This window comes from Staphylococcus sp. FSL W8-1268, assembly GCF_038003965.1.
GTDB lineage: Bacteria > Bacillota > Bacilli > Staphylococcales > Staphylococcaceae > Staphylococcus > Staphylococcus hominis.
In genome coordinates, this window is record NZ_JBBOQE010000001.1 from 1,326,444 (window position 1) to 1,441,786 (window position 115,343).

The 115,343-nt window shown below is 30.6% G+C and carries 102 protein-coding genes, 2 pseudogenes and 1 riboswitch (2 of these 105 cut by a window edge); of the genes and pseudogenes, 22 read left to right on the forward strand and 82 right to left on the reverse strand.

All coding sequences use genetic code 11. The features are described 5' to 3' along the window. On the reverse strand, positions 1-604 hold the 5' portion of the coding sequence (locus tag NST64_RS06810) for an aspartate kinase (protein ID WP_199184105.1). Its footprint begins 602 nt before the window's first position; the window shows 604 of its 1,206 coding nt (coding positions 1-604); the start codon lies at positions 602-604; its stop codon lies off the left edge, out of view. Positions 605-681: 77 nt separating this feature from the next. Beyond that, positions 682-857: riboswitch (Lysine riboswitch) on the reverse strand. A gap of 272 nt (positions 858-1,129) precedes the next feature. Then, positions 1,130-2,734: an ABC-F family ATP-binding cassette domain-containing protein gene (locus NST64_RS06815; RefSeq protein ID WP_002449802.1), complete on the reverse strand. Its 1,605-nt coding sequence runs from the start codon at positions 2,732-2,734 to the stop codon at positions 1,130-1,132. A 148-nt stretch (positions 2,735-2,882) separates the two neighbouring features. On the opposite strand from NST64_RS06815, the gene cvfB reads away from it, so the two are divergent. The 6 genes from cvfB (at position 2,883) to phoU (ending at position 8,674) form a co-directional block, all read left to right on the forward strand. Then, positions 2,883-3,779, forward strand: coding sequence for an RNA-binding virulence regulatory protein CvfB (cvfB, locus tag NST64_RS06820; protein WP_002449860.1), 897 nt, complete (start codon positions 2,883-2,885; stop codon positions 3,777-3,779). A 234-nt stretch (positions 3,780-4,013) separates the two neighbouring features. Next, complete coding sequence (locus NST64_RS06825) at positions 4,014-4,964, forward strand: PstS family phosphate ABC transporter substrate-binding protein (protein ID WP_002449750.1); 951 nt, start codon at positions 4,014-4,016, stop codon at positions 4,962-4,964. Positions 4,965-5,146: 182 nt separating this feature from the next. Further along, positions 5,147-6,073 (forward strand): phosphate ABC transporter permease subunit PstC, encoded by a 927-nt coding sequence (pstC, locus tag NST64_RS06830; RefSeq protein WP_002449801.1) that lies wholly within the window; start codon positions 5,147-5,149, stop codon positions 6,071-6,073. Position 6,074: 1 nt separating this feature from the next. Further along, on the forward strand, positions 6,075-6,995 hold the full coding sequence (gene pstA, locus NST64_RS06835) for a phosphate ABC transporter permease PstA (protein WP_002449903.1): 921 nt from the start codon (positions 6,075-6,077) through the stop codon (positions 6,993-6,995). Positions 6,996-7,072: 77 nt separating this feature from the next. Continuing rightward, positions 7,073-8,017: a phosphate ABC transporter ATP-binding protein PstB gene (gene pstB, locus NST64_RS06840; RefSeq protein ID WP_049430864.1), complete on the forward strand. Its 945-nt coding sequence runs from the start codon at positions 7,073-7,075 to the stop codon at positions 8,015-8,017. Positions 8,018-8,023: 6 nt separating this feature from the next. Next, positions 8,024-8,674 (forward strand): phosphate signaling complex protein PhoU, encoded by a 651-nt coding sequence (gene phoU, locus NST64_RS06845; RefSeq protein ID WP_002455359.1) that lies wholly within the window; start codon positions 8,024-8,026, stop codon positions 8,672-8,674. Between the two features lie 99 nt (positions 8,675-8,773). Here phoU and pepF read toward each other — a convergent pair whose 3' ends face one another. Beyond that, positions 8,774-10,582 carry an oligoendopeptidase F gene (gene pepF / locus NST64_RS06850; RefSeq protein WP_077700468.1) on the reverse strand — a complete coding sequence of 603 codons (1,809 nt, stop codon included), beginning with the start codon at positions 10,580-10,582 and terminating at the stop codon, positions 8,774-8,776. A 167-nt stretch (positions 10,583-10,749) separates the two neighbouring features. Between pepF and NST64_RS06855 the strand changes: the two genes are divergently transcribed. Beyond that, positions 10,750-11,094 carry a hypothetical protein gene (locus NST64_RS06855; RefSeq protein ID WP_107632401.1) on the forward strand — a complete coding sequence of 115 codons (345 nt, stop codon included), beginning with the start codon at positions 10,750-10,752 and terminating at the stop codon, positions 11,092-11,094. Positions 11,095-11,172: 78 nt separating this feature from the next. Here NST64_RS06855 and NST64_RS06860 read toward each other — a convergent pair. The 11 genes and pseudogenes from NST64_RS06860 to NST64_RS06910 form a co-directional block, all read right to left on the reverse strand. Beyond that, positions 11,173-11,325 (reverse strand): annotated as a pseudogene (locus tag NST64_RS06860) (transferrin-binding protein); the annotation flags it as partial. 1,108 nt (positions 11,326-12,433) lie between these two features. Next, positions 12,434-13,693, reverse strand: a complete 1,260-nt coding sequence (locus tag NST64_RS06865; RefSeq protein WP_049417592.1) for an aminoacyltransferase — start codon at positions 13,691-13,693, stop codon at positions 12,434-12,436. Positions 13,694-13,711: 18 nt separating this feature from the next. Beyond that, positions 13,712-14,974 carry an aminoacyltransferase gene (locus NST64_RS06870; RefSeq protein WP_002449721.1) on the reverse strand — a complete coding sequence of 421 codons (1,263 nt, stop codon included), beginning with the start codon at positions 14,972-14,974 and terminating at the stop codon, positions 13,712-13,714. Positions 14,975-15,317: 343 nt separating this feature from the next. Continuing rightward, entirely contained in the window at positions 15,318-16,052 is a 735-nt protein-coding gene (gene trpA / locus NST64_RS06875) for a tryptophan synthase subunit alpha (RefSeq protein ID WP_049336298.1), read from the reverse strand. After that, on the reverse strand, positions 16,045-17,259 hold the full coding sequence (gene trpB / locus NST64_RS06880; protein WP_002449727.1) for a tryptophan synthase subunit beta: 1,215 nt from the start codon (positions 17,257-17,259) through the stop codon (positions 16,045-16,047). Before trpB ends, trpA begins: the two co-directional genes overlap by 8 nt. Next, positions 17,240-17,890, reverse strand: coding sequence for a phosphoribosylanthranilate isomerase (locus NST64_RS06885; RefSeq protein ID WP_002449778.1), 651 nt, complete (start codon positions 17,888-17,890; stop codon positions 17,240-17,242). Before NST64_RS06885 ends, trpB begins: the two co-directional genes overlap by 20 nt. Continuing rightward, on the reverse strand, positions 17,887-18,666 hold the full coding sequence (gene trpC / locus NST64_RS06890) for an indole-3-glycerol phosphate synthase TrpC (RefSeq protein ID WP_002449783.1): 780 nt from the start codon (positions 18,664-18,666) through the stop codon (positions 17,887-17,889). The genes NST64_RS06885 and trpC overlap by 4 nt, the downstream gene beginning before the upstream one ends. A 2-nt stretch (positions 18,667-18,668) precedes the next feature. Further along, positions 18,669-19,673 carry an anthranilate phosphoribosyltransferase gene (gene trpD / locus NST64_RS06895; protein WP_049417590.1) on the reverse strand — a complete coding sequence of 335 codons (1,005 nt, stop codon included), beginning with the start codon at positions 19,671-19,673 and terminating at the stop codon, positions 18,669-18,671. Position 19,674: 1 nt separating this feature from the next. After that, complete coding sequence (locus tag NST64_RS06900) at positions 19,675-20,247, reverse strand: anthranilate synthase component II (RefSeq protein WP_049417589.1); 573 nt, start codon at positions 20,245-20,247, stop codon at positions 19,675-19,677. Continuing rightward, positions 20,244-21,653: an anthranilate synthase component I gene (locus NST64_RS06905; RefSeq protein ID WP_340731106.1), complete on the reverse strand. Its 1,410-nt coding sequence runs from the start codon at positions 21,651-21,653 to the stop codon at positions 20,244-20,246. The genes NST64_RS06900 and NST64_RS06905 overlap by 4 nt, the downstream gene beginning before the upstream one ends. Positions 21,654-22,096: 443 nt before the next feature. Beyond that, positions 22,097-23,131 carry a M42 family metallopeptidase gene (locus tag NST64_RS06910; RefSeq protein ID WP_002455365.1) on the reverse strand — a complete coding sequence of 345 codons (1,035 nt, stop codon included), beginning with the start codon at positions 23,129-23,131 and terminating at the stop codon, positions 22,097-22,099. 135 nt (positions 23,132-23,266) lie between these two features. Here NST64_RS06910 and NST64_RS06915 point away from each other — a divergent pair, with 135 nt between their 5' ends. Then, entirely contained in the window at positions 23,267-24,358 is a 1,092-nt protein-coding gene (locus NST64_RS06915; protein WP_002455366.1) for a prephenate dehydrogenase, read from the forward strand. A gap of 51 nt (positions 24,359-24,409) precedes the next feature. Here the strand turns inward: NST64_RS06915 and NST64_RS06920 are convergent, their stop codons facing one another. Continuing rightward, positions 24,410-25,672, reverse strand: a complete 1,263-nt coding sequence (locus tag NST64_RS06920; RefSeq protein WP_002455367.1) for a Y-family DNA polymerase — start codon at positions 25,670-25,672, stop codon at positions 24,410-24,412. A 148-nt stretch (positions 25,673-25,820) separates the two neighbouring features. Between NST64_RS06920 and NST64_RS06925 the strand changes: the two genes are divergently transcribed. Further along, positions 25,821-26,006, forward strand: a complete 186-nt coding sequence (locus NST64_RS06925; protein WP_002449790.1) for a 2-hydroxymuconate tautomerase — start codon at positions 25,821-25,823, stop codon at positions 26,004-26,006. 78 nt (positions 26,007-26,084) lie between these two features. On the opposite strand, the gene NST64_RS06930 is transcribed toward NST64_RS06925, so the two are convergent. Further along, positions 26,085-27,068, reverse strand: coding sequence for an LCP family protein (locus tag NST64_RS06930; RefSeq protein ID WP_107632377.1), 984 nt, complete (start codon positions 27,066-27,068; stop codon positions 26,085-26,087). Positions 27,069-27,208: 140 nt separating this feature from the next. Here NST64_RS06930 and msrA point away from each other — a divergent pair, with 140 nt between their 5' ends. Then, a complete protein-coding gene (gene msrA / locus NST64_RS06935) occupies positions 27,209-27,724 on the forward strand; it encodes a peptide-methionine (S)-S-oxide reductase MsrA (protein WP_002449832.1) in 516 nt (171 codons plus the stop codon). Positions 27,725-27,761: 37 nt separating this feature from the next. Here the strand turns inward: msrA and mprF are convergent, their stop codons facing one another. The 6 genes from mprF to parE form a co-directional block, all read right to left on the reverse strand. Then, positions 27,762-30,284, reverse strand: coding sequence for a bifunctional lysylphosphatidylglycerol flippase/synthetase MprF (mprF, locus tag NST64_RS06940; protein ID WP_049417581.1), 2,523 nt, complete (start codon positions 30,282-30,284; stop codon positions 27,762-27,764). Between the two features lie 206 nt (positions 30,285-30,490). Further along, positions 30,491-31,720 (reverse strand): AI-2E family transporter, encoded by a 1,230-nt coding sequence (locus NST64_RS06945; RefSeq protein WP_049417579.1) that lies wholly within the window; start codon positions 31,718-31,720, stop codon positions 30,491-30,493. Positions 31,721-31,783: 63 nt separating this feature from the next. Continuing rightward, the gene (gene glcT, locus NST64_RS06950) at positions 31,784-32,638 is read right to left on the reverse strand and encodes a glucose PTS transporter transcription antiterminator GlcT (protein ID WP_002455369.1); all 855 of its coding nucleotides are present in this window, start codon (positions 32,636-32,638) and stop codon (positions 31,784-31,786) included. 129 nt (positions 32,639-32,767) lie between these two features. Next, entirely contained in the window at positions 32,768-34,228 is a 1,461-nt protein-coding gene (locus tag NST64_RS06955; RefSeq protein WP_002449891.1) for an alanine/glycine:cation symporter family protein, read from the reverse strand. A 209-nt stretch (positions 34,229-34,437) separates the two neighbouring features. Further along, entirely contained in the window at positions 34,438-36,837 is a 2,400-nt protein-coding gene (parC, locus tag NST64_RS06960; protein WP_049417575.1) for a DNA topoisomerase IV subunit A, read from the reverse strand. After that, on the reverse strand, positions 36,834-38,822 hold the full coding sequence (gene parE / locus NST64_RS06965; protein ID WP_049417617.1) for a DNA topoisomerase IV subunit B: 1,989 nt from the start codon (positions 38,820-38,822) through the stop codon (positions 36,834-36,836). Before parE ends, parC begins: the two co-directional genes overlap by 4 nt. A gap of 216 nt (positions 38,823-39,038) precedes the next feature. Here parE and plsY point away from each other — a divergent pair, with 216 nt between their 5' ends. Both plsY and NST64_RS06975 read left to right on the forward strand, forming a co-directional pair. Then, positions 39,039-39,647, forward strand: coding sequence for a glycerol-3-phosphate 1-O-acyltransferase PlsY (plsY, locus tag NST64_RS06970; protein ID WP_002455372.1), 609 nt, complete (start codon positions 39,039-39,041; stop codon positions 39,645-39,647). 160 nt (positions 39,648-39,807) lie between these two features. Next, positions 39,808-40,107, forward strand: a complete 300-nt coding sequence (locus NST64_RS06975; RefSeq protein WP_002449780.1) for a HesB/YadR/YfhF family protein — start codon at positions 39,808-39,810, stop codon at positions 40,105-40,107. A 48-nt stretch (positions 40,108-40,155) separates the two neighbouring features. On the opposite strand, the gene menI is transcribed toward NST64_RS06975, so the two are convergent. The 3 genes from menI to NST64_RS06990 all read right to left on the reverse strand — a co-directional run bounded on the left by menI (position 40,156) and on the right by NST64_RS06990 (position 45,545). Then, positions 40,156-40,626 (reverse strand): 1,4-dihydroxy-2-naphthoyl-CoA hydrolase MenI, encoded by a 471-nt coding sequence (gene menI, locus NST64_RS06980; RefSeq protein ID WP_002449842.1) that lies wholly within the window; start codon positions 40,624-40,626, stop codon positions 40,156-40,158. Between the two features lie 195 nt (positions 40,627-40,821). Continuing rightward, a complete protein-coding gene (acnA, locus tag NST64_RS06985) occupies positions 40,822-43,527 on the reverse strand; it encodes an aconitate hydratase AcnA (RefSeq protein WP_049417572.1) in 2,706 nt (901 codons plus the stop codon). Positions 43,528-43,898: 371 nt separating this feature from the next. After that, a complete protein-coding gene (locus NST64_RS06990; protein ID WP_049417569.1) occupies positions 43,899-45,545 on the reverse strand; it encodes a glycine betaine uptake BCCT transporter in 1,647 nt (548 codons plus the stop codon). 215 nt (positions 45,546-45,760) lie between these two features. On the opposite strand from NST64_RS06990, the gene mscL reads away from it, so the two are divergent. After that, on the forward strand, positions 45,761-46,117 hold the full coding sequence (gene mscL / locus NST64_RS06995; RefSeq protein ID WP_002455375.1) for a large conductance mechanosensitive channel protein MscL: 357 nt from the start codon (positions 45,761-45,763) through the stop codon (positions 46,115-46,117). Positions 46,118-46,122: 5 nt separating this feature from the next. On the opposite strand, the pseudogene NST64_RS07000 reads toward mscL, so the two are convergent. The 8 genes and pseudogenes from NST64_RS07000 to sosA all read right to left on the reverse strand — a co-directional run. Further along, positions 46,123-47,789: pseudogene (locus NST64_RS07000) on the reverse strand (IS1182 family transposase); the annotation flags it as partial. Between the two features lie 274 nt (positions 47,790-48,063). Continuing rightward, the gene (gene sbcC, locus NST64_RS07005; RefSeq protein ID WP_336942167.1) at positions 48,064-51,099 is read right to left on the reverse strand and encodes an exonuclease subunit SbcC; all 3,036 of its coding nucleotides are present in this window, start codon (positions 51,097-51,099) and stop codon (positions 48,064-48,066) included. A 1-nt stretch (position 51,100) separates the two neighbouring features. Further along, positions 51,101-52,225, reverse strand: a complete 1,125-nt coding sequence (sbcD, locus tag NST64_RS07010) for an exonuclease subunit SbcD (protein ID WP_002449112.1) — start codon at positions 52,223-52,225, stop codon at positions 51,101-51,103. A 159-nt stretch (positions 52,226-52,384) separates the two neighbouring features. Continuing rightward, positions 52,385-52,852: a CcdC family protein gene (locus tag NST64_RS07015; RefSeq protein WP_002449105.1), complete on the reverse strand. Its 468-nt coding sequence runs from the start codon at positions 52,850-52,852 to the stop codon at positions 52,385-52,387. Positions 52,853-52,984: 132 nt separating this feature from the next. Further along, positions 52,985-53,227 carry a YneF family protein gene (locus tag NST64_RS07020; RefSeq protein WP_037541068.1) on the reverse strand — a complete coding sequence of 81 codons (243 nt, stop codon included), beginning with the start codon at positions 53,225-53,227 and terminating at the stop codon, positions 52,985-52,987. A 228-nt stretch (positions 53,228-53,455) separates the two neighbouring features. Beyond that, positions 53,456-55,444 carry a transketolase gene (gene tkt, locus NST64_RS07025; RefSeq protein WP_049418132.1) on the reverse strand — a complete coding sequence of 663 codons (1,989 nt, stop codon included), beginning with the start codon at positions 55,442-55,444 and terminating at the stop codon, positions 53,456-53,458. Between the two features lie 101 nt (positions 55,445-55,545). Next, positions 55,546-55,785 carry a DUF896 domain-containing protein gene (locus tag NST64_RS07030; RefSeq protein WP_002449118.1) on the reverse strand — a complete coding sequence of 80 codons (240 nt, stop codon included), beginning with the start codon at positions 55,783-55,785 and terminating at the stop codon, positions 55,546-55,548. Positions 55,786-55,970: 185 nt separating this feature from the next. Then, positions 55,971-56,204, reverse strand: a complete 234-nt coding sequence (sosA, locus tag NST64_RS07035; protein WP_107632408.1) for a DNA damage-induced cell division inhibitor SosA — start codon at positions 56,202-56,204, stop codon at positions 55,971-55,973. Positions 56,205-56,347: 143 nt separating this feature from the next. Between sosA and lexA the strand changes: the two genes are divergently transcribed. Next, positions 56,348-56,968 (forward strand): transcriptional repressor LexA, encoded by a 621-nt coding sequence (lexA, locus tag NST64_RS07040; RefSeq protein ID WP_077700452.1) that lies wholly within the window; start codon positions 56,348-56,350, stop codon positions 56,966-56,968. A 203-nt stretch (positions 56,969-57,171) separates the two neighbouring features. On the opposite strand, the gene NST64_RS07045 is transcribed toward lexA, so the two are convergent. From NST64_RS07045 to rpmG, 4 genes are all read right to left on the reverse strand, one after another. Beyond that, positions 57,172-58,197, reverse strand: coding sequence for a CAP domain-containing protein (locus NST64_RS07045; RefSeq protein WP_107640156.1), 1,026 nt, complete (start codon positions 58,195-58,197; stop codon positions 57,172-57,174). Positions 58,198-58,211: 14 nt separating this feature from the next. After that, complete coding sequence (gene guaC / locus NST64_RS07050; RefSeq protein ID WP_107632409.1) at positions 58,212-59,189, reverse strand: GMP reductase; 978 nt, start codon at positions 59,187-59,189, stop codon at positions 58,212-58,214. Between the two features lie 194 nt (positions 59,190-59,383). Then, the gene (gene rpsN / locus NST64_RS07055) at positions 59,384-59,653 is read right to left on the reverse strand and encodes a 30S ribosomal protein S14 (RefSeq protein WP_107632410.1); all 270 of its coding nucleotides are present in this window, start codon (positions 59,651-59,653) and stop codon (positions 59,384-59,386) included. A gap of 171 nt (positions 59,654-59,824) precedes the next feature. Next, positions 59,825-59,974 carry a 50S ribosomal protein L33 gene (rpmG, locus tag NST64_RS07060; RefSeq protein WP_001265708.1) on the reverse strand — a complete coding sequence of 50 codons (150 nt, stop codon included), beginning with the start codon at positions 59,972-59,974 and terminating at the stop codon, positions 59,825-59,827. Positions 59,975-60,222: 248 nt separating this feature from the next. Between rpmG and NST64_RS07065 the strand changes: the two genes are divergently transcribed. Next, positions 60,223-61,671 carry an amino acid permease gene (locus tag NST64_RS07065; RefSeq protein WP_002455381.1) on the forward strand — a complete coding sequence of 483 codons (1,449 nt, stop codon included), beginning with the start codon at positions 60,223-60,225 and terminating at the stop codon, positions 61,669-61,671. A gap of 136 nt (positions 61,672-61,807) precedes the next feature. Next, positions 61,808-62,122 (forward strand): hypothetical protein, encoded by a 315-nt coding sequence (locus tag NST64_RS07070; protein WP_002449111.1) that lies wholly within the window; start codon positions 61,808-61,810, stop codon positions 62,120-62,122. Positions 62,123-62,203: 81 nt separating this feature from the next. Here the strand turns inward: NST64_RS07070 and NST64_RS07075 are convergent, their stop codons facing one another. From NST64_RS07075 to NST64_RS07090, 4 genes are read right to left on the reverse strand one after another with little or no spacing between them, the layout of a single operon-like run. Then, on the reverse strand, positions 62,204-63,007 hold the full coding sequence (locus NST64_RS07075; protein ID WP_107632411.1) for a Cof-type HAD-IIB family hydrolase: 804 nt from the start codon (positions 63,005-63,007) through the stop codon (positions 62,204-62,206). Between the two features lie 50 nt (positions 63,008-63,057). Then, positions 63,058-63,975, reverse strand: a complete 918-nt coding sequence (gene thrB, locus NST64_RS07080; protein ID WP_107632412.1) for a homoserine kinase — start codon at positions 63,973-63,975, stop codon at positions 63,058-63,060. A gap of 1 nt (position 63,976) precedes the next feature. After that, positions 63,977-65,038: a threonine synthase gene (gene thrC, locus NST64_RS07085; protein ID WP_002449107.1), complete on the reverse strand. Its 1,062-nt coding sequence runs from the start codon at positions 65,036-65,038 to the stop codon at positions 63,977-63,979. 5 nt (positions 65,039-65,043) lie between these two features. Continuing rightward, complete coding sequence (locus tag NST64_RS07090) at positions 65,044-66,321, reverse strand: homoserine dehydrogenase (protein WP_002455385.1); 1,278 nt, start codon at positions 66,319-66,321, stop codon at positions 65,044-65,046. 199 nt (positions 66,322-66,520) lie between these two features. Here NST64_RS07090 and NST64_RS07095 point away from each other — a divergent pair, with 199 nt between their 5' ends. After that, entirely contained in the window at positions 66,521-67,900 is a 1,380-nt protein-coding gene (locus NST64_RS07095) for an aspartate kinase (protein WP_107632413.1), read from the forward strand. Positions 67,901-67,949: 49 nt separating this feature from the next. Here NST64_RS07095 and NST64_RS07100 read toward each other — a convergent pair whose 3' ends face one another. Next, positions 67,950-68,531: a hypothetical protein gene (locus NST64_RS07100; protein ID WP_049418142.1), complete on the reverse strand. Its 582-nt coding sequence runs from the start codon at positions 68,529-68,531 to the stop codon at positions 67,950-67,952. 317 nt (positions 68,532-68,848) lie between these two features. Here NST64_RS07100 and NST64_RS07105 point away from each other — a divergent pair, with 317 nt between their 5' ends. Continuing rightward, positions 68,849-69,706, forward strand: coding sequence for a hypothetical protein (locus NST64_RS07105; protein WP_002448775.1), 858 nt, complete (start codon positions 68,849-68,851; stop codon positions 69,704-69,706). A 51-nt stretch (positions 69,707-69,757) separates the two neighbouring features. Here the strand turns inward: NST64_RS07105 and nucI are convergent, their stop codons facing one another. Beyond that, positions 69,758-70,303 carry a thermonuclease NucI gene (gene nucI, locus NST64_RS07110; RefSeq protein ID WP_107632492.1) on the reverse strand — a complete coding sequence of 182 codons (546 nt, stop codon included), beginning with the start codon at positions 70,301-70,303 and terminating at the stop codon, positions 69,758-69,760. Positions 70,304-70,471: 168 nt separating this feature from the next. Between nucI and NST64_RS07115 the strand changes: the two genes are divergently transcribed. After that, positions 70,472-70,663, forward strand: a complete 192-nt coding sequence (locus NST64_RS07115; protein ID WP_002448766.1) for a hypothetical protein — start codon at positions 70,472-70,474, stop codon at positions 70,661-70,663. A gap of 105 nt (positions 70,664-70,768) precedes the next feature. Here NST64_RS07115 and NST64_RS07120 read toward each other — a convergent pair whose 3' ends face one another. The 6 genes from NST64_RS07120 to NST64_RS07145 form a co-directional block, all read right to left on the reverse strand. Continuing rightward, on the reverse strand, positions 70,769-71,371 hold the full coding sequence (locus NST64_RS07120; protein WP_002448863.1) for a response regulator transcription factor: 603 nt from the start codon (positions 71,369-71,371) through the stop codon (positions 70,769-70,771). Beyond that, positions 71,368-72,462 (reverse strand): sensor histidine kinase, encoded by a 1,095-nt coding sequence (locus NST64_RS07125; protein ID WP_107632491.1) that lies wholly within the window; start codon positions 72,460-72,462, stop codon positions 71,368-71,370. The genes NST64_RS07120 and NST64_RS07125 overlap by 4 nt, the downstream gene beginning before the upstream one ends. Then, positions 72,463-73,197: an ABC transporter permease gene (locus NST64_RS07130; protein WP_049418152.1), complete on the reverse strand. Its 735-nt coding sequence runs from the start codon at positions 73,195-73,197 to the stop codon at positions 72,463-72,465. Beyond that, positions 73,190-74,068 carry an ABC transporter ATP-binding protein gene (locus tag NST64_RS07135; RefSeq protein WP_049418154.1) on the reverse strand — a complete coding sequence of 293 codons (879 nt, stop codon included), beginning with the start codon at positions 74,066-74,068 and terminating at the stop codon, positions 73,190-73,192. The genes NST64_RS07130 and NST64_RS07135 overlap by 8 nt, the downstream gene beginning before the upstream one ends. A gap of 143 nt (positions 74,069-74,211) precedes the next feature. Then, positions 74,212-75,693, reverse strand: coding sequence for a cardiolipin synthase (gene cls, locus NST64_RS07140; RefSeq protein ID WP_049418156.1), 1,482 nt, complete (start codon positions 75,691-75,693; stop codon positions 74,212-74,214). A 32-nt stretch (positions 75,694-75,725) separates the two neighbouring features. Beyond that, positions 75,726-75,920: a hypothetical protein gene (locus NST64_RS07145; protein ID WP_002448761.1), complete on the reverse strand. Its 195-nt coding sequence runs from the start codon at positions 75,918-75,920 to the stop codon at positions 75,726-75,728. 224 nt (positions 75,921-76,144) lie between these two features. Here NST64_RS07145 and NST64_RS07150 point away from each other — a divergent pair, with 224 nt between their 5' ends. Continuing rightward, positions 76,145-77,170 (forward strand): threonine aldolase family protein, encoded by a 1,026-nt coding sequence (locus NST64_RS07150; RefSeq protein ID WP_002448844.1) that lies wholly within the window; start codon positions 76,145-76,147, stop codon positions 77,168-77,170. Positions 77,171-78,122: 952 nt separating this feature from the next. On the opposite strand, the gene glnA is transcribed toward NST64_RS07150, so the two are convergent. From glnA to hflX, 5 genes are all read right to left on the reverse strand, one after another. After that, entirely contained in the window at positions 78,123-79,463 is a 1,341-nt protein-coding gene (glnA, locus tag NST64_RS07155) for a type I glutamate--ammonia ligase (RefSeq protein ID WP_002448751.1), read from the reverse strand. A gap of 20 nt (positions 79,464-79,483) precedes the next feature. Further along, the gene (locus NST64_RS07160; RefSeq protein WP_161800506.1) at positions 79,484-79,852 is read right to left on the reverse strand and encodes a MerR family transcriptional regulator; all 369 of its coding nucleotides are present in this window, start codon (positions 79,850-79,852) and stop codon (positions 79,484-79,486) included. A gap of 223 nt (positions 79,853-80,075) precedes the next feature. After that, positions 80,076-81,050: a tRNA dihydrouridine synthase gene (locus NST64_RS07165; RefSeq protein WP_077700442.1), complete on the reverse strand. Its 975-nt coding sequence runs from the start codon at positions 81,048-81,050 to the stop codon at positions 80,076-80,078. Positions 81,051-81,190: 140 nt separating this feature from the next. Next, positions 81,191-82,429: a methionine gamma-lyase family protein gene (locus tag NST64_RS07170; RefSeq protein ID WP_103288170.1), complete on the reverse strand. Its 1,239-nt coding sequence runs from the start codon at positions 82,427-82,429 to the stop codon at positions 81,191-81,193. A 25-nt stretch (positions 82,430-82,454) separates the two neighbouring features. After that, positions 82,455-83,693 carry a GTPase HflX gene (gene hflX, locus NST64_RS07175; RefSeq protein ID WP_002448771.1) on the reverse strand — a complete coding sequence of 413 codons (1,239 nt, stop codon included), beginning with the start codon at positions 83,691-83,693 and terminating at the stop codon, positions 82,455-82,457. A 109-nt stretch (positions 83,694-83,802) separates the two neighbouring features. Between hflX and NST64_RS07180 the strand changes: the two genes are divergently transcribed. Then, positions 83,803-84,279 (forward strand): glutathione peroxidase, encoded by a 477-nt coding sequence (locus tag NST64_RS07180; protein ID WP_002448833.1) that lies wholly within the window; start codon positions 83,803-83,805, stop codon positions 84,277-84,279. A gap of 189 nt (positions 84,280-84,468) precedes the next feature. Here NST64_RS07180 and hfq read toward each other — a convergent pair whose 3' ends face one another. The 17 genes from hfq to NST64_RS07265 form a co-directional block, all read right to left on the reverse strand. Next, positions 84,469-84,711, reverse strand: a complete 243-nt coding sequence (gene hfq / locus NST64_RS07185) for an RNA chaperone Hfq (protein ID WP_107632379.1) — start codon at positions 84,709-84,711, stop codon at positions 84,469-84,471. Further along, positions 84,665-85,663 (reverse strand): tRNA (adenosine(37)-N6)-dimethylallyltransferase MiaA, encoded by a 999-nt coding sequence (miaA, locus tag NST64_RS07190; protein ID WP_002448817.1) that lies wholly within the window; start codon positions 85,661-85,663, stop codon positions 84,665-84,667. Before miaA ends, hfq begins: the two co-directional genes overlap by 47 nt. Before the next feature lie 3 nt (positions 85,664-85,666). Beyond that, on the reverse strand, positions 85,667-86,602 hold the full coding sequence (locus NST64_RS07195) for an alpha/beta hydrolase (RefSeq protein ID WP_002448832.1): 936 nt from the start codon (positions 86,600-86,602) through the stop codon (positions 85,667-85,669). 208 nt (positions 86,603-86,810) lie between these two features. Next, positions 86,811-88,481 (reverse strand): glycerol-3-phosphate dehydrogenase/oxidase, encoded by a 1,671-nt coding sequence (locus NST64_RS07200; protein ID WP_002448759.1) that lies wholly within the window; start codon positions 88,479-88,481, stop codon positions 86,811-86,813. A gap of 149 nt (positions 88,482-88,630) precedes the next feature. Beyond that, positions 88,631-90,130 carry a glycerol kinase GlpK gene (gene glpK / locus NST64_RS07205; protein WP_002448786.1) on the reverse strand — a complete coding sequence of 500 codons (1,500 nt, stop codon included), beginning with the start codon at positions 90,128-90,130 and terminating at the stop codon, positions 88,631-88,633. Positions 90,131-90,225: 95 nt separating this feature from the next. Then, entirely contained in the window at positions 90,226-91,044 is an 819-nt protein-coding gene (locus NST64_RS07210; protein WP_002448866.1) for an MIP/aquaporin family protein, read from the reverse strand. Between the two features lie 254 nt (positions 91,045-91,298). Beyond that, on the reverse strand, positions 91,299-91,832 hold the full coding sequence (locus NST64_RS07215; RefSeq protein WP_002448755.1) for a glycerol-3-phosphate responsive antiterminator: 534 nt from the start codon (positions 91,830-91,832) through the stop codon (positions 91,299-91,301). Positions 91,833-91,847: 15 nt separating this feature from the next. Further along, positions 91,848-93,872 carry a DNA mismatch repair endonuclease MutL gene (gene mutL, locus NST64_RS07220; RefSeq protein ID WP_049431888.1) on the reverse strand — a complete coding sequence of 675 codons (2,025 nt, stop codon included), beginning with the start codon at positions 93,870-93,872 and terminating at the stop codon, positions 91,848-91,850. A gap of 12 nt (positions 93,873-93,884) precedes the next feature. Further along, positions 93,885-96,506, reverse strand: a complete 2,622-nt coding sequence (gene mutS / locus NST64_RS07225) for a DNA mismatch repair protein MutS (RefSeq protein WP_107632380.1) — start codon at positions 96,504-96,506, stop codon at positions 93,885-93,887. 203 nt (positions 96,507-96,709) lie between these two features. Further along, positions 96,710-97,198, reverse strand: a complete 489-nt coding sequence (gene thiW, locus NST64_RS07230; RefSeq protein WP_002448801.1) for an energy coupling factor transporter S component ThiW — start codon at positions 97,196-97,198, stop codon at positions 96,710-96,712. A 20-nt stretch (positions 97,199-97,218) separates the two neighbouring features. Further along, complete coding sequence (locus NST64_RS07235; protein ID WP_002448720.1) at positions 97,219-97,587, reverse strand: RicAFT regulatory complex protein RicA family protein; 369 nt, start codon at positions 97,585-97,587, stop codon at positions 97,219-97,221. A gap of 1 nt (position 97,588) precedes the next feature. Next, on the reverse strand, positions 97,589-99,133 hold the full coding sequence (gene miaB, locus NST64_RS07240; RefSeq protein WP_002488684.1) for a tRNA (N6-isopentenyl adenosine(37)-C2)-methylthiotransferase MiaB: 1,545 nt from the start codon (positions 99,131-99,133) through the stop codon (positions 97,589-97,591). A gap of 183 nt (positions 99,134-99,316) precedes the next feature. After that, a complete protein-coding gene (locus tag NST64_RS07245) occupies positions 99,317-99,613 on the reverse strand; it encodes a thiamine-binding protein (protein ID WP_107632381.1) in 297 nt (98 codons plus the stop codon). A gap of 63 nt (positions 99,614-99,676) precedes the next feature. Then, positions 99,677-100,297: a poly-gamma-glutamate hydrolase family protein gene (locus NST64_RS07250; RefSeq protein WP_002455400.1), complete on the reverse strand. Its 621-nt coding sequence runs from the start codon at positions 100,295-100,297 to the stop codon at positions 99,677-99,679. A 146-nt stretch (positions 100,298-100,443) separates the two neighbouring features. After that, the gene (locus tag NST64_RS07255; RefSeq protein ID WP_002448821.1) at positions 100,444-101,310 is read right to left on the reverse strand and encodes a 2-oxoacid:ferredoxin oxidoreductase subunit beta; all 867 of its coding nucleotides are present in this window, start codon (positions 101,308-101,310) and stop codon (positions 100,444-100,446) included. Continuing rightward, positions 101,311-103,071 (reverse strand): 2-oxoacid:acceptor oxidoreductase subunit alpha, encoded by a 1,761-nt coding sequence (locus NST64_RS07260; RefSeq protein WP_107632274.1) that lies wholly within the window; start codon positions 103,069-103,071, stop codon positions 101,311-101,313. Positions 103,072-103,180: 109 nt separating this feature from the next. Then, positions 103,181-103,975: a TIGR00282 family metallophosphoesterase gene (locus NST64_RS07265; protein ID WP_002448851.1), complete on the reverse strand. Its 795-nt coding sequence runs from the start codon at positions 103,973-103,975 to the stop codon at positions 103,181-103,183. A gap of 153 nt (positions 103,976-104,128) precedes the next feature. Here NST64_RS07265 and NST64_RS07270 point away from each other — a divergent pair, with 153 nt between their 5' ends. Beyond that, a complete protein-coding gene (locus NST64_RS07270; RefSeq protein WP_002448781.1) occupies positions 104,129-104,344 on the forward strand; it encodes a hypothetical protein in 216 nt (71 codons plus the stop codon). A 74-nt stretch (positions 104,345-104,418) separates the two neighbouring features. Here NST64_RS07270 and rny read toward each other — a convergent pair whose 3' ends face one another. The 11 genes from rny to NST64_RS07325 form a co-directional block, all read right to left on the reverse strand. After that, on the reverse strand, positions 104,419-105,978 hold the full coding sequence (rny, locus tag NST64_RS07275; protein ID WP_002448856.1) for a ribonuclease Y: 1,560 nt from the start codon (positions 105,976-105,978) through the stop codon (positions 104,419-104,421). Positions 105,979-106,254: 276 nt separating this feature from the next. After that, on the reverse strand, positions 106,255-107,301 hold the full coding sequence (gene recA / locus NST64_RS07280; protein ID WP_002448773.1) for a recombinase RecA: 1,047 nt from the start codon (positions 107,299-107,301) through the stop codon (positions 106,255-106,257). Between the two features lie 176 nt (positions 107,302-107,477). Next, positions 107,478-108,617, reverse strand: a complete 1,140-nt coding sequence (locus NST64_RS07285; protein WP_340731107.1) for a CinA family nicotinamide mononucleotide deamidase-related protein — start codon at positions 108,615-108,617, stop codon at positions 107,478-107,480. A 133-nt stretch (positions 108,618-108,750) separates the two neighbouring features. Continuing rightward, complete coding sequence (gene pgsA / locus NST64_RS07290; protein ID WP_002448865.1) at positions 108,751-109,326, reverse strand: CDP-diacylglycerol--glycerol-3-phosphate 3-phosphatidyltransferase; 576 nt, start codon at positions 109,324-109,326, stop codon at positions 108,751-108,753. Positions 109,327-109,358: 32 nt separating this feature from the next. Further along, positions 109,359-109,751 (reverse strand): helix-turn-helix domain-containing protein, encoded by a 393-nt coding sequence (locus NST64_RS07295; RefSeq protein ID WP_077700438.1) that lies wholly within the window; start codon positions 109,749-109,751, stop codon positions 109,359-109,361. Between the two features lie 20 nt (positions 109,752-109,771). After that, positions 109,772-110,614: a DUF3388 domain-containing protein gene (locus NST64_RS07300; RefSeq protein ID WP_002448864.1), complete on the reverse strand. Its 843-nt coding sequence runs from the start codon at positions 110,612-110,614 to the stop codon at positions 109,772-109,774. A gap of 117 nt (positions 110,615-110,731) precedes the next feature. After that, positions 110,732-111,436 (reverse strand): elongation factor P 5-aminopentanone reductase, encoded by a 705-nt coding sequence (gene ymfI / locus NST64_RS07305; RefSeq protein WP_107632275.1) that lies wholly within the window; start codon positions 111,434-111,436, stop codon positions 110,732-110,734. A 2-nt stretch (positions 111,437-111,438) separates the two neighbouring features. Further along, positions 111,439-112,725 carry an EF-P 5-aminopentanol modification-associated protein YfmH gene (yfmH, locus tag NST64_RS07310; protein WP_049418175.1) on the reverse strand — a complete coding sequence of 429 codons (1,287 nt, stop codon included), beginning with the start codon at positions 112,723-112,725 and terminating at the stop codon, positions 111,439-111,441. After that, positions 112,725-113,927 carry an EF-P 5-aminopentanol modification-associated protein YfmF gene (gene yfmF, locus NST64_RS07315; RefSeq protein WP_391556754.1) on the reverse strand — a complete coding sequence of 401 codons (1,203 nt, stop codon included), beginning with the start codon at positions 113,925-113,927 and terminating at the stop codon, positions 112,725-112,727. The genes yfmH and yfmF overlap by 1 nt, the downstream gene beginning before the upstream one ends. 93 nt (positions 113,928-114,020) lie before the next feature. Beyond that, positions 114,021-114,737 (reverse strand): GntR family transcriptional regulator, encoded by a 717-nt coding sequence (locus NST64_RS07320; protein WP_002448813.1) that lies wholly within the window; start codon positions 114,735-114,737, stop codon positions 114,021-114,023. A gap of 2 nt (positions 114,738-114,739) precedes the next feature. Then, on the reverse strand, positions 114,740-115,343 hold the end of the coding sequence (locus NST64_RS07325; RefSeq protein WP_411847915.1) for a DNA translocase FtsK. It continues 1,715 nt past the right edge of the window; only the last 604 of its 2,319 coding nucleotides appear in the window; its start codon lies beyond the right edge, outside the window; it ends in the stop codon at positions 114,740-114,742.

Here is a 115,343-nt window from a genome sequence, read left to right on the forward strand (position 1 = left end):
CCATCATTTCTTCATAAGACACATAATCTAAACGTTTTGCCTCACTCAAAATTCTTGGATCAGTAGCATAAACGCCATCAACATCAGTGTAAATTTCACAAGGGATTTGATTACTAGCTGCTAATGCAACAGCAGTCGTATCTGAACCACCACGACCAAGCGTAGTTAACTCTAATTCGTCGTTCACTCCTTGGAAACCTGCTACAACTAAAATATCCTTGTCTTTAAATTCCTTGTTAAATGTTTCAGGATTAATTTCTGCAATTCGACTTTTTAAATGATGACCTACTGTTTTGATACCTGCTTGATATCCAGTCATAGCTCTAGCACTTACGCCAATATCATTTAATACCATCGACAAATAAGAAACTGTTTGTTGTTCACCAGTTGTTAATAATAGAGCAAGTTCTTCATCTTTTGGTGTTGTTGTAAGATGGGAAACATTTTCCATTAATTGATCTGTTGTTTTGCCCATAGCACTTACGACAACAATAAGTTGTTCACCGTCATCTACACGGCGTTTAAGCATTTCTGCAATATTTTTTATCTTTGTAAAATCGGCGACAGATGAACCACCGAACTTCAAAACACGTCGTTTCAAGATTTTACCTCCTAGAATTTAGGGGCACACGTCATAAAAAAGAGCAAGTTCGGAATGTGCGAACTTGCTCGTAATTTATATACAAGTGATGCACTCCATTATTAAATAATAATGACAAACTCTCAGCTCTTAACCACAAAGTCCAACGAACGCTTACTGCGGTTGCAATTCGTTTCGGCATCGCACCCTTTCTATATTAGCCGTGGCAGACAGTATTCTAATATATACTAATGATTGATGCGCCTCATCAATTTCTTATTCAATTACTATGTTTTTAATTATACATAAGCACCTTTTAACTGTAAACCGATTTTTGTGATTTTTTGAAATAAACTGAAAATTATTAAAGTAATATTACTGTTAAAGAAAAGAGATAGTAATAATAAGTAATTTGTGTAAATAATAACAATAATTCGAAAATAATAATATTTTATAAAAAAACTGTCGATAAAGTTCGTTATTTATCGACAGTTTTATGCATATTTTAAATTTTAAAAATAGAAGATAACTTATTAAAATCCTGTTATTTTATTTTTGTAACACACCAATTTCTTTTAGATATTCTTCATATGGCAATTCTTTAGATAAACTACCTGGTTGGTTTAAGTCAATCACACGATTAGCGATTGTATTAATAAATTCAAAATCATATGAAGTAAAGATAATTGATCCTTTGAATGAAGCTAATCCATCATTAACAGCTGTAATGCTTTCTAAATCAAGATGATTCGTTGGCTCATCAAGTAGTAAAACATTGGCACTTGAAAGCATCATTTTACTTAACATACAACGTACTTTCTCTCCACCTGATAATACACTTGCTTTTTTCTTAACTTCTTCACCGCTAAATAGCATACGTCCTAAGAAGCCACGTAAAAATGTTTCAGTTTGTTCATCTTCAGGAGCATATTGACGTAACCATTCAACTAAATTCATATCTACGCCTTCGAAGAAATCAGAATTATCTTTAGGGAAATAGCTTAATGAAGTTGTCACTCCCCATTTAAATGAACCTTCATCTGGTTCCATTTCACCAGCAAGTATTTTTAATAGGGTAGTTTTAGCAATTTCACTATCGCCAATTAAAATAGCTTTATCATTTGGATTCATAGTGAATGAAATATTATCTAAAACTTTTTCACCATCAATTGTTTTTGAGATACCATCAACTACTAATAAATCGTTACCAATTTCTCTTTCTGGGGTGAATTTCACATAAGGATAACGTCTTGAAGATGGTTGAATATCATCAAGTTCAATTTTCTCTAATTGCTTCTTACGACTAGTTGCTTGTTTTGATTTTGACGCATTCGCAGAGAAACGAGCAATGAAGTCTTGTAATTCTTTAATTTTTTCTTCTTTTTTCTTGTTTTGTTCTTGAGCCATTTTTTGAGCAAGTTGACTTGATTGATACCAAAAATCATAGTTACCAACATAGACTTTGATTTTGCCAAAATCTAAATCTGCAATATGTGTACATACATTATTTAAAAAATGACGATCATGAGATACGACAATGACAGTATTTTCAAAGTTAATTAAGAAATCTTCTAACCAACTGATGGCAGGAATATCAAGACCATTGGTAGGCTCATCGAGTAATAAAACATCTGGATCTCCAAATAAACTTTGTGCCAATAATACTTTTACTTTTTGATTATTTTCTAACTCTGACATTTGCTTATCATGTAAATCTGGGGTAATACCAAGTCCTGATAGTAGGGAAGCTGCATCTGCTTCGGCATTCCATCCATTCATTTCAGCAAATTCACCTTCTAATTCAGCTGCACGAATGCCATCTTCATCACTGAAGTCAGGTTTCATATAAATTTCGTCTTTCTCTTTCATCACTTCAAATAGACGTTCATGACCTTTTATAACTACATCTAATACACGTTCATCTTCATAAGCAAAGTGATCTTGTTTTAATACTGCTAAACGTTCATCTTTTCCAAGAGAAACATGACCCGTTTGTGAATCAATTTCTCCAGATAAGATTTTTAAGAAAGTAGATTTACCTGCACCATTCGCACCGATAAGTCCATAACAATTACCTTCAGTAAATTTAATATTTACATCTTCAAATAGTTTACGATCACCAAAACGTAAACTTACATCCGTAACTTGTAACATTCATTTACTCCTTTATTCATCGTTTATCTAACGCAAAAAATTATATCATATAATGTTCCTATATTCGACCTTATATCATTTATGTCAATGATACTTTACAAAACTCATGTTATAATACTTAGAAATACACTGCTTAAAGGAGACAACTATGGCATTAGACAAAGATATCGTTGGTTCAATTGAATTTCTAGAAGTTCTTGGATTGGAAGGCTCTACTTATTTATTAAAAGGTCCAAATGGTGAACAAGTGAAGTTAAATCAGTCAGAAATCAATGAGGAAGATGAATTCGAAATTGGAGAAGAATATAGTTTCTTCATTTATCCAAACCGTTCAGGTGAATTATTTGCCACTCAAAATATGCCTGATATTACAAAAGATAAATATGATTTTGCAAAAGTATTAAAAACAGATAGAGATGGTGCAAGAGTAGATGTTGGTTTACCAAGAGAAGTGCTTATTCCATGGGAAGATTTACCTAAAGTTAAATCGTTATGGCCTCAATCAGGAGATTATGTATTAGTCACATTAAGAATCGATAGAGATCATCAAATGTTCGCGCGTTTAGCTAGTGAAACAATTGTGGAAAAAATGTTTACACCTGTATCTAATGATGATATGCAAAATCAAGTATTAAAAGCAAGACCTTATCGTTTATTACGTATCGGTACTTTTTTATTAACTGAGGATGGTTACAAAGTATTTGTACATGAGTCTGAACGTAAACATGAGCCAAGACTAGGCGAAGCTGTAGAAGTACGTATTATCGGGCATAATGAAAAAGGTGAATTGAACGGTTCATTCTTACCACTCGCACATGAACGTTTAGATGAAGATGGTCAAGTCATCTTTGATTTGTTAGTAGAGTATGATGGTGAACTTCCATTTTGGGATAAATCAAGTCCGGAAGCAATTAAAGAAGTATTCAACATGAGTAAAGGTTCATTTAAACGTGCAATTGGTCATTTATATAAAAGAAAAATTATAAATATTGAAACTGGAAAAATTACATTAACTAAAAAAGGTAAAACCCTTATTCAAGAATAATGAGTTCATGAAAAACGAGTTTCTTCTATATTATATAGATAGTTCAAAACCATTGAAAGGTAACACTTTCGATGGTTTTTTTATGGGTTTTATTTATATAAAACATAAGTTTTTTGATAAATTAACAAAATATTTACAATTACTCTATTTTACATTAACAAAAAGTATGTAATATAAGCATTGTAAGAAATACATATAACATTTTGGGTTATCTATAATTAGGAGGATGTTTTAATGAAGAAATGGCAATTAGTTGGTACAACTGTTTTAGGTGCTACTGTTCTTTTAGGCGCATGTGGCGGTGGAAATAGTGGCGGCAGTGGTTCAGGAGATGGAAAAGACCTTGAAGGTTCTGCAAAAGGTGAAGGTTCATCTACTGTTGCTCCAATCGTTGAAAAATTAAATGAAAAATGGGCTAAAGATCATCCAAGCGCAACTATTTCATCTGGTCAAGCAGGTACTGGTGCTGGTTTTGAAAAATTCATCGCTGGTGAAACAGACTTCTCACAAGCTTCTAGACCTATCAAAGATGAAGAAAAACAAAAATTAGAAGACAAAAACATTAAATATAAAGAATTTAAAATTGCACAAGATGGTGTAACTGTTGCTGTTAATAAAGATAATGACTTTGTAAAAGAATTATCTAAAGATCAATTGAAAAAAATCTACAGTGGCGAAGCTAAAACTTGGAAAGATGTAGATTCTAGCTGGCCTAACAAAGAAATCAAAGCTTTCTCTCCAAACTCAAGTCATGGTACTTATGACTTCTGGGAAGAAGAAGTTATGGATAAACAAGATATCAAAGCTCAAAAAAATGGAGATACTAACGTTATCGTTCAATCAGTTGAGAAAAACAAAGAAAGTATTGGTTACTTCGGTTATAACTTCTATAAACAAAATAAAGATAAATTAAAAGAAGTTAAAATTAAAGGTGACGATGGTAAATCTGTAGAACCTACTAAAAAGACTATCCAAGATGGTTCTTATCCTTTAAGTAGACCATTATTCTTATATGTTAAAGAAAAATCATTAGAAGATAATGATGTTATGAGAGAATTCTTGAAATTCACTTTAGATGATAAAGGTAAATCAGCTGAAGATGCTGGATACGTTGCTTCACCAAGCAAAGTTTATAAAGATGAAATTAAAGAATTAGATAAATACAAAAAAGATTCTGACAAATAATAATCATTATTAATATAAAGGGCTGGGAATTAACAACTCATGTAAATGTTACATGAGTTGTTCAGGATATATACATGGGTGATTGTTAAAGTGTTTTAAATTAATTTGAACTCATTCGTTACCTGATAATTTCCTGCTCTTTTTTAAAATCTATTGGGAGAAATAAAAAGAGAGGGTTACATATGGCTTCTAACACTAATGTTAGAGAGATGATAGCTAAAAATAACGCTAAAAAAGGTGGATTTTCTGATAAAATCGTGCCAATTATTTTAGGAATTATTGCTGCCATCTCTATTTTAACAACTATCGGTATACTATTTACGTTAATCACTGAAACAATCACATTCTTTACACGTGTTTCAATTACTGAGTTTCTTTTTACTAAAGATTGGAGCCCTACAAGTTCTGATCCTAAATATGGTATTTGGGCTTTAATTCTTGGTACTTTAAAAATCACTTTCATTGGTACTTTAGTGGCTGTTCCTATCGGATTAGGGGCTGCAATCTACTTAAGTGAATATGCAAGCGATAAAGCAAGACGTATTATTAAACCTATTCTTGAAATCTTAGCTGGTATTCCAACTATCGTATTCGGTTTCTTTGCTTTAACTTTTGTAACACCTTTATTAAGAACATTTATACCTCAACTCGATAGTTTTAACTCTATCAGTCCTGGTATCGTAGTTGGAATAATGATTGTTCCAATTATTACAAGTATGAGTGAAGATGCAATGGCTTCTGTACCTAATAAAATGCGGGAAGGTGCTTTTGGTTTAGGTTCAACTAAATTTGAAGTGGCAACTAAAGTCGTATTACCAGCTGCCGCTTCTGGTGTAATTGCTTCAATTGTACTTGGTATTTCTCGTGCTATTGGTGAAACAATGATCGTATCATTAGCTGCAGGTAGTTCACCGACATCATCTTTAACATTAACAAGCTCTATTCAAACAATGACAGGTTATATTGTTGAAATTGCTACAGGTGATGCGACATTCGGTTCAGATATTTACTATAGTATTTATGCAGTTGGCTTCACATTATTCATTTTCACATTAATTATGAACTTAATTTCATACTGGATATCTAAGCGTTATAGAGAGGAGTATTAATATGACAGCAACGACTGATCCAAGAGCTAAAGGTTTAGTTGACAAAAATAAAGTCGAAAAAAATCTATCTAGTCGTGATAAAAAAAATAGTCTTAATAAATGGCTATTCTTTGCATGTATTGTATTTGCTTTAATCGTTCTTGCCGCACTACTGATTCAAACACTTGTAAAAGGTGTAGGACATTTAACACCTGAATTCTTTACAAGTTTCTCATCTTCAACACCATCACAAGCTGGGATTAAAGGCGCATTAGCTGGTACATTATGGTTAATGATTACTATTATCCCAATTTCTATTATCTTAGGTGTTGGTACAGCAATTTATCTTGAAGAATACGCACGCGATAATATGTTTACAAGTTTCGTTAAAATTTGTATTTCTAACTTAGCTGGTGTCCCTTCAATTGTATTTGGTTTATTAGGTTTAACATTATTTGTACGTGGCGCTGGTATTGAATCATTATCTTTAGGAAATACTGTTATCGCTGCTGCTTTAACAATGTCATTACTTATCTTACCGATTATTATCGTTTCAAGTCAGGAAGCGATTCGTGCCGTACCTAATTCTGTAAGAGAAGCATCTTATGGTCTAGGTGGAAATAAATGGCAAACAATTAGAAAAGTGGTTTTACCCGCTGCTTTACCTGGTATTTTAACGGGATTTATTTTATCACTTTCACGTGCATTAGGTGAAACAGCACCATTAATCTTAATCGGTATTCCGACTATTTTCTTAGCAGTACCATCTGGTTTATTCTCAATGTTTACTGCTTTACCAACTCAAATTTATACTTGGGCTAAAATGCCACAAGCTGAATTCCAAAACGTGGCATCAGCAGGTATTATCGTATTACTTGTTATCTTATTATTAATGAACGGTTTAGCAATTTTCTTACGTAATAAATTTTCTAGAAAATATTAAGCATTTTATTATTAAAGTTATTTGGGATAGAGAGAAAGGTTTCTGCTTTCTCTCTTAAAATAAAAGGAGTTTTATATATGGCAAAAATCAATGTAGATGAAAAGAAAAAGAACGTTGAACAACATACAAATGATGTTGTTGATCAACGCTCAAATCACACTCATCCAACAAACGACACACAACAACATAACGACAATCAGTCGCAAAAGACAACAATTGTAACAACTAATAATGAAAATAAAAAAGATATTAAACCTGACAGTGAAAGAAAAGTAGTTTATTCAACTCAAAATTTAGATTTATGGTATGGTGAAAATCATGCTTTACAAAACATCAATTTAGATATCTTAGAAAATAATGTCACTGCTATTATCGGACCTTCTGGCTGTGGTAAATCAACGTATATTAAAACATTAAATCGTATGGTTGAATTAGTACCATCAGTTAAAACTGCGGGTAAAATTTTATACAGAGGACAAAATATTTTTGATAGCAACTATTCAAAAGAAAAACTAAGAACGAATGTAGGAATGGTATTCCAACAACCAAATCCGTTTCCTAAATCAATTTATGATAATATTACTTATGGTCCAAAAATCCATGGTATTAAAGATAAAAAATTACTTGATGAAATTGTTGAAAAGTCATTACGTGGTGCTGCAATTTGGGATGAATTAAAAGACAGATTACATACAAATGCGTATGGATTATCAGGGGGACAACAACAACGTGTCTGTATTGCTAGATGTTTAGCAATTGAACCAGATGTTATTTTAATGGATGAACCTACGTCTGCATTAGATCCTATCTCTACTTTAAGAGTTGAAGAACTGGTTCAAGAATTAAAAGAAAATTATTCTATCATTATGGTTACACACAACATGCAACAAGCTGCACGTGTTTCTGATAAAACAGCATTCTTCCTTAATGGTTATGTAAATGAATATGACGATACTGATAAAATCTTCTCTAATCCTTCAGACAAACAAACAGAAGATTATATTTCTGGTCGTTTCGGTTAATGCTTAATGAAAATTATTAGACAAAAATATGAAGGCCAATTGGACGATTTAATTAAAGAACTTCGTCGTCTTGGTCTTCGTGTTTATTCAAATGTTAACAATGCTATTGAATCATTGAGTGAAGATGATAGAAACTTTGCTAGACACGTCATTGAAAAAGATAAAGAAATTAACAAATTTGATTATGACATTAACGAACAAGTAATCATGTTAATTACGAAACAACAACCAATTGCTACTGATTTAAGAATGATGATGGCAGCTTTAAAAATTTCTACTGATTTTGAAAGAATGGGGGATAATGCTGCAAATATCGCTCATATTCGACTAAGAGTAAAAATTACAGATCATTATGTCTTAACACGTTTAAAAACAATGGGTAAACTTGCATTATTAATGTTAGAAGACTTAAATACTGCTGTTAAAAATGAAGATTTAACATTGATTAAAGAAATTATCGAACGTGATAAAGATATTGACGATTTATACGTGAATATTGTTAACACAACTTATCTAATTGATAATGATCCGTTTGTAGCTGGACAAGCTCATTTAGCTGCACGTAACTTAGAAAGAGTAGGGGATCATGTAAGAAATATAGCAGAAAGTGTTTATTATTACTTTACTGGTGAACATTTTGATAAATATGATCGTTAAACTACTTTATAGTTGATAGTTTTATTCAAACTAAAAAAATCAAAGTAAAGGAGTGAGACACTATTCATTTTGAATAGTGTCTCACTCCTTTATAATACATTAATTATGTTCGATTTCATTTGTAAGTATTTCTACTTCATCTACTAATTCTGAAATATACGCAATAGTAGATTTAAGTGGGGCATTTGTTGTTATATCAACGCCTGCTACTTTTGCAAGTTCAACTGGATTTTTACTTCCTCCAGCTTTTAACGTTTCTAACCATGCATCGACTGCTTTTTGTCCTTCTTTTTTAATTTTTTGAGAGACCACTGTGCCAATAGTTAATCCAGCTGAATACGTATATGAATATAATCCCATATAATAATGTGGTTGTCTCATCCAAGTTAATTCCATCCCATCAGTAAGTTCAACCGCATCACCAAAGAATTGTTCATAAACGTTTCTCATTAACTTATTAAGAACCGGTGCTGTTAAAGATTCACCGTTATCAACTTTTTTATATACTTCTCTTTGATATGCTGCTTCTAGTAAATGCGTAACCATATTATGATAATATGTGCGAGATATAATTGAGCCAATCACCCATCGTTTAAAACGAGCATCATTACTATTACTAAATAAGTAGTTTGCCATCAGCATTTCATTCATTGTAGAAGGCGCTTCTACAAAATACATAGATGCTTCTGAATCTAATAAATGTTGATGTTTTTGTGACAATGTAAAATGACCAGCGTGACCCAATTCATGCGCTAATACGAAGGTTTCTGCCATTTTACCTGTCCATGAAATAAATACATATGAATGCGTAAAATAAGGGCTAGCACAATACGCGCCAGTATCTTTACCTTTATTTTGAGCAAAATCAATCCATTGATGATTATAAGCATTATCAACCATTTTAATATAGTCATCGCCTAAAACACCTAAAGCACCGTGAATATATTGTTTTGAGTCTTCTATTGAAATATCTGGTTCATAACTTGGATCAACTGATATTTTTAAATCTTCAAATCGCATTTTATCTAAGTTATGAATTCTTTGCAGTATTTTAGCATATTTTTGCATCACAGGTGCTAAATCACTCATGATGACATCAATTTGTCTATCATACATTTCACGTGTAACTTCTTGTTCTTGTAGTAAATAATCTATAACAGAATCATAGCCTCTTAAATTAGCCTCAATTTTTTCTTGTTGTACATGTTGATTATATGTTGCAGCTGTTGTGTGTTGATATTTACGTAATGCATTACTAAAAGCTTCGAAACTTTTACGTCTAAACTCTGGATCTGAACTGTCTTCATATTCGTTTTCAAAAGTTGCATAATCTAAAGGATACGTTTCATGATTATGTTCAAACGATTCAAACGCAATATCAAGCATTTTAGTTGTTCCATAGAGTTCATAAGCACTTTGAAAAGTAGGTGACAAACTAGCAAGCACTTCTTCAACTTCTGAAGATAATTGATAAGGTTTACGTTTTATTAATTTTTCTAGATAATGAGGACTATTGAACTGCTCTTTTAGCTCTTTTAATTTATCATCAGAGAGTATCATTATTTCAGATTCAACAAATGATAATAAACTAGATATCTTACCATAAGATGTTGATAGTTTGGCATTTAACGTTTGCGCTAATTCGTTTGTAGTATCGACGCTTAATCTAAGTTCAGCATAATTACCTAATCGATCAAATTGTATAAGTAAGTCTTCATATTCTTTAAGCGCATCTAGAATAATTTTAGTTTCTGATAAATTATTTTTATATTTTTGATTAAATTGAGCGGATTTCTCTAATACACCATTTAAAGTATTATAAAATGCTTCATCATTTGTAAATAAATCTTCTAAATTCCATTTTTCATTATCTGGAACATGTTTTCTGAGTGGTAAGCCTGTGTTCATTTTATTCACTCCTAAATAGTTAGTCTCATATATATTATACATAATATTATTTGTAAACTCAGTTTTAAGCCTTTAGTCTGAGTCATTTTAATAATTAAGAAGGTATAATTATTTATAAAAGTATTGTATATTACATATTATAAAATATAAAAGTTGAGGCGTTTTTTATGACGATATTTGATATGCCAAATTATCTTTGGATCACAATCGTAGCAATGATGATATTAACTGTCTTTTGTACATTAGTATTGAAAAAATGGTTTTCAGCAGCAGTAATTACCTTCGTTGTTTTAGCAGTATTAGCTTTCTTTATTCCTAATTTTTATAATATAACGTTCCAGCCTTTATTAGGCTATGCCGCTTTTCTTGCCATTATAAGTTTAATGATTAGTTTCCTTTTATGGTATTTTACAAGAGGATGGCGCCGAGAACGTAAAGAAAAGCAATTGGAAAAAGAGATGAAAAAATATGATAACGACGAGTACATGTATCATCGTCGTGATAGAAGATAAGTATAAGGGAGTAGGATAGAATTCTTTTTGAATTCGTTATTCCACTCCCATTTATATTATTAATGGTGTATAACATGATTATTTTTTTAAGGTTTTTTCAATTTTGTTTAATTGATGAATAGTTGTTTCAATACCACCTTCACTAAAATACCAAGCGTTAGCTTCAAATTGATATACTTGGTGATTTTTTATTGCTTTCATATCCTTTATCACTTTATTATTTAAAGTAGATTGGTGGCGATTTCTTTAATACGTGTATTAGACTTGAAATAAGTGCCTTATTGATTATTCGATGATTTTTTAAAAGGGTATACTGCTCATAATACCGAAAAGGTATATTTAGTAAAATCGTCTTAATAAACGATAATCAAACTTATAAGAATGGATCATTTTTTATGATATAAAAGTCATTCTTTAAAATAATTGTTATTATAAATCATGGTTCCAATATCATCGATAGACCGTAAATTGATAAGGTAGAACAGGTAATAAATTATTTATCTGCAAAAATAATTTGATATCTTACATTATGTAAACTAAATAAGCATTCAATAATTGATTCATTATTATATTCATTATCAAAATATATTGTGTCATAAATATCAAACACTAAATTCATATTAGTGTTTGATACATTATATATTATGTATATGATTTTTATCCTAACAAATTATAACTAAGTCAATCATTTTAGATAGATCAATGTTAACCACAAGATTATAATTAAAATATATCATTGCAGTGTCATTAAAATAGAATAGGTCCCCTAATTGTTATATACATAACTTCCTATAATATATATTATGTAAACTAAATTGTTGAAATCTGTATTTTTATATGAATATCTTCAATTTAAGCTTTTTAACAAAATACAGATATTTAAAGTTTTAATATATTCCTTAACTCATTTACATATGCCCATGCATTATAATTTTATGAGTATTTATTTAAAGTTATTATTTTTCTACAGTTCGGTAATCAATATCTAAAGTATTGAATCATGGTTGTCGACATTACGATTCATACAATCATTCTTAATTATTTGATAAATCAATCAAAGCGGAATGATTTCTATTAGATTAGTTATTTGATGATATAATAACTATGTATTTATCATTTGAATTATAAAACACTATAAAATTTATTTTTTATAAAATATTAAAAATAAATTTCTTTTGATGTATCATTGATAAAAATGATTGATATGCTATTATTAATTTGTAGGATGCAACTTGTATTTACAACTTAGAATTTACCTACACTATTTATAATTAGTCTCTATCACTAATTATAAAAAAGCATACTGGCAAGATTGCCAATATGCTTTTTATTCTAATTGTTATTTTTTAATCTTCTTACGTATACGATTCAATGTTTTAAATAGCCAATATTTAGGTTTATTAATTGGTTTATAGAAGTCTCCAATTAACTCCTCGATATACACATTAAACCCTCTTTTAAAGCGATAAACACCATAATCTTCACTATTTTCAGTAAAATCACCAGATAAACCGTAAAAATTATATCGATCATATCCATGGTCAAAGCAATAATTCATCATAAACCAATGCATCATGTATGGTCCCATATAATTATTGTATTTTTCTGATGAGCCACCTGAGAAATAGTTTACTTCATAAGCATTTGCAAAGTATACTCCAGAAGCTAAGTTTAAAATTTGTCCATCAGTTTGACGTAATTCACTTGCATGTAAGAGCTCTTTTTGGTCATGTTCTATTTGTTTATCTAATTCAGCAATTTTTTTCAGCTGTTTGTCACTTTTATTGTCTTTAGACATCATTTGATCACGACGCGTTTCTTTATCATTTAAAGAGGTTTGCAATGATTTAATATAGTCATCTAAATCAATATATGCTAATGGCACTAATGCTTTATCGCCGTATGTATCTATAAAATTATAAAAATATTCATCTGTTTTTGAAACAAAACCGGTACGTGCTTCTGTTTCACGATACAAGTCTAAGAAAATGTTTAGTTCATCTCTTTTAAGAAATCTTACTTTTACTCCATAGTTTATCGCTTTATTTATATTTCTTTTACGTTGACTATCAAACTGCTTTTTCAATGATGCAGGTGTTTCACCTTTTAGATAATTTACACCCATCCATCTCACTTGACTAGAGCGATCATATTTCGTAGTGAAACCATGATGTTCGTAACCATGTGATTTAAATAAATTAACTAAAGCATCATTTTTTTCGTGACCTTCAACCGGATTGATATCTTTATCATAAATTTGATAAATCCAATATGGATCAAGTTTTACATATAAACATTGATGTTGGTGTAGGTATTTTTCTAATTCTCTTAGGTAAAAATCAACAAGACCTAAATCGGAATAATCCATCACCGGTCCACGATTTGAATAGTATACATAACTTCCCATAGTTGGAATTTTTGAGAAAAGACTTGCAGCCATCACTTTATTACTTTCATCTTTTACGCCTAATAACACAACTTCAAATCCGTCATTTTCTCTAGTTTTTATATTTTCAGTAACTTGAAAGTAATGACTCTCTAATGATGGATTTTGTACGAAGGTTTCATATTCTTTAACTGTTAACTCTGTAAATTTCATATTCGCACTATTCCCCTCTTAATTCAATCTTTTTTTAATTTTTTTAAGTGTTGTATATAGTGAATACATTGGTTTATTTATAGGTTTAACGAAATCACCAACATATTCAATTACATCTGCATTAAATCCTTTTTTAAATTTTACAACACCTGCATCTTCAGCATCATCTGTAAAATGACCACTAATCCCATAAAAATTATAACGGTCAATCCCATGATCAATTGCATAATTAATCATAGTCCATTGAACTGCATAACTTCCAGCGAAGTGTCTATATTTATTTGACGTTCCACCTGCATAATATACAACTTCAAATGGATTAATAAAGAAGAATCCAGCAGATATTGGTAATTCGTTACCATGTTCTAATTGAAGTTGTGTTGCTTCATCAATTTTTTGCTCATTTGCTTTTAATTGCTGTTCTAAATTTATTTTTTTATTTTGTGCTTTTTTGTTATCTGGTCGTTTTTCAATATCTTTTAGAGCTTTGTTTAAGTCTTTATTTAATGTCTGACGTTCTGCATGAAGTTCTTCAAGATATTCATCAAATTTTATATATGCGAGAGGTACTAATACTCTATCTTTAAAATGATCAAATCGATTATAGTAAAAACTATCCTCTCTATCAGAAAATTCTTTAGTCTCTGATGTATCTTCCATAAATGATCTGAAAATAGGTAATTCTTCTTTAGTAAGAAATCTTACTTTAACACCATTTTTTTGGACTTTTTTAGTATTTCTTTTTCGTAAACTATCCATTCCATTTAATACATCTTTAGCAGTTTTATCCTTTAAATTTAAAACTGAATGGAACCGAATTTGTAATATTGGATCAAATCCTGTTGTAAACCCTTCGTGTTGATATCCTAATTGTTTCATTTTATCGAAGAACCAATCATTCCCAGCATTTCCTGTAATATCACCATCATGATTACGATATTGATAAGGCAAATAAGGGTCTATACGTACATATAAACAATATTGTTGTTTTAAATATTTACTTAATTCGTTAAAGAAAAAGTGAACGAGTTCTTTGTTTTCATAATCAATGACTGGACCACGATTTGAATAAAAATATTTAAAAATTTTCATAACGGGTACAGCAGTTAGCATACAAGCAGCAATGACTTCATTATCTTTATTTTTAATTCCTACTAAATGAGTTTCAGTTTTCTCAGCAACTTTTAACTCATAATTTTCAGTCATCTGTGTAAAATGGCTATATGGCATTTTTTCAGTAAAATCGCCAAATTCTGTAGCTGTTAAATTTGTAAACTTCATTATCTCTATAACTCCTAATTTAGAATCTTTATTTAATTTGAGTTGACTAATTTTAAAATTTTAGCTTATGTATATGTTGTGAATACGCATCGGTCTAATCTCAATAAGTATACACTAGATAAGGTTAAAACTAAAATATAAACCTGTATACACTTCCAATTAACCTAAATGCTCTTAAATTCTTGGCTTCTATCTTCTACAAATAATAAGAGCTGAAAAAGAATGATTTTCAGCTCTTAAATTCATATCTAATTTCATTTTAAATCAATTAATACTACATTGCTACTAATTCTTAAGTATTTCATGCTATGAATACTTTAAATAACTTTTATTTTATACTATGCTAATAGTTATTTAAAATTTGTCTAATCTCCCTTAAGTATTCTCCTGTTTGATTTAAGTCATCATTTTCAAATCTTCGAACGATTTCACTTCCAATAACAACACCATCTACATCTTTTACCAAATCTTTTATATGGTCTGTAGTTCTTATTCCAAATCCTGCTACAACTGGAAGAGCTGTAAAAGATTTAATCATTTTTATCTGGTCTTTAAGCTTTGGATGAAACGTTCCATCTTCTCCTGTAGTAGCATTCATCGTTACAGTATAGATAAATCCTTCAGCATGTTTTGCTATATTTTGTATACGATTTGTATCTGCCGTCATTGCTATTAATGAAATTATTTTTACTACTCTATTATCATTTAATTGTTGTTTTAATTGTTCTATTAATTCAAATGGTAAGTCTGGAATAATTACTCCATAAACACCAATATCATCGCATTTTTTAAAAAAGGCTTTTTCTCCATAACTTAAAATAACATTATAGTATGTCATTAGGACATATTTACAATTAATTTCGTTTTGATGTTTATCTAACTCATCAAATATATAGTCGATTGTTATATGATTTTGAAGTGCTTCATGACCAGCTTTCATAATGATAGGTCCATCAGCTACAGGATCTGAAAATGGAATACCAATTTCTATCATATCTGCTCCACTTTTATCAAGTAATTTTACATTTTCTAAAAATTGTCTATTACCCATGATATAAGGAATAAATAATTTACTCATTTTTATCCTCCTTTCTTTGTTGGATATATTGTTGAATCGTTTCCATATCTTTATCTCCACGTCCAGATATTGTCACTACTAATATATCGTTTTGTTTCATTTGAGGTGCTAATTTTTCTACATAACTTAATGCATGTGCACTTTCTATAGCGGGGATAATACCTTCTATTTTGGTGAAGCGGACAAGTGCTTCCATTGCTTCTTCATCGCTAGCACATTCATAGGTTACTCTTCCAATATCATGATAATATGAATGTTCAGGTCCAATACCTGGGTAATCTAATCCTGCTGAAATAGAATGTGCCAATTCAATTTGTCCATGTTCATCTTGGATTAAATACATTTTTGATCCATGAAGCACACCAGCCTTTCCTTTCCCTATCGCAAGTGCATGTTGATTAGTATCCTTACCTCTGCCAGCTGCCTCCACCCCGTATAATTTCACATTATCTTTGATAAAAGGATAAAATGTTCCTATTGCATTAGAGCCTCCTCCTACACAAGCAACTACTGCATCTGGCAAACGATGTTCCTTCTCTAATAGTTGTGATTTTATTTCTTGACCAATTACACTCTGAAAATCTCTAACCATTGTTGGAAATGGATCCGGTCCTAAAGCTGATCCTAATAGATAATGTGTATCTTCTACGTGACTTACCCAATACTGTAGCGCTTTATTAACTGCGTCAGATAAAGTTCCTTGACCTTCATCCACAGCTTCAACTTTAGCTCCTAATAATTCCATTCTAAATACATTAAGTTGTTGCCTTTTGATGTCTTCTCTTCCCATAAAAACAATCAATTCCATATCAAATAATGCAGCCACTGTGGCACTTGCAACTCCGTGTTGTCCAGCTCCCGTTTCTGCAACAAGTTTATGTTTACCCATTCGTTTAGCGAGCAATGCTTGACCTATGGCATTATTGATTTTATGGGCACCAGTATGATTTAAATCTTCTCTTTTTAAATAAATTTTAGCCCCACCTAATGTTTCTGTGTATGATTTCGCATAAGTCAATGGTGTTTCTCTCCCAACATAATCCTTTAAATAATATGCTATCTCTTGTTGGAATTTAGGATCACTTTTGGCTTTTTTATACGCTCTCTTTAATTCAATGATAGCTGGCATTAATGTTTCCGGTACATATTGTCCTCCGTACTCACCAAAAAAACCTAGTTCATTTGCTTCAGTTTGTATCTGTTTCATATTCTAAGCTCCTTTTAACGTAATTTATAATTGTTTCCATTTTCAATTTATCCTTGCATTCATTTGTCTCTATACCACTGGATATATCATAGCCTTTATGTGATAAATTTAGCTTTTCAATCTGTTGAATAGCATTTATGTTTATTCCTCCTGCAATAAGATAAGGAATGTCTTGGCTTACTGATTCTAATATTTTCCAATTAAACGTTTGACCCGTACCACCCAATTGAATTGAAGGAGTATCAATAATAAATAAATCCACCCATGGCTTATATTGATTAATATCTCTATTCAAATTTTCTGTAGCCGGCAACGCTTTAATTATCTTAATATTCTTAAAATTCAATTTAACTTTTTGGATTAATTCAATTGCTTCATTACCATGAAATTGAATGGCATTCACATTGGTTTGTTGCAACAATGTATTTAATTCTTTATATGTAGGATTCACAACAACTATAACTCGATGAATGTGCTTTGCTACAAATTGATTTAAATAGTTAATTTGTTCTATATTTAAATGACGTTTACTTTTTGGATAATGAATAAAACCTATCATGTCTATGTCTAAGGAATTGACTTTTAAAATATCACTTTTTGTTTTAAAACCACAAAATTTTAGTATATTCATTTCTCTTTATTTAGTTTTAATGAAGGTAATAACGATGATATATTATTACTATTCATTAAAGCTCCTCCCACAAGTAATCCGTCTATTCCACTACTTACAATTTTTTTTACATCATTTAAAGTTGTAATACCACTTTCAGAAATATAGTAATAACCTTCTTTTTTCATTTCCAAAATGTCATTAGTATGTTCTACTTTAGTAATAAATGTTTTTAAATCTCTATTATTTACTCCAATGATTTTAGGTTTAATTTGATATGCGCGTTCTAACTCTTCTTTGTTATGGACTTCAACTAAGACTTCTAAGTTTTGAGACATTGCATAATGATATAAAGACTGAAGTGTATCATTGGTTAAAATATTTACTATTAATAAAATAATAGAAGCTCCAGCTCTCTTAGCAAGATCAATTTGAAGCGGATCAATGATAAAATCCTTACATAATACTGGTAAATGTGTGAGTTGTGTTAACGTTTGTAGACGTTCAAAACTTCCTCCAAAATATTTTTCATCGGTTAAAATTGAAATAGCATTTGCTCCATGATTTTCATATTTAGCAATTTGATGCTCTAAGTTAATGTCCTTGAATGCTTTTACAGAAGGACTTTTAGATTTTATTTCTGCAATAATACTCAATGTTGATTCTCTTTTCAAAGTGGTTTCTAGAGCTGACTTATAAGATACATCAACTTTTTTAATATGTTTTATTTTATCAGTATAATACCCATCACTTAGTAATTGTTTTTTATACTGTACAATCTCATCTAATATTGTCACTTTTATTCCCCTTTCATCAACTGATATTGTTTTAAGGCTTTGCCACTATCAATTAAATCTTTTGCTAAATCAACACCCTTTTTAATACTATCCACTCTATTTGATATATATAAGGCTAATGCTGCATTCAGCACTACGACATTTCTTTTAGGGGAATGATCTTTTCCACTTAATATATCAATGGTAATGTTTTTATTTTCTTCAGGTGTACCACCTTGAAGTTCTATATTATTCGCATTAGCAATGCCGTAATCTCGTGCATTTAAAACATAATGTGAAATAGTTCCATCTTCATGCAATTCATATATTTCGTTATCCCCAGATAACGTTGCTTCATCCATTCTATTCGCGCCATGAAGTACGATACCTCTTCGTCGTCCTAAATCTTTCATAGTTTTAATAATCATGGATAATTGGGAAGCATCGTATACCCCCATTACTTGATAATCTAATTTAAAAGGATTGATTAATGGTCCGACAATATTGAAAATAGTTGGTTCATGAATGAGTTTTCTAATAGGTTGAATATATTTCATAATTGGATAAGATTCCATAGCACTGATAAATGCTAAATGCGTTTTAGATACTTGTTTGGCTACATTCGCTACTTTCGTAGTAGGAATGTGTAATTGTTGTAATAAATCGGTACTTCCAGAATTAGATGTAATGCTTTTATTTCCATGTTTAATGACTGGAACATCTGCACTTGCTACTACAAATGATACTGTCGTTGAAATATTGAAACTATTTGATTTATCTCCTCCTGTTCCACAAACACATATACTTCCTTTGTATTCAGGTTGAGTTGAATACATCGTATGAATAAGACTTTTCACTATATAAGTTAATTCTTTTTGTTGTATCGACTTATTTGTGAAAGCTTGTAATAACTTTACTTTATCTTGAGTATGACATTCTGGATTGATGAGATATTGAATAAATTCAGTAGTTTCATGTTGTGAGAGTGTTACATGGCTTTGAATTTGGTTGAGTAATGTTAAGGTCATCCTATTTACCTCTTTCCTTTACGATATCGATAAAATTTTTAATTATTTGTTGTCCTTGGTCTGTTGCAAACGACTCGGGATGATATTGAATACCAAAATGTAATCCATTTTTTGTTTCATAAGATTGAATGCAATCTTTTGTTCTTCCAGTAATTATTAATTGTGATGGAAAAGAGATTTCATCACTTATTAATGAATGGTAACGCATTATATTAAATTGATTTGCTAAGTTGTTATATAATTTAGTTTGTTGAATAACTGTTAATATATCGACTTTACCATGCATGACTTTTTCACCTTGAATAACATGGCCACCGTAATAGCATGTTATTGCTTGTGCACCTAAACATACGCCCAATATCGGTAAAGATTTATACCTTTCAATAATATTTAATAGATGGTTACTATCTAAAGGATGACCAGGTCCTGGAGATATGATGAGACCATCACTTTGGTTAACGTAATTAAGCACATCTTTATCATCTGGATATTTAACAATGACGTCGTCTAATTGACTTACTATATCAACTAAGTTATATGTAAATGAGTCATAATTATCAATGATTAAAATCATGGTGTTACCTCCAATAAACTTTTTGCTTTTAATAATGTTTCTTCTAATTCTTTTTCTGGTACTGAATCATAAACCACCCCACATCCTGCTTCGACTTTCACGGTAGTATCATCGATTAACATTGTTCTTATTGCTAAGGCAAAATCTAAATTCTGATTGCAATTAATGTAGCCTACACCACCACTATATATGCCACGTTTATATGGATATGTCTCATATATACGCCTAATTGCTCTAAGTTTTGGAGCTCCTGAAACAGTTCCTGTAGGTAATAAATTAGCAATTACTGTCATAGGAGATAATTCTCGCTTAATCTCACCTCTTACTTCGCTTACAATATGCATGACATGTTCATATTTTTCAATTTTCATTAATTTTGTAATTTTTGAACTACCGGTTCTACTGACTCTATGTATATCATTTCTGCCTAGATCAACAAGCATTCGATGTTCGCTTAATTCCTTTTCATCACTCAATAATTGCTCTGCATTTTGCTTATCTTCTTTTATGGTTTTACCTCTTTTAATTGTTCCAGCGATTGGATTCGTAATGACCGTCCCATCTTGTACAGCTACAAAACTCTCTGGAGAACTGCCTATAATAATTTGTGTAGTCATATTAATATAGTACATATATGGACTTGGATTACGTCTTTTTAAGTTTTGGTATAATTGATAACTTAATTGCAATGTATTATTTTTAAAATAATGATTGTAGCTATATATTCTAGATGGTACAACTTGAAACATATCGCCTTCTTTTATAAGTTCTTTCAATTGTTTTATAGTATTTATAAATTCATCATCTGATACATTTGGCATGATATTTGAAGGCGTAGGAGGATGAATATAATCATCTGTATAAGCTTTAATTTGAGATAGTGCCTTTACTCTATTTTTTACTCTTTCTTCTAAATCTTTCTGTTCTACTTCTGAGAATTGATTTGTAGCAATAACATATAATTCATCTTTATAATGATCAAATACATATACATCTTCTATCATGTGAAATTCAATATCATTGCTGTCCTTAATTTCTTGTATAGATTGCTGTTTTAACATTGGAAATTCATGTCTTATTAAGTCAAAACTACATGTACCAATAAAGCCAGATACAAATGGTAAATGTTTTAATTTTTCATCTGTAATCTGAATATTAAATTGATTGATATAATCTTTTAAGTATTCATAAGACTTTTCAGTAATTTCAATATTTTGTTTTTTTGTTTTTATCGTTAGTAAGTCGTTGTTTAACACAACAGAACCATAGCTTTCGAATGCTACAATAGAATATCTACCTTTAACTTGTTTTTGACTGGTACTTTCTAAAATAATTTTATTTTTCTTTAACTTTCCTAATACTTCGGGTGTAATATTAGCTCTAAGTATTTCATAATATATTTTCATTAAGCTTTAGTCCTTTCTCAAAAAAATATCAGCATCCTTATTTAAAAGGACGCTGACGCGCGGTACCACCTTAATTAACTAAATATTTTGAATTATCAAAATATTTAAAGTTCACTCATTTTTCATTTAATTTTTTATAAGTATAAACCCAATTTCATTATTAGTGATGTTAGTTTTCATCAACCACTAACTTTCTATGATTATCTAGCTAATAATTACTATATTTATACCAAAAAGACACCACGATTACGTTCCATAGATAAGGACGCGTTACCGTGGTGCCACCTTCTAAGTCCAATTCAAACATATGCTGTGCTAATTTACATCATCCATTAGCTTTCTATTTGCTACATCACATATCTTCTACTCAATTCTCAGAATTATTAAAATGTTATCATAATTCAGTATAATACATAAATAAATCTTCCTTGTCAATATTTATTTCAATTTATTGATGACAAGCAATAGGCATATAATAAGTTTTGAGCGGCATGTATAGAATCAATATGTGTTCGTTCCAGTGCATGAGAGGACTCAATACCAGCTCCAAATAACCCATGTTTAATATCTGCTCCTGCTTTTAATGCTGCAGACGCATCTGACGTATAATAAGGATAAATATCTATTTTATACGGAATATGATTAAATTTACATAAGTTTACTAGATGTGTTTTTAATTCTTTATGATAAGGTCCAGACGCATCTTTAGCACAAATAGATACTGTATATTCGTCAGAAGATTGTCCCTCTCCAAGCGCTCCCATATCAAAAGCAATAAATTCTACAATTTTATTAGAAATAGATGCATTCGCTCCATATCCTATTTCCTCATTATTAGAAATATAAAATTGAATAGTATGTGGTAATTTAATTTGTTCATTTTTTATTCTTTCTAATAAATCTAATATCATTGCTACACTTGCTTTGTCGTCTAAATGTCGGGATTTAATAAATCCAGATGATGTTATTTCTGTTCTTGGATCAAAGCTAATAAAATTACCTACTTCTATTCCTAAACCTTCTGTCTCTTGCTTAGAAGTCGTTTTTTCGTCTATACGGACTTCCATGTGTTCAATATCTCTTGGGATTTTTTCATTTTCACGATATACATGAACACTTGTTTCATGTAAACATATTGTCCCTGTGTATGTTTCGCCAGAGTCTGTTTCAATCTGACAATATTCTCCTTCAATCGCATTATATTTAAATCCACCAATTAGATCGATTGTTAAACGACCATCTTCTTTAATTTCTTTTACCATTGCACCTAAAGTATCTACATGAGCAGTAATACAACGTTGACGCTCATTGTCTTCACCCTCAACTGTGATAATTAAAGCACCTTTATTTGTTAATTGAGTTGAATATCCTAAATGTTCTACTTTTTGTTTTACATAACTTATTGCTTTATAAGCATTTCCCGAAGGACTATTAATGTTAGTTAAGTTTTGAATTAATTCTAATATCTTTGATTCCATTCAACTTCCCCCTTTATCAATTTAAATATATTTTAACTTAGATAAATAGCGAACTCTAATGAATAGTATTGTTTAAAATGAATGACTAATTTAAAATATAGATATTCTGAATATTTAGAAATAAGGAGAGCTCATATGAAAAATATTTTATTTGTTGGTTTAGGATTAATTGGTGGAAGCTTAGCTAGTAATTTAAAATTTTATCAATCTGATTTTATAATTTCTGCCTATGATACTGATGTAACTCAACTAGATAAAGCAATGTCTATTGGTATAATTGATAAAAAGATTAATGATTATGCACTTGGTGTCAAGGAAGCGGATATTATTATCTTTGCTACTCCAGTTCATCAAACAGCGATATATCTAAATTCATTACCTAATTATAAAACCAAATCACATTTGATTGTAACGGACACAGGCAGTACAAAGCTTATCATTCAAAATTTTGAAAAACGTTTATTAGAATCAAATATTCATCTTGTTAGCGGACATCCAATGGCTGGTAGCCATAAATCTGGTGTGCTTAATTCTAAAAAGCATTTATTTGAAAATGCATACTATATTTTAGTTTACGATGATGAACATAATACACAAGCAGCTAAAACATTACAAGATTTGCTCTCCCCTACACAAGCTAAATTCATTGTTACTAATGCAAAAGAACATGATTACGTAACGGGGATTGTCAGTCATGTTCCACATATTATTGCCTCTAGTTTAGTACACTTGAGTTCAAGCCATGCAAAAGATCATGCTTTAGTCAAACAGCTTGCTGCTGGTGGATTTAGAGATATTACAAGAATTGCAAGTAGTAATGCTGAAATGTGGAAAGATATCTTACTTAGCAATAAACAAAATATCATTAGTTTACTAGAGGATATGCAAACTAATATTAAGGATATGATAGTTAAACTTAAAAATGAAGAAGAACAACAAATATATCAATTCTTTGACGAAGCAAAAATATTTAGAGACCAATTACCTCTTAAGCAACATGGTGTAGTGAATGTTGGGTATGATTTATATATTGATATTCCAGATAAAACGGGTATGATTAATGAAGTTACTTCTACACTTAGTTTACATAATATTTCTATAAGAAACTTAAAAATTTTAGAAGTTCGTGAGGATATTTTAGGTGCTTTACAAGTTACCTTTAAAACTCCAAAAGATCGTGAATTAGGTATTATTGCTTTAAACGAATTTGATACGTATATTCCATAAAAATGGAAGTGGGCCAAAATTCAAAATGAGTTTTGACCTACTTCCATTTATTTACATCTTATGACCTGCCATCAATCCTAATCTGTTATGTTTTGTTCCAGATGCAGTATAAGAAATTGCTTTTGAAACGATGCCTTTGCCATATTTTCTTTGTAACGTATCAATCGTTTTAGCTAAATTTTCATCTCTTTGTCTTTTATATTCATTTACAAATAAATTTAATTGTCGATTTTCTTCATGAATGAACTGTGTTAGTGAAACACTTAACGTACGATACAAAGCGTGTTTATCACACAACTGATTCGCATAATCATTAACGACTTTAAATATATCTTGTTCTAGATTTGTAGCATCAGTTAAAGTGTGTTGTTTATGTATTCCTCCACCTTCAGTATATCCAAATGAAAAATGTATAGTACGTGCTAATTGCTTTCTTTCTCTTAATCTACAAGTAACATCTTCAATCAACTCTTGCATAACAATTTTTGTTTCTTTAAATTGATAGTCTCTCATCAAAATTTGGCTTTTACATATAGCTGGATTATTAATTTTACTTTTTTCTCTTATTTTACTTTGATCTATACCGTTAGCATGTAAATGCATATCAGTGCCTAATATACCAAAGTCTTTCTTCAAATATCTATGAGGATAATGTGCTAAATCACCTATTGTAATAATTCCTTTTTTATTTAACTTTATTTCTGTTTTTTTATTAATTCCCCAAAATGATTTCAATGGTGAAATACGCCATAATTTATCGGGTATGTCATGATACCGCCACTCAGTAATACCTTCTTTTATGTGTTTAGCTTCGATATCCATAGCTACTTTACTAAGTAACAAGTTAGAGCCAATACCTATCGTACAGTATATTCCTGTCTTATCTAATACTTCTTTTTGGAAACACTTAGCAAAAGAATATACTGTAGTATTAAAAAGATGATAGCTATTTGTTACATCCATAAAAAATTCATCAATACTATACTGATGTAAATCTTCCCTTGGAACATATTTAAGAGCAATTTTAGAAATTTCTAAAGATATTTCTAGATATCTTCTCATACTTGGATTAATAATATAAATATCATTACGCTGTGGAATTTCAAATAATCTAGATCCAGTTTTAATGCCAAGTTCTTTTAATTTAGGTGTTGCTGCCAAAACAACAGATCCTTGTCGCTTAGTGTCAGCAACCACTGCTAATTTTGTCGTTAAAGGATCTAACCCTTTTTCAATACAAGACACACTAGCATAAAAACTTTTCTGATCTACACATAGTATGTCTCTATCTTCAAGTAAATTATAATCATACATATCAATCCCCTCCTTAGATAATTCAATTATATAAGAACATTTGTTCCCTTACAATATTAAAAAGAACAAATGTTCTGTTTAAATATCTTGAAGTTCATTTTTTAAAAATGATATACTAAGCACATAATTATATAAGGAGGAAAACATCATGCCGATTGTAAATGTAAAATTATTAGAAGGACGCTCAGATGAGCAATTAAAAAACTTAGTCACTGAGGTTACAAATGCAGTGGAGAAAACAACAGGCGCAAATAGAGAAGCAATCCATGTAGTTATTGATGAAATGAAGAAAAATCACTACGGTGTAGGTGGCGTGAGAAAATCAGAACAATAATATTATAATCTTTAAAGTTTACATAATAATATTATTGTAGTTAAAGAGATAATAAATAAGCAGGCCAAAGTGGCCTGCTTATTTATTATCTTTTAAAAATGACTCTATTGCTTTTTTATTTTTCTCTTTATCAATATCTAATGCACTACCATCGTTATTAGTATTAATATTTTGATAAGAATTTTTTAACGGTACAGTTAGTGTTTCCACATTTTTATCGCCTCGTATTCCAAAACTTAGTCCTGTTTGGAAAATAGCTGAGTTTGGCATATCTGTATTAATATATCCTCTCAATATACCCGCTACTTTAGGTAATTTCACGATTGTACTTGGGGTAATTAATTCTTTCTTAAGTGTTTGCATAACTTGTTGTTGACGTCTCACGCGTCCAAAGTCCCCCTCTGGGTCATGTCTAAATCTAGCATAACCTAATAATTCTTTACCGTTTAATCGATGATGTCCTTTTTTCAATGAAACCCCAATATTTTCTGACATATCTTTTTCAACATCAATTGGCACACCATTAGCTTCTAATTCATCAATCATTTTTTCAAAGCCAGTGAAATCAATGACTGCATAGTATTCAGGATTAATACCTAAATTTTTATTTAATGTTTGTCTCAATAACTCTGGTCCACCAAGTGAGTATGCAGCGTTAATTTTATATTTGTCATAACCAGGAATTTCAGCATAAATATCACGCATAATTGACATCATTTTCATTTTTTTCTTAATATAGTCATACTGTACAACCATAATAGAGTCAGTTCTTGATTTTCCACCATTAGCTTGGTCAGCACCGAGCATTAATATTGTGATTTTCCCGTCATTTTTAACGGCTCCATTAAATTTATGAATTTTAATATCTTTTGCATGTTCTTGTGCATATTTCATCCCACTTTGATATCCATGAACGACATACGTAATCATTACAATAAGTAAAACTACAATAATCAGTATTACAAAAGGTAATTTTCGAAGTTTTTTCTTCTTGCGTCGTTTAGAAGGTATCGTTGTCCCCGATTGCCGTCTTAATATTGTATTATCCTTCTCTTCTGTCATATTTACCTACCTTACACTCTTTAAAATCTTCAAAATAATATTCGGATATACTATAATATATAAATAAGTTATATAAAATACCTTAAAAAATCAAGTGTTTTCAATAAATATTACAAAGGTGTTAGGAAAGGATGGCATAAATGAATATTAATACAGCATACTTTGCAGGAGGCTGTTTCTGGTGTATGACAAAACCGTTTGATCAATTTGAAGGTATTGAATCAGTAACATCAGGTTTTATGGGGGGATCAGTTAAAAATCCAACCTATGAACAAGTAAAAAGCGGAACTACTGGACACTATGAAACTGTTAAAATAGAGTATGATGTTGCTTTATTTTCTTATCATAAATTATTAGAAATATTTTTTTCAGTCATTGATCCATTAGATGCTGGCGGTCAATTTCAAGATAGAGGGTCACAGTATCAAACAGCTATTTTTTATACAAATGATGATCAAAGAAAAGTTGCGATTAATTATATCAAAGATTTAGAACAAACGATGCATTCTGATAAAGCCATTGCTACTAAGGTTCTTCCCGCTTCAAATTTTTATAAAGCAGAAGAATATCATCAAAATTTCTATAAAAAAAATCCTGAACGTTACGCACAAGAACAGCGAGATCGCGCAAATTATGATCCTCGTTCTAACTCATAATAAAAAAGATATCCGAAAACAATTTCGGATATCTTTTTTATTTATGTCTAATCACTCGCATTACTTTTAACATACTGTACCATAGAGAACTATCTTTTCTATATACCAAAAATCGCGGTTCCCACTGAGGACTATATTTTTCCTTATATCTTCGTAACCCCTGAAAACGATATAAACCATTAAAATGTTCAAACACACGTCCCGCAATACGTTCTCGTAAATAAGAATAATCGAGTTGACCTACATTTGATAAGGTAGCCATACCCATGTTAAAAGCTTTATACCCTTTTTCTTTACCCCATAATAACATATGTAGATATAATCCATCCATTAGAGGTAAATCTAATTCAGGTAACCAACGAATTAAATCTACTGAAATTGCTTCGTTATAGTATGTTGGCATTAATGTACAAAAAGCAATAATCTTACCTTCTTCATTTTTCATAATTCCAATTGGCGCTTTATCTAAGTACTGTTCTGTAAATTGACCAACAGAAAAATGCATTTCAGTACGTCCATCGAGCCACTTATCACTTACTTTTCTAAGCTCTTCTATAAACGCTTTAGAAAATGGTGGTTCTATAATTTCAAATTTAATATTTAAATCATTAAATTTATTCAGTGTTGCTCTAAAACCACGTCGTTTTTTTCCAGAAGTAGTAAATTGTGTTAAATCAATAATAGCCTCTTCGCCTAATTTAAAAAATTGATTTCCAAAATTATGATACAACGGCATAAAACGATCAGATACTTGATAGAAAATGACATCATAACCTAACTTTTCAGCATAACTATAGAAATCATCCAACAATGATTGGAATGATGCTGTATTTCCAATTGGATCTCCCAATACGACCAGCGCATTTGATTTATATCTATACATAAGAAAGGCTTGTTCACTGTCATGCATAAATACATCTTTATCACCACTATATATCAAATGACTTAAATAATTCCCTCCATATGTTTCTATAATTGATTTACATTGAGAAAATTCTTGGAATTGATGTGGGCGTTCAAAGCGACGACCAAATAACCATGCAATACCAACAATTAATAATATAACAACTACCACAGTTAACCAGAAATAGTATTTTAATAATGACGTATCCATTTCCAAGTGATATAAATCTAAAGCATATAAGGTTTCAGAAATAATGAAATGATTAATATATAAAACAATCACACTAATGACTAAGGTAAATATTAAGTTTTTTAATCTAAATGGACGTTTAAATACTTTCGCACGTCGATAAGCTAAAATAAGTAAGATAAAAATAATGATGAGCCATGTAAGTAACATGATAGAAGCATACGTATATAACGTTGCAAGAAATATTAAAACAAGTGAAATCATTGAATAAATAATTGCTCTCTTACTTTGCTTATATATTCCCCTTACATTAACAAGTAATATTAAACATGCACTTGTATGAATAGACAACATGATATAGTAAATAAAATGATCTGCATCATATAATCCATCATACACAATCGTCACATTATTAATAAAGAAAATAAAACTTGTTAATAGTGCGAGAATAGATAAAGCAAATGCTGGGATTTTTGAAATAATATCTTTTTGATAAGACAGTATGAATGAGGTAATATCTTTAGCGGGTACAAAATATTTAGACTCTTCAAAGTACTTACGCGCAGAATTGCCAAATTCAAACGTAGATAGAATTAAAGCAATAATAACAGGTACAAAATAATAAGCAAAACGATATAACAGTAAGGCAATCAATATTTTTTCTTCAGGAATATCTAAGGATTTTAGTCCTAATAAAACAACTAAATCAAATGCTCCAAATCCACCTGGAATAAAACTAATTAGTCCAGATAATGCAGCAATAATAAAAATACCAAGTAATGTTGTAAAAGCTACATGAATATCAATAATCCATGCCGACAAGTAAAGTACAACAGCAGCGGCTATCCATTCAATACTTGAAACAAGCGTGCAATATATTCCTACCAATTTATTATGTTCAGTAACCGGTTTAACGACTGTATACACTATAAAAATAGGTAAAAATAAAGCGACTACGTACAATACCCATTTTACAAAACGTACTTTATCAAGAATATGAGAAGCATCGAAAATATGAAGTACGACTAAAATAGATAAGAAGCTTAAACCAGTTAACATTGAAACTAATATGATTGAAATAGCGTGAAGTAATCTTTTTCTATCAGAAGTATAATTTTTATAAATAAATGTTCTAAATCCTGCGCCTATAAATCCACCAAATCCAACAATAGCATTAAATGCATTAATAATATAACTCAAACGAAATACTTTGTTCAGTGGTATACTCAACTTTAAAGTTTTAACAAGAATGACATCATATAAACTTAAAAGTAGCATTGATGCGCCACCACATATAAATAAACCAATTAAAAACCATCGATTGATTTTACTAAATGCTTCTAATGTTTGTTTGAAGTTAATATGTGACAATTCATGATATAAAGTAGCAACTACTACAATAAAAAGTGTGACAGCAAATACCACTTTTAATATAGATATCAATCTATTTTTATGTTTTTCAGTCATTATTCATTATTATCCTTTACATTATATTAATACAAAATATATCATATCATATTCTAGGCATATATCTTTAGACTATTGAACTAACATAATTGTAAGATAAAAAGGAGTGGAAGAGAATTCATTGTTCCACTCTAGCAACGATGACTATCACTATATTAAAAAGCCTGAGACAACTCATTATGTCTCAGGCTTTTTAATATAGTGATTTATTCTGCTTCTGTGTAATTTTTATGTTCTTCTTTTTTAATCTCATATTGACCTGCATCGTCACCATAGTATTTATTGTAACGACGTTTAAATAATAAGAAGATATGAGAAACTAATACTTTTAAAATAGCGTAGCCAGGAATACCTAAAATAACTCCTACAATACCTAACAAATTACCCGCACTTAATAAAATAAAGATAATTGTTAGAGGATGAATTTTTAACGTTTTTCCCATAATATTAGGAGAAATAAAATGACCTTCAATAAATTGAACCAACGTCCACACAATAATCAATTTTAATAACATAAATGGTGAAGTAATAATCGCAATAATAATTGCCGGAGAAATTGCAATTGTTGGTCCTAAGTATGGGACTACGCTCGTTACTGCAGCAATTGAAGCTAGAACTAATCCATAATCTAAACCAATAATAGAATAACCAATAAACAATAAAATACCAATACAAAATGATACGATAATTTGGCCTTGAATATATGAGCCGACCTGTACACTCATTTTTTCTAATAAATCATGATAGTCTTTTCTAAATTTAGGCGGCACAATTTTAGTTGTATAATCTCTAAATTTAGTTCCATCTTTCAACATAAAGAATAATACAAATGGAGTAGTCGCAATCACAACACCAACATTCACAACAGCTTCTGCAAATGTTCTAATTTTAGTTCCAAATCCACTAAAATAATCTGACGTTAACGATGGAAGCTTTTTAGAAGTAGAATCAAGCCAGTCCTGAATTTGATTATAAAATGAAGATAAAATAGACATATGTGTCACTTTATCAATAGCTCTATTAAATTTTTCAATATATTTTGGGAAGTTATTTGCAAGTTGTTTAATTTGATCACCAATCACAGGAATTAATAAATCGATAATTAATGTTGCTCCTCCAATAATCACTAGAAAGACTATTGTAATTGCTAATAATCTTGGAATATTATACCGTTCCATCAAATTAATCACTGGATTTAACAAATAATACAAAATAAGCGATAAAATAATTGGCGCTGCAATAGTATTAAAGATAATGACAAAAGGCTGAAAAACATAAGAAATTTTGTCAAAGATGAATATAGTAATACCAAGTAATACTAATGAAACTAGCGCAAATAATAAATCTTTACCACCTAGAAACTTCATAAAGCGTGTTTCAGAAAAGCTTAGCTTATTAGCTTTCTTTCCTTCAACTTTATTGTGGTCCATTGACATATCATTTTCACCGTACCTTTTAATCTAAAATAAAATAATCTATATTATATCATACCATGTAGCTTATTCATTTTGTGTGTTATTTTGAGATTGAAAATGATAAATATGCAAAGCTAAATAAACAATTTCTGAATCATCTACATCAATATCTAGATTTTTTTGAATAACTTTAGAAATCTTATATGCTGTACTGTAACAATTAGGGTAATATGTTTTGACCATATTGATAAATTCATCTTGTGCATGAACATATTCCTTTTTATTTAAACGACGAATTAGAAATTGAATATGTCTAATAAATCGTTGATATTGGACCGTTCGAGGATTTACAGGATACCCTATATCATTTTCGATAATTAATACACATTTACTTATCATTTTATTAATTAAAGATATTTCACTCATAGGTAAATCTTCTTTATTTGACGCAATATGCAATGCTATAAAACCTATTTCATCCTCAGGAAATGTGACATCTAATTTTTCATTTAATCTCTGTATAACTTGTGTGGCAATATCATACGCCTCACTATATAAATGTTTAGTTTCCATTGCAAAGGGATTACTAATTATTTGATTTTGTTTTAAGCGTTTATATGCAAAAATAATATGATCGGTTAAGGCAATAACTAGTTGTTTATCATCGTTCATATAGATTGTACTTGTAATATAGTTAACTGATTCAATAATTGCTTGTAAGACCTCTTCATCAGCTATTTCAACTAGAGATTTGTAATACTCTTGTTGTTGTTTTTGATCTAATTTATACACTTTCTCAATAGAAGCATTATCATCTACGACCATTCCAGGCTTTTTATTAAAACCAATACCTTTACCAATTAAAATAACTTCTTGATTACTATTGATGCATATGATGACGTTATTATTTAAAATTTTTGAAATATGATATTTACTCATCATTATCATCCTTTTTTTACTATTAAAATTATATAGTTAAACATTATATTTGAAAAGTCGTCCTTTTAAAAAACACTTCTTTCTCGCATTACTCTAAAAGATGGAGAAAAGAAGTGTTGATTTAAATTATTAATGTTTTTTAGATATTTTATCTTCACGTCCCCAAGATTCAATACCAAATAAATTAATCTCAAGGTTTTCTGGTTTAAATACAGGTTTTAAACCAGCACGTTTTTGTTGAATGTAATCTTTCATAACAGCAAATGCAATATTTGAAAGACCTATAATGGAAACAAGGTTTACAATGGCCATTAATCCCATAAATAAGTCCGCTGTACTCCATACGGTTTCAGTTTTAACAACTGCTCCTGTAAATACTAATACAACAACTAAGCATCTAAAAATAAATAAAATTGCTTTGTTTTTAGATAGAAATTCTATATTAGATTGTCCGTAATAGTAATTACCAACTACAGAAGAAAATGCAAATAGAGTAATCGCGACAGTTAAGAAAATACCGCCCGGAGAACCAAGATGTTCATTCAATGCAGATTGTGTAACTTCTACACCTTGTGGCGCTTTTTCACCAAATTTTAAGCCTGAGTAAAGTAAAATCATAATAGCTGTTGCTGTACAAACAAGCATTGTATCGAAGAAGACACCTAAAGATTGAAGTAATCCCTGTTTTACTGGATGTGGTACAGCAGCAGTAGCAGCCGCATTGGGGGCTGAACCCATACCTGCTTCGTTAGAGAATAAGCCACGTTTTACACCTTGTAAAATCGCTGTACCTACTGCGCCACCTGCGACTTGTTCCATTCCGAATGCACTTTTAATAATTGTACCAATCATTGGAATAATTTGATCAAAATTCATTAGTAAGATAACTAAAACAATACCAACATAAACGATAGCCATTATTGGAACAATTAAAGATGATAACGTTGCAATACTACGTACACCGCCGAAGATAATGATTGCTGTAATGACAGCCAAAATAATACCAGTAATGACTGGACTAATATGATATTGGGTTCTTAAAGATTCAGCAATAGTATTCGATTGAACTGTGTTAAATACAAATGCAAATGTAACAGTAATTAACACAGCAAATGTAATACCAAGCCATTTTTGATTTAAACCTTTGGTTATGTAATAAGCTGGACCTCCTCGGAAGCCACCATCTTTATCATGAACTTTGTAAACTTGTGCAAGTGTTGCTTCTATAAATGCACTCGCAGCTCCGATAAATGCGATAATCCACATCCAAAAAACTGCCCCAGGGCCACCTAACACAATCGCTGTTGCTACACCAGCAATATTTCCTGTTCCAACACGAGAACCTGCACTAATAGCAAATGCTTGAAAAGGTGAAATACCTTTCTCTCCATTTTTCAGAGTTTCTGGTTTTTCGACTAATGCCTTAAACATTTCAGGTAGCATTCGTAGCTGAACAAATTTAGAACTAATAGTAAAGAAGATACCTACTGTCAATAGTAAACCTATTAAATACTGTGACCAGATTAAATCATTTCCAACTTGGACGACGGATTTAAACCAATCAGGTATTAAACTATCAAAATCTCTCAATTAAATCCCTCTCATCAAAATTATTGTTATGATATACATTACAAGAGATTTATATTGTAGTATTAAAGATCAAAATGTACATATTTCTCATGTAATCACTTTGATATACTTACCAACAATATAAATCTCTTGTGAGTTATAAATAATTAAATATTAAATTAATTTTATCATCTTATGAATTACTTGAAAACAAAAATTTTAAAATCATATTAATTTATTATCATTGATTTTACATTTCCAAATTCATTTGTATCAACCACAAATGAACCATTTGTATATTGTTCAGAAAGATGAATACGAGAAATTTCACCTGTTTCAGCATGTTTATCTGAATAAAGTGTATAGTATGTTTCATCTCTGACAACATGTGCAGCTACAATACGATGAGGATTTTTTTTCAATTCTTTTAAAAGTGTAATACCTCTTTGTGCGCGTTTGGCATCTTGTAATATATCTTTAGCAATACGTTTTATTGCTCCTCTTTGCGTAGTCATAATGATTGAATTATTCTTATCAACAGTATCAGTCATAATAACGTAATCTTCATCTTTTAAATTGATAGATTTCACACCAGCCGCTCTTAATCCTGTATCTGAAAGTTCTTCTGTAGAATACGTTAATGACATGCCTTTATGTGTAATAACAGTAATCATTTGTTCTTGAGTTATGCGAAGTACATTTACCACTTCATCTTCATTTTTTAACTTTGTTGCAATGAGTGGCTTATTAAATCGCGTGGTTTTAAATAATGATTGATTACTTTTTTTAATCATACCATTACGAGTTGCAATAATATAAAAAGCTTTACCATCAAATGTTTTTTCGTTAAATACATCTATAATTCTCTCGTTTTCTTCTAAAGACACAATTTGCGATACATGCTGACCTAACTCTTTCCATCGCACATCTGCAATTTTATGAATTGGAATAAAGAGATATCTTCCTTTATTCGTAAATACTAAAGCTGTATCTTGAGTATTTACAGTTTGGTATTTGAGTAAACTATCTCCCTCTTTTAAACCTACTTCTGTCACACCACTTGCATTAAAGCTACGTGTAGACGTACGTTTTATATATCCATGTCTAGTCATACTTAAAACAACTTCTTCACTTGGTACAATAACTTCTTTATCAATTTTAATTTCTGATATTTCCGCTTCAATTGAAGATAAACGTGATGTTTTAAAACGTTTTCGAATCTCTGTAAGCTCTTTTTTAATAACATTTAATAATGCGTCATGATTATCAAGAATATTTCGGTACTCTTCTATTAATGTTTGTAATTCTTCATGTTCTTCTTCAAGTGCAACAATATCAGTATTAGTTAAACGATATAATTGAAGCATTACAATGGCTTCTGCTTGTGCTTCAGTAAAGTCAAATTCTTTTACTAAATTATCTTTTGCATCTTTTTTATTTTTAGAATGACGAATTAGCGCGATCACTTCATCTAATATAGATAAAGCTTTCATAAGACCTTCTACAATATGCATACGCTTTTCAGCATGATTTAAGTCATATGTGGTACGATTAGCTACAACTTCAATTTGATGGTTTAAATAGCTGTCAATAATTTCACGTAGACCCATTAATTTTGGACGTCCATCACTAATAGCGACCATATTGAAATTATAAGTAATTTGTAAATCAGAGTTTTTATATAAATAGTTTTTAATAGACTCTGAATTAACATCTTTTTTTAATTCAATAGCAATTCTTAAACCTGTACGATCTGTTTCATCACGTACTTCAATAATACCATCTACTTTTTTATCAGCACGAAGCTCATCAATACGTTTCACAAGTGAACTTTTATTCACTTCATAAGGAATTTCTGTCACAATTAATTGTTTACGTCCATTTCTTAACGCTTCTTCCTCTACTTTTGAACGAACAACAATTTTTCCTTTTCCTGTTTCATAAGCTTTCTTAATACCATCAATACCTTGAATAATACCGCCTGTTGGAAAATCAGGACCTTTGATATATTTCATTAATTGATTTACTGAAATATTAGGATGATCAATGTATTTTAATGTTGCTTGAATTACTTCACCTAAATTATGTGGAGGAATATCAGTAGCATATCCTGCCGAAATACCAGTCGAACCGTTTACTAGTAAATTGGGAAATCTTGCTGGTAACACCATAGGTTCAAGTGTTGTGTCATCATAGTTTGGTACAAAGGACACTGTTTCTTTATTAATGTCACGAACCAACTCTTCAGAAAGTTGACTTAATTTCGCTTCTGTATAACGCATCGCAGCAGGTGGATCATTATCAATACTACCATTATTTCCATGCATTTCGATTAATACATGACGCAACTTCCAATCTTGGCTTAAACGTACCATTGCATCATAAACTGAAGAATCACCATGTGGATGATATTGACCAATAACATCCCCAACTGTTTTCGCACTTTTACGGAAATTTTTATCATACGTATTGCCACTGCTATACATAGCAAATAAAATTCTACGTTGTACAGGTTTTAAACCATCACGCACATCTGGTAACGCACGTTCTTGAATAATATATTTACTATATCTTCCAAAGCGATCGCCAATAACATCTTCAAGTGATAGGTCTTGAATTATCTCACTCAATTGACTTCCTCCTCATCATCTTCTTCAGTATCTAGTATTTGAACTTCTGTATTATCTAAAATACTTTGATCTTCTTGCATGCCAAATTCAACATGATTTTCAATCCATTCACGTCTTGGTGCAACTTTATCTCCCATTAATGTTGTTACACGTTTAGAAGAACGTACTTCATCATCGATTTGAACTCTAATCAACGTTCTTGTCTCAGGATTCATTGTAGTTTCCCACAATTGTTCAGGATTCATTTCACCTAAACCTTTATAGCGTTGTAAAATAAAACCTTTACCTAATTGTTTTTGAAGTTTTTCCAATTCATCATCTGTCCAAGCATATTCTACTTTTTTAGATTTCCCTTTACCTTTTTCTAATTTATATAACGGAGGTAATGCAATAAAAACACGACCTGCTTGAACAAGAGGTCTCATATATTTGAAGAAAAATGTTAATAATAACACTTGAATATGGGCGCCATCTGTATCAGCGTCAGTCATAATAATAACTCTATTATAATTACTATCTTCTAATTTAAAATCATTACCAACACCAGCACCAATGGTATGAATAATTGTATTGATTTCTTCATTTTTGAAAATATCTTCAAGTTTTGCTTTTTCAGTATTAATCACTTTACCTCGTAAAGGTAAAATAGCCTGGAATTTTCTGTCTCTCCCAAGTTTAGCTGATCCCCCTGCTGAATCACCTTCGACAAGATATAATTCATTTTTCTCAGTATTCTTACTTTGAGCAGGCGTTAACTTTCCTGATAATAATGTATCTTTACGTTTGTTTTTCTTACCAGAACGTGCATCTTCCCGTGCCTTACGAGCCGCTTCTCTTGCCTGTTGCGCTTTAATAGCTTTCTTCACAAGTGATTTAGATAATTGCCCTTTTTCCTCTAAGTAATAAGGTAATTTTTCAGAAACAACAGAATCTACTGCACTACGCGCTTCAGATGTACCAAGCTTAGATTTAGTTTGTCCCTCAAATTGCAGTAATTCTTCTGGAATACGTACAGAAATCACTGCTGTTAACCCTTCTCTAATATCATTACCATCTAAGTTTTTATCTTTATCTTTAAGTTCATTGATACGACGTGCATAGTCATTAAATACGCGTGTCATTGCTGTTTTAAATCCTACTTCATGAGTTCCGCCGTCTTTTGTACGTACATTATTAACAAAACTTAATATACTTTCAGAATATTGATCATTATATTGAAAAGCAACATCTACTTCGATTCCATTTGCAGCACCTGTAAACGTTGTAACATCATGCAATACTTCTTTACCTTCATTGATATAACTTACAAATTCTTTAATACCTTCTTCGTAATGATAAACATCTTCCCGTTCTTTTCCATCACGTAAATCTTTCAATGTAATTTTTAAGTTTTTTAATAAGAATGCAGATTCTTGTAAGCGCTCACTTAATGTATCAAAATTAAATGACGTTGTTGTCTTAAAAATACTTGAATCTGGTTTAAATGTGACTTTTGTACCTGTTTTCTTAGTTTTTCCTGCTTTCACTAAACCAGAGGTTGGAATACCGCCATCTTTAAAAGATTGCTTATAAATTTGTCCATCTCGATGAATTTCAACTTCTAGCCATTCACTTAAAGCATTAACTACGGAAGCACCAACACCATGAAGTCCTCCAGAAGTTTTATATCCACCTTGTCCAAACTTACCTCCAGCATGTAACACAGTAAAAATAACTTCGACAGTAGGTTTACCAGATGCATGCATACCAGTTGGCATACCTCTTCCATTATCTTCCACTGAAATACTATTATCTTTATTGATTGTTACATCAATTTCATTACCATAACCATTTAAAACTTCATCGACGGAGTTATCGACAATTTCATATACTAAATGGTGTAATCCACGTTTATCAGTCGACCCAATATACATTCCTGGACGTTTTCTAACTGCTTCAAGTCCTTCTAATACTTGAATCGAATCATCTGAATAATGATTTGTCATTTTTGTTGCCAATGCGTTCGCCTCCTACAAACGTACGTTCGTTTTTTTAACTTTACAATAGTTATTCTTATATAAAACGCATTAAAATGCAAGTATGAGTTATATAAGATACGTATTTAACTTAATATATAAGACGTTTTTTCAATTTTTAATCGTTGTCAGGAATACTTTGTGATAAAATATACCTACATTATATAAGGGATGTGTAAACAAATGATGATGATAGTTCTCATGTTGATTTTAAGCTATCTCATTGGAGCTATTCCAAATGGTTATGTTATAGGAAAAGTTTTTTTTAAAAAAGATATTAGAGAATTTGGAAGCGGTAATACCGGTGCCACAAATAGTTTTAGAGTTTTAGGAAAACCAGCTGGATTTATCGTTACTTTTTTAGATATATTTAAAGGATTCATTACTGTATTTTTCCCATTATGGCTCCCAGTGCATGCGCATGGACCAATTAGTACATTCTTCACACATGGATTAATTGTCGGTATTTTTGCAATAATTGGTCATGTTTACCCTATTTATCTTAAATTTAAAGGGGGTAAAGCTGTAGCCACAAGTGCCGGAGTTGTGTTAGGAGTTAATCCAATCTTACTTTTAATCTTAGCAGTCATATTCTTTGGAATTTTATATTTAACAAAGTATGTGTCATTATCTAGTATTATTGCGGCAATCAGCTGTGTGATAGGTTCATTAGTTATTCATGATTACATATTATTTGGAATGAGTGCTTTTGTATCAATCATTTTAATTTTTAGACACCGTTCTAATATTGTTAGAATTTTTAAAGGTGAAGAGCCAAAAATCAAATGGATGTAAAATGGATGTTTCTTGCACCAAATGTGAAGATTCGGGATTTAGTTCTATTAATTAAATATGATAAGCAGTTCATGTTTAATAGTGAGAACAATATGTTTTAGTTCAAGCAATTATTACATTATAAATATAATAATAATTAATATAAAGGATGGGTCATATAATGAAAATCAAATTGACTGATGAAGCAGTTGAATGGTTTAAAAATGAATTAGATTTACCTGAAGAGAATAAAGTCTTACAATTTTATGTGAGGTATGGTGGAGAATTTCAACTTAAACAAGGTTTTAGCCCAGCATTTCGTGTGGAACCGAGCAATGACGTTGAGATAGGTTATCATGAAAACTATAATGATTTAATTATTGTAGTTTCAGAAGATGACTTATGGTATTTTGAAGATCATGAAGTTCTAGTTGAAAAAGTAGACCATGAAGACGAAATTGTTTATTCTACAACTAATTAAAAAAAGACCATAAGTATCTAATATTTACAGATATTTATGGTCTTATATTTATATATTCAAATCGCTGCGTTGTGTGATTTCTAATTCCTTACCTTCGTTATTCAATGCTTCGACTTTACTATATACCTGATGCCATTCTGGAAAATAACGATCTAAACGAATTGGTCTGAAATCACTTGCTTTAATACATAATAGCTGCGTGGACCCTGTAGTAGCTAATTCACCTTTTTCATTATATACTTCATAACAGTACGTTGAACGCAATCTTGAATAATGTTCTACCCATGTTTTCACTTTAACTTTTTCAGGATAAAAAATGGATTTCTTATATTGAACTTGTAAATCCACGACGGGTGAGATAATTCCTTCTTTTTCCATATCTGCATAACTAAAACCTAATTTACGAATATAATCAGTACGAGCAACTTCAAACCATGTAGCATAATTCCCATGATAAATTACTCCCATTTTATCTGTCTCTTGGTATCTCGCTTCAATTTCAGTCATACTATAAATCATATTTATGTACCTCTTTCCAATTAAGTTCACTTTCAATATTAACATAAAAAAGTTACTTGCTATAGAATTCCCCATTTACTACTTCTACTATTGAAATAGCTCAATGACACAAATGAAGAAAAAATCCTTAGATGAGATTGCCATCTAAGGATTCAAAATACATTCAAATTTTAAATATTTTTTCGAATAATTGTATTATTGAGCAAGTTTATTTCTTAATACCATTTGTAGAATGCCACCGTGACGATAATAGTCGATTTCAACTTGTGAATCGAAACGAACAATGACATCAAAATCAACCACTTCTCCACTTTCTTTTTTTGCATGAACTTTAATAATATCATGTGGTTGTACATCTTCGTTAATATCTACAGAAATCTCTTCTCTACCATTTAGACCAAGTGAATCAGCTGATTCTCCATCTTTAAATTGTAATGGTAATACACCCATCATAACTAAGTTAGAACGGTGAATACGTTCATAACTTTGTGCTATTACAGTTTTAACGCCTAATAAATTAGTACCTTTAGCAGCCCAGTCACGTGAAGATCCCATACCATAATCGTTGCCTGCTAATACTGCTAAGCCAGTGCCATCTTCTTTATATTTCATTGCAGCATCATAAATTGGCATAATTTCATCAGTTGGCCAATATGTTGTAAAGCCACCTTCTGTACCTGGTGCTAATTGGTTTTTAATTCTAATATTCGCAAATGTACCACGCACCATAACTTCATGGTTACCACGACGAGAACCATATGAGTTAAAATCACGAATAGGTACGTCATGATTTAATAAGTATTTACCTGCTGGTGTATCTTTACCAATAGCACCTGCTGGAGAAATGTGGTCAGTTGTAACTGAGTCACCAAATTTACCCATTACACGTAAATCTTTTAATGGTTCAATGGTACCTGGTTTTTTTGATAAACCTTGGAAGAATGTTGGATTTTGAATATATGTTGAATTAGGATCGAAGTCATATAATGGAGAGTCAGTAACATCAATCTCATTCCACATTTCATTATTGTTGTATACATTTTTATATTCTTCTTTAAATAATTCAGGTGTTACAACACTATCTACTGTATCAGCAACTTCTTTAATTGAAGGCCAAATATCATTTAAGTATACATCTTGACCATCTTTAGCTTTACCAAGTGGTTCATTTTGTAAATCAATATCAACTGTACCAGCTAAAGCATACGCAACGACTAATTGAGGTGAAGCAAGATAGTTCGCTTTTACTAATGGATGAATTCGACCTTCAAAGTTACGGTTACCAGATAATACAGAAGTAACTAATAAATCTTCTTTAGCAATAGCTTTTTCAATTTCTGGCAATAGCGGTCCAGAGTTACCAATACAAGTTGTACATCCATAACCTACTAGATTAAATCCTAAATCATCAAGATATTTTTGTAATCCCGAATCACGTAAGTAACCTGTCACTACTTTTGAACCTGGTGCTAATGATGTTTTAACATATTCAGGCACTTTTAATCCTTTTTCAACTGCTTTTTTCGCAACTAAACCAGCACCTAACATAACGTAAGGATTTGATGTGTTTGTACATGAAGTAATCGCTGCAATTGCAATGTCTCCTGTTTTCATAGTTGTTTCAGAGCCATCGTTAAATTGAATATGGGCTGATTTATCAAATTCGCTTTGATCCAAACCATGACCTTGATTTCCAGCAGGAGCTGTTACAGATTTTTCGAATTCTTTTTTCATATCACTTAAGAAAATTAAATCTTGAGGACGTTTAGGACCAGATAGTGAAGCTTCAACTGTCGATAAATCTAAATGAATTACATCTGTATATTGTGGATCTTCCTTATCTGATGTAAAGAACATATTGTTTTGTTGTAAATAAGCTTTAACTAACTCAACATGCTCTTCAGAGCGGCCAGTTAATTTCATATATTTAAGTGACTCTTCATCAACTGGGAAGAAACCACATGTTGCACCATATTCAGGCGCCATGTTAGCAATAGTCGCTCGATCAGCTAATGGTAAATCGGCAACACCAGGACCGAAGAATTCTATAAATTTACCAACTACACCTTTTTTACGTAGCTCTTGAGTTACTCGTAATGCTAAGTCAGTGGCAGTTGATCCTTGAGGTAATGAATTAGTTAAGCGTACTCCAATCACTTCAGGAATTGGGAAATATGATGGTTGACCAAGCATACCTGCTTCAGCTTCAATACCACCAACACCCCAGCCTAATACACCAATACCATTTATCATAGTAGTATGTGAATCTGTACCAACAAGTGTATCTGGGAAAGCAGTTTGTTCACCGTCCACGTCTCTTACATGAACTACCTTAGCTAAATATTCTAAGTTAACTTGGTGTACGATACCTGTTGCAGGCGGTACAGCATTATAATTATTAAATGCTTTTGTAGCCCAGTTTAAAAATTGATAACGTTCATAGTTTCTTTCAAATTCTAATTTCATATTGCGTTCTAACGCACGTGGGTTTGCATAGCTATCTACTTGTACAGAGTGATCGATGACTAAATCAACCGGTACTTCTGGATTAATTTTATTAATATCTCCACCTACATCATTCATAGCTTTACGTAATGAAGCTAAGTCGACAACCGCAGGCACCCCTGTAAAATCTTGTAAGATTACGCGAGAAGGTTTGAAAGGTACTTCTCCTTCATTACCTTCTTTACCAAAATGGGCTAATGCTTTAATATGATCATCTGTAATAACAAAGTCATCTTCTTGTCTTAATACTGATTCTAGTAGAACACGAATAGAATAAGGTAACTTACTAATTTTAGTTAAACCTTGTTCTTCAAGACTTTTTAAATCATAATATGTATATGATTTACCTCGAACTTCAAATGATTTTTTTGCTTGTTCTTTAATGTTAGAAGCCATTTGATTATCCCCCTTGAATATTAAACATTCATAATTATACTCCTTTAATTAAATTGTATAATTATATGTTTTTTAAAACAACTATATATCACTAGAATTTGAGTGATTTGAATTTTGGTTTTATAATCAGTTAATATAAGAAATACTTATCATAGTACATTTAAACTATAAGTATTTTTTATTAAATGAGAATTTTTTTCAATAAGCTAAATGAAATAAAAAGGAAAGTAGAATAGAAATTCATTTTGAATTTTTGGCTCCAATATCAACATATATTGGATGTGGATTTTCTTTTGAAAATCTTTATATTTCGATCTAACCATATTAAAAAACGCCTAAGACAAATAAGTTGTCTTAGGCGTTTTTTTTAATTATTGTTCTGCTTTCTCTGCATTACGTCGATTTTGACGTTTTTCTAATATATCAGATTCATAGTCTTTTTGTTGATATTCAATATATTCTTTTAGTCTATGTTTATTAGGCTGTAATGTTAATCCTAAGAATTTGCGTTCTTGGTTAGCATCTTTATAGAAACTAATCATCATTAGTATGACCACAAAGGAGAATGGTAATGCACTAATAATTGCAGCACTTTGTAGTGCGCCTAATGCTTCTGCGCCATCTCCACCACCTGCTAAGAGTAAGATGAAGGCAATAAGAGATTGTGCAATACCCCATGTTACTTTTACCACGTTAGATGGTTCTAATGAGCCATATGTTGTTTGCATACCTAATACAAATGTTGCTGAATCGGCTGATGTAATAAAGAATGAACCGATTAATACAAGTGCAACAAGTGATAAAACCATTCCTAAAGGTAAATGATTAAATACGCCAAAGAGTTGTGTTTCTGCTGACATCTTGAATAGCTCAGAATGTTTTTTACCCATTTCAATACCTAATACGCCAAATACACTGAACCATAAGAAACTTATTAGAGCTGGAACAAGTAATACACCTGAAATAAATTCACGAATTGAACGTCCTTTAGACACACGCGCAATAAATACACCTACGAATGGGCTCCAGCTTAACCACCAGCCCCAATAATATAGTGTCCAAGAAGACATCCATTCTCTTTTTTGAGAATTTAATGCTGCTGTATCAAAACTGTTGAATAAGAATGTATTGAACAAACTACCAATTGAACTTGTAAACATGTTCAAAATTAATACAGTCGGTCCAACAATTAAAGCAACAATCATTAATATTGTACCTAAACCAATATTGGCATTACTTAAATATTGAATTCCTTTACTTAGACCAGACCAAGCACTAATAATAAATAAAATTGTAACAACAACAATAATAAGTGATTGAACCCATACATTATTTGGGACGCCAAATAAGTAATTTAAACCACCGTTAATTTGTAATGCACCCATACCTAATGATACAGCTACCCCTACTACTGTAGCGAATACTGAAAGTACATCAATAATCGTACCAATAGGTCCTTCTACTTTATCTCCAAGCAATGGGCGTAATGTTCTAGAAATAAGTCCTGGTTCGTCTTTTCTAAATTGAGCGTATGCTAAGGCAAGAGCTACGACACCATAAACTGCCCAAGCATGAAATCCCCAATGGAAGAAAGTAGAACGAAGTGATTCAGTAAAGGCTTCTGTCGTTTTTGGACTAGCAGTTGGTGGTGCTGCGAAGTGTGACATAGGTTCTGCTGCACCATAGAATACTAAACCAATACCCATACCTGCACTAAATAGCATGGCAAACCATGAAATCGTATTAAACTCTGGTTTATCATCAGGTTTGCCAAGTTTTAATTTCCCAATTGGACTGAAAATTAAAAAGACACAGAAGAAAACAATAATAGTTGTAAGTATTAAATAATACCAACCAAGTTTATCAGTAATCCATCCACTTATTGAACTAGTAATTGAATCGAATTGTTCCGGTACAATTGCCCCAATTAATACAATAATCGCTACGATAATCGCACTATAAATAAATACCGGCGAAAATTTCTTTCCTTTCTTACTTGATTCAGAAGAAGAATTCATAACTAATATAACTCCCTTCATCGTAATATTAAATTTTTTCAAAATGAAAAATACACAATTAATTATAAAAATAATTAATTAATTTTTCGGTAAACCACTTTAATATAATAACAAACGTTTTAATCTTAATCAAATTTCATTAATTTTAATATTTACTAATTTATTTATGTTTTGTATGATATATTATATAAAAATTAAATAAATAGGAGATTACTATGCTAAAAGAATTTAAAGAGTTTGCATTTAAAGGAAATGTTTTAGATTTAGCAATTGCTGTAGTTATAGGAGCAGCATTTAATAAAATTGTATCATCCTTAGTAACTTATATTATCATGCCATTGATTGGTAAACTGTTCGGTTCGGTAGATTTTGCTAAAGATTGGCAACTTTGGGGCATTAAGTATGGTCTTTTCATTCAGTCAATTATTGATTTTATTATTGTTGCTTTTGCATTATTTATCTTTGTTAAGATTGCCAATACAATTATGAGAAAAGAAGAACCAGAAGAAGAAATTGATACAAATACGGTATTACTTACAGAAATTCGAGATCTTTTAAAAACAAATAAATAAATCCAAAGAGTCCGGGACATAAAGTTTCTAGATAAGTGAAAAAAGACAATTTCTATTGAAATAATATAGAAATTGTCTTTTTTATAATTTTTTTGATTATTTTCAGCTCGTCGAGCTGCTACTTTTCTTATATTAAGTGCCATTAATACAAATCCTAGTTCTCTTTTGACTTTATTTATCCCTCAAATGGACATTCGAGTGAAACCCAAAATAGCCTTCATAAATCCAAAAACAGACGCCACGTCAATTTTTCCTTGACTGTAGATGGTTTTTGTTTTTGCTTCTGAAAGCTTTTGATTAATTTGGGCTTTAAAATATTCCCAATTATAATTTTTCATTATTTTTTTATTTGTTTTTGAATTGAATTTCATCCATTGGTGCTTCAAAGAACATTCTGAACAATCATCACATTCATATAATTTAAAGTCCCGTTTAAAACCATATTTATCATGACGATAGGCATATCTTTTAAAACCTAATCGCTTTTTGTTTGGACAAATGTATTCATCGTTAATTTCGTCATAATCCCAATTTTGAGTATTAAAGATGTCACTTTATACTTTTTAGTTTTATCTTTTATCAACATACCGTAAGTTATAAGCGATGTTCGATTAAAATCATCTATAATTGCCATATAATTGGGTTCGCTACCATAACCTGCGTCAGCTACGATATATTCAGGTAAATGACCGTAGGTCTCTTGAATTGAATTTAAAAATGGTATCATCGTTCTTGTATCAGTAAGATTTTGATACACATGATAAGATAAAACGAATTGAGAATTTGTCGCTATTTGTAAATGATAACCTGGCTTGAGTTGTCCATTTTTCATATAATCTCCTTTCATTCTCATAAATGTGGCCTCATGATCTGTTTTAGAATAACTATTTCTATGCTTTAAAATAAATTTTTAGCCTTCGTATTTATGCTTTCGCTCAGAGTAATTATTAATTTGCTTTTTATATTTTTTAATTTTAGTTCTTTTGAGCCGTATTTGTTTTCTTATTTTAGTCCATTTTTCATTATCGATATGTTGGTTTAAATCTTCGATTTCTTTATCGAAATGACTACCAATCAAATCTATTTCTTTTTTTGTTAAGTCATTATCGCGATCTTCTTTAATCTCAGGTATGATTTTATTTGTCACCCATTCATGATAGAGCACTTTAGAATCTTCATTCTTCCTTGACTCATGGTTTTGAATACTCTTTTTTCATACAAATGTATATCGATTGGCATTCGCCTCAACTTTCGTACCATCAATAAAAATGACCTGTTCATCTATAAGATGTTGTTTCAAACACTGACTATGAAATTGAATAAATAATGATTCTAATAAAGCATCTACTTTTGGATTGACTCTAAATCGATTAATCATTTTATAAGAAAGCTTTTGATTTTGTGATAGCCACATCACTCGGATGCTATCATTAAGTCATTTTTCTATCTTACGTCCTGAAAACACAGATTGTGTGTAGACATATAGAATGACTTTTAACATCATTTTCGGATGGTATGATGTTGCACCACGATGATGTCTGAATTCATCGAATTCAGTCTTAGGAATGGTTTCTACAATATTATTGACATGTCGTGAAATATCATTTGTGGGGATAAGCATTGAAGTTTCCATTGGTAGAGTAAGTTGAGTCATGTTATAATCTTTATACATAAGGCACCTCGTTAGTTTAGTTTATTAGTGTTTATTAAATTATACGAAAGGGCCCTATTTTTTTAAGTATTTCAATGTAAAATTACATATAAATACAAAGTATTTTGGCGAGACTCTTGAGGGAACAGGACAAGCTGAAGACTACAGGCTGAAGCTGTCCCCTAAGAAAGCGAGCCAACAATACGTAGTATTGTAAATAAAGAAGCCAGTAAATGAATTTATAAAAAACTCATTTACTGGCTATTTTTTAGAAATTATGTCCCAGCCTCTTTTGTTATTTCCATTTAAATTTTGTGTAACTTTGATACTGATTTGTATTTACTTCAAGTATTAATGGAATTCGTTGTTTTAATTCACTCACATGAGAGATAATTCCTACCATTCGTCCAGATGTTTTTAAATTTAATAATGTATCAAGAGATGTTTCTAAAGTTTCTTGATCAAGTGTGCCGAATCCTTCATCGATAAACATTGATTCTAACGTAATACCTCCAGATTCTTGTTGTACGACTTCACTTAATCCTAATGCTAGAGCCAGGGATGCTTGAAACGTTTCTCCCCCTGATAATGAACTAATATGTCTTGACTTATTAGAATATAAATCAAATACATCGATTTCTAATCCACTATATCCTTGTGATATTGATTCTCTTCGTTTAAGTTGGTATCTTCGCCCGCTCATTATATCTAATCTAATATTTGCTTGATGTATAATTCTTTCTAAATAATAAATTAATACATAGTTTTCAAGCGATAATTTTTGATGATTCTTTCCAGATAAAACCTCAGATAAATTAAAAATTTGTTGCTGCTCTTTTAACTCTTCATCTAAATAGTGAATATGTTTTTCTATTTTTGCAAATTTTTCATCATTCTTCTTAATTTTATATTGTATTGATACAACATCATTAACATACTGATTATATTTTTCTTCGATATGTTCTTTTTGCATTTCAAGATTAGATATATCTTCAAGTTCTTTTTCACTTGTAAGGCGTGTTAATCGTTCTATTTCAACGTTATATTTATGTTGTTCCTTATCGAATTGATTAATTCTTTTCTCAATATGTTCTTTATTTTGAAGTTCATGCTTTAATTTTTTTATTTCATCTTCATTTTTTAAACCTAATCGTTTCATTTCTTTTCGGATAGTTGTTGCAAAATAATCTAATTCTTTTTGTAGTTCTTTACTCGTAGCTAAATAATTATCAACACTATTATTTTCTAAAGCTAGCGCATTTTGATATGATTGCATGTTTTTATTAGTATCATTAACATGTTGATGATATTCATCAATCTCTTTTCGAAGACTTAAGTAATAATTTTTAAAAGTTTCAATACTTGAATATCCTGTATTTATTTCAAAATCTTGAATTAAAGTTTGATTCTGACGTTTTTGAGAAGCTAATTTCTCTAATTTAAGTTCTTGCTGATGCTTCTCTTGCTGTAACGTATGAAATTTTTGTTGTAATTTATCTAACTCTTCTAATTGTTGTTGTAATTGTATTTTTTCAGACTTTGCACTTTGTAACTTTTCTTTGATTTGGTCTAAATTAATCGATTTATACTCTATCTCTCCTAAATCTGATATGCTTTGAGAGAGTAATTCACACGTCGCTTCGCTTTTACTTAAATGCTGTTTTTTTTCATTAATTTCATTAGAAAGTTTATCAAGTAATTGATGATTTTGATTAATAGTTTCGAAATCAATATGCTGATTTAAAGATTCAATTTCATTTCCACATATTGGACATGTATCGCCAATACGTAACGCTGACTGTATTTCAATAATAAAGGTTTGTTTATCATTTAAATCAATATTACGTTTATCAATGATTCCTAACTGTTGATTGAGTGTATCAATGTCATTTTTTAAATTTTGTACCTCTTTTGAATGTTGATGATATTGTCGTTTTAGGGAAACTTGCTTTTCATACTTATCTTTTAAATTCTGTTGTTCATCTAATTGTTTTTGTAATTGATATATTTGTTCAGTCAGCTCATCAATAGCTTTATTATCCACTTTATAGCTATCAATAGATTTACTCATTTTATGTTCTTTATTAATTAACTGCTCTTGCTCTTTCATCATTTCATTATAACTGTGAATAATATGTTCTTGCTCTTTAAACGCTTGTTGATATTTATTCAAATAATTATAAAAGGGCTTCGATTGTTCTAAACTCTCACTTTTTAAATGATATGAGTCACTCATCTTGTCTAATTGTTTACGTTCTTTTTCAAGCATGTTTATTTTATTATTTAATTGCGATATTTTATTTTCAGTTTCTATTATTTTGGTTTTTATTGTTTGATGTTTTTCTTCTTTAAAGTGTTGTTGATCATATAAATTAAACAGCATGCCAGCATCATTTAATCGATTTAATTTTACTTTTAATGCATTTATGTCATCCATTTGTTCATCTAACTGATGTTTTAATTGATGATATTCTTTCAGTTCACTCAGTTGTTGTTCTAACGTTTTATTTAAATCAATACGTTTTGTTATAGAAAGCAATTGTTCGTTTTGCTCATTTTTTAGATGCAGTCTTTTTTCTTCGATTTGATGACCTATTGCTCTAAAATCGGGAATAGTCTGTATTAATTCTTGAGTTTTCATGTGATGAATTTGTTTAAATTGAATTAATTGCTCATCATCAAATGCTTCGATATCTTCCCATAGTAATTTTATTTGATTGTATCTTTTTTCAATTTGTTTTTTCTCTTCTTTCACTTCACTTTGAAGAAGTTTTTGAATTTCTTCAAAACGTATACTATTAAATAAAGTTCTTAATATCCCCTGTTTATCTGTACTATTGGATACTAAAAATTTTTTGAATTCACCTTGTGGAAGAATAAATAACTGTCTAAATTGTTCAGCATTAACTCCTAGTAATGATTTAATATATTGATTTCCAACGCTGATTTTACTTTCTCTTAATTCATATGTTTCACTTTTAGAATCATATTCATACACATCTAGTTTTCCTGGTGTTTGACTAGTGTTTCCTTCTTTAGTAAAAGCGCCTTGACGAATAATTTTGAAATATTTTTTATTGAGTTGAAATTCATATTCAACCCACATAGGAGATTTTGCCTCTGCAAAATGACTTCTTAATCCCGCTTCACTTCTGCCTTCTGTAGAAGCTTTTCCAAATAACGAAAATACAATTGCATCAAATATCATGGTTTTTCCCGAACCAGTTTTACCACTAATTAAAAAAAGTTGATCATTTTTAATTTGAGTAAAATCAATCATTTCATGTAAGAATGGGCCAAAATTATGTAACGTTAATTTTATTGGTTTCATTTTAGACCTCCTTATTCGATACCAAAGTGATTAAATTATTTATTTTTTCTTCCTGGTATTTTGTCATCTCATTATCTGTAATCATCTTATAAAATTGCTTAATAATAGTTTGGTCGTCTTGTTGTTGTATTTGTGTCTGATGTAAAGGTCCCTCATTTTCAAAAGTAATATTGCTAAGCGCAAGAGTATTAGGGAATAGTTGTTTTAAATGAATCATTGGATCACTAATATACGACATATTTTTAAGTTTGAAATGTATATAATTATCTTTATTTTTAGGTTGAATATGTCCTTGAATCACTTCATCATACTCGCCCTCAACCACTTCAAGCTCTCTTAAAGGTTTAAGTTGCACAAATGATGTTGATATTTCATTTTTATCTTTAATCACCAAACGTTTATATCCCTTAGGCTGGTTTATTTCTGAAAATGAATATTGTAACAGTGAACCAGAATAATCAATAATGTCATCTTTAATACTAAATGGATGATGTAAATGTCCTAATAACACTTTATCAAATACGTTAAAACACGATTTAGTAACACTTTCAACAGTCCCAATTGTTAAAGGTCTTTCTGAATCTGATGTTTTTCCCCCATTTATCGTTAAGTGACCAATTAAAATATTTATTTTCTCTTTATTCAAATTTTCTACTATATAATTAATACATTTTTCTGTTGCTTGTTGATACGTTTGAATAGAAGCATCTTTAAAAAATTCTTTTACTTCACTAATAGTAGCAAATGGAAGTACATAGAAATGTACATCATTAAATACGATAGGCTGATTCATATGTTTTAATTTTGTACGTATAAAGAGTTTGGAATGTTCAAACCATGAAGCACCATAATTCAATCGTTCTTTACCGTCGTGATTACCATTAGAAATAATCATGGGGATATTCATATCTATATTAATCGTATGAATAGCATTTTCAAAAAGATAAATGGTTTCTTTACTCGGATAAGTTGTATCATAAATATCCCCAGAAATCACAACTACATCAGGTTTTTCATCTTTTAAACATTGAATAAATTGTTCTAAAATAAATGATTGGTCTTCAAGAAATTGTTTTCCGTTAAGTATCTTTCCTAAATGCCAATCTCCAGTATGTATAATTTTCATAACATTCCCCTTACTTTTTAAAGATTTATAATTTATTTAAAAAAGAGCGAGATTGAATTCTCAATGAACTCACATACTCGCTCTAAACTTCAATTCAATTTAATATCAAAATAATAATATTTTATTTAATTTTAGATAAGGTAATAATATTAATCTCTATTATGAGACTAAAGATTTTTTAACGTTTTTATATTTATATAACATAGCTAAACGCCAAGGAACAATCATACTAAATGCCAATAAAAAGAACATGCCTCCGATTTCTCCTGGATCAATAGAGCTACTAATAAATATTTTTATGATTGTTCTAATAATTAAAAGCGAAATTAAAATGATTGGAAACGCTTTTGATCGTTTCATATATACCTCAGCACCTTGAACTTCAAAATGACTTGTCCAGATAAGTACAGACGAAAATATCACACCTAAAATGATAGATTCTAAAATTTCAGCCCCAGTTAATCTAAAATATGGAATGACATACATCAAAGCACCTGTCGACATAAAGATAGGAGGTAAAATAATTTTCTTTTCATTTACAGGAAACTTTTGTGCTTTCATACGAATAACTATGACAACAATCCCCATAAACAATGCAAATACTATGGAAAAAACTAAATATGCCAAATTTACACCTTCTTATATTCACATAACTAAAAGTTTAATACTATTATAATTCTTAAATACTCCAACTAAAAATGTTTTACAACAAAAACAAAGGATTGTAAACCCTTATAGCATACAATCCTTTAATAACTATTATTTTTTTGAACTCTTCATGTTTTGATCCATGTTTTTGTTCATCATCGTCATCATTTGATTGATTTTCTTTTGAGACGGTTTTTGTCCCATTTGCATCATCATCATACGTAACATTTCTTCATTGATAGGTGGGTTTTTTTTCAAATAGTCCATCATATATTTTCTTGCTAAGAAGAAACCACCAACTAGTCCGATGATAAGTGCTACAATGATTAATAAAATTGCTAACCAAGTTGCCATTGTTTCACCCACTTTCTATATCCTACTGAATTTTACTAAATAACTATCTTGATTTCAAGAGTTAGTTTTAGAATAACACCACTTCTATTTTATATTAACAAACTGTTTAACACGAATACTAATATTATAAATCACTTCATATAAAGTACTATTCACAAAATAAGAAAGAGCAGGAAAGAACTCATTTTGAATTCATTTCCCGCTCTCTATGTTGACTAAATCATAATATTAAAAAGTGCGAATTTGATTTAAAATATTTTCTTTAGTAAAGCCATATTTTTCAACAACTAAGTCTCCTGGTGCACTTGCACCAAAACCATCGATTCCAATGACTTTGCCTTCAGTGCCTACATATTTATGCCAACCGAGTGGTGAAGCCATTTCAATTGCAACACGTTTAGTTAATTCTTTTGGAATAACTGATTCTTTATACTCGTCTGATTGTTGCTCAAAAGCGAACCAGTTTGGCATAGAAACTACTCTTACACCTTTACCTTGTTTATCTAAATCTTTAGCTGCTTCAATAGCTAAGCTTACTTCTGAGCCAGTTGCTAACAATAGATATTCTGGTTTAGTTTCAGTTTCAAATACAATATATGCACCTTTTCGTACGCCTTCTTCAACCGTTTCTTCATCTACATCTAAATAAGGAAGGTTTTGACGAGTTAAAACTAGAGATGTTGGTGTTTGTTTAGATTCTAATGCAACTTCCCATGCTACTCTTGTTTCATTACCGTCTGCTGGACGAATGACGTTCATATTTGGAATAGCTCTTAAACCTGCTAACTGTTCAATAGGTTCGTGTGTTGGACCATCTTCACCTACAGCAATTGAATCATGTGTAAAGATAAATGTTGCATTCAATCCCATAATTGCAGATAAGCGTAATGCTGGTTTTAAGTAATCGCTAAATACGAAGAAGGTAGCACCATAAGGATGTAAACCTCCATGTGCTGCCATACCGTTTACTGCAGCACCCATAGCAAACTCTCTTACACCAAACCAAACATTTTTACCTTCTGGAGTATTAGGATTGTAATCTGTAGCTTCTTTAACATTTGATTTATTAGATCCTGCTAAATCTGCAGAACCACCAAAGAATGAAGGAACAGATTTACTAATTGCTTGAATGATTTCTCCAGAATCTGCACGAGTAGCTGCATTATGGTCACTACTGAATTTTGGTAATTCATCTTTATAATTTTCAGGTAATTTACCACTGATTGTCAATTTAAATTCTTCAGCTAATTCTGGATATTTTTCTGTATATGTTTCTAATTTTTCTTTCCACTCATCTTCATGCTCATTTGCACGTTTTAACATTGTTGTTTGGAAGATTTCATATACTTCTTCTGGAACATTGAAACGTTTTTCTGGATCTAATCCATATGCTTCCAATGTAAGTTTTCTTTCATCAGTACCAAGTGGTGCTCCGTGAACACCATTTGTACCGCTAACGTTTGGCGCGCCGTAACCAATAATTGTTTTAACTTCAATTAACGTAGGACCATTTTGCTGTTTAGCTTTAGTAATCGCATTATCAATTTCTTCTAAATTGTTGCCATCTTTTACTAAAATATGGTTCCATCCATAACTTTCAAAACGTTGTTTTACATCTTCTGAGAAAGATTTGTTAAGTTCACCATCAAGTGAAATATCATTTGAATCGTATAATACAATAAGTTTATCTAATTGATTATGACCAGCAAATGAAGCTGCTTCATGAGAAATACCTTCCATTAAATCTCCATCTGAAGCCAACACGTAAGTATAATGATCTACAACGTTAATATCACCTTTATTAAATTTACCACCTAAATGAGCTTCAGCTAAAGCCATTCCCACAGACATAGCAAATCCTTGCCCTAATGGACCTGTTGTAACTTCAACACCATCTGTATGACGAAACTCAGGATGTCCAGGTGTTTTAGAACCCCATTGTCTGAACTGCTTTAATTCTTCTAATTCTAAGCTTCCAGAGACATGTAATAAACTATATAGTAAAGCAGAACCATGACCTGCAGATAATATAAATCTATCTCTGTTAAAGTAATCTTTAGATTGTGGATTAAAGTTTAAGTGGCGAGTCCAAAGCGTGTAGGCCATTGGTGCAGCTCCCATAGGCAGACCAGGATGACCAGAATTTGCTTCTTCAATTGCATCAATACTTAATGCACGTATAGTATCAATAGCTAATTGGTCTTTTTCATTAAACATCTTACATACTTCCCTTCTAGAATTAATCATCTTTTTTATATTATAACTTAAAAATATAGTAAATGATAAGATTATAATGTTAATGATTAAAATGTTATTAACTATTGATCATTCTTTTTTCTTTCTTGAATTTTTTTAAGTTTTTCAGGCGTTACATCGTTGCCTTCTGGATCAATGACTTTGGTACTTTCAATTTGTTGTTTAAATCCCTCTCTAAAAGAATCTAAATATTGTTTACGCAACTTAGATTGCTCTTTTGCTTCAGCTTCTGTTAAACCTTGCTCTTTTTTCTTTTTTGCTAATTCATTAATTCTATCTATATTTAAATTATTATTTGACATGTCATTACACTTCCTATTCTTTTCTTTAATACATATAAAATACTTAATTAATATAACAAAAAGAGACATAGATAAAAAATCTAAGCATCATAAACTCTTTCTAAAATAAATGAAGTATTTTTATATAATACTTCATATTCCCATTTCTTAGAAGTAATAACTTTTTATCTGTATCTCTTAAATATTTATTTAACTAATGCGAACACTTTATAGTCTGTTTGTTCTGTATTGTTGGGTATATCGTTCTTATAATCATCGTTTAAAATCGCTTTTTCAGGGATCGTATGATCGGTAATTTCGTACATGTGTTCCGTATGAGCGTTCTGATATAAATTAGTAAAAAACACCAGAAAAACGATGCAAGATACTACTAGAACAATTATATTTTTAATGATATTACTAGTACGATTACTAAGCATTTATTTCCACTCCTAGAACATTTGTTTGTATAAATACTTTAACAGAACTAGCGTTCTTAGTCAATAGAATTACGAACAAACGTTTGTTTAAAAAACCAAAAAATGCTATACTATATTAAAATAAACTTAGGGAGTGCCTATATATGAGAGAGTTAACTAAAAGACAAAGTGAGATTTATAATTATATTAAACATGTTGTTCAAATAAAAGGTTATCCACCAAGTGTAAGAGAGATTGGTGAAGCTGTTGGTCTTGCCTCAAGTTCAACTGTGCATGGTCATTTATCTAGATTAGAAGAAAAAGGATATATTAGAAGAGATCCTACTAAACCTAGAGCAATTGAAATCGTGAGTGACCAAAATAATGATATGACTAGAGAAGAAACTATCTATGTTCCTGTTATCGGTAAAGTTACAGCAGGAGTTCCGATTACCGCAGTTGAAAATATAGAAGAATACTTTCCATTACCAGAACATTTAACGTCTACACACAATAGTGATGTGTTTATTTTAAATGTTATCGGTGAAAGTATGATTGAAGCGGGTATTTTAGACGGAGATAAAGTAATTGTAAGAAGCCAAACTATTGCTGAAAATGGAGATATTATCGTAGCAATGACTGAAGATGATGAAGCTACTGTAAAACGCTTTTTCAAAGAAAAAAATCGATATCGTTTACAACCAGAAAATAGTGCTATGAGTCCCATATATTTAGATAATGTAACAGTTATCGGTAAAGTCATTGGTCTATATAGAGAATTATAGTTTATCTCTTGTTCGTTACGTTAAAATCTCTTATATATGTTTAATATACAAAAAACTAGAAGCGCATAGACGCTTCTAGTTTTATTTTTTATTTAAAATCTCTTTTACTTTATCAAGTATATCTTTTTTCTTATTTTTCTTTGTAGGCATAATATCAACTTCCTTGCAAAATGAACATACCCCTATATATTATAAATCAAACATTATCCAGCGTAGTTTTCTGTCCAAAATGGTTGTCGATTTTTATTAAAATCTACACCTACACCTAATGTATTTACGTGCGTATTTAAAATATTTTCTCGGTGTCCTAGAGAATTCATAAGTCCTTCGTGAGCATAAATACTACTTTGTTGACCATAAGCTAAATTTTCAGCAGCAGCATTAAATTGAATACCATCACGTTTCATTCTATCGAAAGGTGAATGACCATTTAAATCAGTATGATCAAAATAATTATTTTTAACCATATCTTCACTATGTTTTCTTGCAGTATGAGATATTTTTTTAGAGTAATCCAATGTATTTAATCCGCGTTGTTTTCTTTCTGCATTAACTAAATCAAAATTTTGATATTCAAAGCTTTTTTCTAGCGTTGTAGATGGTGCACCATATTGCTTTTGTAATCGGTTTTCCATCGATTCACTCACTTGCAACAACCCTGTTAAGTTATTTTTATTATGTTTATCGTAAAATGCAGTAGTATAAATGTGATCTTTATAAAAAACATCATATTCATTATTTTTTACAACAAAACGATAACGTCCTTTTGTAATTTTATCTACTGGTTTACCGAGACGTTGTTCAACCACTTTTTTAGGGGTATTATATTTAATTTTAGATTTAGAAGTTATAATATTTTGATTACTAAATAAAGCATTAACTTTATTATTAATGTAACTTACCATTAAAAAATTTTGATAATCATCATTGTAATAAGTGTACCATTTTGTACCATATTCATTTGATGTCACTCTTTTTGGTCGCCCTATCTTATTTTCTACTTCCTTTTGAGACATATTTAATTGAATATTATTAACTGCAAATTCTTGTTTTTTTGGAACTTTAAGCACATTATTTTTAAAACTTGTATCTTCATTTAATAAAACTTCTACTTTATCTCTTACATTATTTTGTAAATGAATAAAAAACTGATTTTCTTCGATAGGCTTTATAATGATAAATAACAAAAATATTGCAGTAAATAAAAGGAACTTTTTAATAATATTCACCTACTAAACATATATTAATCTCGGTCGCCATTAAAAATTGAGTTTCTTACAATAACATAGTCAACAGTAGTTAGTGATTTTAAATCTTTGCCACCAGCATAGGAAATTGAACTTTGAAGATCTTGTTGCATTTCAACTAAGGTATCTTTTAATGAACCTTTATGTTCCACAAACATTTTCTTCCCTTCAACATTCTTATGTTCCCCTTTTTGGAATTCGGAGGCACTACCAAAATATTCTTTATAACGTTTACCATCTAACTCAACTGTTTCGCCAGGAGATTCTTCATGCGCTGCAAATAATGAACCAATCATAACCATAGTGGCTCCAAAACGAATAGATTTCGCAATATCACCATGTGTTCTAATACCTCCATCAGCAATAATTGGTTTACGTGCAGCTTTACTACAAATGTTTAATGCAGCTAATTGCCAACCGCCTGTACCGAATCCAGTTTTAATTTTAGTAATACACACTCGTCCTGGTCCTATACCAACTTTAGTAGCATCTGCACCAGCATTTTCTAACTCTCTTACTCCCTCAGGGGTTCCTACATTACCCGCAATAACAAATGATTGAGGAATATGTTTTTTAATATGTTTAATCATATTAATAACCGAATTAGCATGACCATGAGCGATATCAATTGTAATATATTCAGGTATTAAATGTTCAGTTTTTAATTTTTCTATAAATTCAAATTCAGTTTCCTTTACACCCACTGAAATAGAAGCGAAAAGTCCTTTATTTTGCATTTTTTTTATAAAAGGTATACGACCTGCTTCATCAAAACGGTGCATAATATAAAAATAATCATTTTCTGCAAACCATTCAGCTAAAGATTCATTCATTACTGTTTGCATATTAGCTGGAACCACTGGTAACTTAAAAGTTTTTGGCCCAAATTGTACAGTCGTATCACATTCAGATCTACTATTAACAATACATTTATTTGGAATTAATTGAATATCTTCATAATCAAAAATTTTCATACTTTAAATTTCCCCTATACATTTTAAATTTAAAAGACACTGTAGACATAAATAAAATATCTGACTCTTTACAAAATTATTTATAACGTAATCTAGAGCGAGAAATCACCTTTTTCTCGCTCTTATTATTTATATCCTTATATACTTTACAATTTTTTAAATACAATGTAAACGGACTAAAGTATTAGTTTCAATTACCAACTAGATTTTTTCACACCAGGAATTTGACCTTTATGAGCATGTTCTCGAAATGCAATTCTAGACATTTCAAATTTTCTCATTACACCTCTAGAACGTCCTGTAACTTTGCATCTTCTTGTTAAACGAGTTGGAGATGAATCTCTTGGTAATTTCTTTAATGCTTTATAATCTCCTTTTTCTTTCAACTCTTTACGTAATTCATAATATTGATTTACTAATTTTTCTCTTTTTAATTCTTTAGCTATTTTAGATTTTTTAGCCATATATTATCTCCTTTTTATAAATCGTAATAATTACGTTTTATATATTAACATACTTTTAAAAAATTACAAAGACATTTATTTTAAAATTAAAAGACTCATACATGTTATTCATCTTAAACATGTATGAGTCTATAATAGTTTATCTTTTTGTCGTATTTAAAAGATAAGGAATTATTTAGTTTCACGGTGTAGCGTGTATTTATTTAATCTTGGGCAATATTTTTTCATTTCAATACGCTCAGGGTTATTACGTTTATTTTTTGTTGTAATATAATTACGATCGCCACATTCAGTGCAAGCTAAAGTTACATTAACGCGCATCAATAACATCCTTTCTTGTTATATATAATTAGGAATTCTTACGATTTAAAATTCTATCATATCCTTCATTTTCACGCAATAAGTTTCTTTTAATTTAGTCAGTTTCCTTCTACATAACAAAAACTAATCGTTTAAAAAATCAGAAAATTTAAAATTTTTAAAACAAATTGTTCAAAAGTTATTGAATACTTGAACCAAAACGATTAAAATGATTTGTATATTTTAAATTTTAATTTAGGAGATATTATATGGAAGATAACAATATGAAACGCGGTCTTAAGTCAAGACACATATCTATGATTGCTATCGGAGGTGCAATAGGCACTGGACTTTTTGTTGCTACAGGTAGTGTCGTTTCTCAAGCAGGACCTGGAGGAGCTATCTTAGCTTATTTATTGATAGGAATCATGCTTTACTTTTTAATGTCATCTATTGGAGAACTTGCTACATTTTATCCTGTATCTGGTTCGTTTAGTTCATATGCTACCCGTTTCATTGATCCGTCTATCGGTTTTACAATGGGCTGGTTGTATTACATTCTATGGTCATTAGTATCAAGCGTTGATGTAATGGTAGCTTCTAATGTTTTATTTTATTGGGATGTATTTAAAATTTTCAGTCCTCTAGTATGGAGTTTAATTTTTATAACGATTATATTCCTATTAAATATCTTTACTGTTAAAGCATTTGGCGAAACAGAATTTTGGTTATCACTAATTAAAGTAGTCACAATTATTGTATTTATTGTTGTCGGTATATTAATGATTTTTGGTATTCTTGGTGGACATACATATGGATTCGAGAATTATACCAAAGGTGAAGCACCTTTTGTAGGTGGTTTATCTGGTTTCTTAGCAGTATTACTTGTAGCAGGATTTTCTGTGGGTGGTACGGAAGTTGTAGCGGTCACTGCAGGTGAATCTGATAATCCTGAAAAAACTATGCCAAGGGCTGTTAAGCAAGTATTTTGGAGAATTTTATTATTTTATGTTTTATCTATTGTCGTCATTGCAGCTATTATTCCTTATACTGATCCTTTATTATTAAATAAAAATCAATCAGTATCTCAAAGTCCATTTACTATAGTTTTCGATCGAATCGGTATAGCATTTGCAGCATCAATTATTAATGCTGTTATTCTTACATCGTTACTATCTGCAGCGAATTCTGGAATGTATACAACAAGTAGAATGCTTTTCTCTTTGAGTGATGAAAAGCAAGCACCAAAGTTTTTAAGTAAATTAAATAATAAAACAAAATTACCGATGCGTTCATTAGTCACCACTTACATTTTAGTAGTAGCAATTATTATTCTAGCTAATTTCTATGCTAATGCAGTATTTAGCTTGTTAAATATTATTGGCTCTTTAGTTATTATTGTATGGGCAATAAGTGCATGGGCTCAAATACGTTTACGTAGAGGTATTAAACGTCAAGGCAAAGATATTAATACATTATTGCCTTATAAATCACCACTTTTCCCTCTAGGTCCTATCATTGTATTTGCTACATTAATTTTCTTATACTTTGGTAATTCTATCGGTGATTTATTTAGTGGTAATATAGGTGATTTTTTTGTTAATATCATGCCTTTAATTGTCTTAGCGATTATCTTTATCGTACATAAATTGATTCGTAAAACTAAATTTGTAAAATTAGATCATATGGATCTTACAGCTCATCATTATCATGATTAATATCATCGTTTATTTAGGAGTAGAATTAAATACAATTCTACTCCTGTTTTTATTACTAAACACAATATGTATATTTTCTAATAGTCGTTTATTTTGTATAATGAGTATAACGATAACGACTTAGAGGTGACTGAGTATGGTAGGTCAAACAAATTTATTTGATGACGTAATAAAGAGCGATGAACGTTTTGTTATTGTCGTACAATCTTTAGAAGAAAGAAATGGACAATTACTGAAACGCACATTGCGTGAGTATCCTAGTCTAACTCATGATCAAATGGAAAACTTATTTACACATTTAAAAGATGTATTTCAAGATGAGCCATTTCGCGATAACCAATCTGCATATACAGTAACAGTATATACAAATTTAGATTATGCAGCTGATCAAGTATATGCTCATGTAAAAAGAAATAAAGGTAAACGTGATTGGACACACACTGCTAAATAACTAGTTATGATAATAAAAAAAGGAAGCGAAACTTGATTCAATACGAATTCATTCCGCTTCCTTTTAATTTATATAAATGTTTTATAGCAATTCTTTAAGTGCTGCTGGTATACCATTAGAATCATTATCTAATGTAACTTTATCTGCAATCTTTTTTAATTCTTCACTCGCATTTCCCATTGCTACAGCATATCCTACAACTTCAAACATTGATTGGTCATTGAGGCTATCTCCAAAACAAATCACTTCTGATAATGAAATATTTAACTTTTCACATAAAGCTTTAATTGCATTACCTTTAGAAACATCTTTAGCCATGAATTCCAGGAAGAAAGGTTTGCTCGTCGTCACATCAATATCAGAATTAAATGTTTCATTTAATTCGTTACGTGCTTTTGAAATATTTTCTTCATAATCAACGCCCATTGCTTTAGGTACATCAGACTGAATATATGCTTTAATATCATCCACTTGTTTCATAGGTAGACCAGTTAATTCTGATTCAATTTTACGATATTCATGTTCTGTATCAAAGATAATTTGTCCGTCTTGATACGTTAATGTTAAAAAGCCTTTTTCGCGACAATAATCTGTAATTTTATCAAAATGATCTTTAGTTACACTTTTACTTACTTCAATTTCTTCTGTTTTAGCATTAATTGTTTTACCACCATTATAACTAATGATATAGCTTTGGTAATGATCTAACTTTAATTCTTTAGCTACTGGAATCATTCCCTCAGTTGGTCTTCCAGAGGCTAAAACAATCTTATATCCTTCTTCTTGTAGTTGAATTAAATAATCTTTGGTTTCAGGACTAACTACATTATCACTTGTTATTAAAGTGTCATCCATATCCATAACAATCATTTTATAGTTACTCATTTCTTAGTTGCTCTCCTTTCATTTTTGCTCTTATCTATTTTACAATAATTTTATGAAGGATACACAACTTCTTCAATAACACCTACATTATTAATTGTTGCAAGTTCAGAATCGCAAGTTGTTATTTCTGATTTTAATGTTCTCACAAGTGCTCCACTTTTTTCTTTACGACTCAATGTCAATATCGTTGGACCTGCTCCACTAATCACTGTAGCATAAGCATCATATTTTTGAGATAGTACTTTTACTTTTTCAAATTCAAGAATCAAGTGTTGACGATAAGGTTCATGAAAACCATCTTGTGTCATCATTTTTCCAGCAAGGTCATAATTATGTTGAATTAATGCACAAATCATTGTATTGCTAATCGCACTATTTTGAACTGCTTTCTCATGTGAATACTTATCTGGAAGTACCCTACGTGAGTCTTCTGTTTTGAGTTCATATGTTGGGATAGTAAGAATCACATCTACATCAGGTATATCAATATGTGCCACATTTGTTTCTTTGGTTTCAGGATTATAATATCCTGCGAGTAATCCACCATAAATTGTAGGCGCTACATTATCAGGATGCCCTTCTATTTCAGTAGCTAGTTGTAGTAACTCATACTTAGATAATTGGATATTACCGAAGTAGTTAGCGATATATAATGCTCCAACTAAAGCGGATGCAGATGATCCTAACCCTCTTGCTAATGGAATCTCACTTCTCATCGACACTTTTAAATTAGGTAAAGTCACATTATATTTTTCAGCTACTTGTTGTGCAACTTTATAGACATAATTACTTTTATCTTTCGGTAATGAGTCTAACTCTTCATTTAAATATCTAAATTCCCAGTTACTTCCTTCCGCTTCCTCAGCATATAGGTATAAATATTTATTAATTGCCATACCAATAGAATCAAATCCTACTCCTAAGTTAGCAGTTGATGCAGGTATTTTCAGGTGAAGTGATGGCTTCATATTAAAGTGTTCCTTTAATATAATTGATAATACTTTCTTTATTGTTTGGAAGCGGTTGAATTGGATTATCTAAAACTGAGATAGCAGTGTCTGGATCTTTTAGTCCATTACCAGTTAATATTGCTACTACTTTTTTACCTTTCGACAATTTTCCTGCACGTTGTAATTTGATTAAACCAGCAATTGAGGCATTACTTGCTGGTTCACTAAATACACCTTCTTTAGATGTCATTAATTGATACGCTTCTAAAATTTCATCATCAGTCACACTATCAATGAGGCCATTTGATTCTTCTAACGCAACAGTCGCTTTTTTCCAACTTGCTGGATTACCGATACGGATTGCTGTAGCGATTGTTTCAGGATTTTTAATAACTTTATTTTGAACAATTGGTGAGGCTCCTTCTGCTTGGAAACCAAATAATTGAGGAAGTTGACTTCCTTTTTTCTCATGATACTCTTTAAAGCCTTTCCAATAAGCAGTAATATTTCCTGCGTTGCCTACTGGGATTGCTAGAACGTCTGGAGCTTCTTCTAATTGCTCCACAATTTCAAATGCACCTGTTTTTTGTCCTTCTATTCTAAATGGATTAACAGAATTTACTAATTCAATATCATCATCATTTTGTGCAATCTCTTTAACGATTTCTAATGCTTCATCGAAGTTACCTTCAATTGAGACAATTTCTGCACCATACATGACCGCTTGCGAAAGTTTACCTAAAGCAATCTTTCCTTCGGGAATCACTACAATTGCTTTTAAACCTGCACGTGCAGCATAAGCTGCTGCTGAGGCAGAAGTGTTTCCTGTTGAAGCACAAATCACTACTTTTTTACCTTGTTCTTTCGCTTTTGTTACAGCCATTACCATTCCTCTGTCTTTAAAAGAACCGGTTGGATTAGCACCCTCATATTTAACATATAAATCAATATCTAGCATTTCTGATATATTAGCACAGTGAATCAGTGGTGTATGTCCTTCATTTAAAGTAAGTTTAGGTGTATCTTCATTAACCGGTAAATAATCTTTAAATTCTTCTACTAAACCTTGCCATCTTTTCATAATTATTAAACTCCTTCAACTGGATAAATTTTTTCAATGTTGTAATTTGCTTTACTAAGTAGTGATTCAGGTGATTGGTCTAATCCGATAATCACAACGCCATAAGAACTAGAATCACGTTGTTCTATTTGAAGTGATTTATGGAAGGGTAAATCTGATTTAAGTTGATCTTTAAGTTTATCAATTGATTCATTACTATGAATGACAACATAGTAATTTAATTTTTCTCCAATAGCAATTGCGTCACCATTATCCATTAATTCTCGAGTTTTATTTGTTTTTAATTCGAAATGAGGTGGAAGTGTATGTAAATTTGACTCAAAGAAGAGTGCTACATTTAATAAATCACTCACTACTGCACTACCAGTAGCTAAGCTACCTGCCCCTTTACCATAAAACATAGTATCCCCTACAGCATCTCCAATAACATAAATTGCATTGTATTCATTTTCTACTGCTGCAAGCTGATGTGATTTATGTATTAAGGTTGGTTCAACGGATGCATTAACTTCGCTATGATGATATGTACTTTTACCAATTAATTTAATCTTATAACCTAATTTGTCTGCTACATTAATATCAGATAACGTTGTTTTACTGATACCTTTTACTTTCACATCATTTAACTTAATTACTTGGTTAAATGATAAATAAGAAGTAATCACTACTTTTCTAGCTGCATCAATACCTTCCACATCATCAGTAGGATCTACTTCAGCAAATCCTAATCTTTGTGCTTCAGCAAGTGCATCTTCAAATGAAGTTTGTTCTCTTGTCATTTTTGAAAGAATAAAATTTGACGTACCATTTAAAATCCCCATAAATTTAGAGATATTATTAGCATTTAACCCATTATTAATCGCGTTAACAATGGGAATACCACCTGCAACACTTGCTTCAAATTTTAAGGCTACTCCTTGTTGTTCTGCTAGGTTCTCTAGTAATTCTAAATGCACAGCAAGTAGATCTTTATTTGCTGTAATGACATGTTTTTTTCTTTTTAAAGATTCTCTTAACCAATCAACAGTTGGTTCAATTCCTCCCATTACTTCTATAACGATATCTATATCTTCATCGTTTAAAATTTCATTAATGTCTTCTGTTAAATGATATTGACTAATATTAATAGGTCTTTTTTTAGTGGTATCTCTTACTAAAATATGTTTAATAACAATATCTTTATTTAGAGTATCTTTAATTTGTTGTCGATTTTCTTCAATAATTTTTACTACACCTGAGCCTACTGTTCCTAACCCCAGTAATGCGACGTTTAATTCCTTCATAATTTTTATCTTCCTCCCATTTGTATTATTGAGAAGTACAATTGTTTTATTGAAAAACACTTAAATTTATTATACTATTAAATCAAATTAGTTGAATAGGACTTTTAAAAGAAAAAGTGAATATGTAGATATATATTATCATGTAGTATCAGGAAATTAAATAGAATTTTCTGATTTTTTAGAAAGGTTGGTAAATTTTATGAAAGTTGCTAAGTTTGGTGGAAGTTCTGTTTCAAATGCAACACAAATTAAAAAAGTCCTAAATATCGTCAATGATGACCCAGACAGAAAAATTATTATTGTATCTGCACCTGGTAAAAGACATAAGAATGACGTTAAAACAACTGACTTACTTATTCGTCTATATGAAAAAGTAATCAATCATTTGGATTATCAAGATAAAAAAAGAGAGATTATTCAACGTTATGCAGATATTTTAGAAGAATTAAATATGGAGTCTACACTCTTAGAAATAATAGATGAAACACTTGAAACAATCATTAAACAATTAAACGATAAGCATGATCGTTTATACGATGCATTGTTATCATGTGGTGAGAATTTTAATGCTCAACTTATCGCTAAATACAACGATTCTCAAGGCATTAAAACAACATATCTCTCACCAAAAGATGCTGGTATCTTAGTAACTGACTTACCACAACAAGCACAAATTTTAGAAGATGCTTATGATAAAATTTATAAATTAAGAGAAATTGAAGGAAAAATTATTATCCCAGGTTTCTTTGGTGTTTCTAAACATAACTATGTTGTTACATTTCCGAGAGGCGGTTCAGATATCACAGGTGCAATCATAGCACGTGGTATTAAAGCATCATTATATGAGAATTTTACAGATGTATCTGGTATTTTTAAGGCAAATCCAAATGTAATTGAACATCCTGAACTTATTGAAGAAATTACATATAGAGAAATGCGTGAGTTATCATATGCCGGCTTTAGTGTTTTTCACGATGAAGCATTACAGCCTTTATATAAACATAGAATACCCGTAGTCATTAAAAACACAAATCATCCAGAGGACAAAGGAACCTTTATTCGCCATGATCGTGAAGTCACAGATAAAAATCAAATTATTGGCATTAGTTGCGATAAAGATTTCACAGTTATAAATATTAAAAAATACTTAATGAATAGACAAATTGGTTTTACAAGAAGAATTTTAGAAATATTAGAAGACTATCATATCTCTTTCGATCATATGCCATCAGGTATTGATAATATTAGTATTATTATGCGTTCTAATCAAATTAAAGACAAAGAGAATGAAGTATTGAGTGCGATTAGAAAAAAATGTGATATTGATGAATTAAGCATTGACCATGACCTTGCCATCTTAATGATTGTCGGTGAAGGAATGACTCAATCTGTCGGGACTGCTAACACAATCACACATGCTCTAGCAGAATCCAATATCAACCTAAAAATGATTAATCAGGGTGCTTCTGAAATTTCTATGATGTTTGGTATTTCAAGAGAAAATGCAGATAAAGCTGTGTTATCAACTTATGAGTATTGCTATCATGGTGTATGCTTAAAAAATTTATGTCCTAAATAACCATTACATAAAAAAATCTGAGACATCTATTTGTCTCAGATTTTTTATATTAAACTTTTAGTGTAAGTGCTTTTTCAATTTTATGCTCTCCCACTACCATTTTTAAAATCACAAATTGATAATAGCTTAAAGCATCTAAAACTGACTTATAATTGGCTTCTAAATTATTTTGTTGATAATCTAATAAATCATACATTAATACGATTTCAGGTTTAATATAATCGACATCCCAAGTTAATGAATGAAAATAAATACTATTTTTAGGTAGTCGGATATTAGTGTTTAGTCTAAATATCCATTCCTCATTTATAACATCATAAATAAAAATACTTAAAATAACTTTATCATTATTAACAACGTTTATTTGAGAAATAGATGGAATATCTAAATTATCTTTATCCATGTTATGATTGGACATATCATAATATTTAAATGTATAACTTGAAGGAATAACTTTTAAAACCTCTACTATTCGTTTTCTTTCTACACAAATATCGACTTTCGAAGGTAATTCAAAAAGTTCATTTAAAAATAGTTGAATAGCAACTTCACCGTGAAATTTGAACGCTGTACGGCATTGATTTTTTAATATTCCAACTAGTTCTTCTACATGATTTTGGTGATGAGACATACAACTGTCCTCCTTAAAGGAAACGCTTTCATAAGTTAATTATACAGACACAATTTTATATTTTCAATTTTAATTTGTGAAAAATTTGTAAATCTTTTAACTCTTCTTTAGGTTATAAGATATAATTTTACACAATTTTATATTTATAATAATGAATAAATTATATCCTGTTATTATGTTCTTTTTCAACTTAAATTATCATTTTTTGTTTATTGAACATTAAATATATTTTGTTTATAATTAATTATTGATTTTTATAGAAAATTAATTTAATCATTAATCTTCTAATTTACAAATATTAAACAGGAGGTGAACATATGACACATACGATTATTCTGATTATTATTATTGTTATTCTTATACTTGCATTTATACTTAATCAAAGATACATGCAAGATAGAATAGATACTGAAGTTTACGCTAAAAATCAAATGGTCTCTAAAAATTCTTTACTCAGTAAAGAAAATTTAGAACTTAAAAATAAAATATTAAGTTCTAATAACGAGATTAGTCCTCATTCAAAACGTAATGCTAAACGTGAATTACAAGATATCTTAGACCGTTTTAAAGCTTCAGGAAAATTAAAATATTATAATATCATTACGACTAGTAATTTAGCTACTAAACATCCACTGTTTGAGTATGCAAGAACCTTTGACTATATAGTTGTATCTGACGTAGGTCTTATTAATATTGACGTTAAAAGTTGGAAACAAAAAACATTTTATCATTTTGATTTACCTACTTCTGATCACTTAGAGGGTAATGATCAAAGTGTAGAACAAATTGTAGGTCATTATATTAGTAAGCAATATCATAGTCAATTTGATTCAAATCGTAATGAAATATATACTTTTGTTGAAAAAATTCAAAACAATCGAGTCATCTATGAATTTTATCAACATGATCCTTATGAACAAGCTGCTATTAATGCAAAAATCTTAAAAGATGGCATTGAAAAATATTTTAATCATAAAGTTCAAAGTATTGGGGTCATTTATTTTAGTGATGGTAGTGTTAATATAATTGAAGGTGCTGACGAAAGAGAGAAATATATTGATACAGTATCCACAAAATCTTCTTTAGAATCTGTGATTAATAATGCTATTGAATTATCTAAACACCCTCTATCTGAAACTCAAGTTAATACTATTGTTGAAAATTTTCATAACTAAACAATGAGTATGGGAGAACATTCTTGACGAATGTTCTCCCATACTCATTTTTTAACTCCAAAGATTCACTTTATCTTTTTTAGCTTGCTGTTCATCTTTTTCAAATGTACTTCTATATTTACCGTTAGGTGAAAAGTATTTTTCACGAGCTAATCCTTTTTTAACTAATTCTTCGTTATACATTGTTTTTTCATCTAACCATACATAGGCTAATGTACGACCATAACGGTCTTCTTTTTCCTTATCATATTCTAAATACACATCTTTATTATTTAAATATTGTTTGCTGTAATTAGAAGCTTCTTTTCCATAAGGTTGAACTGGTGTGTTAGGTTTAACCGTTTCTGGTGTATCAACACCAATTAAACGTACCTTAATTTGCTCACCATTTGATTTCTTAGCCACAAATGTATCTCCATCTACAACCCGATCAACGTGGACTTTTTCTTTTCCTTTAAATTCTGTCTGTGTTGAATTAGATGAAGAATGTTGACTATCGTCTTTAAATGGCCCTGTATGATTTAAAAATTGAAATGCTAATACGCCAATAACAATGACAGCAAAAACAATTATTGTTAAATTTTTCTTTGAATTCATAGGTGCCTCCTATATTATATTTTTAATACTCAAATATAATATATAATATGTATTTAATAATCAATCAATACTTTCGACCTAAAAAGTCTACCTATATTGAATTTATTTTCAAAAAATGATTAATTGATATTCAACATGATATAATTATACATGTTAGGAGTGAAATACATGAGCGAACGTAATGAAAATTTAGTCACGATGATTGCTGTCGTAATTGCTATTATCGTTGGCGTTATTTTACAAATCGTTTATAAACTGCCTATTATTGTTTCGGTTGTTATAGCAGTATTGTTAGGCATTTTAGTTGGATTTATTGTTTATATTATTCAAAGTATTATACGTAAACGAAAAGATAAATAAGGGAGTATCATACAACGTCACTCTCAATAAAAGACTGAATTGAAAACATTAAATATCATTCAATTCAGTCTTTTTTATATATTATTTAAAATTTTTTACTTACTTTTATATCCATCCTTTTTCTTTCGCCTGCTTCCAAGCATTAAACCGATTATCTGCATTTAATTTATCAATTATATTAGACGTATAATTTCTTACTGTTCCATCTGAGAGATAAAGTTTTTCTGCAATTTCTTTACTACTTAGATTATTTCCAATTTCACGTAATACAACTTGTTCTTTATGTGTTAAGGGATTAGATTCTTTAAATAAAGTAGTCATTAATGAAGTACTATACTCTTTTTCACCTTTCATGACGTTTTGGATAGTTTGTATTAAATCTTCTACTGAACGTTCCTTCAATACGTATGCATCTACATCATTAGCCACAGCTTTTTCAAAATAGCCTGGTCTTTTAAATGTTGTTACAATAATGACTTTAGTATCTAATTTAAATTCTTTTATTTTAACTAATACTTCTAATCCTGTCAGTCCAGGCATTTCAATATCTAATATAGCAATATCTGGATGATACTTTTCAATAAAATCAAATGCGTCAACCCCATTACCACAGTCCTCAATCACGTTCATTTGGTCATTGAATTCAATCAGTTGAACCATCGCTTTTCGCAACATATATTGATCTTCTGCTATTATAATGCTAATCATTTAATATCCTCTCTTGGTATTATAATACGTATATGCATACCACTTTTATCTTTAATTTCTAGCTTTCCATTAAGAAATTGAACTCTATTTTCTATACTTTCTAACTTAATGTCTTCTGTATCGTTTAAACCTTTTCCATTATCTTGAATAATTAAGTAGAGTTCATTTTTTTCTTGTCTAACCTCACAACAGATTTTACTAGCATTTGCATGTTTAATGACATTATTGATTGCTTCTCTCAAAATCATTGATAGTATAGATTGCTTTGTTGGATTTAAAACATTTACCTTTCTTATATTTTTTAATTCAAATTGAATGTTTGCATCTTTTAAGACAGTTTTTATGGATTGAACTTCCTCTTCAAAACTTTGAGATTTTAAATTTTCAATAATATTTCTTACCTTAATTAAGGTAGCTTTAGATATCTGATTAATCGCTAATATTTCATTTTTAGCCTTTTCTTGATCTTTATCAATCAACTTATATGCCAATTCTGATTTTAAACTAAGACTTACAAATACATGACCTAGTGTATCATGTAAATCTTGCCCTATACGTTGACGTTCTTGTTCTGCAATTAATGTATTAATATACTTATTTTTCTCTTCTATTTCTTTTTTTAATGCTTCATCTTTTTTAGTTTTAAAATTTCCTAAAGTAATAATTAAAATAACTAAATAAAAGATAACTAATACAGTTATATATTGTATTTGATAAATACTTGTAATTATAAGACATAAAAATATTGCAATTATAAATGTGATAAATTCTCTTGACTTAATTGTTACTTCAAACATAAAAGGTAATGCAAATGCGCTAAAGAAAAAGAATAAGCTATTCATTGGATTAATAGTATAAACAAAATATATAATTCCTGCATAATGAACCACTAATAGGCTATATATTACGTTATTGTTAAATCGATAATAATATATTACTAACATAAGATATGACACAATAAATATAGCTAAAACAATTAAATATACAGTTTGAGAACCTCGTTTTTCATTGAAGATACTTATAATTGGAAATAACAAATATATAAGCGTAGATAGCTCTCCTAATCTAACGCTCCATTTTCTTTTTTTCATCTAACTCACTTCTTTTCTTTGATTGATCCACACTGTAATAATTAAAAATAGTATACTATATACAATTAAAATAAATAATGAAGTAATATTTAAACCTTGATTTTTAGCTAACTCTAATGCAAAATTTTTCAAATGATATGTTGGAGTAATTTTTGAAATTCTTTGTAACCAACTTGGAAATGTTTGAATTGGAAACCACAATCCTCCTAATATCGCTAACAACATATTAATTATGTTTGCTATACTATTTGCCTTTTGTGTCTCATTAAATTGAGCGATTACTAATCCTAAGGTTAAAAATAAACTTGCACCTACCCATAATGAAACACCTGAAAGCAACCATTGTTGTATACTCATGTTTACGTGTTTATATAGATGAGCAACAGTAAAAATTAAAATAATAGCCAATAAAAATAGCATTATTGTTTTTATTATTTTAGTAGTAAAATAGGTTTTACTAGATAAAGGCGTTACCATTAATCGTTTAAACCAACCTGTGTTTCTTTCTTCAATAATCTCTATAGGAAATTGCATTAAACAAAAACTCATCAAGCTAAACACTGTCATACTATACATATATTCTTTATAGAACTGCTGTTTCGCCTCTTCAGGTAAGTCTAGTAAAGAAGTAAATAATAAATAAAAACCTACCGGTAATATGATTGATAAGAATGTAGTTAGTTTCTTTCGAAAAATAATTTTAAATTCTGTTTTTAATAAAGCGATATTATTCATTTTTAGTCTCTCCCTCTTTTACATCAGCAAATAAAATTGTTTCTAACAATGTTTGCTTTTCAATAATAATGTCATTTAAATTTATATTTAATTTTTCCAAATAATATATTACTTTCTTAACATCAGATGTTTTAATTTTTAAAGTAGTATCTTCAATTTTTACATCAAAATAATTTGTTAAATTCTGTAAATCATTGTCTACTGTATTTGGCACTTTAATTATTGAATATTGTTGGTTGGTTAATATATTTCTAGGTGAATCATTTAACTTAATAATACCTTGATCAAGAAATATAACTTTATCTGCCATTCGTTCTACTTCTTCAATATAATGAGAAGTATAAAAAATAGATACATTTTCTTTTTTTAATTTCCCTATCATTGTCCAGAAATGTTCTCGCATTTCAACATCCATAGCTGCAGTAGGTTCATCTAAAATGAGAAACTTTGGTTTTCCTATTAAACACAATCCAAAATCTAATATACGTTGTTGTCCACCAGATAAGTGATTTGCATACAGATTCAACTGGCTATCATTCAATTTTGTAATTTTTTTAAATTCATCTATTGAAATTGCATCCTTATACAGTTGACAAAATAATTTATATAATTCTTTTACTTTTATTAACCTAGGAAAAGATGTTTTTTGAAATAATACCCCAATATGATTTAAATTTAATACATGATCTATATCTATAATTTCTCCCGTATCTGCTTTCAAATGATTAATTAAAATATTAATTAAAGTTGATTTTCCGGCTCCATTTTTTCCTATTAATGCAGTACTCATACCCTTTTCTATATTTAGTGATATGTTTTTCAATACTGTCTTTCCATTATATCTTTTAGATAAATGTCGAATTTGAATCATAACTCATCACTTCCTTTTGTTAATATCAATAATTTATCAACAAACAAGTTATAATTTCAGATAAAAATGTCATTATTTTTAAGTGACATTTGTCACATTAATAAAACCGACAAAGCACAATGCTTTGTCGGTTTTATTAATTCTTACAAGATTGGGGATAATAATTTGGCAATATCTTCTTTTAATTTAATTGATAATGGCCGTTTTTTATATTTCTCAATTGTAAGTTGTTTAGACTTTTTAATATCTTCTTTATACGCCTCTTTTAACTTCTTAGCTAATTGTTCATCATATACGAATGCATTAACTTCAAAGTTCAATACAAAGCTTCTGTAGTCCATATTAGATGAACCTACACTACTTACTTCATCATCAATCATTAACATTTTAGAATGTATAAATCCATTTTGATACGTATACACTTTTACTCCATACTCAAGTAATTCAGCAACATTTGAAAATGTAGACCAGTAGACAAAGGGATGATCAGGTTTACATGGAATCATTATGTTAACATCAACGCCAGTATTGGCTGCCATTTTCAATGCATTAATGTAAGCTCGATCTGGTATAAAGTAAGGTGTTTGAATATAAATAGATTTTTTCGCACTCATAATCATTTTGGTATATCCAAACTCAATTTGATGTAATTCATATGCAGGTCCACTTGAACCAATTTGAATGGCTGAATGACCATTGTGTACTTTCTTTTTAGGAAAATACTTATTATCATATTCAAATTGTGGACGATGTGCTTGAGAGTTCCAATCAAGAATAAATCTAATTTGAAGTGCATTTACAACATCACCTTGTACTCTTAAATGCGTATCTCTCCAGTATCCTAGTTTACCTAAACCTAAATAATCGTCACCTACGTTAAATCCACCAATATACCCGATTTGACCATCAATAACAATAATCTTCCGATGGTTACGATTATTCATTCTAAAGTTAATAATTGGTAGTTTAGATGCAAAAAATGCTTCTACCTCTCCACCTAATGATTCAAAACGTTTAAATTTGTGACGTTTTAATTTTTTTGAACCCACATCATCGTAGAGTAATTTAACTTCTAAACCTTCTTTTAACTTTGTTTCTAGGGCATCGATAATTCGTTTGCCTAGACCATCGATTTCAAATCCAAAGTACTCTAAATGTATGTAATCTTTCGCATTATAAATATCTTCGATTACTTTGTCATATAATTCATGACCATCAATAAATAAATCAATTTTATTGTCTTCAGTAATAAAAGCATCTTGTTTCTTTAATAGCATTCTTGCCATATCTTGATGATTTTGTAGCTGCTTATTTTCTGTATGATAGTTGTGATGATCAATTTTATGAGCTTGTTCATCAATCAAATCTTTATAAACATTTAACTCTTTACCATTATTTTTCTCCATTTTTCTTTTTGAAACTGTTCTACCGAAAAATAGATAAAGAATAAATCCAAGCACTGGTAATACAAATAATACAAATATCCAAGCCCATGTCGAAGATGCACTACGTCTGTTACGCTCTAGAAAAATCAAAATAAAAGCCAACACTAAATTGACTAAAAATCCAAGCACTAAAATGATATTCAATATTGTACCAATTTTAGGGCCAAAAAGACTTATCATAATTCTAAACTCCTACTTCTCAAATTCAACTTTTATTTATCGGCTAATATTAAAAAGGCACTTAATATTTCTTCATTATTAGGAAATTGGCGTTCTTCAATTTTATCAATTGAAACATTTAATAATTCATAGCGACTACCTTCTTCACTTGCTAAATATTGATTAATTTCATTTTCCAATTCTTCAATTGTTTGTTCTTGAATTCTTTTAAATTTTACTTTGCTCATTTGTAACACTCCATTTCATATATTTGTTTAAATCATAGTCTTTTTACATATATTTATCAACTAAATTGTAAGGATAATAGGATATCTTTTAAAAACGCTTACATTTTTATTTTTATTCACTTAAATTCACATTTGTAAAAAGGTGGTGTATACTAAACACATTCTATTCGAACTTTCAGAATAATCAGTTTAGAATAAGCATAAGGAAGTTAGGGAGGAATTCGATGATATCTTTTGAAAATGATTACCTAGAAGGTGCACATCCAAAAATTTTACAACGTTTTATTGATACAAATTATATTCAAGCTTCGGGTTATGGGGATGATCAATTTTCAAAACAAGCCGCTGATCAAATTCGAAAAACGATTCAATGTCCTGAAGCCACTGTTCGCTTTTTAATTGGTGGTACACAAACAAATCAAGTTGTTATTAATACTGTATTAAAGCCATATGAAGGAGTTATTTCAGCAGATACAGGTCATGTGGCAGTACATGAAGGGGGCGCTATAGAATTTAGTGGTCATAAAGTATTAGCAGTGCCATCTTATGAAGGTAAGATTTCACCTAAAGAAGTAAATACCTATCTTGAAACTTTTTATAGTGATTTCAAGCGTGAACATATGGTATTTCCTGGTATGGTATATATTTCTCATCCTACTGAATATGGAACGCTTTATAGCAAAGAAGAACTCAAGAATTTATCAGACGTCTGTAAAGAACATAACATTCCATTATTTATGGATGGTGCACGATTAGGTTATGGTTTAATGAGTAATGAAACAGATGTCACAATTGAAGATATTGCTAATTACTGTGACATTTTTTATATTGGTGGTACAAAGATTGGTGCACTATGTGGTGAAGCGATTGTATTCACAAATAATAATGAACCTACACATTTCACTACACGTATTAAACAGCATGGTGCCCTACTTGCTAAGGGACGTTTAGTTGGTATTCAATTTTTGGAATTATTTACTGATAACTTGTATTTTGAAATTAGTCGACATGCTATTAATATGGCGAATAAAATGAAACAAGGATTTATCGATAAAGGTTATAAAGTGTATTTTGATTCTCCTACTAATCAACAGTTTTTCGTATTAAGTGATGATAAGATTAAAGATCTTCAGAGTAAAGTGAAATTTGCAATTTGGGAAAAATACGATGATACACATCGTGTTGTTAGATTTGCAACAAGTTGGGCAACAACTGAGGAAAATATAGATAAACTTTTAGAATTAATTTAACTATTAATTGATTTAATATAGACCTTAAGATGACGTACTTTGGGTCTATATTTTTATGTTTACATAATATTTTTATAATTTATAAAGGTTTTACTGATATATTTAATAAATATTATCTAAAAATAAGATTTACATATTATGAAAGAATAATTAGTGGCAGGCGAACATGAAAAACAAAAAAAATATACTTCTTAAAATATCGATAAAAAAGATAAAAAAAGCAAGATAATAACAAAAATAAAAAACACATCATCTTATCATTTGATTACTTAAAACTCTCAATCAAACTGCAAATAAGAATCAAGCAGCAATACAATTCAATACTATTCAAAATAATAATAGTAAACAAAATCAATATCATAATGAATGGTATTAACTGGTGATACGATTGGATACATCACACCTGATGATACACAGTGTACTATATATCTCCGTCACAACAAAATAGTAACCAGAAAATTTATAATCATAACGAAATTTACAGAACGAAAGAAGAGCAAAAAGTCCGTAATCACTTGATTAATAGATACAATATCAAGTTGATTGGTCAAAGCAACATTAAAATTAATGTATATACTTTTATTTATTTTCGGAATATTTCTAATTAAAAGAAGTTTTTCTCATTTTCTATATTTGTTCGTCATTATTGTCTAAATTCTTATTGTTCTGTCTTTCTGTCATAATATTACTTTGAATGTGCTAAATAAAAATTAACATTTATAAACCAATATTGAAAATTAAATAAAAAGCTAAACGATCTATGATTAAACTAAAAAATTTTGAAAAGTATATAAAGAATGTTTTTTAATACTTACTTGACCAAAAATTGACCAATTCACTACTTTTTAAGAAAGTGATCAAGTAAAAATAGATTATTTTTAAACAAAAAAGAAGCTAAGGCAAATGCCTTAACTCCTTATATCCCTAAGTCTTTCCCCTTTTTGCTTAGCGATTAGTATTGTTTCATGTATTGATCGCGTTCCCATTCAGAAACTTGAGTTCTGTAATAGTCCCATTCGATAGATTTAGAATTAATAAATTGATTATAGATGTGATTGCCTAATGCTTTTTTAACTGTATCGTTTTCACGCATTGCTTTTAATGCAGTGTAAAGTGTAGATGGTAAATCTTGAATACCTACTGCTTCACGTTCTTCACGATTCATTTCATAGATATTTTGATTTACTGGTTCTGGTACTTTAGTTTTGTTTTTAATACCGTCTAAACCAGCTTGTAAGATCGCAGCTAAAGCCATATATGGGTTAGCAGCTGGGTCAACTGAACGTACTTCAATACGAGTTGATAAACCTCTTGAAGTAGGTACACGTACTAATGGAGAACGGTTTTTACCACTCCAAGCAATGTAACATGGCGCTTCGTAACCAGGTACTAAACGCTTATATGAATTGACTAATGGGTTACATACTGCTGTAAATCCACGTGCATTATTTAAGATACCTGCAGTAAAGTGATAAGCATCTTCAGTTAATTGATCTTTGCCGTTTGGATCAAAGAATGCATTTTCTTTACCTTTGAATAAAGATACGTTGAAGTGCATACCACTTCCATTTACACCAAATAATGGTTTTGGCATAAATGTCGCATGTAAATTATGTTTACGTGCAATTGTTTTAACAACTAATTTAAATGTTTGAATGTTGTCACATGCTGAAATTGCATCTGCATATTTGAAGTCAATTTCGTGTTGACCTGGTGCTACTTCATGGTGACTTGCTTCGATATCAAAGCCCATATCTTCTAATTCAAGGACGATGTCACGACGACAATTTTCACCTAAGTCAGTTGGTGCTAAGTCAAAGTAACCACCATTATCATTTAATTCTAATGTTGGTTCACCTTTTTCATCCAATTTGAATAAGAAGAATTCCGGTTCAGGTCCTAAGTTGAAATCTGTATAACCTAAGTCTTCCATTTCTTTTAATATACGTTTTAAGTTCGTACGTGGATCCCCAGCAAATGGTTCTCCATCAGTTGTATAAACATCACAAATTAAACGTGCTACTTTGCCTTGACCTGCTGTCCAAGGGAAGATAACCCAAGTATCTAAATCTGGGTATAAATACATATCTGATTCTTCAATACGTACGAAACCTTCGATTGAAGATCCATCAAACATCATTTCATTATCTAACACTTTTTCTAATTGGCTTACTGGAACTTCCACATTTTTAATTGTGCCTAAGATATCAGTGAATTGTAATCTTAAATATCTTACGTTTTCCTCTTTTGCAAATTTGCGAATATCTTCTTTTGTAAAAGTACGTTTTGACATGGTAGACATCCTCCAAGTTATTAATTAATAAATCGTGATAAATCGCCACGGTTTATCGGTAAAGCTTCACTGCGCGGTTTCTGAGTTGCATCTACAATCATTCTTTTTCTCGTTTCTTGTTCATCAGTAGTTAAGTGCCCTTGATTATTTGTAATTATTTGTTTAATACCTTTTAAATTAAAACCTTTTTCAATTAACGCTTTAATTTCTAACAGTCTCTCTAAGTCATTCATAGAGAATAACCTTTTATTTCCTTCGGTACGTTCGGGCTTAATGAGTTCATGTGTTTCATAATAACGTATTTGTCTTGCTGTGAGTTCTGTCAATTTACAAACAACACTCATAGAGAACACGGCCATATTACGTCTTATTGTATCGTTAGACACTATAACCTCACCTCTACTTTTGAACTTGTCTATAATTTAGCATAGATTAATACGAAATACAAAAATATGTCAGGTTTTCTTACATGAAAATTAAATATTTCTTACATATAAACATAAAGCCCATAGATACAGTTATCTACAGGCTTTTTACTATTTAAAAATTATTTTTTACGACATCAATACGATAGCGTATTCTTATTGTTGAGTTTTGAAAACTTAAGCTTCATTAATGGTTATCTTCCATATTTGCTTCAAAATCATCAAGTAATGCTCGAGCTTCATCCACAGTTTCTGTACTCATTAATTGATGTCGTAATTCACTTGCACCTCTAATACCTCGCACATAAATTTTAAAGAAACGTCGTAAACTTTTAAATTGTTGTGTTTCTTCATTTGAATACTTTTCAAATAACTCTAAATGTAATCTAAATAAATCCAAGAGTTCTTTACTTGTATGTTCGCGTGGGTCTTTTTCAAAAGCAAAAGGATTATGGAAAATACCTCTTCCAATCATCACTCCATCAATACCATATTTCGTCGCAAGTTCCATCCCTTTTTGTCTATCTGGAATATCACCATTAATAGTTAATAATGTTTGAGGCGCCACTTCATCACGCATTTTTTTAATGGCTTCAATTAATTCCCAATGTGCATCAACTTTACTCATTTCTTTACGTGTACGAAGATGGATAGATAAGTTTGCAATGTCTTGCTTAAATACATGTCTTAACCATTCTTTCCATTCCTCTATATTATAATAACCTAGACGTGTTTTAACACTAACAGGTAGTCCACCTGCCTTGGCTGCTTGAATAATTTCAGCTGCTCTTTCTGGTCTTAAAATTAACCCAGACCCTTTACCCTTTTTGGCAACATTTGCGACAGGACAGCCCATATTTAAATCAATACCTTTAAAGCCCATATCTGCTAAACCAAAACTCATTTCTTTAAATTGTTCTGGCTTATCACCCCATATATGAGCAACCATAGGCTGTTCATCTTCACTGAATGTTAAACGCCCTCGTACACTATGTATCCCTTCTGGATGACAAAAACTCTCCGTATTTGTAAATTCAGTAAAAAATACATCCGGTCTCGCTGCTTCACTTACTACATGTCGAAAAACAATGTCTGTCACGTCTTCCATCGGCGCTAAAATGAAAAATGGACGTGGTAATTCATTCCAAAAATTTTCTTTCATAATTGATTTAAACCTTCTTATTCATTAGTATCTCGCATAATTAACCATGATATATTATCATAAAATAAATCCATATACAAAAAGAAATTCACTCTCATTATTTTTATTACTATTTATTTTTGAATATTTTGTTATACTACTTAAATTAAATTCTGTTCTTTTAAATTCATTACTGCACGTGTTACTGCAATTTTAACATGTTCATAAGTTAGACCACCTTGCACATATGCCTCATAAGGCGGACGAATCGGACCATCTGCTGATAATTCAATAGAGGAGCCTTGCACAAATGTTCCTGCTGCCATGATGACATCATCTTCATAACCAGGCATATAACTAGGTTCAGGACTAAAGTGTGCATTAATTGGTGAAGCATGTTGAATACTTTGACAAAATGCAATCATCTGTTCTTTTGTATCAAATTGAACGGTTTGAATTAAGTCTGTACGCTTAGCATCGTACTTGGGTACTGTGTTCATATTCATTTTTTCAAGAAGTAAACTTGTAAATAGTGCGCCTTTTAAGCTTTGACTCACTACATGCGGTGCTAAAAAGAATCCTTGATACATTTCTTGCAATGAAGATAATGAAGCACCCGCTTCTTTACCAATCCCAGGTGCAGTTAAACGATAACCACATCGTTCGATTAAATCTTTTCGTCCTGCAATGTAACCACCAATTTTGGCTAATCCACCACCAGGATTTTTTATTAATGACCCTGCAATTAAATCTGCGCCCACTTCTATTGGTTCTCGACGCTCTACAAACTCTCCGTAGCAATTATCTACAAAAACAATTACATTTGGATATCGTTGTTTAATTTGAGAAATAACATTTTCTATTTCATCTACTGTAATTGAAGGTCGTTGGCCATACCCTTTTGAACGTTGAATAGCAACAACTTTCGTTTGTTTCGAAATAGTATTTAAAACCATTTCAATATCAATCATTCCATCTTTTAATGCAACTTCTTTATATGTCACACCATGCTCTTTGAGACTTTCAATACCATTACCATTAACACCAATCACTTCAAGTAAAGTGTCATAAGGACTACCTGTAATGTACATCAATTCATCGCCATATTTGAGTGTACTTTGCAATGCTAATGTAATTGCATGAGTACCTGAAATAATTTGAGGTCTAACAATTGCATCTTCTGCTTTAAACGTATAAGCATATATCTCTTCTAAATGATCACGTCCAAAATCATCATAACCATATCCTGTAGAACCTACTAAATCATTCTCGCTCGCTTTAACATGATGAAAAGCATCAAGAACCTTTTCCTGGTTGATATAAGCAGTTTCTTCAATTTCTTTAAAAAAGGGTGTTAACGTTTCTTCTACTTCAGAAACGATGTGTTGAATATCTGACATGCAATTTATCTTCCTTTATATATAATTATTTTCTATATCCTTTAACGATATAACTTTCATTATTCTCATCAAATTTCATTTCTTCGATAAGTGTATGTTGTTTTAAAAAATATAATCTATCTGCATCTTCACTAGATACAGTTTCTACGTAATATGACAAAGTCGCTTTTATTTGATCAAACAGTAACTGCTTCACTTTTAATTTATCTTCACTATTGCGACTTGATACAAATACAGACGGATGGTCTGATACTGGTACATCAGTTTCTTCAGAACATTGATCTTTTTTATTAAAAATGATTGCTTGTGGAAGGTCATCCATATCTAAGTCTTTTACCAATTGATTAACCGTATCATATTGAGCGCGATATTCTGAATGACTTGCATCAACAACATGTAGAAGTAGATTTGCGCTTTTTGCTTCTTCTAATGTCGACTTAAATGCTGCTACTAATGTTGTAGGCAACTTTTGAATGAAGCCTACGGTATCAGAAATAATTAAATTAAACCCATTGTTAATTTGTATTTGTCGTGTTTTAGGGTCAAGTGTGGCAAATAGTAAATCTTTTTCAAAAGTCGTTTCGTTTGCTAAAACATTAAACCAAGAAGATTTTCCAGCATTGGTATAGCCAATAAGTGCAATTTGAAATACTTGATTTTGTTCGCGTTGATTACGATATCTTTCACGATGTTCGACCACTGTTTTAAGTTGATGTTTAATTTCATTCATACGTGTTCTAATATGACGTCTATCCATTTCTAATTTTGTTTCACCAGGACCACGCGTACCAATTCCCCCGCCTAAACGAGATAAACTTTTTCCATGTCCTTGTAATCTAGGGAGTAAGTAATCGAGTTGAGCTAATTCAACTTGTAATTTACCTTCTCTACTACGCGCTCTTAAAGCAAAAATTTCAAGAATGAGCTGTGTTCTATCGATAATTTTAATGCCCAAATTATCATTTAATGTTTTCGATTGTGCTGTTGTTAATTCATCATTTGTCACAACAACATCGATGTCATGAAATTCTATAAAAGCTTTAATTTCATCAATCTTACCTTTGCCAACATAATATTTATAATCAAATTGATCTTTATTTTGAGTGACTTGTCCTATAACATCTAATTGACAAGTCAACGCTAAAGCTTCTAATTCTTCCATTGTAGATTCAAAATTATATTGATGATCACTTTGAGCATGTACACCAACTAATACAGCAGTTTCTAGCTTTTTCTTAGTATCATAAGTGTGTTGCTGAGCCATGATATACATCTCCTTTTTTAACATGTCTTACATATTCTATCATAGAGCAAGTTTAAAGACTAACGACTAAAACTATGTTAAATTAAAGCTAAGTTGAAAGGGTGATAGTATGGAAAATATTTATGATTTTGAAGTTCAAAAATCTAATGGTGAAAATTATAAATTAGATGTATATAAAGGCGATGTTATGCTTATCGTTAATACAGCGAGTGAATGTGGATTTACACCACAATTTGAAGGATTACAAGAACTATATAATAAATATAAGGACCAAGGATTTATTGTTTTAGGTTTCCCATGCAATCAGTTTGGTGGTCAAGAACCTGGTTCTGGTGCTGAAGCAAATCAAAATTGTAAAATTAACTACGGTGTCACATTCCCTATTCACGAAAAAGTTGACGTTAAAGGCGATAACCAACATCCATTGTTTCGTTATTTAACAAGTCAAGCTAAAGGTATGTTAAGTGAAAAAATTAAATGGAATTTTACTAAGTTTTTAGTAGACCGTGAAGGTAATATTGTTCAACGCTTCTCACCTCAGAAAAAACCTGCTCAAATTGAAAAAGATATTGAAAAACTTCTATAAATAAATAAAAGCTTCAATATAGATGACTATGTCATAGACAATCGTTCTATATTGAAGCTTTGTTTTATTACAAACATTTCTTCTATTTGTTCAAAAGTGCAAAAATTGATGAGAATTTTGCAAGCTACGTATACATTTTGACCGTGGACTACGCTCTAAAAGTCAGTAACTTGGCACTTTAATTACAACTTATTCTTCACCTTCACCTGTAGCTTCTGAATCAGTAGATTCTGTATCCACAGTGAAAGTGCTGATCGCATGTTTGTAAATCAAATGTTGTTTGCCTTGAGAAACTAAGCTAATCATGTTTTTATCAAAGTCTTCGATAACACCTTTCATTTGAAAACCATTTAAGAAAAATACAGTAATTTCCGTTTGTTCTGCTTTAAAGTTCTCTAGTGCTTGATCTTGGATGTTTTGGTTTGCAATCATGTTTAGAACTCCTTTTATTTATTTGGGTTGTAATCTCATCTAACATCATTTGAAGTGACATTGTCTCTCTATCAAACCATTGAACATTCATTTTGTTTTTAAACCATGTGAGTTGCCTTTTCGCATATTGCCTTGAATGTTGTTTCAATAATTCTATAGCTGGTTCTAATTCCATTTCTCCTTTTATAACAGGGACAAGTTCTTTGTAACCAATTGCTTGCATACTCTGACTAGATTCAAAACCTTGTTCAACTAGTGCTTTCACTTCATTAAATAATCCGTGGCCCAACATAATATCAACACGTTTATTTATTCTTGTATATAATGTTTTGCGCGACATTTCAATCCCTACTAATAATGTATCATAATTTTCTGTAAATTGTTGAACTTTCTTTCGAGAACTTAAAAGTTTTTTTGTTTTTAAGTAATATTCAATCGCTCTAAGTACTCTTTTTCTATTATTTGGATGAATATCTTTAGCTGATGTTTCATCAAACGATGCTAAGTAGCGATGTAAGTCATCATTATTTAATTGATTTAATACATCTATTTTTTCTTTTACTCTTAATTCTTTTTCTACTGATATATTTTCATCATCAAATGGATAATCGTAAATTAAAGATTGAATATATAAACCTGTACCTCCTGCAATAATAGGTACTTTACCTCTTTTTGTAATATCTTCAATAAGCACTTCTGCTCTTTTTTTAAATTCGTATGCAGAAAATGATTCATCAGGATTTAAGATATCTATTAAATAATGGGGGATCCCTTCCATTTCTGTTTCTGTTACCTTTGCAGTACCTATATTCATTTGACGGTATACTTGCATCGAATCGCCACTAATGATTTCTCCATTCATTTTTTTAGCTAATTCGATACTCAATTCTGTTTTACCCGAAGCTGTCGGCCCTACAATGACTACTAGAAAAGGTTTTTTTGATGCTTGCAATGATTACGCCTCACTCTGATTATTTTTCAATACTTGTTTTTGAATCCAATCAAACATATGATTCCATATCATTTGTTGATCAACTTCAAATAATATTTCATGTCTTCTATTTGCATAAAGTTGTACCGTAATATGTTTAATACCAGCTTTTTTAAATTTTCTGGCCAAGGATTTAATACCTCTGCCATACTCTCCAAAAGGATCATTTTTTCCAGAAATCATCAATATTGGTAACTGTTTATTTATTTTTTTTAATTGACTATAATTTGCAGTACGTGTCATATGTTTTACTGTTTCATAAATTAATTGGTTTGAAACTAAAAAGCCGGTATACTCATCGTTTACGAATTTATCAACTTCTGTAGACTGTGATGAAAGCCAGTCACTTTCAGTTCTTGGTTGATCAATCTTTTTGTTAAATGATTTGTAAACGAGTTGATTGACCCATTTTAAACGCTTGCGCTTCCCAGTAAAAATAGAAATTAATTTCAAACTGATCCCTGCAGGAATTCCTTTCCATTTAGGATATTGTCCTGTTCCAGTTAATATCAATCCATTAGCAAAATTTGGATAAGTTTCAACGAATAAACGTGCAATAATAGATCCCATTGAATGCCCTAATACAATATAGGGTAATCCTTTCTCACTATCATATAATGTTTGTGCAATTTCAAACGCATCTTGAACGACTTGATTCATGCTGTCGTAATGTCCACGTTCTTTCTCATCAATCTCTTTCCCATGTCCTCTATGATTATGTCTAATCACATCATAGCCTTGATGTGTTAAAGCTTTAACAAGTGTTTCGTATCGATCCATATGTTCAGCCATACCATGAAATATATGTACAATACCATAAGTCGCTATGTTTGCTTTATCTACTTTAACTTCTAAAGTTGTTCCATCTTCTACAGTTATTTTATAAGCACTTTGCCCCACGTATATGCCTCCAATCTCTTTCTATAATGGTATTGTTAACAACGTACTATTCCTACTAATATACCTATACTCTTTAATGTTATCAAATAGTTTGTCACTTTTTAATAGGTTATATATACTTTAAACTCAAAAATTTTATCAAAATATAAAAAAAACTGAGATTGAGTGTTTTTACCCAATCTCAGTTAATATACTATTTTAACTATATTTATTTTTCTGCAGGTTGATGATTACCATGTGTTGCTTCTTCAATAGCTTCATCAACTTCTTTAGAAAATTCATTTTTTTGTTCAGCAGTATAATTTAATAATTTATCTAATTCATCAATGATTGCTTGTTTATATTGTTTAACTGTATTGATGTCAAAATATAATTTACCAGTACGACGAATTAAGAAATCAGTTGGTTTATATACCATTTCGTTTTGTACACTATAAACTAATTGAACGTATAATTCTAATGGCATATTTAAATCTTTTTCATTCGTTAATTGTGCAATTGCGAATAATTTATCTACATTTGAACCGTATTTTGAAGCTAAATTATGTGCCACATCTGTGCTTAATCCAAGTGCTTTACCTTCTTGGACTTTACGATTTACGTAGTTTTCAAAGTTTTTACTACCACCAACATCTCCACCAGAAATAGGTGTATTTTTAGTTTTGCTATCCGCAAATTTTAGACCATATTCTTGTTTTAAACGCTTAGCTAATAAATCAACAATTTCTAATGCCATGTGACGATATCCAGTTAATTTACCACCAGCAATGGTCAATAATCCTGATTTACCTTCCCAAATTTCATCTTTACGTGAAATTTCTGAAGGATCTTTTCCATCTTCTAAAATTAATGGACGCACGCCAGCCCAAGTTGATTCAATATCAGCATCCGTAACATGCACATCAGGGAACATATAATTGATTGCATCAATTAAATAGTCTCTATCTTCTTGGTTAGTTAAAGGTTTTGTTTTTTCATTATTATAGAATGTATCAGTAGTACCTACATATGCTTTACCTTCACGAGGAATAGCAAAAATCATACGACCATCTTTTTCAGTATCAAAGTAAACCGCTTGACGTAATGGGAATTTTGATTGATCGATAACTACGTGAACACCTTTTGTTAAACGTAATTGTTTATTATTACGTGTATAATCTTTCTTTCTCACTTCGTCTACCCATGGACCAGCAGCATTGATTACTTTTTTAGCGTTGATTTGATACTCTTCACCTGTAAGCATATCTTTTACTTTAATACCACTTACTTTATTTTTAGCATCGTATACGAAGTCAGTAGATTTAGTGTGATTAATGACTTCAGCGCCTTTTTCAGCAGCACGTTTCATCACTTCAATTGTTAAGCGAGCATCGTCAGTACGATATTCTACGTAGTAACCGCCACCTTTTAAACCATCTTTTTTCACAAGAGGTTCTTTATTTAAAGTCGCTTGTTTAGATAACATTTTTTTTCGTTCATGACGTTTAACGCCTGCTAAACGATCGTACATTGTTAACCCGATATTAGTTGTGAATTTACCAAATGTACCCCCTTTATGCATCGGTAATAACATCCATTCAGGAGTTGTTACGTGGGGACCATTTTCATAAACTATTGCACGTTCTTTACCTGTTTCAGCAACAACTTTGATTTGTGCTTGTTTCAAGTAACGTAAACCACCATGTACTAATTTAGTTGAGCGAGAACTTGTACCTTGCGCAAAGTCTTGCATTTCTACTAAAGCTACTTTCATACCACGTTGTGTAGCATCTAATGCAATACCTGCACCAGTAATTCCTCCACCAATAACTACAACGTCAAATTCTTTATTTCTTAAATTCTTTTTAATTAAGTTCCTATTAAAAGTAGATAATGCCATAATATACCCTCCAAAATTTATATTAAAAAAAGAGAGACCTACACACACACAGAAGCATACTGCATGATAACAGGTCTCTCAAATCTCGACTAATGTATTAACTTAACTACATCATAACATATTCTTTGTAACTAAGCCATAATTAAAAATTAATCTTCTAATTTAAAGACCTGAGTAGCCTCTACTGCTTTCTTCCAACCTTTATATAACTTAGTTCTTGTTTCTTCAGACATTTCTGGATTAAATTCTTTTTCTAATTTCCATCCATCAGCAATGTCTTTTTTATCTTCCCAAAAGTCTACAGCCAAACCTGCTAGATAAGCAGCTCCAAGTGCTGTTGTTTCTTGAACTTCCGGACGTTCAACTGATGTATCAACAATATCTGCTTGGAATTGCATTATAAAGTTATTTTTTACTGCGCCACCATCAACACGTAAATTATTTACTTCAATTCCTGAATCTTTAGACATTGCTTCCATAACATCACGTGTTTGATAACATAAAGATTCTAATGTTGCACGAATGAAATGTTCTTTTTCAGTACCACGAGTTAATCCGAAAATCGCGCCACGTGCTTCAGAATCCCAATATGGTGTACCAAGACCTACGAATGCAGGAACAAAGTAGACATTATCAGTAGAATTAACACGTGTTGCATAGTTTTCAGTTTGCGGTGCAGAATTAATAATTCTTAAACCGTCACGTAACCATTGAATTGCTGATCCAGATACGAAAATTGATCCTTCAAGGGCATAGTTTACTTTACCGTCAAGACCATAAGCAATTGTAGTTAATAATCCACTTTCAGACGTTACAGGTTCTTCACCAGTGTTCATTAACATGAATCCGCCAGTACCATACGTATTTTTCACATCACCACGTTCGAAACAAGCTTGACCAAATAATGCTGCTTGTTGGTCACCAGCAATACCAGCAATTGGTACTTCTTGACCAAAGAAATGATAATCTTTAGTATGTGCATAAACTTCACTAGATTCTTTAACTTCTGGAAGTATCGCTTTAGGAATATCTAGTAATTCTAATAATTCATCATCCCATTTAAGTTCATGAATGTTATACATTAATGTGCGGCTGGCATTTGAATAGTCTGTAATATGTGCTTCTCCACCAGATAGTTTCCACACTAACCAAGTATCGATAGTTCCGAATAATAAATCCCCATTTTCGGCTTTCTCTCTTGCACCTTTAACATTATCTAATATCCATCTTACTTTTGTTCCAGAAAAGTAAGGGTCTAATAATAAACCTGTTTTATTACGAAATGTTTTTTCGTGGCCTTGTTCTTTTAATTCATTACAAATATGTTGTGTTTGACGAGATTGCCAAACAATTGCATGATAAATTGGGCGACCTGTTTTCTTATCCCAAATGACCGTAGTTTCACGTTGGTTAGTAATACCAATACCTTTAATTTGTTCAGGATCAATTTCATTTTCATTTATCACTTCAGCCATTACTGCTAATACTGATGTCCAAATTTCATTAGCGTCATGCTCTACCCAACCAGATTTAGGAAAATATTGTTTAAATTCTCTTTGCGCAACGCCTTGAATTTGTCCTTCTTTATCAAATAAAATTGCTCTAGAGCTAGTTGTGCCCTGGTCTATTGACATGATGTATTGTTCCATAATTTTTCTCCTTCTTTCATTCTGACTGTATGTGTTAAGTATCCTTTGAATCACATAGTCAATATATTATATGATTTAAAACTAAAATTTTTCTTTTAATAAATCGATTCAATATCTTTATGTTTATTTGATTTATTAAGCGCTAAACCAATCAGTAATGTAACAATCAAAACTACAATGCTAACACCACTCATAAAAGTAAATTCATTTTTATAAAAAACCTGATAAATCACAGCACCTATCATACCGCCAGCAATTGGCCCTAGTACTGGTACAATAGCATACCACCAATTTGATCCGCCTTTACCAGCAATTGGTAAAATTGCATGTGCAATTCTTGGTCCTAAGTCACGAGCTGGATTAATGGCATAACCTGTAGGTCCACCTAAACTTAAACCTATTGCAATAATTAAACTACCCACAATTAATGGATTTAATCCATCTGCAATTTTATTTACCCCAATAAATAAAATCCCTAAACTTAAAATAGCTGTGCCAATAATTTCACTTAAAAAGTTAGCAAAATAATTTTTAATAGCAGGTGCAGTAGAGAATACGCCTAATTTTGCACCTTGCTCTGTAGTTGCTTTCCAATGTGGTAAATACATTAACCAAACAAGTGTAGCTCCTACAATTCCTCCTAGCATTTGACAAACAATATATCCTGGTACTTTTACCCAACTAAAACTTCCCTCAACTGCTAAAGCAATTGTCACAGCTGGGTTTAAATGAGCTCCAGAAAACTGTCCTACTGCATAAACTCCCATAGTTACAGCTAAGCCCCATCCAGCGGCAATAACGATCCAATCAGATTCTTGTCCAGCGCTACGTTTTAAATTTACATTTGCACATACGCCTCCACCGAACAAAATAAGAATGACCGTGCCTAAAAACTCTGCTAAATAAGCATTCATGTTTTAACCTCCTACAAGACAAAAAGACTTCTACAAACTATAATATAATTAAGCTTGCAGAAATCTCTTCATCTCTCATTCAAATATTAACTTGTATAAATCATACAAAATAATTGTAAGCGTTGTCAATAGATTTTGTAAAAAAGTTGTCACAATTTATTTTGTAGATTAAAACAACGTACTATAATTATTTTTTTAGTAATACATAAAAAACCTGAGACCTCAATTTTTGTCTCAGGTTAAAAAGATAATTTCTACCACAATTTTCTATTACTTGTGGTTACATAGCTTGCACCACTATTAATCGCATCATTCACTTCTTTTTCTTCTTCGATTAACCCACCTGCTATAATTTTAGCACCCGTTGCTTCTCTTACATTTTCAACAATTTTATGAGCAATACCTGGTAGTACTTCAACATAATCTGGGTCCACTTTCTTTATGAGTTGTATACTACGATTGAGTGCTTGACTATCAATAATAAAAACTCTAAAAATAGTAAGTACATTTAATGATTTTGCTTTTTGAATGACTTTTGTTTTTGTTGAAACAATCCCTTTTGGTTTATAAGTTTGAATGATATATTCACATGCATATTCATCATGTGCCATTCCTTTAATTAAATCAATATGAATATATGCTTCAATGTCATGTTTTTTAAGTAACTCTATAATGCTTCTTAAATGACCTACATGCATATCTAAAAGGACACACACTTTATAATCCGTTTGAGTTAATTTCTCTAAATCTTTCATATTTCGAATTGCTGGTAGTACGTGTTCTTTCATTTCTATGCATCCCTTCTACATTACTCGTTTAAATAATTTTTCTAATTCATAATTTGAAAAGTTAATAATAATTGGTCTACCATGAGGACAAGTAAATGGATCTTCCGCTTCTCTTAATTGATCAATTAAATCTGCCATTTCATTCTTTTTCAAGTAATGATTTGCTTTAATTGACTTCTTACAACTCATCATAATAGCTGCGTCTTCGCGCATTTTTTTAACGTCAATTTTTTTATGATTTAATACTAGTTCAATCATATCTTTAATAATTTCCTCTGCTTCTACTTTAGGAAACCATACTGGATAACTATTTACAATATAATCATATCCACCAAAATGTTCTAAATGAACTCCTACTTTATCAAGTTCTTCTCGATATTGATCAATAATTAATTGTTCGTCTTTTGAGAAATGAAATGTTAAAGGAATTAACAAATCTTGTACTTCATTTGATACTTCGCCTATCTTTTCTCTGAAATATTCGTATTTAATACGTTCTTGAGCAGCATGTTGATCTATCATAAACATTCCATTTTCATTTTGAGCAATAATATAGGTACCGTGTACTTGACCAACTACCTCCATATATGGCACACGTCGAGACGGTGTTGAACTTACTTTACCTTTAATATCTTGTTCTTTTTGATTTGTAACATTCTCTTGAAAGTCTTCATTTTCATCATAATTATAAATATTGGTTTCATCATGTCGAGTGTTATCGATTGAAGACTCAGCACGATCTAAACTATTTAAAATATCTTTTTGAATGTCGAAGTAATCTTTATCCATACTACGTTTATTATTATAGACACTAGAATGTTCGTTATCTTCTCTAGTGTAAGAATCATCAGAGGTATGTTCTTCATCATATTGAGAACTTATTGTTGAAAAGGTATTGTTAGTCGAAACGTTGGGGTCATTTTTATTTTCTAATTGTTTTGTTTGATTTGAAATATTTTGTTGTTTTTGTTCAAAATCGATTTTTTGCTGTTCAAACGTATGCAATACTTTATTTTTTTTAGGTGTTCGATCTAAATCATTTTTAGGAATTAATATTCTATCTTTAAATGCATGTCTAATTTTTTCAATAATTAAATTATAAAGTTGTTCTTCTTTTGAAAGTCTAACTTCAAGTTTCGTTGGATGCACATTGACATCTACTAAAATTGGATCCATTTCTATATTGATATAGCAAATAGGATAACGACCTATGGTTAGAAGTGTATGATATCCTTCAGTAATAGCTTTATTTAAAGCGAAATTTTTGATATATCGACCATTAATAAAAATTGAAATATAATGTTTATTACTACGAGAATGTTCCGGTTTAGCAACAAATCCTTCTAAATGATAGTCACTCGTATCGCCAGAAATGTGAACTAAATCTTTTGCAACTTTAATACCATATATTTCAGCCATCACTTCATTTGTTCTTCCAGAGCCATTCGTTTTTAACATCGTTTTTCCATCAGATATAAGTGAAAAGCGAATATTTGGATGACTCATTGCCATTCGATTAACAATATCTGTAATTTTTCCTAATTCTGTATATAAACTTTTAATATATTTTAACCGAGCTGGCGTATTATAAAATAATGATTCTACTTTAATATCTGTTCCTTTTTTGGCTTTTGCTGGTTTTTGAGATAATATTTCACCATTTTCAGCATAAATTTCGTGACCATTTTCATTATCTGTACACGTTTTAAGTGTCACTTTAGCTACAGATGAAATACTAGCCAGTGCTTCACCTCGAAATCCTAATGTTCTGATATGAAACAAATCGTCATCATCATTTATTTTACTGGTAGCATGACGATGAAAAACAAGTTGCAAATCATCTTGCTCAATTCCAGTTCCATTATCGACTACACGAATTGAGGAAATACCTGATTGTTCTACTTCTATATTAATTTCAGTCGCCTTAGCATCAATTGCATTTTCAAGTAGTTCTTTTACTACTGAACTAGGACGTTCAACCACTTCACCTGCAGCAATTTTATTTGCTAAAGATGTTTGTAATTCTTTAATTTTACCCATGAATTAACACCTCTATCTTAACTGATTTTGTAATTCGCTTAACTTAAGTAATGCTTCAATAGGTGTCATATTTGAAATATTTAAATTTTTAATTTGTGCCTCTATTTCACTTTGTGTTTCATTCGAATTAAATAAGTCAAAACTTGTTTGTTCAAACACATCTGTTTGTTTAATAGTTGAGTGTTCTTCCTTATTAATTAAATGATCCTTATTTTCAATATCTTTAGAGTTGTCATTATACTGTTTACGATTGACATTCTCATCTGATAATCCATTTTGTTCAAACGCATTTAAAATAACTTGAGCTCTTTCAATTACTTTCTCAGGAAGATTTGCTAGTTTAGCAACTTGAATACCATAACTATCATCAACGGCACCTTCTTTAACTTTATGAAGGAAAATAAGTTCACCTTGATACTCATCTGCTGCTACATGTACATTTTTCAAACTAGATAGCTGTTGATCTAATGTTGTTAATTCATGATAATGGGTTGAAAAAAGCGTCTTAGCATGTGATGTTTCAGCTACATATTCAATCATAGCTTGCGCTAGAGATAAGCCATCATATGTTGACGTTCCTCGCCCGATTTCATCAAAGATGATTAAACTATCTGCTGTTGCGTATGTTAATGCTTTTTGTGCTTCTAGCATTTCAACCATAAAGGTACTTTTACCGGATACTAAATCATCTGCTGCACCAATTCTTGTGAAAATTTGATCAAAAATAGGTAATATTGCATTATCACATGGTACATAAGCTCCCATTTGTGCCATGATACTAATGATTGCCACTTGACGCATATAAGTTGATTTACCAGACATATTTGGGCCAGTAATCAAGTAAATAAAGTTATTTTGATCAAGATAACAATTATTTGGTACATAATCATTATAATCCATCACGCGTTCTACAACGGGATGTCTAGAATTTTCTAAGTTCAATGTCTTATCATCACTAAATTCTGGTCTAACATAGTTATATTTTTGTGCAATTTCTGCAAAACTTTGTAAACAATCAAGCTCTGATATCACTTTTGCTTGTCTTTGTAATCTTTCAGTATATGATTTAACATGCTCTCTCAATCGAATAAACAGTTGATATTCTAATTCAATTGCTTTATCTTCTGCACCTAAAATAATATCTTCTTTTTCTTTTAATTCGTCTGTAATAAATCTTTCTGCATTAGATAAAGTTTGTTTACGATGATAGCCATGCTCGCTTGGTTCGAATCCTTGAAGATTAGCACGTGTGATTTCAATAAAGTAACCAAAAACTTTATTGTAGCTAATTTTTAAAGATTTGATACCTGTTCTTTCACGTTCTTTCGCTTGAAGTTGTGCTAGCCAATCTTTTCCATTTTTAGATGCTTCTAAATACTCATCTAGTTGTTTACTGAATCCTTGTTTGAACAGTCCCCCATCTTTGACTGAAATAGGTGGTTCTTCTACTAAACTATCTTCCAACACTTTCAGTAAATCTTCTAATGGTTCTAATGTGCTAAACTGCGTTGTTGTCACATTATCCATTTGTTCAAGAAGTGATTTAATATTTGGAATTTCAGAAATAGAATGTTTGAGTTGAATCAAATCTCGAGCATTTACATTTCCATAACTTACTCGTCCTACTAATCTTTCAATATCGTATACTTGATTAAGGTAACCTCTTAGAGTATCTCTTTCTATAAAATGATCAATAAATGATTCTACGATATCTAATCGTTGTTCAATATTATCTTTATGAATAAGTGGGCGATCAATCCACTGTTTCAAGCGTCTTGCACCCATAGGTGTTTTTGTTTCATCCATTAACCATAACAATGTTCCTTTTTTACTTTTTAAACGTATGCTTTCAGTAAGCTCTAAATTGCGTTTTGCATAATAATCCATTTTCATAAAGTCAATCGCTGCATAAGTTATCACATCTTCAATATGAGATAAATCTCTTTTTTGAGTATGATGAATATAATCTAACAATAATTGTGTTGTCAAAAACATTAAATTATTTTCTAATGTATTGACACTATATTCTATATCAGAAATTTCTTCTCTAACTGTAATCGTTTCAGTAGTAAGTGAAATTTGTTTTTTTAAATCTTCATTTATGTCTTCTCGTACTACAATTTCATTTGGGTTAATCGTAATGATTTCATTAATTAACGTGCTTTCATCTTCAAAATTGGTAGCTTTTAATTCACCAGTAGAAACATCACAATAACTTAATGCATATCCATTTTCATTCTGAATGAAACTAAGAATATAATTATTTTGATTTTCATCCATTCCGCCTTGTTCCATCATTGTTCCAGGTGTGACTACTTTAACTACTTCTCTTTTAACCATGCCTTTAGTTTGTTTTGGATCTTCCATCTGTTCACAAATAGCAACTTTATATCCATTGTTAATGAGTGTTTCAATATAGCTATTTGCTGAGTGATACGGAACGCCACACATTGGAATTGGATTTTCTTTTTTAGCATCTCTTTTAGTTAAGATAATTTCTAATACTCTAGATGCTTCTTTAGCATCTTCAAAGAACATTTCATAAAAATCGCCTAATCTAAAAAACAATAAGCAATCTTGATATTGAGATTTTATTTTTAAATATTGTTGCATCATAGGTGTCACATTAGCCATATTTTTTCACAACCTTACTGATATATACTTTTTTCTTCTCACATTTTAACTTGTATATTTTAACATATGTCATACTGAAGCGCTCGTTATCCAAATTAGAATATTATTCTACAACTTGAAAATAAAAGATTATCATCTCTTTACTACGCTTAATAAGCACTAAACTTATTAAGTGTATGAAATGATAATCTTAAATAAAATATTTATTTGAATTTATCTAATAATCCTCGTTTTTTTAACACTATAAGTAAGATATAACTAATCGCTGCACCAAGAAAACTTGAAACTACAAATACAAGCATTAATGGTTTGATAAAGAAATGTTGCAAACCTAATATCCAAGATAGTGGAATGCACATTAAACTACCAATGATTCCAGTTCCAATCACTTCTCCAACTGCAGCCATAAATATGTGCTTTCTATACATATAGAAGAGGCTAGCTAGAAACACACCAATCATACTACCAGGAAAGGCAAAAGCACTGCCAGTTCCAAATGTTATTCTTATTAAAGAAGAAATCAAAGCCTGTGCTAAACCATACCATGGCCCTACAAAAACCGCACATAGTACATTTACAAAATGTTGTACTGGGGCTGCTTTTACTGGACCTAAAGGTATAATAATAAAACTACTAAATACGACATTAAAAGCAATGAGTAAAGCTGTAATGGTAAGTTTTTTAGTTTTCATCTTTGAATATTCCCTTCTGTTTATGAGTCGTGATGTGCTTTTTCATTATGATTATTTAAACTTTGTTCCATAGTAGAAACCATCAATTGCAACAACTCATTTGCTTCAAATTGCGCTGACCGAAATTCTTCAACAATAGGTAATGCATTGATTTCTTTTTCAAGTTGAGAAATTTCTTCTTCAGATTTTTGATAAGCCTGATGCTTGCCATAATTTTGAAAATTTACTGACTGTTTTTGTTGCAATTTTAATTGTTTCATTTTTTGTTCAATTGATGTATTCTCATGAATTTGTTGCTCTACATTTTGATATTGTTTAATCAATTCTAGTGCCTTTATTTTGTTCGATACACTATTTGCTTGCTTTAGAATATCTTCTTTTTCATACATATTAATTAGTCACCATAACTTGATTATGAAAATGTAAAAATTCACCATTTAGTGAGTATTGTTTTGCTTCTTTAACTTTAACATCAACAAGTTGACCAATAGCTTCACGAGGTCCTTTAAAGTTAACTAATTTATTTTTTTCAGTATAACCTGCTAGAACTGTTTCATCTTTTTTACTTGTTCCTTCACATAAAACAGTAACAACTTGTCCTTCATAATTTTGCATTGCTTTTTCTGAATATTGACCAACTTTTTTATTTAAACGTTGCAAGCGATCTTTTTTCACTTCAGTTGGAACATTATCTTTCATTTTAGCAGCAGGCGTACCGTCTCTTTGTGAATACAAATACGTATAAGCATGTTCAAATTGAACTTCATCGTATAATGAAAGTGTTTCTTCAAATTGTTCTTCTGTTTCGTTAGGATATCCTACTATTATGTCAGTAGTAAGAGCGACATTAGGAATAGCTTCTTTAATTCTATCAACTAAATCCAAGTAACTTTCACGTGAATATTTACGTCCCATTATTTTTAATACAGCATTATTTCCAGATTGCACAGGTAAATGAATGTGAGGAACGATATTTCCACCTTTTGCAATCACTTCAATCATTCTATCTGTAAAATCCCAAGGATGACTCGTTGTAAAACGTACACGTGGAATGTCAATTTTAGAAATATCCTCTAATAAATCACCTAAGCCATAATCTAAATCTTTAATATCTTTTCCATATGAATTAACATTTTGTCCTAGAAGTGTAATTTCTTTATAACCTTCACGAGCGAGTTCTCGAACTTCTTCAATGATATCTTGTGGTCTACGACTGCGTTCTTTTCCTCGTGTAAAAGGTACAATACAGTATGTACAGAATTTATCACATCCATACATAATATTAACCCATGCTTTTGTACTTCCTTCACGCACTTTAGGTAGGTTTTCAATAACGTCGCCTTCTTTAGACCAAACCTCAACGACCATGGCTTTTGATAAATATGCTTCTTCTAAAATTTCAGGTAATTTATGTATGTTATGCGTTCCAAAAATCATATCCACATTTTGATATGATTTTAAAATTTTATTTACAACGGATTCTTCTTGTGACATACAACCGCATACACCAATTAACGTTTCAGGTCTATTTTTCTTTAAATGTTTTAAATTACCTATTTCACTAAATACTTTATTTTCAGCATTTTCACGAATAGCACATGTATTAATTAATATAACGTCCGCTTCATTAATATCATCAGTTGCTTGATAGTCTAAAGCTTGCAAAATTCCTGCCATTACTTCAGTATCATGTGCATTCATTTGACACCCATATGTTTTAATTAAAAATGTTCGTCCTTTTCCCATACCTTTATATTTATCTTCAATATGAAAATCTCGATTATATTGAACATCTTGTTTACCACGTTTTTTTGCTTCTTTAAGATTAGGTGGTTGATAAACATGTTCGAAATATTTACTATAGTCTTTTTCTGCTTTTTTATTACGTTCGTCTAAAATATCTATCGTACCAGCTTTTCTTTGCTCTTCGTTCACTTTACAAAAATCCTTTCTATATGCCCTAATATTATTAGTACATTATATTAAAATTAGCATTAAAGTGCAAAAAGAGGTTAAAAATTAATATATTTTATTATTAAATATTGAATAAAAAGTGGAATAGATGTCATATTGAATCTTACTCCACTTTAACTAAACGTTATTTAACTTTAAAATATGTTATGCTTCGTCATATTTACCAGTTAGAGTTTCAATAGATATACCTTCTGGCACATGATAAAACTTCACTTGGCTAATAATACTAGGACATTCTAATTCAACCATTCTTTCATTCAATTTTTGAATTAAAATTAAGCATTCACTCATATCACCTTGGACAGTCGTTTCAAGAGGACCTACTCTGTAATGTAGTCCCGACTGATCAATAATTTTAATCGCTTCATCTACATAAGGAATAACATCATCATTATTAGGTGGTTTAGGAACTATTTGTACACTCATTAACGTATCTTGCATAAATTTCACCTCTATGATTTATTTATGATTTTATTTTATCATGATTATCTTTATAAATCTGAGTTATTCTATATTTTCTATTGCAGATTTTATAGCTTTTGCAAAGTCGCACATTAATTTATCCCAATTTGACTGATTTTCTCTACTATTTCGATTTGTTTTATTATTTTTGAAAAAAGTTTTACGTAATGAGGTAGTTAACTCAATTTGTACGCCCATACCTCTAGTCGTACAATTAACAATATTATTATCCTGTTGACCTGAAATATGGCTTGGTGCTTCACTTGCTTTTATACCAATATTATTTAATTGTTCTTTGATGAGTGATTTTAGACGTTCGTCTTTCCCACCAACATAAGCAATGCTCTCGTTCCCTTCACAACCATGAATAGCAATAGCTTGGTTACTTTCAGTTACCAAATTCATTGCATCTTTATTATCATAACGTGTAGAAGTTACGTGCAACTCTTTATTTCCTTTACTACGTAAACCTTCGAAAGTAAAGTAATTATATCCGCCTTCATCAGCAATTATACTTGCTAATTCAGTTGTAGCGGGTTCAATGCCTCCACCATGAATTGCTAGTATTGAAACGCTGCTATTTCGGTTTTTAGTTATTATTTTCCAGTCTTCATTTTCAATCGTTTCTTTTTCCAATTCTTGCATTGATTTAAATTTATCCAACATTTCCACTCCTTTTATTTACTATATTATTTTCTTCCCTAATAAAAATAAATAAATGAAGTTTAACAAGATTTTTATAAATTTAAACTTAAATTAAAAGACATTCTTGAAGTCATATGATGCTTTCAAGAATGTCTTTAAAAAAATTATACAAATTGAGCAGTTAAGTCATTAAACTCTTGCTCAGAAAGATGGATATCTCTTTTAGTTAATGCACTTTCATCTAATTCTTCAATTTGTGATTCATATGAAGGTGTTGTTGTGTCTTGATATACAATACCTTTAACTAGTGATTCGTGTTCTAATACAGTTTTCATCGCTAATTGTTTATCTGTTGGATCATAATTTTCAATATCTTCAATACTAGTTAAATGTTCTTTAAACCAATCATACGTATTCACTTTATTATATGTCACACATGGAGAAAACACATTTACAAATGAAAAACCATCATGATTAATTGCATCTTCAATTAATTTTGTCAATGCTTTAATATCACTTGAAAAACCTTGTGCTACAAATGTAGCACCTGATGATAGTGCTAGTTCTAATGGCGCAACATTTTTTTCTATATTTCCTTTAGGTGTTGATTTAGTTACAAATCCAACAGCAGAAGATGGAGACGTTTGACCTTTAGTTAGGCCATAAATTTGGTTATCCATAACAATATAAGTAATATTCATATTGCGGCGTAATGCATGAATTGTATGACCCATGCCAATAGCATAACCATCACCGTCGCCACCTGAAGCAATGACTGTTAAATCTTTATTAGCCATTTTCACTCCTTGGGCAAGAGGTAATGCACGCCCATGAATACCATGTACCCCATAAGAGTTAATATAGCCTGATAAACGACCTGAACAACCTATTCCCGTAATTAATGCCACTTCTTCAGGTTCTAAACCTAAATTTGCTGCTGCTTTTTGAATTGCAGCTTGTACTGAAAAGTCTCCACATCCTGGGCACCAGTTTGGCTTCACACTGTTTCTAAAATCTTTAAATGTAGCCAATTACATCATCTCCTTCATATCTTTAGCTACTGAAAGTCCTTTTTCTTCTATTTCATGTGGTAAAAAAGGTGTACCATCATATTTAGCTTGATTAACTAATTTGTCTTGAATGGCAGTATTCATTTTTAAGATATTTGATAATTGGCCTTGATAGTTATGCTCAGCTACTATGACGCTTGAAGCTTTATCAATAGCTTGTTGAATAATATCTTTTGGTAATGGGTGAAGTTGACGAATTTGCATCGTATTAACTTTAATACCATTATTATTTAATCGTTTACTTCCTTCTTCAATTGCACCTTTACTTGAAATAAATCCGATATATAAAATATCTGCTTTCTCATGTTTCTCATCATAATCAACAGGTGTTTCAATAAGTAAGTTCGCAGTTTTACTCATACGTTTTTCCATTTGTTCACGTCTGTTATCAGCAGCTTCACTTGGCTTGCCTTCTTGATTATGTTCAACACCAGTAACATGGTGAATACCACCTTTAACACCAGGAATTGGACGTTGTGAAATTCCAGATGTTGTAAGTGCATAACGTTTAAAGTATGATTTATCATCTTCATCACGTTCAATATCTGATTGAATAAGCTCTCCACGTTTAATTTGAATTCTATTGTAATCGAGTTGTTTTACTGTTTGTTTACCTAATGACAATTGCAAATCGCTTAATACGATAACCGGACATTGATATTCTTCAGCTAAATTAAAAGCTTCCATAGTTAAATAAAAAGCATCTTCAGCATCAGTTGGTGCTACTACTATCTTAGGAATATCTCCATGTGTTCCATATATCATTTGCATTAAATCTGATTGTTCTTGTTTTGTAGGTAATCCAGTTGAAGGGCCTCCACGTTGCGTGTTAACAATAACTAGTGGTGTTTCAGTCATACCTGATAAACCAATGGCTTCCATCATTAAAGATAAACCTGGCCCTGCACTCGCAGTAAATGCTCTAACTCCTGCATAGTTCGCACCAATTGCCATATTCGCTGCAGCAATTTCATCTTCAGTTTGTACTACAGTACCTCCTACTTTTGGAACATTTGCAATCATATACTCCATAATTTCTGAAGCAGGCGTAATTGGATAAGCTGCCATAAATCTTGAACCAGCTGAAATCGCGCCTAATCCAATTGCATCGTTACCAATCATGTATAAATGTGGTGTGCCCTCACTATCTTCTAGTAAAAAATCACCATTTACTGTATCTAATTTATCCTTCATCAACTCATAACCCTGATGAAGCGCTTCTATATTCATTTTAACAACTTTTTGACCTTTTTTAGTAAACATATTTGTAATTAACGTTTCGAAAGGTGTTGTATCTAATTTCATTACTGCACAAGTTGCACCAATCGCTACCATATTTTTCATCAGTGCAGTACCTAATTCTTTAGCTGTTAATGTTAACGGTAATTCAATAAGTTGCGCACGACAATCGTCTGGTTTAGAAGGTTTAGCTTTAGCATCTGCAATAATAATACTATCTTCTCTCATTTCATGATGATTTAATTCAATTGTCTCTTGATCAAATGCAACTAAAATATCTAAATCATCACTAATTGCATGAATTGGAGAAGTTGAGACTCTTATTTTATTATTTGTATGACCGCCTTTAATTCGGCTTGAGAAATGTCGATATCCATATAAATAATAACCTTTTCGATTCATTGCAGTAGCAAATAGTTCTCCTGTTGACTCAATACCTTCACCTTGTTGTCCGCCCACTTTCCATGATATTTGTGGTTTCATATCATTAGCCTCCTGTGGAATTAATTCATACTAAATCATAACAAAAATAACCACCGTCTTACTATGTCAACAGTGGCTTTTATTTAAATTCATACTAATGGACTATACGCTATTTATCAAAAGGATGATCCTCATTGATTAAAATGCGTTCTATGAGTTTGGTTCTTCCATTTTTATCTAAATCTATAATAACACCTGAAAGTACACTTCTACCATTATCAGGCACTACATGTCGTTGTGGCAAACTTGTAATAAAACGCTTAATAACTTCCTCGCGATTAATCCCTAGTATTCCATCATAATAACCAGTCATACCTACATCTGTAATATAGCCTGTACCATTGGGCAAAATACGCTCATCAGATGTTTGAATATGAGTATGTGTGCCTACAATAGCACTGACTCTTCCATCTAAATACCAACCCATTGCATTTTTTTCTGAAGTAGTTTCTGCATGAAAATCTACAAAAATATAATTAGTTTCTTTTTTAGCTTCTTCAATCAATTGATCTGCTTTTTTAAAAGGATCATCAATATCTTGCATAAATGAACGTCCTTGCAAGTTAATGATGGCAACTTTAATATCATTAACCTGAATAAAACGCATGCCAACACCTGGCGCTTCACTCGGAAAATTAGCAGGTCTTATCATTCTTTTAGCATCATCAATAAAGTCATAAATCTCTCTTTGACCATAAGTATGATTCCCCATTGTCATAAAATCCACGCCATCTCTAAGCAATTGTTTATATAATTTTTCAGTTAAACCTTTTCCATGAGCAGCATTTTCTGCATTAACAATACTCAACGTAGGCTTATAAGCTTGCTTTAATTTAGGCAAATATTCAGCAATGGCATTTCTACCTACTTTTCCTACGATATCTCCAATAAATAAAATTCGCATTAATGTTCATCCTCTCACAATATAGTGTAATTGAAATAACTATATAATTAAAGGTAGAGTTTCATATTTTTTAAAATTACACAGTCTTAACTTTAGCATGCATACAGCATATGTTATTATAATATTATAAAAATTTAGGAGTTGTATAATTAGATGTCAATTAATATCGATCCAGAAAAATTTGCAGAACTAGTTGTAAAAGCAAACCCATCAAAATCAGAAGATGCAGAAGATATGGCTAAAGAAAGCTTAGAATTATATATTAACGCATACCGTTTAGCAGAAAGATATTCTAATATTGCTACAAATTGTTATGATACAGCTGAAATTCTTTCTGAAATCAAAAAAACAGATTTACAACTTAAATAATGAAAAAACCTGAGACATTTTAAATATGTCTCAGGTTTTTTAGTAATCAGTGAGTCCCTATTTAATTTTAAAAATTACTTCGCATACTCTACTGCTCTAGTCTCTCTAACAACTGTCACTTTAATATGTCCTGGATATTGTAATTCTTCTTCAATTTGATTTTTTATATCTCTAGCTAATCGGTAAGATTTTAAATCATCTATTTCTTCAGGAGAAACAATAACTCTAATCTCTCTACCAGCTTGAATTGCGAACGCTTTTTCAACACCTTCATAACTTTCTGAAAGAGTTTCTAAGCGTTCTAATCTACGAATATAATTTTCAAGTGTTTCTTTACGTGCTCCTGGACGTGCGGCCGATAATGCATCTGCAGCTGCTACTAGAATTGAAATAATAGATGTTGGTTCAACATCTCCATGATGTGAATGAATCGCATTAATTACAGTTTCAACTTCACCGTATTTTTTAGCTAATTCAACACCAATTTCAACATGGCTACCTTCAACTTCATGATCAATTGCTTTACCTACATCATGTAGTAATCCAGCTCTTTTTGCTAAACTAACATCCTCGCCTAATTCAGCAGCTAACATTCCAGAAAGATGTGCGACTTCCATAGAATGTTTTAAGACATTTTGGCCGTAACTTGTTCTATAGTTTAAACGACCTAAAATTTTCACTAAATCTGGATGCATATTGTGAACATTGATTTCAAATGTTGCTTGTTCACCTGCATCCCTAATGATGTCATCTACTTCTTTTCTAGCTTTGTCTACCATTTCTTCGATACGACCTGGATGAATTCTTCCATCAGAGACTAAATTCACTAATGCAGTCCTAGCGATTTCACGTCTAATAGGATCAAATCCTGATAAAATCACTGCTTCAGGAGTATCATCAATAATCAAGTCGATACCTGTTAACGTTTCTAAAGTACGAATATTTCTACCTTCTCTACCAATAATTCGACCTTTCATCTCATCATTTGGTAAATTAACTACTGAAACAGTAGATTCCGTTGTATGATCAGCAGCTAATCTTTGTACAGTAGTAGCTAACAATTCTTTTGCTGTTTTGTTAACTTTTTCTTTTGCTTCTCTTTCCTTTTCCTTAACAAGTACTGCAATATCTTGTGACAGTTCTTCTTCCACTCTATGAAGTTGTTCATTAACTGCTTCCTCTTGAGTGAGACCGGAGATGCGTTCTAATTCTTGTTCATGCTTCATTATTAACGTCTGAACACTACTCTCTTTTGCATCTACTTGTTGTTGTCTTTCTTCAATTTTGGATTCTTTTTGATCTAAAATCTCATCTTTTTTATCCAATAATTCTGATTTACGATCTAAATTTTCCTCTTTTTGAAGATTTCGGGCTTCTTGTCTTTGAAGCTCACTACGTCTTTCACGTAGCTCTGTTTCAACTTGTTCTCTAATAATTTGATTTTCTTCTTTTGCCTCTAATAATTTCTCTTTTTTGATATTATCTGCTTCTTTTTGTCCTTGTTTGATAATATCATTAGCAGTTTGTCTAGCTTGAATTTGCTTTTGATGTAATATATTTCGGGCTAAAAAATACCCTACAACAACCCCTAGAATAATCCCCAGCAAAATGAGTAGGAGGTCTAATAAATTCACATAAACACCTCCCTTTTCTAGGTATTTGCTTGTATATTAAAATCTCTATGATTTTTTATAAATTGTATAAATAATATACATATTAATTGTACGTTTAGGTACTCAGTAGTGTCAAGATATGAAATTTCACTTCAATTTCACTACACCTACTTATAAAAGAAAGAGAGTGACATTGAATTCATTTCGAACTCATTATTCACTCTCACACAAAATAATTTTAATATTTTTAAATATATATTAAAAGTATATTCTATTTAAAGCATTAAAAATTCAACATTATTCTTCATCGAATAATGTTTGTGATGATTTATCTTCATTTTCTTCAACATCACCATCGAAAATGCCTAATTTTTCACGTAATTTGCGATCGATTTCATCTTTAATTTGAGGGTTTTCTTTAAGATATGTTTTAACATTTTCCTTACCTTGACCCATTCTCTCACCATTATATGAGTACCAAGCGCCAGATTTATCGACAATATCATTTTCTACACCTAAGTCAATTAATTCTCCCTCTTTTGAAATACCTTGACCATACATGATATCTACTTCAGCAATTCTAAATGGTGGTGCTACTTTATTTTTAACAACTTTAATTTTAGTTCTGTTACCTACAATGTCTTGACCTTGTTTTAATTGTTCTGCACGACGCACTTCTAAACGTACTGAACTATAGAATTTTAAGGCTCTACCACCTGGTGTAGTTTCTGGGTTACCAAACATTACTCCAACTTTTTCACGAATTTGGTTAATAAATATAGCAGTAGTATTTGATTTTGAAATTGCACCTGAAAGTTTACGTAAAGCCTGAGACATTAAACGTGCTTGAAGACCAACATGTGTATCTCCCATTTCACCTTCAATTTCAGCTTTAGGAGTCAAAGCAGCAACTGAGTCTACAACAACAATGTCAACAGCTCCACTTCTTACGAAAGCTTCTGCTATCTCTAAACCTTGCTCACCATGGTCAGGTTGAGAAAGATATAAATTATCTATATCAACACCTAATGCTTCAGCATATACTGGATCAAGTGCATGTTCAGCATCGATAAACGCAGCAACGCCTCCATTTTTTTGCACTTCGGCAATAGCATGAAGTGCTACTGTTGTTTTACCGGAACTTTCAGGACCATATATTTCAATAATTCTTCCTTTAGGATAACCACCTACACCTAGTGCATTATCTAAAGTAACTGAACCACTTGATACACTAGATACACGACGACCTTTATTATCGCCTAATTTCATTACTGCACCTTTACCAAAGGATTTTTCCATATTTTTTATAACTGTATCTAAAGCTTTTTGACGATCATTATCCAAAGCGAAACCTCCTATATGAGATAGTTATCTATTTAATATTATATATATATTATACTCTTAACTATATTCAAACACAAGCATTTTGCGAATATTTGTTCGTATAAAAAGAGAACACTATCCGGAAAATCGAACAAATGTGCCCTGAAATTATAACTATTTTTTAATTTAAGTACATTTTAGTGCCAATTTAATAATCTTATTAATACATAATTTTGACTTCTGTTGGGCAGTATATTTCTTGATTGCGTTATCTTAAATGTAGTCATTTTAAAATCATTTTTTGTATTAATTGCTAGATAAATATTCTCTTTCTCATGTAATATTGCTATACCCATTTCAGTTTTATATAAATCTTTTACATATGATGCAGCGTCTCTTAATTGCATTTCAATACTTGAATGATGATTTAAAAATATGTCATTATCTGGTAATATTCCTTTTAATATATTTTGTTTATCAAAGCGTTTTAAACGAGTATAAATCGCTCCATCAGTTACTCCGTCATATATACTTACTGTAGAATTCATTTGTTCCATTACAGATTGTTCTAACAATGTGTCATCTGAACCATAATAAAATTGACCAATTCGTTCTAGAATTTCTTCTTTTATAGGTTGAATCAATGTTTTACATTCGCTTTGTGTAGAAGCATTTGCTGTTAATCTAATATATACTTCATGTTTCCCTGCTAACGGAGCTATCGTAGGATTCGTTTGTTTTTCAATTAAATCCATAAGTTCTGTTTCAACTTTCGATTCTCCAATTCCTGCAAATCTAAGTTGCTCTGAAAAAATAGTATTGTCATTATCTATAAGTAATGGAAGCAACTCATTTTTAGCCATAGGTTGCATTTCACTCGGAGGACCAGGTAACAGAATTACTTTTTTATCATTCATTTCAATAAACATGCCTGGAGCCATACCATAATGATTTTTTAACACTTTCGCTCCCTCTATCACAAGTGCTTGTTGTTTATTATTAGGTGTCATTTCTTGCCCTTGTTCTTTGAAAAAACCTTCAATATAATTTAATGCTTCTTCATTAGTCACTAAGTTTTTATTTAATACTTTTGCTACTGTCTGTTTAGTTAAATCGTCTTTAGTTGGACCCAATCCACCCGTGAGCACTAGTGTGTCAAATCTTTTTAGTCCTTCTCTAATAATAAATTCTAAACGATCAGGATTATCACCAATAACTGTATGTTCAACTATATTCTTTCCAATTTGATTGAAAAGTTTTGATAAATATTGGCCATTTGTATTTGCTATTTGGCCTAATAATAATTCTGAACCTACTGCTATGATAGATGTATTCATATGTCCCTCTCCCTTATTTAGTCTTAATTCATATTTTATACTTAATCTATTATATAATCTAAAAAATAACTCAAAAAAATGAGAGTCATTTTATGCGACTCTCATTACATTTCACTTTATTTGATTATACTTTTTATTGCTTAAACACATCTCTACCTTTATAGAAATATTCAATTCCTGATAATATTGTAAAGAATACGCCAATATATAATAATACTTGTCCTAATTGAAATCCAATCCAATTTGAGAATAAATCACCAAGTAAAATCCAAATAATTGCTACCATTGTAACAGCTGTTTTAATTTTACCTAATTGGCCTGCTGCACTCACAAACCCTTGTTCAATTTGAAGTAAACGTAAACCTGTAACCGCAAACTCACGAGCAATGATAATTATTGCTACAACTGAATTAGTTAGCCCTAATTGAACCATAACAATAAGAGCACTAGAAACTAATAATTTATCCGCTAATGGATCTAAAAACTTACCCATATTTGTCACAAGTTGCCATTTTCTTGCTAAATAACCATCTAAAAAATCACTTAAAGAAGCTACAATAAAAATAATAGCAGCAATAAGTTGCTCTATTCTTATGTCATAGCCACCTAATACAGATACATTTCCAAAACCAAAGTTTACTAGAGCAAATAATATAAATACTGGAATCAAAATCACTCTAAAAACTGTAATCTGGTTAGGTATATTCATTTTAATACCTCATTTCTTAATTTATATGTAAATTATATTAATAATACTGCTAACACCCATATAATTAAAGTAATAATTATAACAATACTAATCATAATCAATAATTGAATAGGTTCTTTATTTTTAGTACGATATTCGGGCACTTCGTTGTGTCGATAATGATGTAAAAGTGTATCGAGTTGATTGTGGTGATTAGGAATTTCTTCATGATGCACTTTAATGAGTTGATTTACATCCATATTAACTACACTTGCATAACGTCTAATAAATCCTTCAGCGTAATCCACTTTGGCAAGTTGATCAAATTTATTCTCTTCAATATATTTTAACGTTTCTCGCTTTAATTGTGTACGTTGTTCTAATTCTGTTAATGTCATTCCTAATCTTTCTCTTCTACCTTGTAAGGTTTCACCAATTGTTTTCACGTTTGACACCTCTACCCTTATTACTCAAAAAAACCGAAGCCACCGCCAAACACATCTTCTCCAAAATCTAATGTGTTTTTGCTTTTAATTGCTTGTTGTTTAACTTGTTGTTTCATATGATCATATTCAATTTTTTGATTCTCATGTTCACGTAGCTCGATAATATAATCAAAATCATCGATGCTATATTGATTTGTTTCTATAAATAAATCTGGATGCTCAACTACTTTTATTGATGGTAAAGTCATCACTTCTTCCACTAACTGTTGATGTTTAGGATTTGTTTCTCTAGCAGTTACTGCACCATCAATAATATAAACATGATTAGCATCATATTCACCTTTTATAAGAGAACTACGAACTGTCTGTTTAATTAATGTTGAACTTATAAATAGCCATCGTTTATGCGCACAGACACTACCTGCAACAATCGATTCTGTTTTTCCAACACGAGGCATCCCTCTAATACCTATTAATTTATGACCATCTTCTTTAAATAACTCTGCTAAAAAGTCGACAAGTAAACCTAAATCTTCACGTTCAAAACGAAATGTTTTTTTGTCACCTGCATCTTGTTCAATATAGCGACCATGACGCACTGCTAAACGATCACGTAACTCTGGAATTCTTAACTTTGTTATTTCTATTTCTTTCAATTCATGAATAATATTTTCAAAACGTGTGACTTTTTCAAGACTATCTGTCTTAATAAGTAATCCACGACGCCCTTGATCAACACCATTTATAGTAATAATACTAATTCCTAACATACCAAGTAAACTCGATACGTCTCCTAAAAGTCCAGCTCGATTAACAATTATCTCGTATTCTAAATACCATTCCTTTTTTTTAGCAACAGTCATCTAACCACCCCTTGTTTAAATACAATTTGAAATATTCCCCTTATATAATTAAATTTATTATATCATTGATTATAAAAAACGAATCGTCAAATCTGCATTTAAAATTTAGGATACTTTTTAAATATACCAACCGCCATTAACCTTTTGGACTGTTCCTGTAATACTCTTAGCATTAGGATGGCATAAATAAGCGCACACGTGTGCTACTTCTTGTGGAGCTATCATTCTTTGTTGTGGTAGTTCAGATAAGATAACTGCTTTGTCTTCATCACTGAATGCTTTAGCCATACGTCCTGAAACAAAACCAGGTGCTATAGCATTCACAGTGACATTCGTCAATGCTAGCTCTTGACTGAGGGCCTTTACAAATCCAATTTGAGCACTTTTCATTGCTGAATAAATAGTTTCCATACTTGCTCCCGTCTCGCCCCAAATTGATGAGATAACAATAATTCTACCATTTGTACTTTTTCTCAATATGTCTATGAAATATCGACAGCATCGAATTAACTGTTTAACATGAATATGATAACATTCATCTATCTCTTTATCTTTCATATCTTGTAACATCCCATATAATGATGTACCACTACTATAAATTAAACAGTCTAAATGTTTTATATGACTAAATATATCATTAAAATCAATATCATGAGTCAAATCCATTTGAATAAATTCTACGGCTTCACCTTCATACTTTTTTTCTAAGGATGAGATATCAGATTGATAATATTGAAGTATTACTTCATATCCATCTTTTAATAAACGATCTACAATCGCACTACCAATACTACCTGAACCACCAAATACTAATGCTTTCATATTTAATCTATCTCCAAACGGCTATCAACAAGACGGTCAATATTTAGATATTGTTTGGCAGTTTCATTAATACTATCTAAAGTGATATTCTCTACAATATCTAACATATCAAATACACTTACGCCCTCAAAATACAATTTTGCATATTGATTTGCAATATATTCTGGGGAATTCAAACTAGAGATAAATTCACCAATAAACTGCTTCTTCAATAATTCAAACGCTTCTGAATCTTTTAAGTTTCCTCTATATTTCTTTAATTCAGTAAGTAATCTATCCTTTAATTGATCTGGTTCATGAGTAGCACTTGTAATAATTGAGAAACTATAAGTAGGTTCAAGAACAAATTGATATCCAAATGAATCATCAATTAAATCATCATTAAGAAGAGATTGATAGAAATCTGTTTCTTCACCGAATACGAGTTCAAAAAATAAAGTCATTTCTAAATCTTTTTGAACATATTTCTCAGGTGCTTCATTCAAAGGTTCATTTTTAAATCCTAACATTAAACGTGGAGACTGTAATTTCATTTTTTCAGATACAAATGATTGAACTACTTCATTTGGTTCTTTTATTGCTCCTCTTTGGATAGAAGGTTGATTTGTTTTATGACGACGATTTTCATGTTCTTCAATAACATTACAAATACGTTTAGGGTCCACATCTCCTACGACAAATAACACCATATTAGATGGATGATAAAACGTTTCATAACATAAGTATAAATCATCTTTAGTAATACTATAAATACTCTCAACACTACCTGCAATATCTACTTTAATTGGATGATGATGATACATTGCGCGTAATGTATTGAACATAATTTTATATCCTGGTTGTTCTTGATACATTTTAATTTCTTCAGCAATAATTCCTTTTTCTTTATCTACTGTTTCTTTTGAAAAATAGGGTGTTTCTACCATATCAAGTAAACGTAGAATATTACGTTCAACTTGATCAGTTGCACTAAACAAATAACTCGTACGATCAAAACTTGTAAATGCATTGACTTGAGCATTATCATTGGCAAATGCAGTAAATAAATCTTTATCATCGTCTTTTTCAAATAACTTATGCTCTAAAAAATGTGCTACTCCATCTGGTACAGTCACATATTGATCTTTATGATGAGGTTTAAATGTATTATCCAACGAACCAAATTGAGTTGTATAGGTCACATATGTTTTTTGAAATCCTTTTTTAGGAATTACAAATAAGCGTAATCCATTATTTAGTTCATGTTTATAGACGCGTTCATCAATTAATTCATAATATTGTTCTTGCACTATGATTGACCTCCTTTCGTTAATACATATATCGTATCTAAATAGGCTTGGTTTGCCATTTTAACGACATCTTCTTTAGTCACTTTATTAATTAACTCCATGTATTCTTTATCTGATTGAGGCTGATTCAAAAGTAGTTGATTTTGCATAACTTCAATAATACCTTTAGGTCTATCTGCAATTTCTTGTCGTTGTGAAATGATAATTTTTTTAGCTAATGCTAATTTTTCTTCAGAGAATTCCCCTACTTTAAACTTCTCGAATTCTTCAATAATTGTGTTTTTTGCAGTATCGTATTTTTCAACAGATACACCACTTAATACAAATAAATAGCCATTTTTTCCATCTAATTGTGAATGAATAGAATAAGCTAGACTTTGTTTTTCACGTACTTCATTAAATAGTACTGAAGAAGGATCACCGCCAAACATAGTATTTAATACGACAAGTGCATAGTAATCTTCATTCCCATAATGAGTTGGAAAACGATAACCTAAATTTAATTTAGCTTGGTCGACGGTATCTTTTTCAATGATTGTTTCAGTAGATTGGGCGTTACAGTCAGTATTTACATTATGATTATTAAAGTCAAACGTAGTTGAGCTAAGACTAAATGAATTTTTTATAAGTGATGTAACTTCTTTTTTATTTACATTTCCCACTACATACACTGAACACATGTCATTATTTATCATAGATTTATATGTATCATACAAACTTTCATTTGTAATACGCGCAATATTTTCTATTTGACCTATAGCCAAATAACGATAAGCTTCATTTTTGAACATATATTTTAATAAATTAATAAATGAATATTGCGCTTTATTGTCAATCATCGCTTCTATTTTTTTATGTAATAATGATTTTTCTTGAGTAACAAATGTAGAGTTGAATGAATTGTTCTCAACAAGTGGATTCATGATGACTTCTTTTAATAAATTTAAACCTTTTTCAAATAATGGTGTAGTATCTTTAAGATAACGTTCATTTACAATTTCTAAAGAAATAGTAATGACATGTTTATCTTTAAATTTAGAAACAAAGCTATTAATATAAGCCCCATAAAGCTCTGATAATTGTTGATTAAATGATTTATCTGTTGGCCATTTTTTTGTGGCACGAACCAATACTTTACTTAGTAATGAACGAGCAGTAATTGTTTCGTAATCAAGTGGTGCCATAAATTTAAATGTGATCATCGTTGTTTTAAATTTCTCAGTCGGAAGAATATCAATATGTATTTGATGATTAGTATGTTGTTTCAAAATAATCAATCACTCCTTTACCTGTTATTAAATTTTTGTGCGTGTTAATTTAAACTTCACTAGGCTACTTTTTATATAATTTAATGAATATAAAATAGGTTTACCCATTTCATCATAATGTACAACCTTTAATAACATTAATCCCTCATGTGGTTCAGCATTCAATATGCTAGAAATATGAGGTTCATAACTGATTGCTTCAATTTCAGTTTCAGCAGAAGCTACCTTATGACCAGTATTAAGTTCAATTGCATTAAGCATCGAACCATCACTTTCTTGATATTCGGTACAAGTTAAATGATGCTCAGCAATCTTATCTAAACAATAAATAACTGGTTGATGATTCGCAGTACGTAGTCTTTCAATAATTGTTATAGGCTGTTTATCTTCAATATCTAACATTTTTGCATCCAATAAAGAAGCGGGTTGTTGCTCTAAACTTAAATATTCTGTACTTGCTTCATATCCCGCTTTTTTAATCATTTCACTAATACTAAATAATTTATTTAAAGGATAATAAAAGGGACGTAGAGCCTTTATACTTGTTCCTTCCTCAAAATTATCAGTTAAAACTTGTTCAATAATAAGTTCTCCAATCGCTTCATAGACATCATCTGTTTTAACGTTAACTTCTCTAGCAATAGATAAATTGCTAGGAAGTTTATCACCAGGTTTCAAAGAATGATTTTTTATTTTTTTAAAAATATATTCTTTTACTTTAAAAACCGAGTTTAATTCAGTCATACTCACACCTCTTCATTCTCAAAATCTATTAAAACTTGTCTTGGTTTACTGCCTTTTTGTGGACCAATAACATTATTTCTCTCTAAATCGTCCATTAATCTTGAAGCACGATTATATCCAATTCTGAATTGTCTTTGTAAAAGCGACGTACTTGCTTTTTGTTTCTCAATTACAAAAGCGTATGCGTCATCATATAGTGTATCTTCACTTTTCATTTCTGATTTTTCTACAGGGGCGTCAGGTTCCATTTCTTTTACGTAATTTGCTTTTTGTTGTTCAACTACATAATTTACAACTTCTTGTACTTCTTGATCACTTAAAAATGCACCTTGAACACGTGTCTGTGTAGATTCACCATTACCAACATAAAGCATGTCACCTTTACCTAATAATTTCTCTGCTCCTCCAGAGCCTATGATTGTTCTAGAATCTGTTTGTGAACTTACAGCAAATGCAATCCTTGAAGGAATATTATTTTTAATAATACCCGTGATAACATCTACAGAAGGACGTTGTGTTGCTACAATTAAATGTATGCCCGCTGCACGAGCCATTTGTGTAATACGCTGTATTGCATTTTCAACTTCTTTTCCTGCTACCATCATT

Coding starts and splice junctions, on each gene's coding strand:
- NST64_RS07235 (WP_002448720.1), bottom strand. CDS start 97,587: ATGTATGAAAAAGAAGATATTCTAAAGCAAGCAAATAGTGTATCGAAC.
- mutS (WP_107632380.1), bottom strand. CDS start 96,506: ATGGCTAATGTGACACCTATGATGCAACAATATTTAAAAATAAAATCT.
- sbcC (WP_336942167.1), bottom strand. CDS start 51,099: ATGAAACCAATAAAATTAACGTTACATAATTTTGGCCCATTCTTACAT.
- NST64_RS07070 (WP_002449111.1), top strand. CDS start 61,808: ATGGTAGGTCAAACAAATTTATTTGATGACGTAATAAAGAGCGATGAA.
- NST64_RS07115 (WP_002448766.1), top strand. CDS start 70,472: ATGAGCGAACGTAATGAAAATTTAGTCACGATGATTGCTGTCGTAATT.
- NST64_RS07125 (WP_107632491.1), bottom strand. CDS start 72,462: ATGAAAAAAAGAAAATGGAGCGTTAGATTAGGAGAGCTATCTACGCTT.
- NST64_RS06825 (WP_002449750.1), top strand. CDS start 4,014: ATGAAGAAATGGCAATTAGTTGGTACAACTGTTTTAGGTGCTACTGTT.
- NST64_RS06920 (WP_002455367.1), bottom strand. CDS start 25,672: ATGTATGATTATAATTTACTTGAAGATAGAGACATACTATGTGTAGAT.
- trpB (WP_002449727.1), bottom strand. CDS start 17,259: ATGAAACAGATACAAACTGAAGCAAATGAACTAGGTTTTTTTGGTGAG.
- rpsN (WP_107632410.1), bottom strand. CDS start 59,653: ATGGCTAAAAAATCTAAAATAGCTAAAGAATTAAAAAGAGAAAAATTA.
- NST64_RS06925 (WP_002449790.1), top strand. CDS start 25,821: ATGCCGATTGTAAATGTAAAATTATTAGAAGGACGCTCAGATGAGCAA.
- NST64_RS07210 (WP_002448866.1), bottom strand. CDS start 91,044: ATGAATGCTTATTTAGCAGAGTTTTTAGGCACGGTCATTCTTATTTTG.
- thrC (WP_002449107.1), bottom strand. CDS start 65,038: ATGAAAAGATGGCAAGGTTTAGTAGAAGAATTTAAAGATTATTTACCG.
- thrB (WP_107632412.1), bottom strand. CDS start 63,975: ATGAAGCCATCACTTCACCTGAAAATACCTGCATCAACTGCTAACTTA.
- NST64_RS07135 (WP_049418154.1), bottom strand. CDS start 74,068: ATGATTCAAATTCGACATTTATCTAAAAGATATAATGGAAAGACAGTA.
- glcT (WP_002455369.1), bottom strand. CDS start 32,638: ATGAGTAAATATCATATTTCAAAAATTTTAAATAATAACGTCATCATA.
- NST64_RS07130 (WP_049418152.1), bottom strand. CDS start 73,197: ATGAATAATATCGCTTTATTAAAAACAGAATTTAAAATTATTTTTCGA.
- parE (WP_049417617.1), bottom strand. CDS start 38,822: ATGACAAATCATTATTCAGATGATTCGATTCAAGTATTAGAAGGACTT.
- mscL (WP_002455375.1), top strand. CDS start 45,761: ATGCTAAAAGAATTTAAAGAGTTTGCATTTAAAGGAAATGTTTTAGAT.
- pstB (WP_049430864.1), top strand. CDS start 7,073: ATGGCAAAAATCAATGTAGATGAAAAGAAAAAGAACGTTGAACAACAT.
- phoU (WP_002455359.1), top strand. CDS start 8,024: ATGAAAATTATTAGACAAAAATATGAAGGCCAATTGGACGATTTAATT.
- trpA (WP_049336298.1), bottom strand. CDS start 16,052: ATGAGTAAATTATTTATTCCTTATATCATGGGTAATAGACAATTTTTA.
- NST64_RS06975 (WP_002449780.1), top strand. CDS start 39,808: ATGAAAATCAAATTGACTGATGAAGCAGTTGAATGGTTTAAAAATGAA.
- NST64_RS06990 (WP_049417569.1), bottom strand. CDS start 45,545: ATGAATTCTTCTTCTGAATCAAGTAAGAAAGGAAAGAAATTTTCGCCG.
- cvfB (WP_002449860.1), top strand. CDS start 2,883: ATGGCATTAGACAAAGATATCGTTGGTTCAATTGAATTTCTAGAAGTT.
- NST64_RS07090 (WP_002455385.1), bottom strand. CDS start 66,321: ATGAAGGAATTAAACGTCGCATTACTGGGGTTAGGAACAGTAGGCTCA.
- NST64_RS07105 (WP_002448775.1), top strand. CDS start 68,849: ATGACACATACGATTATTCTGATTATTATTATTGTTATTCTTATACTT.
- sosA (WP_107632408.1), bottom strand. CDS start 56,204: ATGCTTAGTAATCGTACTAGTAATATCATTAAAAATATAATTGTTCTA.
- NST64_RS06870 (WP_002449721.1), bottom strand. CDS start 14,974: ATGAAGTTTACAAATTTAACAGCTACAGAATTTGGCGATTTTACTGAA.
- NST64_RS07100 (WP_049418142.1), bottom strand. CDS start 68,531: ATGTCTCATCACCAAAATCATGTAGAAGAACTAGTTGGAATATTAAAA.
- NST64_RS07020 (WP_037541068.1), bottom strand. CDS start 53,227: ATGGCAACTTGGTTAGCAATTTTATTAATCATTGTAGCACTTATCATC.
- NST64_RS07320 (WP_002448813.1), bottom strand. CDS start 114,737: ATGACTGAATTAAACTCGGTTTTTAAAGTAAAAGAATATATTTTTAAA.
- NST64_RS07030 (WP_002449118.1), bottom strand. CDS start 55,785: ATGTCAAATAATAATTTAAATATAGATAGAATTAATGAATTAGCAAAA.
- NST64_RS07270 (WP_002448781.1), top strand. CDS start 104,129: ATGTCAATTAATATCGATCCAGAAAAATTTGCAGAACTAGTTGTAAAA.
- pstC (WP_002449801.1), top strand. CDS start 5,147: ATGGCTTCTAACACTAATGTTAGAGAGATGATAGCTAAAAATAACGCT.
- NST64_RS07150 (WP_002448844.1), top strand. CDS start 76,145: ATGATATCTTTTGAAAATGATTACCTAGAAGGTGCACATCCAAAAATT.
- NST64_RS07075 (WP_107632411.1), bottom strand. CDS start 63,007: ATGAGTAACTATAAAATGATTGTTATGGATATGGATGACACTTTAATA.
- hfq (WP_107632379.1), bottom strand. CDS start 84,711: ATGATTGCAAACCAAAACATCCAAGATCAAGCACTAGAGAACTTTAAA.
- NST64_RS06815 (WP_002449802.1), bottom strand. CDS start 2,734: ATGTTACAAGTTACGGATGTAAGTTTACGTTTTGGTGATCGTAAACTA.
- NST64_RS07170 (WP_103288170.1), bottom strand. CDS start 82,429: ATGTCAGATATTCAACACATCGTTTCTGAAGTAGAAGAAACGTTAACA.
- NST64_RS06915 (WP_002455366.1), top strand. CDS start 23,267: ATGAAAAATATTTTATTTGTTGGTTTAGGATTAATTGGTGGAAGCTTA.
- guaC (WP_107632409.1), bottom strand. CDS start 59,189: ATGAAAATTTTTGATTATGAAGATATTCAATTAATTCCAAATAAATGT.
- NST64_RS06930 (WP_107632377.1), bottom strand. CDS start 27,068: ATGACAGAAGAGAAGGATAATACAATATTAAGACGGCAATCGGGGACA.
- NST64_RS07285 (WP_340731107.1), bottom strand. CDS start 108,617: ATGAATACATCTATCATAGCAGTAGGTTCAGAATTATTATTAGGCCAA.
- NST64_RS06885 (WP_002449778.1), bottom strand. CDS start 17,890: ATGAATATACTAAAATTTTGTGGTTTTAAAACAAAAAGTGATATTTTA.
- NST64_RS07165 (WP_077700442.1), bottom strand. CDS start 81,050: ATGAAAGAAAATTTTTGGAATGAATTACCACGTCCATTTTTCATTTTA.
- glnA (WP_002448751.1), bottom strand. CDS start 79,463: ATGTCAAAACGTACTTTTACAAAAGAAGATATTCGCAAATTTGCAAAA.
- plsY (WP_002455372.1), top strand. CDS start 39,039: ATGATGATAGTTCTCATGTTGATTTTAAGCTATCTCATTGGAGCTATT.
- sbcD (WP_002449112.1), bottom strand. CDS start 52,225: ATGAAAATTATACATACTGGAGATTGGCATTTAGGAAAGATACTTAAC.
- NST64_RS07145 (WP_002448761.1), bottom strand. CDS start 75,920: ATGAGCAAAGTAAAATTTAAAAGAATTCAAGAACAAACAATTGAAGAA.
- mprF (WP_049417581.1), bottom strand. CDS start 30,284: ATGACTGAAAAACATAAAAATAGATTGATATCTATATTAAAAGTGGTA.
- lexA (WP_077700452.1), top strand. CDS start 56,348: ATGAGAGAGTTAACTAAAAGACAAAGTGAGATTTATAATTATATTAAA.
- NST64_RS07300 (WP_002448864.1), bottom strand. CDS start 110,614: ATGACTGTTGCTAAAAAAAAGGAATGGTATTTAGAATACGAGATAATT.
- acnA (WP_049417572.1), bottom strand. CDS start 43,527: ATGGCTTCTAACATTAAAGAACAAGCAAAAAAATCATTTGAAGTTCGA.
- NST64_RS07265 (WP_002448851.1), bottom strand. CDS start 103,975: ATGCGAATTTTATTTATTGGAGATATCGTAGGAAAAGTAGGTAGAAAT.
- cls (WP_049418156.1), bottom strand. CDS start 75,693: ATGATAAGTCTTTTTGGCCCTAAAATTGGTACAATATTGAATATCATT.
- thiW (WP_002448801.1), bottom strand. CDS start 97,198: ATGAAAACTAAAAAACTTACCATTACAGCTTTACTCATTGCTTTTAAT.
- NST64_RS07120 (WP_002448863.1), bottom strand. CDS start 71,371: ATGATTAGCATTATAATAGCAGAAGATCAATATATGTTGCGAAAAGCG.
- NST64_RS06910 (WP_002455365.1), bottom strand. CDS start 23,131: ATGGAATCAAAGATATTAGAATTAATTCAAAACTTAACTAACATTAAT.
- nucI (WP_107632492.1), bottom strand. CDS start 70,303: ATGAATTCAAAGAAAAATTTAACAATAATTGTTTTTGCTGTCATTGTT.
- NST64_RS07095 (WP_107632413.1), top strand. CDS start 66,521: ATGAAAGTTGCTAAGTTTGGTGGAAGTTCTGTTTCAAATGCAACACAA.
- NST64_RS07200 (WP_002448759.1), bottom strand. CDS start 88,481: ATGGCATTATCTACTTTTAATAGGAACTTAATTAAAAAGAATTTAAGA.
- trpD (WP_049417590.1), bottom strand. CDS start 19,673: ATGACCTTAACATTACTCAACCAAATTCAAAGCCATGTAACACTCTCA.
- ymfI (WP_107632275.1), bottom strand. CDS start 111,436: ATGAAAGCATTAGTATTTGGTGGTTCAGGTAGTATTGGTAGTGCGATT.
- hflX (WP_002448771.1), bottom strand. CDS start 83,693: ATGGCTCAGCAACACACTTATGATACTAAGAAAAAGCTAGAAACTGCT.
- NST64_RS06865 (WP_049417592.1), bottom strand. CDS start 13,693: ATGAAATTTACAGAGTTAACAGTTAAAGAATATGAAACCTTCGTACAA.
- NST64_RS07215 (WP_002448755.1), bottom strand. CDS start 91,832: ATGAAAGAACACGTACTACCAGCAATTCGAAATATGAAAGATTTAGAG.
- yfmF (WP_391556754.1), bottom strand. CDS start 113,927: ATGATCACATTTAAATTTATGGCACCACTTGATTACGAAACAATTACT.
- tkt (WP_049418132.1), bottom strand. CDS start 55,444: ATGTTTAATGAAAAAGACCAATTAGCTATTGATACTATACGTGCATTA.
- msrA (WP_002449832.1), top strand. CDS start 27,209: ATGAATATTAATACAGCATACTTTGCAGGAGGCTGTTTCTGGTGTATG.
- pepF (WP_077700468.1), bottom strand. CDS start 10,582: ATGAACACAGGCTTACCACTCAGAAAACATGTTCCAGATAATGAAAAA.
- NST64_RS06855 (WP_107632401.1), top strand. CDS start 10,750: ATGACGATATTTGATATGCCAAATTATCTTTGGATCACAATCGTAGCA.
- pgsA (WP_002448865.1), bottom strand. CDS start 109,326: ATGAATATACCTAACCAGATTACAGTTTTTAGAGTGATTTTGATTCCA.
- NST64_RS06905 (WP_340731106.1), bottom strand. CDS start 21,653: ATGAAAATATATTATGAAATACTTAGAGCTAATATTACACCCGAAGTA.
- NST64_RS07245 (WP_107632381.1), bottom strand. CDS start 99,613: ATGCAAGATACGTTAATGAGTGTACAAATAGTTCCTAAACCACCTAAT.
- NST64_RS07260 (WP_107632274.1), bottom strand. CDS start 103,071: ATGAAACCACAAATATCATGGAAAGTGGGCGGACAACAAGGTGAAGGT.
- rpmG (WP_001265708.1), bottom strand. CDS start 59,974: ATGCGCGTTAATGTAACTTTAGCTTGCACTGAATGTGGCGATCGTAAT.
- NST64_RS07065 (WP_002455381.1), top strand. CDS start 60,223: ATGGAAGATAACAATATGAAACGCGGTCTTAAGTCAAGACACATATCT.
- pstA (WP_002449903.1), top strand. CDS start 6,075: ATGACAGCAACGACTGATCCAAGAGCTAAAGGTTTAGTTGACAAAAAT.
- NST64_RS06945 (WP_049417579.1), bottom strand. CDS start 31,720: ATGTCAATGGACCACAATAAAGTTGAAGGAAAGAAAGCTAATAAGCTA.
- mutL (WP_049431888.1), bottom strand. CDS start 93,872: ATGGGTAAAATTAAAGAATTACAAACATCTTTAGCAAATAAAATTGCT.
- NST64_RS06900 (WP_049417589.1), bottom strand. CDS start 20,247: ATGATTTTAATCATTGATAATTATGACTCATTTACATATAACTTAGTT.
- glpK (WP_002448786.1), bottom strand. CDS start 90,130: ATGGAACAATACATCATGTCAATAGACCAGGGCACAACTAGCTCTAGA.
- menI (WP_002449842.1), bottom strand. CDS start 40,626: ATGATTTATAGTATGACTGAAATTGAAGCGAGATACCAAGAGACAGAT.
- NST64_RS07180 (WP_002448833.1), top strand. CDS start 83,803: ATGGAAAATATTTATGATTTTGAAGTTCAAAAATCTAATGGTGAAAAT.